General features: G+C 72.3%; 66 protein-coding genes, 1 rRNA gene and 1 other RNA gene. 23 read left to right on the top strand and 45 right to left on the bottom strand.

Translation table 11 applies throughout. From position 1 onward, the window contains the following. Positions 1-31: 31 nt before the first annotated feature. The 6 genes from ACZ55A_RS29895 to ACZ55A_RS29920 form a co-directional block, all read right to left on the bottom strand. Positions 32-2,410, bottom strand: a complete 2,379-nt coding sequence (locus ACZ55A_RS29895; protein ID WP_468846462.1) for a 2Fe-2S iron-sulfur cluster-binding protein — start codon at positions 2,408-2,410, stop codon at positions 32-34. Between the two features lie 100 nt (positions 2,411-2,510). Next, positions 2,511-3,407 carry an FAD binding domain-containing protein gene (locus ACZ55A_RS29900; protein WP_468846464.1) on the bottom strand — a complete coding sequence of 299 codons (897 nt, stop codon included), beginning with the start codon at positions 3,405-3,407 and terminating at the stop codon, positions 2,511-2,513. A 318-nt stretch (positions 3,408-3,725) separates the two neighbouring features. Continuing rightward, positions 3,726-5,378 carry a beta-N-acetylhexosaminidase gene (locus tag ACZ55A_RS29905; RefSeq protein ID WP_468846468.1) on the bottom strand — a complete coding sequence of 551 codons (1,653 nt, stop codon included), beginning with the start codon at positions 5,376-5,378 and terminating at the stop codon, positions 3,726-3,728. A gap of 345 nt (positions 5,379-5,723) precedes the next feature. Next, complete coding sequence (locus ACZ55A_RS29910; protein ID WP_026169910.1) at positions 5,724-6,017, bottom strand: DUF3039 domain-containing protein; 294 nt, start codon at positions 6,015-6,017, stop codon at positions 5,724-5,726. A gap of 139 nt (positions 6,018-6,156) precedes the next feature. Further along, positions 6,157-6,837, bottom strand: coding sequence for a hypothetical protein (locus ACZ55A_RS29915; RefSeq protein ID WP_468846480.1), 681 nt, complete (start codon positions 6,835-6,837; stop codon positions 6,157-6,159). 190 nt (positions 6,838-7,027) lie between these two features. Then, a complete protein-coding gene (locus ACZ55A_RS29920; protein ID WP_468846483.1) occupies positions 7,028-7,699 on the bottom strand; it encodes a YqgE/AlgH family protein in 672 nt (223 codons plus the stop codon). 317 nt (positions 7,700-8,016) lie between these two features. Here ACZ55A_RS29920 and murA point away from each other — a divergent pair, with 317 nt between their 5' ends. Then, on the top strand, positions 8,017-9,363 hold the full coding sequence (gene murA, locus ACZ55A_RS29925; protein WP_468846486.1) for a UDP-N-acetylglucosamine 1-carboxyvinyltransferase: 1,347 nt from the start codon (positions 8,017-8,019) through the stop codon (positions 9,361-9,363). A 283-nt stretch (positions 9,364-9,646) separates the two neighbouring features. Here the strand turns inward: murA and ACZ55A_RS29930 are convergent, their stop codons facing one another. The 6 genes from ACZ55A_RS29930 to ACZ55A_RS29955 all read right to left on the bottom strand — a co-directional run bounded on the left by ACZ55A_RS29930 (position 9,647) and on the right by ACZ55A_RS29955 (position 16,775). After that, positions 9,647-9,928, bottom strand: coding sequence for an HU family DNA-binding protein (locus tag ACZ55A_RS29930; RefSeq protein WP_006605312.1), 282 nt, complete (start codon positions 9,926-9,928; stop codon positions 9,647-9,649). A 307-nt stretch (positions 9,929-10,235) separates the two neighbouring features. Further along, positions 10,236-11,669 (bottom strand): NAD-dependent malic enzyme, encoded by a 1,434-nt coding sequence (locus ACZ55A_RS29935; RefSeq protein ID WP_468846489.1) that lies wholly within the window; start codon positions 11,667-11,669, stop codon positions 10,236-10,238. A gap of 439 nt (positions 11,670-12,108) precedes the next feature. Beyond that, positions 12,109-14,604 carry a HelD family protein gene (locus tag ACZ55A_RS29940; protein ID WP_468846492.1) on the bottom strand — a complete coding sequence of 832 codons (2,496 nt, stop codon included), beginning with the start codon at positions 14,602-14,604 and terminating at the stop codon, positions 12,109-12,111. A 131-nt stretch (positions 14,605-14,735) separates the two neighbouring features. Beyond that, positions 14,736-15,482: an anti-sigma factor family protein gene (locus ACZ55A_RS29945; protein ID WP_468846494.1), complete on the bottom strand. Its 747-nt coding sequence runs from the start codon at positions 15,480-15,482 to the stop codon at positions 14,736-14,738. Next, positions 15,479-16,018 carry a sigma-70 family RNA polymerase sigma factor gene (locus ACZ55A_RS29950; RefSeq protein ID WP_468846497.1) on the bottom strand — a complete coding sequence of 180 codons (540 nt, stop codon included), beginning with the start codon at positions 16,016-16,018 and terminating at the stop codon, positions 15,479-15,481. Before ACZ55A_RS29950 ends, ACZ55A_RS29945 begins: the two co-directional genes overlap by 4 nt. Before the next feature lie 100 nt (positions 16,019-16,118). Continuing rightward, entirely contained in the window at positions 16,119-16,775 is a 657-nt protein-coding gene (locus tag ACZ55A_RS29955) for a CGNR zinc finger domain-containing protein (RefSeq protein WP_468846500.1), read from the bottom strand. Positions 16,776-17,013: 238 nt separating this feature from the next. Here ACZ55A_RS29955 and ACZ55A_RS29960 point away from each other — a divergent pair, with 238 nt between their 5' ends. Beyond that, a complete protein-coding gene (locus tag ACZ55A_RS29960; RefSeq protein ID WP_468846502.1) occupies positions 17,014-17,799 on the top strand; it encodes a class I SAM-dependent methyltransferase in 786 nt (261 codons plus the stop codon). Positions 17,800-17,805: 6 nt separating this feature from the next. On the opposite strand, the gene ACZ55A_RS29965 is transcribed toward ACZ55A_RS29960, so the two are convergent. The 3 genes from ACZ55A_RS29965 to ACZ55A_RS29975 form a co-directional block, all read right to left on the bottom strand. Then, on the bottom strand, positions 17,806-18,999 hold the full coding sequence (locus ACZ55A_RS29965; RefSeq protein WP_468846505.1) for a uroporphyrinogen-III synthase: 1,194 nt from the start codon (positions 18,997-18,999) through the stop codon (positions 17,806-17,808). A gap of 248 nt (positions 19,000-19,247) precedes the next feature. After that, positions 19,248-20,690: a nitrate/nitrite transporter gene (locus tag ACZ55A_RS29970; RefSeq protein WP_468846507.1), complete on the bottom strand. Its 1,443-nt coding sequence runs from the start codon at positions 20,688-20,690 to the stop codon at positions 19,248-19,250. A 241-nt stretch (positions 20,691-20,931) separates the two neighbouring features. After that, positions 20,932-21,945, bottom strand: a complete 1,014-nt coding sequence (locus ACZ55A_RS29975; RefSeq protein ID WP_468846510.1) for a LysR family transcriptional regulator — start codon at positions 21,943-21,945, stop codon at positions 20,932-20,934. Positions 21,946-22,091: 146 nt separating this feature from the next. Here ACZ55A_RS29975 and ACZ55A_RS29980 point away from each other — a divergent pair, with 146 nt between their 5' ends. Continuing rightward, positions 22,092-23,426 (top strand): MFS transporter, encoded by a 1,335-nt coding sequence (locus tag ACZ55A_RS29980; RefSeq protein ID WP_468846513.1) that lies wholly within the window; start codon positions 22,092-22,094, stop codon positions 23,424-23,426. On the opposite strand, the gene ACZ55A_RS29985 is transcribed toward ACZ55A_RS29980, so the two are convergent. The 8 genes from ACZ55A_RS29985 to ftsE all read right to left on the bottom strand — a co-directional run bounded on the left by ACZ55A_RS29985 (position 23,419) and on the right by ftsE (position 29,499). Then, on the bottom strand, positions 23,419-24,105 hold the full coding sequence (locus tag ACZ55A_RS29985) for a hypothetical protein (protein ID WP_468846515.1): 687 nt from the start codon (positions 24,103-24,105) through the stop codon (positions 23,419-23,421). The two genes, ACZ55A_RS29980 and ACZ55A_RS29985, sit on opposite strands and share 8 nt — an antisense overlap. Then, on the bottom strand, positions 24,102-25,058 hold the full coding sequence (locus ACZ55A_RS29990) for a WXG100 family type VII secretion target (RefSeq protein WP_468846518.1): 957 nt from the start codon (positions 25,056-25,058) through the stop codon (positions 24,102-24,104). Before ACZ55A_RS29990 ends, ACZ55A_RS29985 begins: the two co-directional genes overlap by 4 nt. Next, entirely contained in the window at positions 25,058-25,369 is a 312-nt protein-coding gene (locus tag ACZ55A_RS29995; protein ID WP_468846521.1) for a hypothetical protein, read from the bottom strand. The genes ACZ55A_RS29990 and ACZ55A_RS29995 overlap by 1 nt, the downstream gene beginning before the upstream one ends. A 217-nt stretch (positions 25,370-25,586) precedes the next feature. Beyond that, positions 25,587-25,957: a transfer-messenger RNA gene (ssrA, locus tag ACZ55A_RS30000) on the bottom strand. Positions 25,958-26,080: 123 nt separating this feature from the next. Beyond that, entirely contained in the window at positions 26,081-26,581 is a 501-nt protein-coding gene (smpB, locus tag ACZ55A_RS30005; RefSeq protein WP_468846524.1) for an SsrA-binding protein SmpB, read from the bottom strand. A gap of 18 nt (positions 26,582-26,599) precedes the next feature. Beyond that, positions 26,600-27,820 carry a S41 family peptidase gene (locus ACZ55A_RS30010; protein ID WP_468846527.1) on the bottom strand — a complete coding sequence of 407 codons (1,221 nt, stop codon included), beginning with the start codon at positions 27,818-27,820 and terminating at the stop codon, positions 26,600-26,602. Between the two features lie 68 nt (positions 27,821-27,888). Continuing rightward, on the bottom strand, positions 27,889-28,800 hold the full coding sequence (gene ftsX / locus ACZ55A_RS30015; protein WP_468846529.1) for a permease-like cell division protein FtsX: 912 nt from the start codon (positions 28,798-28,800) through the stop codon (positions 27,889-27,891). A 9-nt stretch (positions 28,801-28,809) separates the two neighbouring features. Next, complete coding sequence (gene ftsE / locus ACZ55A_RS30020; protein ID WP_393499307.1) at positions 28,810-29,499, bottom strand: cell division ATP-binding protein FtsE; 690 nt, start codon at positions 29,497-29,499, stop codon at positions 28,810-28,812. Positions 29,500-29,750: 251 nt separating this feature from the next. On the opposite strand from ftsE, the gene ACZ55A_RS30025 reads away from it, so the two are divergent. Beyond that, complete coding sequence (locus tag ACZ55A_RS30025; RefSeq protein WP_468846532.1) at positions 29,751-29,945, top strand: hypothetical protein; 195 nt, start codon at positions 29,751-29,753, stop codon at positions 29,943-29,945. Between the two features lie 148 nt (positions 29,946-30,093). Here ACZ55A_RS30025 and ACZ55A_RS30030 read toward each other — a convergent pair whose 3' ends face one another. The 4 genes from ACZ55A_RS30030 to ACZ55A_RS30045 all read right to left on the bottom strand — a co-directional run bounded on the left by ACZ55A_RS30030 (position 30,094) and on the right by ACZ55A_RS30045 (position 35,621). Continuing rightward, positions 30,094-30,930, bottom strand: coding sequence for a hypothetical protein (locus ACZ55A_RS30030; protein WP_468846534.1), 837 nt, complete (start codon positions 30,928-30,930; stop codon positions 30,094-30,096). Positions 30,931-31,262: 332 nt separating this feature from the next. Then, positions 31,263-32,369, bottom strand: coding sequence for a peptide chain release factor 2 (gene prfB, locus ACZ55A_RS30035; protein ID WP_468846537.1), 1,107 nt, complete (start codon positions 32,367-32,369; stop codon positions 31,263-31,265). An 80-nt stretch (positions 32,370-32,449) separates the two neighbouring features. Next, complete coding sequence (locus ACZ55A_RS30040) at positions 32,450-33,760, bottom strand: serine/threonine-protein kinase (protein WP_468846539.1); 1,311 nt, start codon at positions 33,758-33,760, stop codon at positions 32,450-32,452. A gap of 199 nt (positions 33,761-33,959) precedes the next feature. Continuing rightward, positions 33,960-35,621, bottom strand: a complete 1,662-nt coding sequence (locus tag ACZ55A_RS30045; protein ID WP_468846542.1) for a serine/threonine-protein kinase — start codon at positions 35,619-35,621, stop codon at positions 33,960-33,962. Positions 35,622-36,116: 495 nt separating this feature from the next. Between ACZ55A_RS30045 and ACZ55A_RS30050 the strand changes: the two genes are divergently transcribed. Together ACZ55A_RS30050 and ACZ55A_RS30055 are read left to right on the top strand one after the other, a co-directional pair. Further along, entirely contained in the window at positions 36,117-39,548 is a 3,432-nt protein-coding gene (locus tag ACZ55A_RS30050) for an FtsK/SpoIIIE domain-containing protein (protein ID WP_468846642.1), read from the top strand. 654 nt (positions 39,549-40,202) lie between these two features. After that, on the top strand, positions 40,203-41,159 hold the full coding sequence (locus ACZ55A_RS30055) for a class I SAM-dependent methyltransferase (protein WP_468846544.1): 957 nt from the start codon (positions 40,203-40,205) through the stop codon (positions 41,157-41,159). Between the two features lie 69 nt (positions 41,160-41,228). On the opposite strand, the gene ACZ55A_RS30060 is transcribed toward ACZ55A_RS30055, so the two are convergent. Continuing rightward, positions 41,229-41,924, bottom strand: a complete 696-nt coding sequence (locus tag ACZ55A_RS30060) for a class I SAM-dependent methyltransferase (RefSeq protein ID WP_468846547.1) — start codon at positions 41,922-41,924, stop codon at positions 41,229-41,231. Between the two features lie 256 nt (positions 41,925-42,180). On the opposite strand from ACZ55A_RS30060, the gene ACZ55A_RS30065 reads away from it, so the two are divergent. From ACZ55A_RS30065 to galE, 3 genes are all read left to right on the top strand, one after another. Then, complete coding sequence (locus ACZ55A_RS30065; protein ID WP_468846550.1) at positions 42,181-45,765, top strand: bifunctional glycosyltransferase/CDP-glycerol:glycerophosphate glycerophosphotransferase; 3,585 nt, start codon at positions 42,181-42,183, stop codon at positions 45,763-45,765. A 286-nt stretch (positions 45,766-46,051) separates the two neighbouring features. Continuing rightward, a complete protein-coding gene (locus tag ACZ55A_RS30070) occupies positions 46,052-47,701 on the top strand; it encodes a glycosyltransferase family 2 protein (protein ID WP_468846553.1) in 1,650 nt (549 codons plus the stop codon). A gap of 54 nt (positions 47,702-47,755) precedes the next feature. Beyond that, the gene (galE, locus tag ACZ55A_RS30075; protein WP_468846555.1) at positions 47,756-48,733 is read left to right on the top strand and encodes a UDP-glucose 4-epimerase GalE; all 978 of its coding nucleotides are present in this window, start codon (positions 47,756-47,758) and stop codon (positions 48,731-48,733) included. A gap of 173 nt (positions 48,734-48,906) precedes the next feature. On the opposite strand, the gene ACZ55A_RS30080 is transcribed toward galE, so the two are convergent. From ACZ55A_RS30080 to ACZ55A_RS30090, 3 genes are all read right to left on the bottom strand, one after another. Continuing rightward, positions 48,907-49,566 (bottom strand): class I SAM-dependent DNA methyltransferase, encoded by a 660-nt coding sequence (locus tag ACZ55A_RS30080; protein WP_468846644.1) that lies wholly within the window; start codon positions 49,564-49,566, stop codon positions 48,907-48,909. 61 nt (positions 49,567-49,627) lie between these two features. Then, positions 49,628-49,900: a DUF1876 domain-containing protein gene (locus tag ACZ55A_RS30085; RefSeq protein ID WP_468846558.1), complete on the bottom strand. Its 273-nt coding sequence runs from the start codon at positions 49,898-49,900 to the stop codon at positions 49,628-49,630. Between the two features lie 63 nt (positions 49,901-49,963). Next, positions 49,964-52,087, bottom strand: coding sequence for a glycosyltransferase family 2 protein (locus tag ACZ55A_RS30090; RefSeq protein WP_468846560.1), 2,124 nt, complete (start codon positions 52,085-52,087; stop codon positions 49,964-49,966). A 266-nt stretch (positions 52,088-52,353) separates the two neighbouring features. On the opposite strand from ACZ55A_RS30090, the gene ACZ55A_RS30095 reads away from it, so the two are divergent. Genes ACZ55A_RS30095 through ACZ55A_RS30105 form a run of 3 tightly spaced genes read left to right on the top strand, consistent with a single transcriptional unit; the run spans position 52,354 to position 56,236 of the window. After that, positions 52,354-54,846: a YfhO family protein gene (locus ACZ55A_RS30095; RefSeq protein WP_468846563.1), complete on the top strand. Its 2,493-nt coding sequence runs from the start codon at positions 52,354-52,356 to the stop codon at positions 54,844-54,846. Next, positions 54,846-55,841, top strand: coding sequence for a glycosyltransferase family 2 protein (locus tag ACZ55A_RS30100; protein ID WP_468846565.1), 996 nt, complete (start codon positions 54,846-54,848; stop codon positions 55,839-55,841). The genes ACZ55A_RS30095 and ACZ55A_RS30100 overlap by 1 nt, the downstream gene beginning before the upstream one ends. After that, on the top strand, positions 55,841-56,236 hold the full coding sequence (locus ACZ55A_RS30105; protein ID WP_468846567.1) for a GtrA family protein: 396 nt from the start codon (positions 55,841-55,843) through the stop codon (positions 56,234-56,236). The genes ACZ55A_RS30100 and ACZ55A_RS30105 overlap by 1 nt, the downstream gene beginning before the upstream one ends. Here ACZ55A_RS30105 and ACZ55A_RS30110 read toward each other — a convergent pair. Further along, on the bottom strand, positions 56,191-58,404 hold the full coding sequence (locus ACZ55A_RS30110) for a PIG-L family deacetylase (RefSeq protein ID WP_468846570.1): 2,214 nt from the start codon (positions 58,402-58,404) through the stop codon (positions 56,191-56,193). The genes ACZ55A_RS30105 and ACZ55A_RS30110 overlap by 46 nt on opposite strands. Before the next feature lie 203 nt (positions 58,405-58,607). On the opposite strand from ACZ55A_RS30110, the gene ACZ55A_RS30115 reads away from it, so the two are divergent. Beyond that, positions 58,608-60,968: a bifunctional glycosyltransferase/CDP-glycerol:glycerophosphate glycerophosphotransferase gene (locus tag ACZ55A_RS30115; protein ID WP_468846573.1), complete on the top strand. Its 2,361-nt coding sequence runs from the start codon at positions 58,608-58,610 to the stop codon at positions 60,966-60,968. Between the two features lie 269 nt (positions 60,969-61,237). On the opposite strand, the gene ACZ55A_RS30120 is transcribed toward ACZ55A_RS30115, so the two are convergent. Further along, positions 61,238-61,861, bottom strand: a complete 624-nt coding sequence (locus ACZ55A_RS30120) for a TetR/AcrR family transcriptional regulator (RefSeq protein ID WP_468846575.1) — start codon at positions 61,859-61,861, stop codon at positions 61,238-61,240. A 141-nt stretch (positions 61,862-62,002) separates the two neighbouring features. Here ACZ55A_RS30120 and ACZ55A_RS30125 point away from each other — a divergent pair, with 141 nt between their 5' ends. Together ACZ55A_RS30125 and ACZ55A_RS30130 are read left to right on the top strand one after the other, a co-directional pair. Then, entirely contained in the window at positions 62,003-62,923 is a 921-nt protein-coding gene (locus ACZ55A_RS30125; protein ID WP_468846577.1) for an ABC transporter permease, read from the top strand. Then, entirely contained in the window at positions 62,916-63,731 is an 816-nt protein-coding gene (locus tag ACZ55A_RS30130) for an ABC transporter ATP-binding protein (protein WP_468846579.1), read from the top strand. The genes ACZ55A_RS30125 and ACZ55A_RS30130 overlap by 8 nt, the downstream gene beginning before the upstream one ends. A 73-nt stretch (positions 63,732-63,804) precedes the next feature. Here ACZ55A_RS30130 and ACZ55A_RS30135 read toward each other — a convergent pair whose 3' ends face one another. The 3 genes from ACZ55A_RS30135 to ACZ55A_RS30145 form a co-directional block, all read right to left on the bottom strand. Beyond that, positions 63,805-68,766, bottom strand: coding sequence for an NAD-glutamate dehydrogenase (locus ACZ55A_RS30135; RefSeq protein WP_468846582.1), 4,962 nt, complete (start codon positions 68,764-68,766; stop codon positions 63,805-63,807). 490 nt (positions 68,767-69,256) lie between these two features. Continuing rightward, entirely contained in the window at positions 69,257-69,931 is a 675-nt protein-coding gene (locus tag ACZ55A_RS30140; protein ID WP_468846646.1) for an HAD family hydrolase, read from the bottom strand. A 116-nt stretch (positions 69,932-70,047) separates the two neighbouring features. After that, a complete protein-coding gene (locus ACZ55A_RS30145) occupies positions 70,048-70,554 on the bottom strand; it encodes a DUF6912 family protein (protein ID WP_468846585.1) in 507 nt (168 codons plus the stop codon). Between the two features lie 295 nt (positions 70,555-70,849). Between ACZ55A_RS30145 and ACZ55A_RS30150 the strand changes: the two genes are divergently transcribed. Beyond that, on the top strand, positions 70,850-71,557 hold the full coding sequence (locus ACZ55A_RS30150) for an Rv3235 family protein (protein ID WP_468846588.1): 708 nt from the start codon (positions 70,850-70,852) through the stop codon (positions 71,555-71,557). 97 nt (positions 71,558-71,654) lie between these two features. Here ACZ55A_RS30150 and secA read toward each other — a convergent pair whose 3' ends face one another. Further along, the gene (gene secA, locus ACZ55A_RS30155) at positions 71,655-74,483 is read right to left on the bottom strand and encodes a preprotein translocase subunit SecA (protein WP_468846591.1); all 2,829 of its coding nucleotides are present in this window, start codon (positions 74,481-74,483) and stop codon (positions 71,655-71,657) included. A gap of 265 nt (positions 74,484-74,748) precedes the next feature. On the opposite strand from secA, the gene ACZ55A_RS30160 reads away from it, so the two are divergent. Both ACZ55A_RS30160 and ACZ55A_RS30165 read left to right on the top strand, forming a co-directional pair. Then, the gene (locus ACZ55A_RS30160; RefSeq protein WP_468846594.1) at positions 74,749-75,378 is read left to right on the top strand and encodes a GNAT family N-acetyltransferase; all 630 of its coding nucleotides are present in this window, start codon (positions 74,749-74,751) and stop codon (positions 75,376-75,378) included. A 73-nt stretch (positions 75,379-75,451) separates the two neighbouring features. Further along, on the top strand, positions 75,452-76,657 hold the full coding sequence (locus ACZ55A_RS30165) for a winged helix-turn-helix domain-containing protein (protein ID WP_468846597.1): 1,206 nt from the start codon (positions 75,452-75,454) through the stop codon (positions 76,655-76,657). A 36-nt stretch (positions 76,658-76,693) separates the two neighbouring features. Here the strand turns inward: ACZ55A_RS30165 and ACZ55A_RS30170 are convergent, their stop codons facing one another. The 7 genes from ACZ55A_RS30170 to mtnA all read right to left on the bottom strand — a co-directional run bounded on the left by ACZ55A_RS30170 (position 76,694) and on the right by mtnA (position 85,581). Then, entirely contained in the window at positions 76,694-77,446 is a 753-nt protein-coding gene (locus ACZ55A_RS30170; protein ID WP_468846600.1) for a response regulator, read from the bottom strand. 233 nt (positions 77,447-77,679) lie between these two features. After that, complete coding sequence (hpf, locus tag ACZ55A_RS30175) at positions 77,680-78,366, bottom strand: ribosome hibernation-promoting factor, HPF/YfiA family (protein ID WP_468846602.1); 687 nt, start codon at positions 78,364-78,366, stop codon at positions 77,680-77,682. 294 nt (positions 78,367-78,660) lie between these two features. After that, a complete protein-coding gene (locus tag ACZ55A_RS30180) occupies positions 78,661-79,413 on the bottom strand; it encodes a ComF family protein (RefSeq protein ID WP_468846604.1) in 753 nt (250 codons plus the stop codon). A gap of 329 nt (positions 79,414-79,742) precedes the next feature. Then, entirely contained in the window at positions 79,743-81,644 is a 1,902-nt protein-coding gene (locus ACZ55A_RS30185; protein ID WP_468846606.1) for an LpqB family beta-propeller domain-containing protein, read from the bottom strand. Then, positions 81,616-83,733: an MtrAB system histidine kinase MtrB gene (gene mtrB, locus ACZ55A_RS30190; RefSeq protein ID WP_468846609.1), complete on the bottom strand. Its 2,118-nt coding sequence runs from the start codon at positions 83,731-83,733 to the stop codon at positions 81,616-81,618. The genes ACZ55A_RS30185 and mtrB overlap by 29 nt, the downstream gene beginning before the upstream one ends. Position 83,734: 1 nt before the next feature. Further along, positions 83,735-84,412 carry a two-component system response regulator MtrA gene (gene mtrA, locus ACZ55A_RS30195; RefSeq protein WP_030416996.1) on the bottom strand — a complete coding sequence of 226 codons (678 nt, stop codon included), beginning with the start codon at positions 84,410-84,412 and terminating at the stop codon, positions 83,735-83,737. Further along, on the bottom strand, positions 84,409-85,581 hold the full coding sequence (gene mtnA / locus ACZ55A_RS30200) for an S-methyl-5-thioribose-1-phosphate isomerase (protein WP_468846612.1): 1,173 nt from the start codon (positions 85,579-85,581) through the stop codon (positions 84,409-84,411). Before mtnA ends, mtrA begins: the two co-directional genes overlap by 4 nt. A 152-nt stretch (positions 85,582-85,733) precedes the next feature. On the opposite strand from mtnA, the gene ACZ55A_RS30205 reads away from it, so the two are divergent. Genes ACZ55A_RS30205 through ACZ55A_RS30225 form a run of 5 tightly spaced genes read left to right on the top strand, consistent with a single transcriptional unit; the run spans position 85,734 to position 91,389 of the window. Then, a complete protein-coding gene (locus ACZ55A_RS30205; RefSeq protein WP_468846615.1) occupies positions 85,734-87,200 on the top strand; it encodes a DUF7847 domain-containing protein in 1,467 nt (488 codons plus the stop codon). 22 nt (positions 87,201-87,222) lie between these two features. Continuing rightward, positions 87,223-87,897 (top strand): DUF4129 domain-containing protein, encoded by a 675-nt coding sequence (locus ACZ55A_RS30210; protein ID WP_468846617.1) that lies wholly within the window; start codon positions 87,223-87,225, stop codon positions 87,895-87,897. Further along, positions 87,894-89,123: a DUF4350 domain-containing protein gene (locus ACZ55A_RS30215; protein WP_468846620.1), complete on the top strand. Its 1,230-nt coding sequence runs from the start codon at positions 87,894-87,896 to the stop codon at positions 89,121-89,123. Before ACZ55A_RS30210 ends, ACZ55A_RS30215 begins: the two co-directional genes overlap by 4 nt. Then, positions 89,104-90,069 carry an AAA family ATPase gene (locus ACZ55A_RS30220; RefSeq protein ID WP_468846622.1) on the top strand — a complete coding sequence of 322 codons (966 nt, stop codon included), beginning with the start codon at positions 89,104-89,106 and terminating at the stop codon, positions 90,067-90,069. The genes ACZ55A_RS30215 and ACZ55A_RS30220 overlap by 20 nt, the downstream gene beginning before the upstream one ends. 9 nt (positions 90,070-90,078) lie before the next feature. Next, positions 90,079-91,389, top strand: a complete 1,311-nt coding sequence (locus tag ACZ55A_RS30225; RefSeq protein WP_468846625.1) for a DUF58 domain-containing protein — start codon at positions 90,079-90,081, stop codon at positions 91,387-91,389. A gap of 424 nt (positions 91,390-91,813) precedes the next feature. Here the strand turns inward: ACZ55A_RS30225 and rrf are convergent. After that, positions 91,814-91,906, bottom strand: a 5S ribosomal RNA gene (rrf, locus tag ACZ55A_RS30230); the annotation flags it as partial.

Raw genomic sequence — 91,906 nt, forward strand, 5'->3', positions numbered from 1 at the left:
GCGCACCTCTTGATTTGCTCGCTGCGCTCGCTCATGCGGAGCCTCCCGTGTGCGGATCCTGATCGTGCGGGGCGTGGCCCATGGGGTCAGCAGGGCCTGCCTGGTGGGGAATACGGGCGGTGTCCGCCGGTGCCGCCCCGTCCGGGTCTTCCGGCGCGTCCGGGGCGTAGGCCGCCTCCGCGGCCTCCGCACGGGCCTTGACGACCTCCTCGACGGCCTCCAGCACGCCCCGGTAGCCGGAGCAGCGGCAGAGGTTGCCGCACAGCGCCTTACGGGTCTCCAGCTCGCTGGGGGCGTGGTTGCCCTCCAGGAGGTCGTGCACGGTCATCGCCATGCCCGGTACGCAGAAGCCGCACTGCACCGCACCGGACTCCGCGAGCGCCCGCTGCACATCGGAGGGCACGCCGTCCTGCGCCAGCCCCTCGACCGTACGGACCTCACTGCCCGCCGTGGTGGCCGCGGGCACCAGACAGGACGCGACGAGCCGCCCGTCCACCTGGACGGAACAGGCCCCGCACTCCCCCTGGGAGCAGCCGTCCTTGGCGCCGGCCAGACCGAGGCGCTCGCGCAGGACGTAGAGCAGCGATTCGCCGATCCAGGCATCGGTGACCGGCCGGTCGATGCCGTTGACGCGCAGGACGTAGGAGGCGGCGGGGTGTTCGTCGTGCGCGTCGAGGTCCACGGCGGGGGCGGGCTCTTCCCCGGCTCCCGAGTCCGTCGACGGCTCGGCCGGGGCAGCGGCGCTCCCGGCTCCCTCTGCTCGCCCGACCCCCTCGGCGTCCTCGGTGCCGTGAGTGCCGTCCGTACCGTCAGCGTTTCCGGTGCCGACCGCCTGCCCGTCGAGGCCGGTCGCCGCGCCGGACTCACCGAACTCGCCGGATTCATCGGATACTTCGGATGTACCGGATTCGCCGGACCTGTCGGGCCCAACAACATCGGCGGACTCGGTGGACTCGGCGGACTCGGCGGAGCCGTGGGGCTCGGCAGGGCCCCGGGGCTCAGCCGGGCCGGCGGAATCGGCAGACTCGGCGAAACCCTCGGACCCGGCAGCCTCGCCGAAATCACCGGAATCGGCAGAATCGACAGAATCGCCGGAACCGACAGACTTGGCGAAATCAGCGGAACCAGTGGAATCCGCAGAATGACCCGAATTGTCGAACTCGGCGGAATCCGCCAGCTGTTCGCCCTCGACTCCCGGGCTCGTCCAGCCACCCGCACCCGCCGGGGCGGGCACCTCGGCCGCCCCGTCATGCCGGTCGGCCACCGCAGCGCCGTCGTGCGGCGACGGTGCCGTTCCGGCCGCCGGCGGCCACTGGGCCAGCGCATCGGCCGGCAGCGACCAGTGTCCGGTCGCACCGCCGCCCATGACGTCCGGGCCGCCCGCGCCCGTGCCGTACGGGTCGGCGGCGCCGTGGCCGTCACCGCCCGACAGACCGCCGTCGCGGGCCGGTTGGGCGCCCGGCTCGGCGCCGTGGTGCGGAGCCGCCTCCGTGGCGCCGCCCCGCAGACCGCCCTGCTGGGCGTAGGAGCCATCCGCAGGGCCGCCGAACGGGTTGTGCCCCGCCCCGCCCTGCGCGGGCCCCTGCGCCTCCGTGGAGGGCGCCTGTGCACCGTTCGTGGCGCTCAGCCCGGCGGTGAAGTTCCAGTGGCCGGTCCGGGCGGCCTCGCCGGTGTCCGCCGTGCCCGGCGCTTCGTCGTAGGCGCCGGCGCCCGGGTAACCGCCTCCGTGGTACGCGGCGGCGCCCTCAGGGCCTGCCGCCCCCGGATGCCCCGAATAGCCGGGGTGTCCTGGATGGCCCGGGTGGCCTGAATGGCCGGGGAGGCCCGCATGGCCGCCGGTAAGTCCCGTATGCCCCGTCAGGCGTTCGTCGCCGACCAGGTACTCGCCGGACTCCTCCAGGCCGTCGTCGGCCGCCGCCGGGATCGACCAGGTGCCGGTGCCGCCCGCCTCCGGGCTGCCCGCGACGGGCCAGTCCACCGCGTCGCCGCCCCAGGGGCGGGCCGCTTCGGGCGCGCCGCCCTGGTAGGCCGCGGACGGCTCGTGGTGAGCCGGGGCGCCCGCCTGGGCCGGGTGGCCCGCGGAGGGGTCGGCGTATCCGGCCGAGGGGTCGGCGAACGGCATCGTCCACTGACCGGTGGCCGCCGGGTCGGCGCCCGCGCCGGGGACCGGCGGCGGGGCGGCGTGCGGGGTGAAGGAGGCCGGCGGGGTGTAGCCGTGGCCGGGTGCGGCGAGCGGGTCGGCGCCCGGGGTGTAGCCGGGCGTCCGGCCGCCGTAGACCCCGGTGGTGAAGCCCTCCGGGAGCTGCACGAAGGCCGTCGCCTCCGACTCGTACTCGCCGCCCTGCGGCAGCGGCTGCCAGCCCTGGTCGGGGTACCGGTGCTGCGGATGGCGGTTGTCTGCGTCGCTCATGCCGAGCCCTCACTTCGCTCGGCCTCGCATGCGCGAGGCGCGCACCTCCACATGGTCCTCCCCCGGACTTCGGCCGGGGGGACCCCCACGCTGTGCTCGCTCACGAAAGCGCCCTCCCAAGTGCGCGGCGGGCCAGGGCTGCCACCGTACGGCGCAGGTGCAGTGCGGCCGGCGGCAGGGTTGCCGGTTCCGAGCCGTCCTCCGGCGGCGCCGGGTCCGGGATGCAGGCGGCCGCGACATAGTCACCGAAGGCCGTCAGCGCCTCGGGAACCAGGCCGCGTTCGCCGTCCCAGTCGATCAGCGAGGCCACCCACTGCTCGGCCTCCAGGGGGCGCAGCGGCATGGCGGCGACCGCGCCGACCGCGCAGCGCACCCCGCGTCTGGCGGGGTCCAGTACGAGCGCCACCGAGGCGGTGGCGCGGCCGGGGCCGGTGCGTCCGGTGGCCTTGAGGAAGGCCTGCGGGGCGTGCAGCAGCGGCACCCGTACGTAGCCGACGAGTTCGCCGGGGTGCAGCATCTCGCGGCCCGCCAGGAGGTGGCTGACGGGGATTTCGCGCCGGGCGCCTCCGGGGCCGGCGATGATCACCGTGGCTTCCAGGGCGGCGAGCACCGGCAGGGTGTCGCCCGTAGGGGCGGAGGTCACGATGTTGCCGCCGAGGGTGCCGGCGTTGCGGACCTGCGGCGGACCGGCCGCGCGGGCGGCGGCGGCAAGTCCCGGGATGAGGGCGGCGAAGTCGGGGCGTCCCATACGGGCGAGGGTCAGGCCGGCGCCGAGCAGCGCATGGCCGTCCAGGTATTGCCAGCCGCGGATCTCGCTGATCCGGCCGAGGCCCACCAGGGCCGCGGGTCTGAGGAGTCCGGCGTTGACCGCCGCCATGAGATCCGTGCCGCCCGCGACGGGCACGGCGGCGGGCATGGCGGTGAGCGCCGCCACCGCCTCGTCGAGCGAGGCCGGCAACGTCACCGTGTGCGACGCGTGCGGTGCGTGCGTGGTCAAGCCAGCTGCCCCTTCCCCGGTGTCCCGGCAGTTCCGCTCCGCCGTACGGTACGTGCTCACAGCCCGGACGTGGCAACTCTGGCACATCTTCCCGGACCCTCGGCGCGAGGGGCCACGAAGCGACACTCCGTCCCCGGACAGGGTGTTGGTCCCGTTTCGTCCTCCACTGCGGGTTTGCGCAGTGCGGCGGTGGCCCGTCGGCAGGGCGCCCCCTTGGGTACGGCCACGCCCCGTACAGCAGTACGGCGGAGCGGGGGTCGCCGTACGGCACCACCGTCCCAGGGTCCGGCCGGGCGGGCGCCCTCCTTGGGCGGGGGCTCACACGTTTGGGGGCGCCCCGTCGATCGGGCGTCCGAGCACCCCGGGGCGTTTCTGCCACGGGCGGGGACCGTCGGGCGGGCGGTAGTCGACCCCGAGGGCGTCGAGGCGGGCGTAGTGGACGGCCATCCGCCGGGCGAAGTCCTGGTAGTCGCGGGCGGACGGGGCCGGCAGCCGCGACCAGGCGACCTCGGCGAACGCGGCCAGCCGGGGGAAGACCTGGTAGTCGAGGCGCGCCGGGCTGTCGATGGCCTCGGTCCAGACGTTGGCCTGGGTGCCCAGGATGTGCGCGGCCTGCTCGTCGGTCAGCTCCGGCGGCACCGGCTCGAAGCGGTAGACGTCCTCCAGGGTCCGTACGAAGCCGATGGGCACCGGTTCGTCCGGGGAGGCGTGCTGACGGTGGTCCAGATAGACCTGCTGTTCGGGGCACATGACGACGTCATGGCCGGATTTCGCGGCGGCGATACCGCCCGCGTAGCCGCGCCAGGAGGAGACCGCGGCTCCTTCGGCCAGGCCGCCCTCCAGGATCTCGTCCCAGCCGATCAGACGCCGGCCGCGGTCGGCGAGCCAGCGGTCGAAGTGCCGGATGAACCAGCTCTGCAACTCGTCCTCGCCGGCCAGCGACAGTGCGGCGATCCGGGCCTGCGCGGCGGGGGACGCGCGCCACTGGTCCTTGGGGCACTCATCGCCGCCGATGTGCACGAACGGCGAGGGGAAGAGGTCGAGGACCTCTTCGAGCACCTGCTCGTAGAACCGGAGGGTGGTGTCGGTGGGCGCCAGTACGTTGGGGTTGACGCCCCAGGTGTCCCAGACGTTCAGGGAGGTGGTGTCGATGACGTCGGTGTTGCCGAGTTCGGGGTAGGCGGCGATGGCGGCCTGGGAGTGCCCGGGGATGTCGATCTCGGGGACGACGGTGATGTGCCGCCGGGCGGCGTAGGCGACGATCTCGCGGATGTCGTCGTGGGTGTAGTAGCCGCCGTGCGGGCGCTCGTCCCACAGGGGGGAGGCGCGGTGTCCGAGCTTGGTGCGCGCACGCCAGCCGCCGGTCCCGGTCAGCTTCGGATGGCGCCGGATCTCGATGCGCCAGCCCTGGTCGTCTGTGAGGTGGAGGTGCAGGACGTTGAGCTTGTGGGCGGCGAGCAGGTCGAGGTAGCGCAGCACGCCGTCCTTGGGCAGGAAGTGCCGTGCGACGTCGAGCAGCATGCCGCGCCAGGAGAAGCGGGGGCCGTCCTCGATGGTCTGCTCCGGCAGGAGGACGGGGCGCCCCGGGGCGAGCGGGGCCCGGCGGAAGGCGCGCGGGCCGAGGAGCTGACGCAGGGTCTGCGCTCCCCAGAAGACGCCGGCCGGGCTGCCGCCGGTGATCCGTACGCCCCAACGGCGGTCGGCCTCCAGGCGGTAGTCCTCCGCGGGGAGGGCCGGGTCGAGGGTGAGCGTGAGGGCGTCGGGGGCCTCGGCGGGGCCGGGCGGCAGGGGGAGGCCGAAGGCCGCGCCGAGGGTGGCGCGCAGCCAGTGGGCGGTGTCCTCGGTACCGGGCCCGGCAGACAGCGTGGTGTCCTCGCCGAGGCGGACCGTGCCGCGGCGGGGCCCGTCGATGCTCAGCGGCGCCGGGATCAGGCCGGCTTCCTGTCCCGGGTGGGGGTCCGTGTCCGGCATGCCGTCAGTCCTTCACCGCACCGCCGGGCCCGTTGGCCGGCCGGCGCTGTACGCGTACGGAGAAGACCCGTACGGGGTGGTCGGTCACGGGCGATGCTGCCATGGTTTCCGCCCGGTGAGGTGCGTCCTGCGGGAAGCGGCGCGAAACGGGCGGGAGGAACGGCGGCCGGCACAACTGCCGTGCGGGGAGTGGCGGTTCGCGATACGACGAAGGGCCCCGGTCCGCGAGGGACCCGGGCCCGTGGCCACGGCGGGGCACGGCGACCGCACGACGGCTGACGCGGCTACGTCATGACGTCGTGCGGCTGCTGCTGTTCCGCTGTGGGCGTGCCGGTTCCGCGGCGGTTACTTCTTGCCGCCGTCCTTGCCGCCCTTGTCCTTGTCGCCACCGGCGCCCATGGACTCGAAGATCTCCTTGCACATGGGGCAGACCGGGTACTTCTTCGGGTCGCGGCCCGGGACCCAGACCTTGCCGCACAGCGCCACGACGGGGGTACCGTCGAGCGCGCTCGCCATGATCTTGTCCTTCTGGACGTAGTGGGCGAAGCGCTCGTGGTCGCCGTCGCCGTGCGACACCTGCGGTGTCGGCTCTACGAGGGTCCCCGTACCTGCCCCGCGCTCGGGCTCAAGAGTGCTCATAAATGCCAAGGGTACTCACGCCCGCGGCAACCCGGGAGCGTCGGCCCGCTGCCAGGTGGAGCGCACGCCCCGCCGACGCCACGCCGGCGGCTACCCAGGGCGCAGCGCACAGCGCCGGCCCCGCGCCCCACTCCCCCGGCTAGGAAGCCACCGTCGCTCCGTCCCGTGCGCCGGCCGTCAGGCCCAGCTTCGCGGCGAAGGCCAGGGCGGCGTCCGGGCGGACCTCGTACCAGGAGTCCTTGTCGCAGACCGCGTCCAGCAGCGCGGCTATCTCCTGCGCACCGACCGTGCGGGCCTCGGCCGTGCCGAGGAAGGCGCGCACCGTCTCCGCGGCGTCGAGCTCGGTCTCCGTACGGGCCACGAGGTCCTCGGCGATCCGCTCGACCGCCTCGTCACCGGGAGCGGCCCAGCTCATCGCCATCTCCAGGCCGTCGTCCGGCAGCTTCTCGGGGTACGGGGCTCGGGCCCAGGCGCCGTCCTGCCACCAGTAGACGAACCCGAAGAGATTGCCCTTGGCGTCGTCGCGCAGCTGCTCCCAGGGCAGCCACTCGGGGCCGCCGGCCAGGAAGTCGATCTGCCGGTCGCCGTCGTGGGTGTAACTGCCGTCCGAGTCCTGGCCGCACAGCAGCGCCCGGCCGCCCTCGAACAGCTTCAGCCGCCACCAGTAGCTGCCGCCGCCGTTCCAGCACTCCAGTCCGTGCTTGCCCCAGGAGAATTCGTCCCCGTCGTCCATGGCGGCCGCGACCACCGCGAGCGTCGCGGCGCGGGCCCACACCCGCTCCGGGTGGTCCAGATCCCCGGGCACACTCGGCCTGTGCATGGCACTCTCCCCCGCTGTCCGGCGCGGCCCCGCCGACGCGACCGCGCACCGTCCCCTGTCATCTCGAACCATAGCGACGGGGACTGACATTTCCCCATGACGAAGCCGTCACAATAATCCAGCGCTCAACAAAATCCGGGCGCCTTCGGGGCGGCCTCACCGCGGCCCCAGGACGACCCCCAGGACGGCCTCAGTTCAGCGACGGGTCGTCCGGATACGTCGCCACCATCGCCAGCTCGTTGCGCTGCCGCCGCAGCACCGCGCGCCACAGCTGCTCGGGATCGGGCGAGGAGACGTCGCCGGGCTCGGACTCGACGACGTACCAGGCGCCCTCGACCAGCTCGTCCTCCAGCTGGCCCGGCCCCCAGCCCGCGTAGCCGGCGAAGATCCGCAGACTGCCGAGGACCGCGGAGAGGAGCTCCGGAGGGGCCTCCAGATCGACCAGGCCGATCGCCCCGTAGACCCGGCGCCAGCCCAGCGGCTCGTCACCCGAACGGACATCCGCGCGGTCCGCGGCCGGTATGCCGGCCGTCTCCGCACCGCCGTCCCCGGCCCGGGTACTGCCGTCCACGGACGGAATGCTGTCCTCACCGGAGGGACCGCCGGGCACCACGGCCACCCCGAGCGCCGAGTCCAGCGAGACCGGACCGCCCTGGAAGACCACTCCCGGCTCGCCGGCCAGCGCGGCCCAGGGCGCGAGGATGTCCGCGACGCCGACCGGCGTGGGGCGGTTGAGGACCACGCCGAGGGAGCCCTCCTCGTCATGGTCGAGGAGCAGCACCACCGCGCGGTCGAAGTTCGGATCGGCGAGCGCGGGGGTCGCGACTAGCAGCCGGCCTGTGAGCGAGGACACCTCGGTCATGGCCACATGATCCCGCACTTCTGCCCGGAGCGGGGAGTCAACGCCCGGACCCTTGCGAGAGCAGGGCAGGGCGTACGGCGGCAGCCCCCGGCGCACACATCCGGAGACACCGTCCGGTACGCGACACCGGACCGTGCATTCAAGACATTCAGGGGCGTTTCAGCCATAAGGCGATTACAGATCAAAGGCGGATCGTAGCCGAGTGTGTTGTGACAAAGCCATTACATGCTCAGAGGCTGCACGGGCCTACGGACACCCCCTCGGCCGCCCTTACCATTTCTGCTTGGCCCCTGCCCGTCTCCAGGAACGCGAGATCCATGACCGTCTCTACTGACGACGTACTGCTTGTCCACGGCGGCACCCCGCTGGAGGGCGAGATCCGGGTTCGCGGTGCGAAGAACCTTGTGCCCAAGGCCATGGTCGCCGCCCTGCTCGGCAGCGGCCCCAGCCGCCTGCGCAACGTGCCCGACATCCGCGACGTACGCGTGGTGCGCGGACTGCTGCAACTGCACGGCGTCACGGTCCGGCCCGGCGACGAGCCCGGCGAGCTGGTCCTCGACCCCTCCCACGTGGAGAGCGCCAACGTCGCGGACATCGACGCGCACGCCGGCTCCTCGCGGATCCCGATCCTGTTCTGCGGCCCGCTGCTGCACCGCCTCGGCCACGCCTTCATCCCGGGCCTGGGCGGCTGCGACATCGGCGGCCGGCCGGTGGACTTCCACTTCGACGTGCTGCGCCAGTTCGGCGCGAAGATCGAGAAGCGCGCCGACGGGCAGTACCTGGAGGCCCCGCACCGGCTGCGCGGCACCAAGATCCGGCTGCCGTACCCGTCGGTCGGCTCGACCGAGCAGGTGCTGCTGACGGCCGTACTGGCCGAGGGCGTGACCGAGCTGTCGAACGCCGCCGTGGAGCCGGAGATCGAGGACCTGATCTGCGTCCTGCAGAAGATGGGCGCGATCATCTCCATGGACACCGACCGGACGATCCGGATCACCGGTGTCGACAAACTCGACGGCTACACCCACCGCGCGCTCCCGGACCGCCTGGAGGCGGCCTCCTGGGCGTCCGCGGCGCTGGCCACCGAGGGCAACATCTTCGTCCGCGGGGCTCACCAGCGGTCGATGATGACCTTCCTGAACACGTTCCGGAAGGTCGGCGGCGCCTTCGAGATCGGCGACGAGGGCATCCGCTTCTGGCACCCGGGCGGCTCGCTCAACGCGATCGCGCTGGAGACCGATGTGCACCCCGGTTTCCAGACCGACTGGCAGCAGCCCCTGGTGGTGGCCCTGACCCAGGCCTCCGGGCTGTCCATCGTCCACGAGACGGTCTACGAGTCCCGGCTCGGCTTCACCTCCGCGCTCAACCAGATGGGCGCGCACATCCAGCTCTACCGCGAGTGCCTGGGCGGCTCCGCCTGCCGCTTCGGCCAGCGCAACTTCCTGCACTCCGCGGTCGTCTCGGGACCGACCAAGCTTCAGGGCGCCGACCTGGTCATCCCCGACCTGCGCGGCGGCTTCTCGTACCTGATCGCGGCCCTGGCGGCCCAGGGCACCTCCCGGGTGCACGGGATCGACCTGATCAACCGCGGCTACGAGAACTTCATGGAGAAGCTGGTGGAACTCGGCGCCCGGGTGGAGCTGCCGAACGGGGCACTGAGCAACTGAGGCCCGAGGCGGGCCCGGTTGACGACGTGACGGACCGAGCGCCCCACAGTCCCCCTCCGGGGCGGGCTGTGGGGCGCTCGCCGTTGTGGGGCGGAACGGGCCACGCGTGCCACCGCGCCACCGCCGCCGTGGCGGGCCTGTACGCCGTTCTGACGGCCCGTACGGCCCTGGCGGCCCTTGCCGGGCCCGGAAGGGGCCTGGGGCGTCCCCGGGGCGCCGTGGTACGCGAAAAGGCGGCCACCCCTGGGAGGGGTGACCGCCTTCTCAGGCCGTACGGAGGGTCTTACTTACCCTTGGCGGCTTCCTTGAGCTTGGAGCCCGCGGAGACCTTCACGCTGTAGCCGGCCGGGATCTGGATCGGGTCGCCGGTCTGCGGGTTGCGCGCGGTGCGAGCGGCACGGTGGGTGCGCTCGAAGGTCAGGAAGCCGGGGATGGTGACCTTCTCGTCGCCCTTGGCGACGACCTCGCCGGTCACCTCGGCGAGGGCGGCCAGAACGGCGTCGGCGTCCTTGCGGGTCACCTCGGCGCGATCGGCCAGAGCGGCCACCAGCTCACTGCGGTTCATGTCTGTACTCCCGTGTTCTTCTTGCCAATGAGGCGTGAGATCGAAGCCGATGCTGCCAGGGTCCTCGGACAGTCCCCGGACCCGGGTCTGGTGCCAGACCCTCGCGCCCGATTACGCATCCTGCCCCTACCTGCGGCGGTAAAGCCAATCCGGCACCCAGGAGGGTCACACGAAAAGCGCCACTGCTGTGCGTGTGGTGACGCTCCGTGCCATTCCCGCTCCGGGCCGGCCCCACAGGGCGGCGGTCGCTTACTGTCCGCCACCCTATGGGGGCCTCAATGACGGCGTGTCCCGCGACGCGCCGTACTCAGAGCGCCGTGGCGGTCATCACAGCCGCATCGCTGGCCTTGGCCGCCTCGCGGACGGCACCGGCCACCGCGCCCGCGACCTTCTCGTTGAAGACGCTGGGAATGATGTAGTTCGGGTTGACCTCGTCCTCCAGGACGACGTCGGCGAGGGCGCGGGCCGCAGCCAGCATCATCTCGGTGTTCACCGTACGGGAGTGGGCGTCCAGAAGGCCGCGGAAGACACCGGGGAACACCAGGACGTTGTTGATCTGGTTCGGGAAGTCGGAGCGGCCGGTGGCCACGACGGCGGCGGTCTGCCGGGCGATGGCCGGGTCGACCTCCGGGTCGGGGTTGGCCAGGGCGAACACGATCGCGCCGGCGGCCATCTTCGCGACGTCGTCGCCGTCCAGGACGTTGGGCGCGGAGACGCCGATGAAGACGTCCGCGTCGACCACGGCCTCCTTGAGGGTGCCGGTGACGCCCTCGGGGTTGGTGTTGTCGGCGATCCAGCGCAGCGCCGAGTCCGGGTCCGCGTCGACCAGGTCGCTGCGGCCGGCGTGCACCACACCGTGGATGTCGGCGACGACCGCGTGCCGGACGCCGGCGGCGATCAGAAGCTTGAGGATGGCGGTACCGGCGGCGCCGGCGCCGGACATCACGACCCGGACGTCCTCGATCTTCTTGCCGACGACCCGCAGGGCGTTGGTGAGGGCGGCGAGGACGACGATGGCGGTGCCGTGCTGGTCGTCGTGGAAGACCGGGATGTCCAGGGCCTCGCGCAGCCGGGCCTCGATCTCGAAACAGCGGGGGGCGGAGATGTCCTCGAGGTTGATACCGGCGAAGCCCGGGGCGATGGCCTTGACGATCTCCACGATCGCGTCGCTGTCCTGGGTGTCCAGGCAGATCGGCCAGGCGTCGATACCGGCGAAGCGCTTGAAGAGGGCCGCCTTGCCCTCCATCACGGGCAGCGCGGCCTTGGGGCCGATGTTGCCCAGGCCGAGCACCGCGGAGCCGTCGGTGACGACTGCGACGCTGTTGCGCTTGATGGTGAGGCGGCGGGCGTCCTCGGGGTTGTCGGCGATGGCCTGGCAGACCCGGGCGACGCCGGGCGTGTAGACCATCGAGAGGTCGTCACGGTTGCGGATGGGGTGTTTCGACGACATCTCGATCTTGCCGCCGAGGTGCATCAGGAACGTACGGTCGGAGACCTTGCCGAGCGTGACGCCCTGGATGCCGCGCAGCTGCTGGACGATCTCGTCGGCGTGCGCGGTCGAGGTGGCCGCGATGGTGACGTCGATGCGGAGCTTTTCGTGTCCGGACGCGGTGACGTCGAGGCCGGTCACCGAGCCTCCGTGGGACTCGACGGCCGTCGTGAGCTGGGATACCGCGGTTCCACTCGCGGGCACCTCCAGCCGGACCGTCATCGAGTAGGAGACGCTGGGCGCCGTTGCCATGGCCGACTTCCTCTGCTTTCACCGTGTCGCTAAGTTGTGCCGTCCGATCGTCGCACCTACCCCTGAGTACGCGGTAGCCGCCGTGGATTGCGAACGTTGTGTTCACCAGCGGGCGCCGATTGCGGAAAACGGATTCCACCATACGAGACGTGGTCGGCCAAAGCGAGAGGCCCACGTCATGTGGTGACGTGGGCCTCTCGCATGGTTTACGACACCGACCCGCCATGCTCGCCTCGCGGCAAGTGGTCGCTCGTAGCGACGATGGTTGGGCCCGGGGGCTTGGATCGAGCCGGTGCCGTCACCAAGGCTAACAAACCCTCCCCGGAAGAGAATCCCGTCGCGGGGGCGTATTTCAGGCCCCTCGGACGGACGTCGGCCCGGGAGGTGCGGGCCCCGGCGCGCACGCCCGGCGCCCGCTCCCGGCACGGGGCCCCGGCACTCAGTCCCGCAGCAGGTCCGGCACCCCTTCCGGGTCCGGCTCGTCGCGTCCGGCGGAGAGCACGGTCAGCTGCTGGGTGGCGCGGGTCAGCGCCACGTAGAGCACCCGCAGACCGGCCGGGGACTCGTCGGCGATCTCGGCCGGCGAGACCACCAGCGTGGCGTCGTACTCCAGCCCCTTGGCCTCCAGGGAGCCCAGCGCCACCACCCGGTCCCCCAGAGGGGCCAGCCAACGGCGGGCCTGCTCGCGGCGGTTCATGGCCACCACGACGCCGACCGTGCCGTCCACCTCGCCCAGCAGCCGCTCGGCCTCCGCCACGGTGGCCTTCTCCAGCGCCGCGTCGCCGACCGGGGCCGCGCCGTCCTCGGCGAGGGCGAAGCGCGGCTCCAGGCCCGTCGAGCGGACCGCCTTGGGCGACTGCATCCCGGGCATCGCCAGCGCCAGGACCTTGGCGGCCAGCTCGGCGATCTCCGCGGGGTTGCGGTAGTTCACGGTCAGGGTGAAGCGGCGGCGCGGGCGGGTGCCGAGCGCCTCGTCACGGGCGAGGGCGGCCTCGTCCGGGTCGGACCACGAGGACTGCGCCGGGTCGCCGACGACGGTCCAGGTGGCGTGCCGGCCGCGGCGGCCGACCATCCGCCACTGCATCGGCGTCAGGTCCTGTGCCTCGTCGACGATGACATGGGCGTAGTCGGTGCGCTCCTCCTCCAGCCGTTCGCGCCGGCCGCGGCCGCCGCCGTTGCGGTCCGCGTAGGTCGTCAGCTCCTCCAGGCCGGTCAGGTGGTCGAGCGGGTCGGCCTCGCGGGGGCGGGCCGGGCGCATCGGGGCGCCCAGGACCATGTGCAGCTCGTCCAGCAGCGCGATGTCGTGCACCGACAGCGGCCCGTGCCCGGTGCGGTCCAACCGCTGGAGGGAGCGGGCCAGTTGGCGTACCTCGCGCGGGTTGAGGAGGCGGCGCGCCCAGCGGCCGAGCAGGCGCTCGTCGGCCATGGCGGCCAGCACCCTGCGCGGGGTCAGCTCGGGCCACCAGGCGTCCAGGAACTCCTGGAAGTCGGGCTCGGTGGTGATGTCCTCGTCGAAGCCCTCACGGGCCTCGGCGGCGAGCTCGGGGTCCGTGTAGCGGCGGCCGGCGCCCGACTTGGTCCACAGGGCGTCCAGGATCAGCCGGCGGGCGCGCGGGCGCAGCAGGTTGACGGGGGCGGTGCCGCCGAGCGCGGACTGCCGGATGGCGCGCAGTTCGTCGGCGTCCAGTTCGATCCGGCCGCCGAACGCGACGACCCGCAGGCGGGTGGTCGGGCTCTTGGGGAGCGGGGCTCTGGCGCGTCTGCGGCCGCCGTTGGGGGCCGCGTCCCGGCCGGTGTCGTCGCCGGCCGCCGCGAAGAGGCCGTCCAGGGACAGCTGGGCGTCCTGGCCGGCCGCCGGCGCGGCGTCGTGCGCCGGCTCCGCCCCCGGCGCCGCCAGCTCCAGCGCCCCACGGGCCGCCTTGCGCAGCAGCTTCTGCATGCGCGAGGAGCCCTTGACCCGGGCGACCGCCGGCGGGTCGTAGGCGGTGGCCTCGGCGCCGTCCACCAGCGAGCCGAGCGCCCGGATGGCGACCTGGCCCTCCTCGCCGAGCGAGGGCAGTACGCCCTCGGTGTAGGCGACCAGCAGCGGGGTCGGGGAGACGATCAGGATGCCGCCCGCGTAGCGGCGACGGTCCTGGTAGAGGAGGTAGGCGGCGCGGTGCAGGGCGACCGCGGTCTTGCCGGTGCCGGGGCCGCCCTCGACCTCGGTGACGGAGGCGGCGGGGGCGCGGATCACCATGTCCTGCTCGGCCTGGATGGAGGCGACGATGTCCCGCATCGTGTGGCTGCGGGCCCGGCCGAGCGCCGCCATCAGCGCGCCGTCACCGATCGCCGGCAGCTCCTCGCCGTTCAGCGTCGCGGTGATCTCCGGGCGCATCAGATCGTCCTCGACGCCGAGGACCTTGCGGCCCTTGGACCGGATCACGCGCCGGCGCACGACCCGGCCGGGCGCGACCGGGGTGGCGCGGTAGAAGGGCGCGGCGGCCGGCGCCCGCCAGTCGATGACCAGCGGGGAGTAGTCCGCGTCGAGGACGCCGAGGCGGCCGATGTGCAGCGTCTCGGCGATCGCGGCGCGGTTGTTCTCGATCGCGCCCTCGGCGGGCTCGACGGAGGTGTACGCGCCGTCCGGGCCCTTCTTGCCGTCCTTGCCGAGGAGCAGGTCGATCCGTCCGAAGAGGAAGTCCTCGTACTCGGAATTGAGCCGGTGGAGGTGGACACCGGCCTGGAAGACCTGGGCGTCCCGCTCGGCGAGCGCACCGGGCGTGCCGACCTGGCCGCGCTTGGCGGCGTCGTCCATCAGGAACTCGGCCTCGTGGATCTTCTCCTCGAGGCGCCGGTAGACGCGGTCCAGATGCGTCTGCTCGGTCTCGATCTCGCGGTCGCGAACGGAATCCGAAGCGTGGTCCGGTGCGTGCGTGGCATTGTGCGCGGCCACCCAGGCCCCCTTCTGCTGTGCGTAGGGCAGCCGTCAACCGTACGCGAACCAGGCACCGCGCGCACCTGGTGATAGGGACAAATTCGGGCGGAATCGGTCGGATGTTGATTCAGGCCTGTACTTCGGGCGCCTCAGGCCTTCACGGTGGCCAGTCGCCGGCCCTCCAGTGTGTTGATCTCGAAGTGGTCGATGTCGGCGCGGTCGAGGGCCGCGCCGCCCGCCGCGTACAGGGGCTCGCGGTTCCACTTCGCCGCGCTGCCGGGGATGCCGTAGCCGCCCTTGGGGACCGCCCAGGTGGTGACGGTCTGCCGCCGGCCGTCCTTGCCCACCGCGACCAGGTCGCAGCTGAGCGGCCCCTTGACGTTGGCGAGTTCGAGGACGACCTGGGTGCCCCAGGGGCGGGGCGCCATGGAGACTCCGGCCGAGACCTTGGTGTCCGGGTCGACGGAGCTGACCTTCTCGCCCTCGGCGTACTGGGCGCGGACGGCGCTCGCGAGCGGCTGCACCGGCTCGGGCGACGGGTCCGCTCCCCCCTTGACGGAGACGGCGGCGAGCGGTCCGCCGACGATCAGTACGACGGCGGCGGCGACCAGGAACAGCCTGCGCCTGGCGCGGCCGCGGCGGGTGGCGGCGACCTCGTCGAGCAGCCCGTCCAGCAGGCCGGGCCCGGGAACGGCGCCGATGGTGTCGGGGGTGGGCGCGGATTCCTTGAACTCGGCCAGCACCGGGTGCAGGCCCATCAGCTGCTCCAGCTCGGCCGCGCACCAGTCACAGCCGGCCAGATGCGCCTCGAACCGTTCCGCGCCGGCGGCGTCCAGGACGCCCAGCGCATAGGCGCCGACGTCGGTGTGCCGGTCCGGCTGCGTGGGCGGGTTCACTCCGTCACTCCTCGTTCCTCGAGCGAGAGCTTCAGGGAGCGCAGCGCGTAGAACACCCGGGACCGCACGGTTCCGGCCGGCACGCGCAGCACCTCCGCTGCCTCGTTGACCGTACGCTCCTTGAAGTACGTCTCGACGAGGGCCTCTCGGTGGGCCTGGCTCAGATCGCTCAGCGCCTCGGAGATCGTCATCATGCGCAGCGCCCGGTCGATCACATCGGCGGCGGGCATGGTCTCCAGAGGTGTCGCATCGACCTCTTGGGGTCTGGCCTTGCGGCTGCGGTGCCCGTCGATCACGATCCGCCGGGCGACCGTCACCAGCCAGGGGCGGATCGAGCCGGTGGCGCGCTGCAACTGCTCGGCGTTGCGCCAGGCGCGCACCAGCGTCTCCTGCACCACGTCCTCCGCGCGGTGCCGGTCGCCCGCCACCAGTCGCAGGACGAAGGCGAGGAGCGGGCCCGCGTGCTCGTCATAGAGGGCTCGCATGAGCTCCTCGTCAGGTGTCGTCCTGTCTGCCACGACGGCATCCTTACGCACTCCAACTCCCGGGTCGAGAGCCCGGATCACCCAAGATCGCCGGGGACCTGGCCATGAATCGGACTTGCGGTGAGGAGTACGGACGGGACGGGCGGGCCGTTCAGCGGCCGGCCGGAATATTTTTTGCCCCAGGGACGGGAGTGACCGCCGGGGCGGCGACCCGGCCGTCGCCGCCGCTCTGCCGGCGCCCCCTCGTGCGTCTTCGGTGCCGCGCCACCCGCTCCCGGTTGCCGCACACCTCGCTGGAGCACCAACGGCGGCGCCTGCCACGGGAGTTGTCCAGATAGACCACCGAGCAGTTCTCGCCGGCACACCGCCGCAGCTGCGCCCGTGCCACCGCGTCGGTCAGCATCCCGGTCGCGTCCCGGGCGACCGCGGCCAGCAGGCCCGCGCAGTCGGGCGGAGCGGGGAGCGTACGGGCCAGGGCTCCGTCGGCGCCGCGCACCGCACACAGCGCGGGCGGCTGCCCGGACACGGCGGCGGAGTTGAGCGAGGCGAGATCGGCGTCGGACGCCCCGCCCCGCAGTTCGTCGTCGACCACCCGGCGCAGCAGTGCGCGCAGCGCCCGGAAGCGGGCGACCCAGCGGCCGTCTATGCCGTCCAGCGGGGCGCCGCGCGGCACCAGCCCCGCACCGACCAGCCAGGCCGCCAACTGCTCGGGTCCGGTGAGGCGTTCGGCGGGGGCACCGCCGGTGGTGGCCACCAGATCCAGGCAGATCCGGCCGCAGTCGAACCGCAGGTCGGAAGGCGCTGCCATGTGCCTGTCACTCCTTAGGGCGCGGGTGCTCCCCAGAGTGCCCGGTGCGCGGTCCGGCCGGAACCCTCCGGAAGCGGCCACTCCAGGCCGTCGCGCGGGCGTCACGACACGTGAACACGGCGCGTACACACTGGACGTATACATCTGATGTATAGTCCCCGGCGTGCCGGCCCGGTTGCCCCGCGCACCGGTCCGCCGCCTCGGTACGCCTTGTGCCCCCTCCAGGACGAAGGTCTCCATGTCGCGCACGCCCCTGCACACCAACCGCGCCCGCCTGGCCCACAAGCTCGGCTACGCGCTCCGCAACCCGGCCCGCATCGCCCCGTACCTCAAGCGCACCGCCCGCGACACCTGGCTGCGCCTCAGGCACCCCGGCCATGTCGCGTACTACCGGGCGGTGATGGCCTCCGACGCCGCTCGCGACCCGGAGGCCGCGGTCGGCAGCCGCAGCCATGAGCGGTGGCTGGCGCTGGGCGAGATGCAGTTCGACTACCTGGCCCGGCACGGGCTGAAGCCGGGCCACCGGATGCTGGACATCGGCTGCGGCAATCTGCGGGCCGGCTGGCGCTTCATCGCCCACCTGGACGCCGGCCACTACTACGGCATCGACATCTCGCCGGACATCCTGATCTCCGCCAAGCGGACCCTGACCAGGTACGAACTCCAGGACAAACTGCCGTACCTGACCCTCACCCAGGACCTGACCCTGGACTTCCTGCCGGCCGCCCACTTCGACATCGTCCACGCCCACAGCGTCTTCTCGCACTCGCCGATCGAGGTGATCGACGAATGCCTCGCCCATGTCGGGCGGGTGCTGGCCCCCGGCGGCTTCTTCGACTTCACCTTCGACCGCACCGAGGGCGCCGAACACCACGTGCTGCGCGAGGACTTCTACTACCGGACCGAGACCCTGCTCGGGCTGGCCCGGCGGCACGGACTGGAGGCGCGCTTCATGGAGGACTGGGAGGCCCTCCCGCACGGCCAGTCCAAGATCCGGGTCACCAACCCGGCGCAGGCCTCCTGATGCCCGCTACCGCACCGCACCGCCGTACTTGTCGGTGTCCGCGTGCGCGTCCAGCGACAGCCGGTACCCCCGCTTGACGACGGTCTGGATCAGCTTGGGTGCGCCCAGCGCCACCCGTAGCCGGGCCATCGCGGTCTCCACCGCATGCTCGTCCCGGCCCGCGCCCGGCAGGACGCGCAGCAGCTCGGCCCGGGAGACCACCCAGCCGGGGCGGCGGGCCAGGGCGCCCAGCAGCGCCATCCCGGCCGGCGGCACCGGGCGCAGCTCACCGTCCACCACGACGGCGTGCCCGCGGATCTCCAGCAGCCGCCCGGCCACCGGCAACGGCCGTACCCGGCCCGGGAGTTCACGGCACAGCAGCTGCACCAGCGGCCCGAGCCGGAAGCGTTCCGGCTGGAGCGTGGGGACGTCCTCCGCCTCCAGCGGCATCGCGGTCACCGGCCCCACGCACACCGGCAGCACCCCCGTGCGCAGCGCCGTCAGCAACTGGTCGCGGATACCGCGCTCCTCGGCGCGGCGCAGCAGCGAGGCGGCGGCCGGCGCGCTGGTGAACGTCACCGCGTCCAAGGCGCCCGCGACCGTGGCGTCCAGCAGCCGGTCGACCGGACCGATGTCCTCCGGCGGCATCCAGCGGTAGACGGGAACGCCCACCACCTCCGCACCGCCGTCCCGCAGCGCCTCGACGAACCCCGGCAGCAGCTCCCCGTGCAGCTGCACGGCGACCCGGCGCCCGTCGACGCCCTCCTCCAGGAGCCGGTCCAGCACCTCGGCCATCGACTCGGAGGCCGGTGACCACTTCTCGGTCAACCCCGCCGCCCGGATCGCACCGCGCACCTTCGGGCCGCGGGCCAGCAGCTCCACCCCGGTCAGCCGGTCCAGCAGCGCCTCGCCCAGCCCCCAGCCCTCCGCGGCCTCGATCCAGCCGCGGAAGCCGATGGCGGTGGTGGCCACCACGACGTCGGGGACGTGCTCGATCAGGTCCCGGGTCACCGCCAGCAGCTCGGTGTCGTCCGGCAGCGGAACGATGCGCAACGCCGGCGCATGCAGCACCTGGGCGCCGCGCCGCTCCAGCAGCGCGCCCAGTTCCTCCGCCCGCCGGGCCGCGGTCACCCCGACGGTGAACCCGTCCAGCGGCCGTACCGCCGGTGCCGTTGCGTGCTGCGTCCCCCGCTTGCCGTGCTCCTGCTGCTGATCGTGCATGGTCCCGCTCCGCCCAGAGTGGTTGTGCTGCATCGTGCGCTCCGGCCGCCGCGGCTCGGGCGGCCCGGAGCGCCAAGGTGCTCAGGCTGCCAACGGCACGTGACAAGCCCGGTCCTCCCATATTTCCCCCCGGTTACGGCCGAGCGCGGGGCGGCCCGTACGACCGTCCCGCGTTCGGCCCTGCCTCCGGGCCGGGAAGGGCGGCCCGGAAGCCGTCCGGACCGGGCCGCCACCTGCTTCCTGCGGCCTCACACCTCCGCGTAGACCGGGCGCCGCTCCCCGTCCGCGGCCGGCTGCGCCGCGCCCGTCCGCGCGGTCCGCCGCTCGCGCGCCACCGGGCGCAGGTATACGGCCCAGGTCACCGCGCCGCACACCACGTAGCAGGCCAGGAAGGAGACAAAGGCCGGGGTGCCCGAGCCGGTGGTCATGAACGACTGGCGGAAGGCGAGGTTGATGGCCAGCCCGCCGAGCGCGCCCACCGCGCCGATCAGGCCCATCGCCGCGCCCGACAGCCGCCGCCCGTAGGCCGCGGCCGCCTCACCGGCCAGCCCGCGCCGCACCGCCTGGGCCTGGAAGATCCCGGGGATCATCTTGTACGTGGAGCCGTTGCCGAGCCCGGAGAGCACGAACAGCGCGATGAACCCGACGAGGAAGACCGGCAGCGACTTCTCCGTCGAGGCGTAGATCACCACTCCGGTGGCCAGGCCCATCGCCGCGAAGTTGCCCAGCGTGATCCGGGCGCCGCCGAAGCGGTCCGCCAGCCGCCCGCCGACCGGCCGGATCAGCGACCCCAGCAGCGGTCCGATGAAGGTCAGCGACGCGGCCTGGAGGGGGGTGCGGGCGAACTGGTTCTGGAGCACCAGCCCGAAGGCGAAGCTGTAGCCGATGAACGACCCGAACGTGCCGATGTACAGCAGCGACATCACCCAGGTGTGCGGCTGCCGGGCCGCGTCGCGGGCCGCCCCGGTGTCGTTGGTCACCGGTGCGAGGTTGTCCATGTACCGCGCGGCGAGCACCGCGGCCAGCACGATCAGCGGCACATAGACGGCCAGCACGATCCGCGGCTGGGTGGCCCCCGCCGTCCCGATGACCAGCAGCCCCAGCAGCTGGATCACCGGCACCCCGATGTTGCCGCCGCCGGCGTTCAGCCCCAGCGCGTACCCCTTCTTGCGCAGCGGGAAGAAGGAGTTGATGTTCGTCATCGACGAGGCGAAGTTCCCGCCGCCGACGCCGGCGAGCATCGCGACCACCATGAACGTGGTGTACGAGGTGCCCGGGTGCATCACCACCGCGGCCGCCGCGGTCGGCACCAGCAGCAGCAGCGCGCTGATCACCGTCCAGTTGCGCCCGCCGAACAGCGCCACCGCGAAGGTGTACGGCACCCTCAGCACCGCGCCCACCAGCGTCGGCATCGCCACCAGGAAGAACTTCCCGGCCGGGTCGATCCCGTACTGCGGCCCCATGAACAGCACCATCACCGACCACAGGCTCCAGATGGAGAAGCCGATGTGCTCGGAGAGCACGGAGAACCACAGGTTCCGCCGGGCGACCCGCTCACCGGTCTCCCGCCAGAACTGCTCGTTCTCCGGCTCCCAGTGCTCGATCCACCGCCCGCCGCGCCGCGCACGGCCATCGGTACGGCTTTCGCCAGGACTGTCGCTGGCGGTTCCTGTCGCGGCCTCGGCCGTCATCGCGCCTCCCAGGGATTCAGGTCGTCTCCCTCGAAGCTAGGGACGGCGGGTTTCCGTGCCGTGGCGGTAGGTGACCTTCGCGAAACCTTGCGCTCACGGGGCGCGCGGCCGCTACGTGAGCGCCCTGGTCCCACGCCGGCCACCGCGTACGGGCCGCGCGCGCTCGCCGCCGAGCGCACCACGGCACCGGCCGTCCCCGCCCCGGCTCTGCCGCCGCCCCTGGCCGCCGGCCGGCGGGCGCTCACCCGACCGGCGCCGTCCGGGCCACGGTCCCCGGGCCTGCGCCACCGGACACGCCCATCACCCGGGCGTCCTCCGGAGGCAGCCAGCCGCCGTCCGGGACGGTCAGCCACCCCTCCCGCCCGCCGCGTTCGCGCGCCACCGTCCGCAGCGCCTCCAGGCCGGGGTGCCGCAGCCCCCGCCGCCACACCATCGAGACCGGCGACAGCGGTACCGGATCGGCCACCGGCCGCAGCACCATCCCCGGCACCTCGATGAACTCCACGCTCGCCAGCACCGACCACCCCCGCTTGCGCACCACCCGTACGAACTCCTCCGAGCCCTCGATCTCCGGGAACGGCTCGGCCATCGCGATCCCGGGGCCCGCGAAGAGCCGCGCCGCCAGCTCCGTCCACTCCGCGGTCCGCGGATTCCCGGCGGCCGCGTACAGCGTCTCGCCGGCCAGCTCCGCCAGCCGCACGACGGACCGCGCGGCCAGCGGATGGTCCGCGCGCAGCAGTACCGCCATCGGCTCCAGCCGGACCGGCTGGTGGGCCAGGCCGGCCCGGACGGCCGGCGGCAGCCCCGCGAAGCGTCCGAAGGAGACATCGAGCCGGCCGGCCACCAGCTCGGCCGCCGCGCCCGTCAGCCCGCTGTGGAAGCGCGCCACCAGCTCGCAGCTGTCCGGCACCCGGCCCCTGGCCTCCTCCAGCACCCGGTGGGCGGTGCCGACCGGGGCCCCGACATCGACCAGCAGCGGCCGTTCGGGAGCCGGCCGGAACGCCGCGGCCAGCTCCTCGTGCGCGCTCAGCACCCGCCGGGCGTACGGCAGCAGCCGCGCACCGTCCGCCGTCAGGGCGACCTGGCGGGTGGTCCGTACGAACAGCGCGGCGCCCAACTCCCGCTCCAGGCGCCGTATATCGCGGCTGAGCGCCTGCTGGGCCACGTACAGCCGGGCCGCGGCGCGGGTGAAGTGCAGCTCCTCGGCGACGGCGGTGAAGGCCCGGAGCAGACGCGGATCGATATCGGACGGCATCGGGCCATCCTGGCAGTGCCGGTCCGCGGCGCGCCCGCCCCTTTCCCCGAGAGCCCCGCCCTCGCCGCCGATTGACAACACAGCCGCGTGAATGGGCGCTCATCAGGTGTTGGACCGCGGAGGGGGGCGACCACGACCGTAGAGGCATGATCCTCTTCCTCGCCGCCCGGCCCGTGACGTCCCCCACTCTCGGCTCCGCTCGAGCGGGGGGACCCCCATCCCCCGTACGCCCCGCCCCGCGCCGCCGCCCCCGCTTCCGGCTGCTCGCCCCCTACCGGCGGATCTTCGCCGTCCCGGGTACGCGTGCCTTCACCGCCGCCAACCTGGTGGCGCGGCTGCCCATGGGGATGTTCAGCGTCAGCGCGGTGCTGATGATCGCCGGAACCCGCGGCTCCTACGCGCTGGCCGGGGCGGTCACCGCGACCGGGCTGGCGGCGACGGCGCTGGCCGGGCCGTGGACCGCCCGGCTGGTCGACCGCCACGGCCAGGCCCGTATCGCGGTCCCGGCCACCGTGCTCGCCGTGCTCGGCTCGCTCTCGCTGCTGCTGTGCGTACGCCACGGAGCGCCCGACTGGGCCCTCTTCGCCTCGTACGCCGCGACCGCCACCACGCCCAACACCGGCGGGATGTCCCGCGCCCGCTGGACGCACCTCTTCCGCGACGAGCCGGCCGCCCGGCACACCGCCAACTCCTTCGAACAGGCCGCGGACGAGCTGTGCTTCATGCTCGGGCCGGTGCTCGCGACGCTGCTGTGCACCACTCTCTTCCCTGAGGCGGGCACGGCGGTGGCCGCGGCGCTGCTGCTGACCGGGGTGCTGCTCTTCGCGGCCCAGCGTCGCACCGAGCCCCCGGTGGCGCCGCGCGGCGCCGCCCACGCCCCGGCCTCCCGCAGCCCGCTGCGGCTGCCCGGGATCCCGCCGCTGCTGCTCACCTTCCTCGCCACCGGCGCGATCTTCGGCTCACTGGAGGTGGTGACCCTCGCCTACGCCGATGACCACGGCATCCGCTCCGCCGCGGGCGGCATGCTGGCCCTCCAGGCTGCCGGGTCCGCGGTGGCGGGGCTGCTCTACGGGCTGCTGCGCCCGGCGGCCCGTGCCGCGCACCGCTTCCTGTGCTGCCTCGGCGCGATGGCCGCCCTGATGCTGCTGCCGCTGCTCGCCGCCTCGACCGGAAGCCCGCCGGCGCTGGCCGCCGGGCTCCTGGCGGCCGGTATGGCCACCGCGCCGACCATGGTCACCGGCATGGGACTGGTCCAATCCCGCATCCCCGCGGACCGGTTGAACGAAGGGATGACGCTCGCGGTGACGGCCCTGCTGGGCGGCATCGCGGCCGGTTCGGCGACGGGCGGCTGGGCCGTGGACCACCTGGCGGCCCCGGCCCTCGGGTACACGGTCCCCGCGGCGGCGGCCGCCCTGGCGCTGACCGTCACCCTGCTCACGGCACGCCGGGGCCCGGGCCACGCGCCGGCGCCCGTCAGCTGATCGGGTCCGTGTACCGCAACCGCCGGGGGAAGGTCTCCACGACCGGGCCGTACCCCCCGACCGTGAAGGCGAACGTCACCCAGGAACCGTCCACGAAGCCGAGCTCGTGCGTGCCGTGCCGCACATCGGTACGGTTCCGCACCCAGGCGACCTGCCGCCGCTCCACCCGCCAGGCGTACTCCACCGCATCCGCACCGGCCATGGGCTCCCGCCCGTTGCCGGCCAGCCGCACCCGCACCACATGGAGATGGTGGTCGGTCACCAGCAGCACCGACAGGTACCGGAACGAACAGCGGGGCCGCAGCACGGCCGCCAGCTGCCCGGCCGGACTCTCCCAGCTGCCCGACAACTGAGGCGTGCGGTGGCGGTCGTCCCACCCGTCCACCACGGCATTGACGGGGTTGAGGCGGTCCAGTCGCTCTTCGGCCCGCCCCATGCCGTCGACGAGCCGGTCGCCGGTGGTGCGCTGTGCCGAGAACGCCTGCTGCCGGAACTTCCGGGGCGGTTCGGGGAGCTGTTCGCCCGCCTCGACCGGATGGCCGGCGACGACCCGCTCCCCGGGCGGCAGCACGGGCGCCGCACGCTCCTTGGCCGCACGGGCCAGCGCATGCGGGTCCGGGCCGGAAAGCCAGTTCTTGACCCCGGACCAGAGGGCGTCGCCCACGTCGGTGATCTTCACCCGAAAGCCTCCCGCACCGACCGCTTCGCCTGCGCCGGCGATTGTTCCATCCGTTCGTCGAAACTCTTCGGATCCGGGCGCCGCCCGTATTCGTACGCCTCTTCCGCGAGTGCCGGGGCGCCCTCCTGCGCGGCGCCCGTCACCGCACCAGCCGGATCGACCCCGAGGATTCCCTTGGCCAGCTTCTTGCCCTGTTTCCAGGCGACGTACTGGGCGATATCGGCCGCCTCGGGCATCTCACCGCGCCGCAGACTTCCCGCGATCTTCCACTTGGCGCCCTTCCACTCCTTGATCTTCGCGCGGTCCAGGCCGCGCAGATACCGGCGGAGCCGGGAGAGTTTCGCCAGCGCCCGGGTCTGCTTGGCGATATCGGCGAGCTTGTCGGCAAGCTTGGCGGCGATCCTGGTGGCCTTCGCCGCCCGGTAGGCGATGTTCGCCGCGCCCGCCAGCGGCCCGATCGCCGCCGCGGCGCCGGCCGTCAGCAGCGAGAGGATCGCCGTGGTGGCGGCGGTGACCATCAGCGCCTCGACGATCTCCACGAGCAGTTCGGTCATGGCCTGTTCGGCGATGGCGCAGGCCGCGGCGGCCATCTCCAGGAGTTCGGCGATGGTGTCCATGTCGTCGGCCTCACCGAGCAGGGCCTGCTCGAAGTCCGTCATGGTGTTGCCGAAGCCCTCGGCGGCCTCGCCCTGCCAGGCGTGCTGCACGGCCTTGCGCTCCGCCACCAGGTCCTCGACCACACCGCGCAGATCCCGCGCCCCGCTCCGCCACTCCCCGGCGGTGCTCTCCAACTGCTCACTGTCGCCGGTGACCCAGTCGAACCAGTCGTCGACGCCGAACTGTTCAAGGATGCCCTTGATGATCTCGTCGAGGGTCGAGGCGAGCGGATTGCTCCAGTCCAGGGTGTAGTTGATCCGGTCCAGCGCGCTCGATGCGACCTGCCCCGCCCCCATCAGGCACCGCCCCCGAAGCTGTTCGCGGTCGCCTCTTCGTTGGAGTCGTAATGGTCCGCGGAGCCACGGACCGCCTCGGCGATGGACCGCAGCATCTCTCCGGCGTCGTCGAGGTCCGTGCCCGACCGGTCCTTCTGATCGATGTAGTCGGCCCGCAGACTGTTCGCCTCGGGCAGCTGCCCGAACACTCCGTCCGACAGATCCAGGCCGGCCGTACGCTTGCGGATCTTCTCGATCCGTTCCGCCGCGCTCTCCGCCGCATCGGCATAGCGACGCAGCGCATCGCTCTCGACGTTGGTGCCCTGACCCATTACTCCCCCATTACCGTGGCTTTTCCAGGTCATGACACACCTGGCGCCGGGGATTCGTCAAACACGTCTGAGGCATGCAGCCATCGCCCGGAATGAATCGCATATACCGGAACGAATCCCCCACAGGGCGGGAATCCCGGATCAACAACTCGGGCCCCGAAACGACTCAGGCCCCGTCCGTCCTCTCGAACGGCGGGGCCTGGGCCTCACATGGGAATTGTGGAGATGGCGGGAATCGAACCCGCGTCCAACGGTGCAGAACCAGGGCTTCTCCGTGTGCAGTCCGCTTCGCTTTTCTCGGCCCCGGAGATCACGCGGACAAGTCTCCGACGGGCTCAGTCACTGTTTATTGTCTCCACCGCGCCCCGTGACCGGGCTCAGTGGATAAGACCCCTAGCTGATGCCAGGAACCGGGTCGGGATCATCCCCGGGCTGACACTTCGCAGGTCGCTACTTAGGCAGCGAGGGCGAAGGAATCGCGCTTGGTGTTGGCGATTATTGGTTTCGGCATATGGTTTACGAGATCATTGCCGCTTCCTCGACACGCTTCCCCTGCTTCGACATCCGCTGTCGAAACCGATCATCCCCATGTTGATTTATCAAAGCCACCCGCGAGGGGTGGTGTGACGCACACCCTCCGTGGGGTGCGCAGCCATCGTACGTGAACAACGCGGAACGTTGCCAGCGTATTCCCCGAGCCGCACCCGCAGGTCAGGCCCGCTGCCGCCGGCGGGCCGCCGAGACCGCCCGCTCCGCCTCACGGCGGTCCTGCTGCTCGCGCAGCGTCTGCCGCTTGTCGTACTCCTTCTTGCCCTTCGCCAGCGCGATCTCGACCTTGGCCCGGCCGTCCTTGAAGTAGAGCGCCAGCGGCACGATCGTGTGCCCCGACTCCTGGCTCTTGGCCTCCAGCTTGTCGATCTCGGCACGGTGCATCAGCAGCTTCCGCTTGCGCCGGGCCGCATGGTTCGTCCAGGTGCCCTGGGCGTACTCGGGGATGTGTACGTTGTGCAGCCAGGCCTCGTTGCCGTCGATCTGGATGAACCCGTCCACCAGCGACGCCCGGCCCTGACGCAGCGACTTCACCTCGGTACCGGTCAGCACCAGACCGCACTCGTAGGTGTCCAGGATGTGGTAGTCGTGCCGCGCCTTCTTGTGCTGCGCCACGAGCTTGCGCCCGGGAGTCTTGTCCTTGTCCTTGGTCTGCTTGCTCATAGTGTCGCCATTTTCGCACTAAGCACCGGCGCCGAGGCCACTCAATACTGTGCGGGCCCGTTTCTCGGCGTGGTTCTCGACCACCAGGTCGGGCGTGATGCCGCGCTCGTCGACGGTCCGCCCCGACGGGGTGCGGTAGTGGCCGACGGTCAGCTCGGCGACCGAGCCGTCCGCCAGCCGGCTGGGCATCTGCACCGACCCCTTGCCGAACGTCGGCGAGCCCACCACGATCGCCCGCCCCCGGTCCTGGAGCGCGCCCGCCAGCAGCTCCGCGGCGCTCATCGTGCCGCCGTCGACGAGGACGACGAGTGGCAGGCGGGTGTTGCCGCCGCGCTTCGCGTACAGGGCGCGCTGACGGCCGTCGACGTCGTACGTGGCGACCAGGCCGCCGTTCAGGAAGGCCGAGGCGGTGGCGACCGACTCGGTGACCAGGCCGCCCGTATTGCCCCGCAGGTCGAGCAGCAGGCCGCCGTGCGTGGAGGCATGGCGCACCGCCCGGCGGACCGCGTCGCCGGTGCCCCTGGCGAACGCGGCGATCTTGACCCGGGTCGGGCCGTGCGGCCCGGCCGGCCGGTCGGTGACGACGTTCCGGGTCCGCAGCCGGACCCGGTGCAGGGTCACGCTCCAGTGCCGGCCACCGCGCTGGAGGTCGAGCCGTACGGGGCTGCCGGCGCCGGCGGCCCGCGCCCGGGAGCCGTGCGGAGCGGCGCCGCGCAGCCCGGCGACAACCTCGGTGACCGGCCGGCCCCGGGTGGCCCGGCCGTCGACGGCCCTCAGCCGGTCGCCGACCGCGATACCGGCCCGCGCGGCGGGACTGCCGGACTGGACACGGGACACCTCGGTCCGGCCGTCCGCGCTCTGCCGCACCCACAGCCCGACGCCGACGTACCCGCCGTCCAACTGCTCCTGGAAGTCCTCGAACTCGCCCGGTGTGTAGATCGTCGACCAGCGGTCGCCGCTGCGGCTGACGACCTCGGCGGCGGCCTGGGAACCGGACTTGCCGTCCTCGGCGGCCTCGCGCGCGGCCCGCTCGACGGCCGCGCGGTCGGCGGTCGCGGAGTCGGGGGTGTGCGCCCGGAACGCCGTACGGTCCGGGGAGTTGCGGCCGGCGGCGCCCTCCGCCGCATCGCTCCATGTACCGGTCACCGCGCCGGTGGCGAGCACACCCGCGAGGAACAACGTCAGGGCCGCCCCGCGGCGAAAGCGGCGGGGCCGGTCGTACGAACACGGGCCCGACATGGCGGTGAGTCTAGGCGACAAAGGGGCGCCGTACGGCACGTTGTCCGTACGGCGCCCCTTGTCAAAGCTCACACCTTGAGGTACTTGCGCAGCGCGAAGAACGCGGCGAGCGCGGGCATCAGCAGTCCGATCAGCAGCACCAGCGGGAGGACCGCAACCACCGAGTCCCAGCCGATGAAGTTGATCACCTGGATCTTCTTCGCCAGCCAGTTGTTGACGAGGATGTACTTGCCGCCGACGATCAGCACACAGGCGAACGCGGCGCCCAGCAGGCCCGCGATGGCGGCCTCCAGGATGAACGGCATCTGGATGTAGAAGCTGGACGCTCCCACCAGCCGCATGATCCCGGTCTCCCGCCTTCGGCTGAACGCCGACACCCGCACGGTGTTGACGATCAGCATCAGCGCAACGACGAGCATCAGCCCCATCACGACCAGCGCGGCGATGTTCATACCGTTGAGGAGGTTGAACAGCGGCTCCACGGTGTCCCGTTGGTCCTGCACCTCCTGGACACCGGGCCGCTCGGAGAACGCCGACTTGATGACCGTGAACTTCGTGGGGTCCTTGAGCTTGACGCGGAAGGACTCCGGCAGCTGGTCGGGCGTCACCAGACCGGCCACGGGCGTGTCGCCGAACTGCTCCTTGTAGTGCTTGTAGGCCTGGTCGCTGGACTCGTAGGTCACGTCCTGGACGAGCGGAAGCCGGTTCAGCTCGGCCTTGATGTCGTCCTTCTGCTGCTGGGTGGCCGCGCCCTTGGCGCAGTTGGCGCCGGTCTCGGCGTCGTTCTTGTTGCAGAAGAAGATGGAGACGTTGACCTTGTCGTACCAGTAGCCCTTCATCGTGCTGACCTGGTCGCGCATCAGCAGCGAGGCGCCGAACAGGCCCAGCGAGAGGGCTACGGAGACGATGACCGCGAAGGTCATCGTGAGGTTTCGGCGGAGACCGACGCCGATCTCCGACAGGACGAACTGGGCGCGCATGGCGTCCTTTCAGTGCTGGTAGCCGTACACGCCGCGCGACTGGTCGCGTACGAGCCGGCCCTTCTCGAGTTCCATGACCCGCTTGCGCATCTGGTCGACGATCTGCTGGTCGTGGGTGGCCATGACCACCGTCGTACCGGTCCGGTTGATCCGGTCCAGCAGCTTCATGATGCCGACCGAGGTCTGCGGGTCGAGGTTGCCGGTGGGCTCGTCCGCGATGAGCAGCATGGGGCGGTTGACGAAGGCCCGCGCGATGGCGACGCGCTGCTGCTCACCACCGGAGAGTTCACCCGGCATGCGGTCCTCCTTGCCGCCGAGGCCGACCAGTTCGAGGACCTCGGGGACCGTCTTGCGGATCTGGCCGCGCGGCTTGCCGATGACCTCGAGGGCGAAGGCGACGTTCTGCCCGACGGTCTTGTTGGGCAGCAGCCGGAAGTCCTGGAAGACCGTCCCCACCTGGCGCCGCATCTGCGGGACCTTCCAGTTGGAGAGCTTCCCGAGGTCCTTGCCGAGTACGTGCACATGGCCGTGGCTGGCCCGCTCCTCGCGCAGCAGCAGCCGCAGGAAGGTGGACTTTCCGGAGCCCGAGGAGCCCACCAGGAAGACGAACTCGCCGCGCTCGATCTCGAGCGAGACGTCCCTGAGTGCAGGACGGTTCTGCTTCGGGTAGGTCTTGGAGACGTTGTCGAATCGGATCACTGATGCACCACGGTCGACCTGGATAGCGGCACGGGTTGCCGAGTTGCGGCTCCCGTCGGTGTGCGTGACCATACGCGAACCTCGCGGGGCGGTGCAGTCGCCGTGGGGGGTTGGTGCGTTTATTCACGGCACCTATAGGACAAAAAGCCGCACAATTCCGCGGGGCGCGCCGTTCCGCCGGGGAGCTGGCAGAGTGGGAGGGGGAACCAATGCGCCTTCCCGTGCGTTGGTGCAGTGGAGAAGGAGGTCGCATGACGTACGACCGACTGGTGTGCGCCAACTGCGCGGCCCCTGTGAGCGAGGGCCGCTGCCCCGTGTGCCGGGCGAACAGGGAACGGCTCCAGCAGCAGGCGGGCGGTATCTTCGCCCAGCTCAGCCCCGCAATGCTGGTGGCTTTGATGATCGTGCTGATCGCGCTCGGCGTGCTGCTCCATCAGGCCGCCTGAACGCCGTCCCCCACACCCTGAGGCAGGCCGAGGCGCCCGCACGCCCTTACGGGACGCAACCACATCCGAACCGTCCGTAGCGGACGCGTGAACGCCGAGGGCCCGGGACGCAGGTTGCGTCCCGGGCCCTGGTGGTGCCGCGTCAGCGTCAGGCCGCTGCCGCGCCGCCGCCGTTCTTGTTGATCAGACGGGGCAGCATACGGAAGCCCACACCGCCCGCGATCATCGTGGCCGCGCCGATGAGCAGGAAGGTGGTGCCGGAGGAACCGGTCTCCGCCAGCTCGCCGCCCTTCGCCTGCTGCTTGGCCTGGCCGGGCGTGTCAGCGATCTGCTCCTTGCCCTCGCCGGGCTGCTCGATCGGCTTGGAGCCCTCGTTGTCGGTGCCGGTACCGGTGGAGTCACCGCCGGTGGAGGAGTCGCCACCGGTGGACTGGCCGCCGGTGGACTGGCCACCGCTGTTGTGGCCACCGGTGCTGTCGCCACCGGTGGTCTGGCCGCCGCTGTTGTGGCCACCGGTGCTGTCGCCACCCGTGGTCTGACCGCCGGTGGTGGTGTCACCGCCGGTGGTCTCCCCACCGGTGGTCTCGCCGCCGGTGGTGGTGTCGCCACCCGTGGTGGTGTCACCGCCGGTGGTGGTGTCACCGCCGGTGGTCTCGCCGCCGGTGGTGTCGCCGCCGATCTCGCCACCGGAGGAGTCACCGCCGATCTCACCGCCGGAGGAGTCACCGCCGATCTCGCCACCGGTGGTGTCGCCGCCGACCTGACCGGTGGAGTCGCCGCCGTCGGTGGCGCCGGTGGTCTCGCCACCGGAGTCACTGCCGCCGATGATCCCGCCGATGATGCCGCCGATGATCCCGCCGCTCTCGCCGCCCGACCCGTCGGCCGGAGCCGCGGAGGCCACACCGGCCGCAGTGAGCGACGCACCCGCCGCGATCACTGCACCGGCCGCAACGCGCGCAATGCGCACCCGCGTCTTCTTCGTCATGTACTGCTACCCCCAGTAGCTGAACTCGTCAATGGAGCACCGCTGTACGGGGCGACGGGCCGACAGGGGCACGCGAGCTTCCGCCCCGCACTGCGCAAGGCCGCTCATCTCCCCGTTCATACACGCGCCCCAGACATACGCATGCCGCGCTCAGCCTTCCCAGTCAGGCCAACATCGTCAAGGTCGAATAAAGTCGCGATGCCCGAATTACTGAGAGTTGGGCGGTACATGGACATACGACTGTGACCAAACCGCCACAGCAAAAACAACTGCCTCCCCGAGGGAGACAGTTGTTCCGGTATCAGAAACGGCCGGCGAAAAGGCGCCGCGCGTTACTTCTCCTGCTGCTTGCGCCAGCGGATGCCGGCCTCCAGGAAGCCGTCGATGTCACCGTCCAGCACGGCCTGCGGGTTACCGACCTCGAACTCCGTACGCAGGTCCTTGACCATCTGGTACGGGTGCAGCACGTACGAACGCATCTGGTTGCCCCAGGAGTTGCCGCCGTCGCCCTTGAGCGCGTCCATCTTGGCCTGCTCCTCCTGGCGGCGCCGCTCAAGGAGCTTGGCCTGGAGGACGTTCATCGCGGTCGCCTTGTTCTGGATCTGCGAACGCTCGTTCTGACAGGAGACCACGATGCCGGTGGGGAGGTGCGTCAGCCGGACCGCGGAGTCGGTGGTGTTGACGCCCTGGCCGCCGGGGCCGGACGACCGGTACACATCCACCCGCAGATCCGATTCGTCGATCTCGATGTGGTCGGTCTGCTCCACGACGGGCAGCACCTCGACACCCGCGAACGAGGTCTGGCGGCGGCCCTGGTTGTCGAACGGCGAGATGCGCACCAGGCGGTGCGTGCCCTGCTCGACGGAGAGCGTGCCGTAGGCGTACGGGACGTTGACGGCGAAGGTGGTCGACTTGATGCCGGCCTCTTCCGCGTACGAGGTCTCGTAGAGCTCGGTCTTGTAGCCGTGCCGCTCGGCCCAGCGCAGATACATCCGCTGGAGCTTCTCGGCGAAGTCGGCGGCGTCCACGCCACCGGCCTCGGCGCGGATGTTGACGACCGCCTCACGGGCGTCGTACTCGCCGGACAGGAGGGTACGGACCTCCAGCTCCTCCACGGCCTTGCGGACCTCGGCCAGCTCGGCCTCGGCCTCCTCCCGGGCATCCTCGTCGCCCTCGGCCTCGGCCAGCTCGAAGAGCACTTCGAGGTCGTCGACCCGGCCACGCAGCTCCTCGGCCCGGCGCAGCTGGCCCTGGAGGTAGGACAGCTGGCTGGTGACCTTCTGGGCGCTCTCCGGGTCGTCCCACAGGGACGGCGCCGCCGCTTGCTCCTCAAGCACGGCGATGTCGGCCCTCATCTTGTCGAGGTCCAGGACGGCCTCGATCGACCCCATGGTCGAGGAGAGGGACTTCAGCTCTTCGGATACATCGACGACTGCCACGCACCCAGCCTAACGGCAACCACCGACAGCGTGACCCGGCCCCGGCAGGTCGAACCTGCCGGAACCCGGTCACCGGCCCGTCACGGAGCGTCCGGCCCCGGCTGGTGCACGCCCGGCCGGGCATCCCCGGCATCGTCGTCCCCCGAGGCCAGCCAGCCGCCCAGGCCCGCCGCCACGACCACCACGGCCGCCGCGGCACCGAGCTTGATCCGGCGGCGGCGCACCGCCTCCGCCGACGCACGGTGCCGGGCCGAGCCCGCCCGGCGCTCCCCGGCCGCCCGCGGAGCACGCGCCGTGCCGTGCGCACCGCCCGCCAGCTCGTCCGGGCCGGGCACCCGCATGCTGGTGTGCGTCTCCCGGTTGGAGTCCGGCGCCGAGCCCTGCACCAGCGGGACCGCGCCGCGCGGCGGGGCGGCCTCCCCCGCCGCCGGCGGGTAGAACGCCTCCTCGCGGGCCCCCGGGGCCCCACCGTCCGGCTCGTCGTCCGCCGGCTCGTCGTCCGGCTCATCGATGTCCAGCGGCGGCATACCCGCCAGCGCGGGCAGCAGCTCCCGCAGCCGCGCGGCGAGCTCCGGGGCGCGCAGCCGCGAGGCGGGCGCCTTCGCCAGGCACTGCACCAGCAGCTGCCACAGCTCGTCGGGGATCCCGGGCAGCGGCGCCACACTCTCGGTGACATGACGGCGCAGCACCGCACCGGGGTGGCCGCCCCCGAAGGGCGTGAACCCCGCCAGCAGCTCGTACAGGACGGTCGCCAGCGCATAGACGTCCACCGAGGCGCGCGGCGGCAGCCCCTCGATGATCTCCGGAGCGAGGTAGTCCGGGGTGCCGATGACCTTGGTCGAGCGAAGCGGGACGGTGGTCCCCCCGGCCGGAGGCTGGGGAAGGGCACGGCGCGGGGAGTCGACGAGCCGGGCGATACCGAAGTCGGTCAGCAGGGCGGGGTGCGCGCCACCGGGGCCGAGCGGCCCCTGCATGTCCAGCAGCACATTCTCCGGCTTGACGTCACGGTGCACGATCCGCGCGGCGTGCGCGGCGGCCAGCCCGTCGGCGACATCGGCGGCGATCGCGACCGCGGCCTCGGGTGCCAGCCGGCGCTCCCGCTCCAGACGGGTGCGCAGATCGGTACCCCGTACGAGATCCATGACCAGCGCCAGGTCGTTGCCGTCGACGACCAGGTCGCGGACACCGACGACATGCGGGTCCGCCAGGCCCAGCAGCGCCGCCCGCTCCTGCACGAAGCGGCCGACGAGCTCCTGGTCGGAGGCGAGATCCTCACGCAACAGCTTGATGGCCACGGCCCCTTCGGGGCCCTCGCCCAGCCATACCGTGCCGGCACTGCCGCGCCCCAGGATCTGGTGGGCGGTGTACCGGCTGCCGATCTTCCGTGCCAAGACTGCTCCGACGTGTCGGGCCCCCGAGCGTCCTGCGGGGGCTGAGGTTGGCGTCAAAGCTACGCGGATGCCAGGGGGTTCAGTGCCCCGGACGGCGGCAACCTTCACTTCTGTGGGCGAATTTCCCGTCAGAAGCCAAGCGGAAGTCGACAAATCAACGAAGCCGCCCCGGGACCGCTGAGGTCCGGGGCGGCTCCGGTCAGCCGCTGATCTTGTTCACAAAGCGCTCGACGCTGGTGTACACGTGCCCGATCTGCGCGAAGAAGCCACGCGTGGTACCGATCCACTCCTGGAGCGGAGTGAGCTCCCAGATCAGCCAGGCCGCCACGAAGAGCAGTATCAGCGTGAACAGACAGCCCTTGAGACACCCCAGGCCCGGGATCTTCATCGGGTTGGCACTGCGCGGCCGGGGCTCACGCCGCGGCCGGGGCTCCGGGGCGGGCGGCCGCTGCGGCTCGTAACGCTGCGGCGGCGGCTGCTGCGGGGCGGCGGGACGGCGCTGCGGCGCCTGTGGCTGCTGCGCGTACGGCACCGGCGCAGCCTGCTGACGGTACGGGGGCTGCTGCGGGCGCTGCGGCGGCTGCTGCGGGGCGGCCGGACGGCGCTGCGGACGGCGGCGCAGCGGATCCTCGCTGGGATCCAGGTACTGCACCTGCGTCTGCTCGTTACGGTCACGCGCCGCCCGCATCTGGGACTCCCACGGATGGGGCCCCTCGGGCTCCTGCGGCCCACCGGGCGGTGCGCCCATGGGCATCGGCGGCATGGCACGGGTCGGATCGGCATCCCGCCCACCGGCACCGCCCGGCCCGCCCGTGGACGGCAGCACGCTGGTCGCCGCCGCCGGGTCGTAGCTCCCGGCACCCGACGGGAGAACCTGCGTGGGGTCGGCGTCGCCCCCGGTGGCCGGTCCGCCGTCGGCCCCCGTACCGGGAACCGTCGCCGGCGCCGGATCCGGCGCCAGCAGCGCGGCCACACCGAGCGCCGCCTCCGCCTCGGCAGGACTGGCATGCACCCCGACACCCGCCGCGACGGTACGCAGCGCACGGGCGAGGTTCTCGGCGCTGGGGCGCTCCTCGGGGCGCTTGCGCAGACACCGCTCGATCACCGTCCACAGCGGCTCGGGCAGTGTGCTGGGACGGCGCGCCTCCTCGCTCAGATGCCGGTGCAGCACCTCCAGCGCCGTCGCCCCGGCGAACGGCGGACGCCCCGTGACCAGCTCGTACAGCAGGATTCCGGCACCGTAGATGTCCACCGCGGAGGTCTGCGGACGGCCCTCGGCGGACTCCGGCGCCACATAGGCGGGGGTACCGACGAATTCATGCGTACGGGTCAGCCCCGGCGAATCGGCGAGCCGGGCGATGCCGAAGTCGGTCAGCATCGGATGCATCTCGCCGCTGCCGTCGGAGCCGGCGAGCAGCACGTTGGCGGGCTTGAGGTCGCGGTGCACCACCCCGTCGGCGTGGCTGGCCGCCAGCGCATCGGCGATCTGGGCGGTGAGCAACGCCGCGGCCACCGGGCTGAAGGGACCGTTGTCACGCAGATAACGGTGCAGGTCGGGGCCGTCGACCAGATCCATCACCAGCGCCAGCAGATCACCCTCGACCACCAGGTCACGGGTGCGGACGATGTTGGGGTGGGTGAGCCGCAGCAGGACGGAGCGCTCCCGCAGGAAGCGCATCACCACGTCCGCGTCGTGCGCCAGCTCCTCCTTGAGGACCTTGATCGCGACCGTCTCACCGGGCTCTCCTGCCACGGCGGCCTCGGCGCCCGCCGTCTCCCGCTGGCGGGCACGCCAGACGGTGCCCGTGGCGCCGCGGCCCAGCGGCTCCTCGAGCAGGTACTTGCTGCCTACCGGCCGCACGTCATGCGCTCCCTGGTCGTGTGGTCTCTTGCCTGGCCCGCTGGGTCAGCTCGCGGCCCGTCCGATCCACTGTAGTGCGCTCGCACAAGCTTTTCGGTCCGGCAGCCCGGGCGGGGCTTGTGGGGAAGACGTGCGTTTCGGACAGATGGTTGCCCCTCCCCTCCCGCCCGCCGGCCGCCCCGCCACCTGCGCACACCGGCCGCACCGGCCGCACCGGAACCGCTCCGCGCCGGCCACGCAGGTCCGAAACCGGCCTGCCACCGCGCGCAAGCAGGTACTTTTCCGCCTTTGGAAGACCAATCAAGATCACTGATGGACGGTCGGCGGGCGTGTTGTCAGTGGCAGGTGCAAGGATGCATCCAGCACGATGCGGTGGGGGCGCGCGGTCTCTGTCGCGACGTGCGCAGGGACTTGTACGTGCCGACGTGCTCGGGTGGGTGGGGGAAGCGAGCGGACCCCCTGCCGGATCCCCGGCAGAAGGGACCGTTGACGGCGATGCAGATCCGGCTGACCGTCCTCGGGCCGCGCAGCGGCCACACCACACGGGCCTGCGACGTGCTCGTGACGGCCCCCGCCGGCACCGCCCTGGCCGCGGTGGCCGGCTCGCTCGCGGCCTCCGTGGCCGGCTCGGGCGCCGACATCGGCAGCGCGGGCGGCGGCAGCGGCCCGGTCGTCCTCTACGCCGGCTCCGAACGGCTCGACCCCCAGCGCGCCGCCCTCGGCGAGCCCCCGCTGATCGACGGCGCCGTGCTCTCCCTCCAGAGCCCCGGCCCGGCCCCCGCCCACGGCCTCCCCCACGGCTCCGCCCGACTGCACGTCATCTCCGGCCCCGACGCCGGCGGCGTCCACCTCCTGCACGGCGGCCAGATCCGCATCGGCCGCTCCGCCGACGCAGACGTCCCCCTCGACGACCCCGACGTCTCCCGCCTCCACTGCGCCGTAACGGTCGAACCCGACGGCTCGGTCCACGTCGCGGACCTCCGCTCCACCAACGGCACCGCCATCGACGGCACCGACCTCGGTGAGCAGCCCACCCCCCTCCGGCCCGGCGCCCTGCTGCGCATCGGCGAATCCACCCTCCGCCTCCAGTCCGCCCCCAGCGCCCCCGACCCGGCCCTGCACACCACCCCCGACGGCGAAGGACAACTGCGCATCGCCCCAGGAGCCGACGGCACCGCCGCACCGGCCGGCCCGGCGACCACCCCCGGCCCGCAACCCCCGGCCCGAGGCGCCACGGCCTCCCCCGTACCGCAGCCCCGCACCGCACAGGAAACGGACGGCACGGCGCGACGGGACACCCCCCTGCGCGGCACCCCGGTCCAGGACCCCGGGACCCCACCCGCCGCAGCACCCCGAGGCCACGACTCCGCACCCCCCACCGCCGCCACCGCCCACGGCTACGGACACGGGCACGGCCTCGGCCCCGGCGTCCGCACCCATCCGGCCTACGGCGCCCCCGCCGGCGCGACCGACCCGACACACGGCGGCGGACAGTTCCTGGCACCCACCGACGACGCCCACGGCGCGGAGGCCCCCCGCAAGGGCGGACGACGGGGCGGAATCGGCGCCTGGGCACGGCGGCTCACCGGCGGCCGGGCCGCCGTGCCACGCCCCGACACCCCCCTCACCCCCGGCTACGAACCGGCCCGCACCCCCTACTCCCCGACCCCCGACGGCGCGGAAGCGGCCACCGCCCCCTCCGGCACCGCCGGACCCGAACGCTGGCCGGACGCCGCCACGGTCCTCCTCACCGCCCTCGGCCCGGGCCCCCTCCTCTGGGAGCGCAGCCAGAACCACCCCGACGCCCTGACCGTGCGGCTGGGAACCGCCAGCCGCAGCGGCGGCCGGGACGCCGTACCGGTCACCGTCGAACTGCGCCGCGCGGGCTCCCTGGGCCTGGCAGGACCCCGCGCCCGGCTCACCGCACTGGCCCGCGCCACCCTCGCCCAGCTCGCCGCCCTGCACTCCCCCGGCACCCTCGACATCGTGCTGATCAGCACGGACCGCGCACGCAGCACCGAGGAACGGGTCGCCGACTGGTCCTGGCTCGGCTGGCTGCCGCACGTCCGCCCGGCCCACGGCCAGGACTGCCGGCTGCTGCTCGCCTACGACCAGGAACAGGCCACCGCCCGTACGACCGAACTGGTCCGGCGGCTCGACGACGGCCCCCTCGGCCCCGGCTGGGCCAGCGCCGAACGCGCCGAGGTCTCCCTGGCCGCCGCCCGCCACCAGGGCCCGTACACCCTGCTGATCGTGGACGGCGACCCCGGCTCGTCCGCGCTGCGCGAGACCACCGCCCGGCTCGCCTCGGGCGGCCAGGCCGCCGGCGTCCACCTCCTCTGCCTCGCCGAGACCCCGGCCGCCTCGCCCTCCTTCCCGCTGGCCGCGACGTACGAAGCGGCCCGCGCGGCGTCCCCCGCCTTCGGGGAGTGCGGGGCCGTCGCCGTACTCAGCGGCGATGTCGCCACCGCCCTGCGCGTGGTCCAGCCGGGCTCCGGCCCGAACGGCACGGTCGGCACGGTCGACGCCGTCTCCGGCGCATGGGCCGAGCGGTTCGCCCGGGCACTGGCACCGCTGCGCGAGGCCGACACCACCACCCCGGCCGGCGGCCGCACGGTGCAGCGCGCCGCCGTCCCGCTGCCCGACGCCACCCGGCTGCTCGACGAACTGGGGCTGGCCCGCGCCACCCCCGCGTCCCTGATGGCCCGTTGGGCCGCCGCCCTCGACACCGACCGGCCCAGCACCCCCGCGGTGCTCGGCGCCGGACCGCACGGCCCGCTGCACGCCGACCTCGCCGCCGAAGACACCCATCTGCTCATCGAGGGCGCAGCGGCCACCGGCAAAACAGAACTCCTGCGCTCACTCGCCGCCTCACTCGCCGCAGCGGACCGCCCGGACCTGCTCTCGCTGGTACTCGTCGACGGCGCCGGCAGCGAGCGCGGCGAGGGCCTGCGGGTGTGCACCGACCTGCCGCATGTCACCACCCACCTCGCCGCCTCGGACCCGGTCCGCATGCGGGAGTTCGCCCAGGCACTCTCCTCGGAACTCAAACGCCGGGCCGAAACACTGGCCGGTACACCCTTCGCCGAATGGCGCGCCACCCACCCGCCGGCCCCCCGCGTCATCGCCCCCCGCCGCCCCTCCGAATCCAGTGACGGAGAGCAGGAACCAATTACTCTCCGTAATCGTTGCCGAAACAAGGAGGAGTCAGGCGGCACCCCGGCGGACCCCTCCACCACCGGCACCCTGCGCCTCCGAACCCACCCCGCCCCCACCCCCAGCACCCCCTCCCACAACTCCCACAACCCCGCCACCCCCGCCAACGGAGCCCCCGCCCCCGCCCACAGCCCCTCCCCCACCAACTCCCCCGCCGAGGACGGAGCACACGGACACGGCACGGAGCCGACCGCGCCGATGCCGCGCCTGTTCGTCCTGGTCGACGACTTCGACGCACTGGTGGCCCCGGCACTGGGCAGCCCCGGCCGCCCCGCCGCGGGCTCCGTGGTCCGCGCACTGGAAGCGGTGGCCCGGGACGGGGCGGCGCTCGGGGTCCACCTGATAGCCGCGACCGGCCACCCGGACCGCACCGCCGAGACCGCGACCGGCGAACGGGCCGGGCTGCGCATCGAGTTGGGCGCGAGCTCCGACCCCTCCGAGCCGGTACCGGCCGGCCGCGGCCGGCTGCGCCGCACGGCGGACGGCTCCTCGACACCGTTCCAGGCGGGCCGGGTGACCGGCCGGATACCCCGTACGTCCACGCTGCGCCCGACGGTCGTACCGCTTGAATGGCAGCGGATGGGCGATCCGCCGGCCCGGCGCCCGCTACGCGAGCTGGGCAACGGCCCGACGGACCTGGCCCTGCTGGCCAGCGCCCTGCAACGGGCCGCACAGTCCTCGGGCGCCCCGTCGGCGCCACCCTTGGCCTGAGCGCAGCACCCTTGGCCTGAGCGCGTCGCCCTTGGCCTGAGCGGGCCGCCCTTGGCCCGAGCCGGGGGGCAAGCCGGGTAGCCGGGGGCGGGAGCGAGCGCCGTCGCATGCGGGTGGCATTGCTGTCGATGCGCGTGGCGTTCCGGTCGGTAGTGGTGCAGCTGATCGTTGGTGATGCCGCTGATCGGTAGTGGTGCCGCTGATCATTGGTGATGCTGCTGATCGTTGGTGGTGGGGCTGATCGTTTTCTGCTTCTTTCAGCGGCAGTTCGTCTCGGGGGGATGGCCGGCGCGGTGAAGTGAGGGGGTGCGGGGCCTGCCGCGGTGGGGTGTGCCGTTGTTATCTTCCGTTCATGTCTCTCCCCCTACGATGTGGGTCACTGCCGTGAAACGCATGGTGTGCCGGCGCTTCGTCGTGGAGACTGCCCAGCGGTGCTCGAGCGTCCTCGAGGACCCGTTTCCGTGTCGGGTGTCCGGGCGAGGGTCCCCGGTCCGCGCGGGCCGTGCCCCTGTGCCGCGGCTGTATGCCGGGCGCTTCCATAACTGCACATTTTGCATATTTCCCAGGCATCCCCCACGTGTCCGTGTGCCTGTAACGGCTGTCCTGCACCGCCTTACCGCCCTACGTTCCCGACCGTCTGGAGACGGACCGCACATGACTGCCCCCACCGCAGACCAGAGTGCCGAACAACTCCCGCGCCCTACCCGGCTGTCCGAGGTCAAAGGCTGGTTCTTCACCGCCGACCAGTTGCTCTTCGACTGGTTCCTGACGCATCAGCAGGATCGTTCCGAGCAGGGTGATCTGCTCGAACTGGGCGCGTACATGGGCAAGAGTGCGATCTTTCTCGGTGCCCGGATGCGTGCCGGTGAGCGCTTCACGGTGTGCGACCTCTTCGACTCGCCCGCCGAGGACGCCTCGAACTCCCGGGAGATGAAGAAGTCGTACGCGACCCTGACGCGCCGTGCCTTCGAGGCCAACTACCTCGCTTTCCATGAGGAGTTGCCGACCATCGTGCAGGGTCTGAGTTCGGTGGTCAGCGATCATGTCGAGGCCGGTTCGGTGCGGTTCGCCCATATCGATGCCTCGCATCTGTACGAGCATGTGCACGGCGACATCCTGGCGGTGCGGGAGTTGCTCACGGATGGCGGGGTGGTGGTGCTGGACGACTACCGCGCCGAGCACTGTCCGGGGGTGGCCGCGGCGACATGGCAGGCGGTGGCGAACGAGGGGCTGCGCCCCATCTGCATCACCGGCACCAAGTTCTATGGGACCTGGGGCGATCCGGAGCCGTACCAGAAGGCGCTGCTGGAGTGGATCAAGGCGCGTGGCGATGTCTGGCACGAGGTGCAGTACGTCAATGACGCGCCGCTGGTCCGGCTGAGCGCCAAGGGCGCCAAGGAGCCGGCGCAGCCGGTCTCGCGCCACAAGGCGGTGCCCGCGGCCCGCCCCGCGCGCCCGTCGGCGCAGGCCCCGGGGGCGTCGGCGGCCCGTCCGGCGCCGCGGCCGCCGGTTCCGACCCGCAGCACGGTGCGCAGGGTGGCGCTCGATGTGCTGCCGCCGATCGTCACGCGGGCGATCGTCCGGGCCCGCCAGCGGGCGCGTACGCGCTGAGGCGAGCGGGTGGGCGGGTGCGGGCCGGGGAGGTCAGGAACGTCCCGGCCCGCACCGCTGCCGGGCAGGTCAGCGCGGCACCTGTGCCACCAGTACGAAGACGTTGGAGCGCAGCAGCATCCCGGCCGGCCGTGGCAGTGGGTGGGAGTAGGTGCGCCGTACGGCGAGGCCGGCGGAGGCGGCGAAGGCGCGCAGCAGGGTGAAGTCGGTGAAGCGGACGGGGTCCGGGGCGGCGCGGTGGCCGGCCTCCTGTGGGGTGATCAGTACGACCCCGCCGCCGGGCCGGACGTAGTGGACGTAGGCCCGTAGGAGGTCTTCGACCTGTTCGTCGTCGAGGTGCTGGAGTACGTGCGCGGAGAGCAGGGCGTCGAAGGCGCCGGGGCGGGCGTGCGGGCCGGCGAGGAAGGTGCCGGGGGTGTAGGCGGTCAGTCCGCGGGAGCGGCAGTGCTCGACGGACTGCGGGTCGTGGTCGATGCCGACGCTTCCGGGGGCGCAGCCGGCGAGGACGCCGCCCTCGCCGCAGCCGATCTCCAGCACCCGTCCGGTGCCGATCCGCCGCAGCTGGCGGCGGTAGGGGGTGCGGGCGGGCAGCAGCCGTGCGAGGCCGCCGCGGGCCCGCTCGGCCGGCTCGGCGGGCAGCCGGGCGGTGGAGGCGGCGGGTGCGGTGCCCGTCGGCACGGGGGCCGTGGGGGTGCGGGGGTCGCTGCCCGGCGGCCGGGCGTCGGAGCTGTCGGTGGTGGCGGAGCTGTCGGTACGGCCGGGCATCGGGACGCGGTCACCTTCCCTGGGGACGCGGCGCGCGGGGCGCCAGAACGCTGTGCAACGGGTCTACGGCATCGGATGCGGCCCGGCGGCACGGCGCGCCGACATCGAGACACTGAGCGTCATCACCCGATCACGCGCCGGCGCTGCTCACGAGGTGTCTCACCCTTTCAGCGCAGCTGTGGTGACCGTGCCGCCGATGGGTGAGTTGAAGGGACCGGTCTTGTGCATCGGCAGTCCGGAAAGGCTTGGTCCGCGTATGAAGCCGCGACTCACCGTCGTCGTCCCGGTCCATCGCATCGAGGGGTCCGAGCGGAATGTGGAGGAGTGTCTGGAGTCGGTGGCGGCCCAGACGCTGACCGATCTGGATGTGGTGCTGGTGGAGGCCGGCTCCTCGGAGGGGGCCGGGGGCGCCGGGGAGGGGGGTGCCACGCCGGGCCCGGCGGCCGCGCTGGCCCGTCGGTTCGCCGAGCGGGATCCGCGGTTCCGGATCGTCCGCCATCCGGGGGCCGGTCCGGCGCCGGGCTGTGGTGCGCTGCGCAACACCGGTGCCCGGCACGCCTATCCGCACACCGGCTATCTGGCCTTCCTCGACGCCGGCGATGTGCTGCTGCCGCGCGCGTACGAGGATCTGGTCGGCCTGCTGGACGCGTCGGGTTCGGACCTGGCGACCGGCAATGTCTACCGGCTCGGGGCGGCCGGCCGCACCCAGTCGGCGCACCATCCGGCCGCGCACCGGACCGCGCTGCGCACCCATGTCACCGAAGATCTCTCGCTGCTCTCCGACCATTTCGCGCGCAACAAGGTCTTCCGCCGTACCTTCTGGGACCGGCATGAACTCGCTTTTCCTGAGGGGGAGTTGTGTCATGACGCGGCGGTGACGCTGCCTGCGCACTTCCTGGCCAGGGCGGTCGATGTGCTGCATGAGCATGTCTGTTACTGGCGGCTGCCCGAAGGTCCAGGACGCCCCCGGTGTCCGGATGCGCAGGGCGTACGGGACCGGTTCGCGGCGGTGGCCGGGATCCGGCGGTTCCTGGGTGATCCGGGCCGGGTCCAGCTGAACGCGTATCTGGCGGACTATGACCGTTCGCAGCTCACCGACGGGCTGCTCGATCTGGTGGAGGGGCTGCCGGCGGCCGCGCCGGAGACCAGGACGGCGTTCCTGGACTGTGCCCGTGGCTTCCTGTCGGGTGTGGATCCGCGGCTGTTTCCCTCGCTCCCGGTGGAGCTGCGGATGCGCTGGTATCTGATCCGCACCGGGCGGATGGCCGATCTGCTGACGCTGCTCGGGCACGAGGCGCGTAATCCGGCCGCGTTCGCCGTCGCCGGGCCGCCGTTGCGCAAGCGGGCGGTGCTGCCGCTGTCCCCGCAGCTGGAGCTGCCGCCGGGGGTGACGCGGCTGGACCGGGCCGACTTCCCCGTGCGGGCGAAGGTGGTGGAGGCGGTGTGGCGGGACGGGGTGCTGGTGGTGCGGGGCTATGCGTACCTCCGCAATCTGGGCGCGGCGCACCGGCACAGCTATCTGCGGACGGCGGTGCTGTCGTGCGGGCGGCGGCGGATCCTGTTGCCGCTGCGGCCGCTGATGATGCCGGGGGCGACCGCGGAGTCGGGTCAGGAGCAGCACTGTTACGACTGGTCGGGTTTCGAGCTGCGGGTGGATCCGGCCAGGCTGCGCCGGGGTGGCCGTTGGGAGGAGGGCGACTGGTCGGTGGGGGTTGTGCTGGCTTCGGCGGGCGTGGTGCGGGCCGGTGCGCTGGGTGCGGGCGAGACCGGGTCGGGCGCCGGGCCGTGCGCCCATGAGGTCGCCGGGGAGGGCGCGGAGGACGGGGTGCGGATCACGCCCTGGTACGAGGAGGGGCGGCTGCGGCTGTCGGTGGCCCGCCGTACCCGGCGGCTGACGGGGCACCGTGCGGTGGCGGGCGGTGCGCTGGAGGTGACGGTCGCGGTGCCGGGGCCGGCGCCGACGGCGCTGCGGCTGACGCATCAGGGGACGGGGACGGTGGTGTCGTTCCCGGTGGAGGCCGCGCCGGGGGAGACGGGCGAGGTCACCGTCCGGGTCCGTCCCGACGCGCTGGCCGCGGCCCGTCCCACTCGCGACGGTGCGCCCTCGGCGATCCCCCCGGCGCACACCGAGAGCTGGGTGCCGGTGCTGGTGCTGGCGGACGGCGGCACCGATCCGGTGGCGTGCGATCCGCGGCTCGCGCCGGTCGGGTATCCGCTCGCGCACGGCCGTGAGCTGGTGGTGGCGGCGACGCCGGGCGGCGAGCTGGTGCTGCACGACCGGGTGCCGCAGCCGTATCTGGACCGGGTGCTGTGGCGCGGTGACGGCACGCTGCTGCTGGCCGGCACACTGCCGGATGCCGCGCCGCACGCCACCGAGCTGGTGCTGAAGCATGCCGCGCACGCCGTCGAGCTGGCGTTCCCCACCACTCACGACGGGGGCCGGTTCCACGGCTCGCTGTCGCTGGGTGCGCTGGAGTCGCTGGCGGGGCCGGTGCCGCTGCGTGAGGGCCGCTGGACGCTGCATCTGCGGGAACGGGGGGCGCCTGGCTCGCCGTTGGACGCCCCGGTGCGTATCGCGCCGTCGCTGTTGGACGGGCTGCCGGCGTCGCGTACGGTCCGCGGCAAGCCGTTGGTCCTCGACCGGCAGCGGCACGACGAGGCGCTGGTGACCGCGGGGCCCGCGGTGCCGCCGACCGATCGTGGGCCCTACCGCCGCCGGGTGCTGCGGGAGCAGCACTATGCGCTGCACCGTTCCCGTCCGCTGCGCGACACCGTGCTCTACAGCAGTTTCGGCGGCCGGGCGTACGGGGACTCGCCGCGCGCGGTGCATGAGGAGCTGGTGCGGCGGGGGGTGGAGGTGGAGCATCTGTGGGCGGTGCGTGATGCGCAGACCGCGGTGCCGGAGACCGCGCGGGCGGTGGTGGTGGGCAGCGCCGAGTGGCACGGGGCGCTGGCGCACAGCCGCTGGGTGGTCACCAACACCCATCTGCCGCGGTGGTTCACCCGGCGCGGTGGGCAGCGCATCATCCAGACCTGGCACGGCACCCCGCTGAAGCGGATCGGCGCCGATCTGGCCGGCACGCTGTGTGCGGGGCTGGCGCATCTGGCGCCGCGGCCGCGGGTCGGCCGGCAGTGGAGTGTGCTGCTGTCGCCCAATGCGCACAGCACTCCGGTGCTGCGTTCGGCGCTGGGCTACTCGGGGCGGCTGCTGGAGACCGGGCTGCCGCGTACCGATGCGCTGTTCGCCGCCGACCGTGAGGTGCGGGCGGCGGCGGTGCGGGAGCGGCTGGGTATCGAGCCCGGCAGGAAGGTGGTGTTGTACGCGCCGACGCTGCGCGACGATCTGGCCTACGACGCGCGCCATCACCGGCTGCATCTGCCGCTGGATCTGGAGCTGGCGCACCGGGAGTTGTCCGGTGACCATGTGCTGCTGGTGCGCGGTCATCCGCTGGTCGCCGACCGGCTGCCGGCCCATCATGCCCCGTTCGCCGTGGACGTTTCCGGGCATCCCGATGCCACCGAGCTGCTGCTGGCCGCGGACGTCCTGGTCACCGACTACTCGTCGCTGGCCGTCGACTTCGCCAACACGGGCCGTCCGATGCTGTTCCTGACGCCCGATCTGCCGCATTACCGGGACACGCTGCGTGGCTTCACCCTGGACTTCGAGGCCCGGGTGCCGGGTCCGCTGCTCTCCTCGACGGGTGAACTGGTCGATGCGCTGGGCGACTTGGATGCGGTGGCGGCGGCGTCGGCGGATGCCTACGCGGATTTCCGGGAGACGTTCTGCCACCGCGATGACGGCGGGGCGGCGGGGCGGGTCGCGGATCTGATGGAGCGGTGATGCGGAGGGGGCGGTGACCGGTGACCGGGCCGGTCCGCCGCAACGTGATGGTGCGCGGATCGGCATCGCACGCCGCTCGCGTCGTTACAGCATGTACGGGCGCTCTTACGGGTCCGTATCCACCCGGCCCCGGCTTCCGCCGGGTAACAAGACGGCAAGAAGGCGGAAATCGGGGGGCAGTGGGTGCAACCGCACGGCGGGATTCGCCCTCTGAACCATCGGAAATGGGTTCGGATCCCGCTCGCGCCAAGTGATGCTGTCGACACGAAATGTAGATTTAGTGACTGTGAATGAAGCCCTTGAGCCACTGCCAGGGCCCACCATCACGCCATCCGCGCAGGTCAGCATCGTCGTCATCGCCTTCAACGATGCCGGCCACGTCTGCGATGCGGTGCGCTCCGCCCTTGCGCAGGAGATGCCGGGCGGGACGGTCACCGAGGTGATCGCGGTGAACGACGCCTCCACCGACGGCACCGGCGCCGCGCTGGACGATCTCGCCCGCACCGAACCCCGGCTGCGGGTCGTCCACCGCAGCGAGAACAGCGGCGGTTGCGGCACTCCGCGCAACGACGGGCTGCGCGCCGCGACCGGCCGCTTCGTCATGTTCCTCGACAGCGATGACGTTCTGCCGCCGGGTGCGGCGGGGGCGCTGCTGTCCGCCGCGCTGGAGCACGACGCGCCGGTCGCGGCCGGCGCCTGTGTGCGCAGGGAGCTGCCCGCGCGGCGCGACATCCCCTGGCTGCCGGCCCTCTACCGCGAACCGGCGGTGCACGAGTCGGCCGAGGCCAGCCCGCAGCTGGTCCGCGACACCCTCTGCGTCAACAAGCTCTACGAGCGGGCGTTCCTGGACGGGCACGGCATCGCTTTTCCCGAGGGCCGTTTCACCTACGAGGACTTCGTCTTCACCGCCCGGGTGCTGGCCGCCGCGCCCCGGATCGCGACGATCCCCGACAGCGTCTACATCTGGCATGTGCGCCGTTCGGCGGCGAAGCAGTCGATCTCGCTGGACCGTAAGGACGTCGCCAACTGGCGGGCGCGGATCGAGGCGCACCGCACCAGCGTGCGGATCTTCCAGGACGCCGGGCAGAAGGCGCTGGCGGAGGCGGCGGCCACCAAGTTCCTCGATCACGATCTGCGGATGTACGTCCGGGAGCTGCACACCCGCGGCGGCGACTACCGGGCCGAGTGGTGGCGGCTGACCCGCGACTATCTGGCGGGTTTCGACGAGGCTGCGCTGCGGGCGGCGCGGGCCCCGGCGCGCTGGCTGGCCCGGGTCGTGCTGGCCTCCGCCACGCCCCGCGATCTGGACCGGCTCACCCAGCTGGCGGCCCGGCCCGGCCGGCTGCTGCCGCCGTACGCGGAGGCCGGCGGCCAGGCCGTGTGGTCCGCCGACCTGCCCGGGATCGAGCTGGAGGATCTCGACAGCAAGCCGGTGCACCGGCTGCCGGTGACCATCGACGCGGAGCCCGCGGTCGCCGGCCGCAGCGTGCTGCGGCTGCGCGTGCACGACCTGTACGGGCGGCTGGCCGCGGCGGCACCGGAGAGCATCGACATCGAGCTGCGCCGCCGCCGCGACGACCGCCGCGGCCCGGTCCACACCGCGGCACTGACCCCCGCACGGGCCGCCGGCGGCGGGGAGGCCTGCTGGACCGCCGAGGTCGTCCTGGACATAGCGGCCCTGGCCGAACGCGGCAACGGCTCCGCGGAGCCCGAGCCCTGGGATCTGATGGCGCAGGTCAGCTGTGCAGACGGCGCCGGTTTCCGGGCCGCGCTGCGGGCCACGGGGCCGGGTCTGCGGCGTCGTGTGCTGCCCAGCCGGCGGCACGGGGTGCTGCTGGTGCAGCCGTACGCCACGACCGGCGGGGCGCTGTCCCTGCGCGTCGCCTCCGGGCTGCGCAGCGTCTGGCGGATCGCCGCCCGGCGGCTGCGCCGCTGAGCCGGCGAGGCTCGACCCGTCCGACTGTCCGACCCCCAGCCTAGGATTGACACCATGTCTTACTTGATCACGGGTGGTGCCGGTTACATCGGCTCCCATGTCGTACGGGCCCTGCGAGGGGCCGGCGAGCAGGTCGTCGTGCTGGACGATCTGACGACGGGCGTGGCCGCCCGGATCCCGGAGGGTGTCCCGCTGGTCACCGGCTCGATCCTCAACCGGAAGCTGCTCGACGAGACCCTCGCCGAGCACGGCGTCACCGACGTCGTGCACCTGGCCGCGAAGAAGCAGGTCGGCGAGTCCGTGGAGATGCCGCTGCTCTACTACCGCGAGAACGTGCACGGTCTCCAGACGCTGCTGGAGGCGATGGCGGCGGGCGGTGTCGGCCGGCTGGTGTTCTCCTCGTCGGCGGCGGTCTACGGCATGCCGGACGTCGAGCTGGTCACCGAGGACACGCCGTGCGCGCCGATCAACCCGTACGGCGAGACCAAGCTCGTCGGCGAGTGGATGGCCCGTGCGACGGGCAAGGCACACGGCATCAGCACCGCGTGTCTGCGCTACTTCAACGTCGCCGGCGCGGCCACCCCCGAGCTGGCCGACACCGGCGTCTTCAACATCGTCCCGATGGTCTTCGAGAAGCTCACCGAGGGCGCCGCGCCGCGCATCTTCGGCGACGACTACGACACCCCCGACGGCACCTGCATCCGCGACTACATCCATGTCGCCGACCTCGCCGACGCCCATGTGGCGGCCGCCCGCAAGCTCGCCGAGCCGGGCCCGGTGCGCGATCTGACCCTGAACATCGGCCGCGGCGAGGGCGTCTCCGTCCGCGAAATGATCAACCTGATCACGGAGATCACCGGCCATCAGGGCGTCACCCCGGAGGTCACCCCGCGCCGCCCCGGCGACCCGGCCCGGGTGGTGGCGGCCGCCGACCGGATCGCGGCCGAGCTGGGCTGGAAGGCGCGGCACGACGTCCGCGACATGATCACCTCGGCCTGGGCGGGCTGGCGCCACCACCACCCGCAGGCCTAGGGGGTGTCCGCAAAGTCCCGTCGTCCGCCCGTAGGGCGGGGCCCGCGGCGTCTGGTGCGGTGCATCGCAAGGCGGAGGGTCGTCCTCGTAGTGGGTCTACGTGGACGATCCCGACAACGCAGCGAGGCGCCGTGCCAGGCGTCGCGGGCCAGACGGGACTTTGCGGACACGCCCTAGGGCTTATCCGGCTTACGGGCCATCAGGACGGCCTGTGGTGCCGTCTCCCCCAGCGTCTCGTCCTGTTCGCGCAGCAGCCGGGCGCGGACGTCGAGGCCGGCCTCGCCCAGCAGCCGGGCGATCTGGTCCGGCTGCCGGCGGCGGAAGTCGAGCGACACCGGGTGGCCGAACGGCTGGACGAGGTGCAGCGGCTCGTCGCCGGTCTGGAAGGCGAGCAGCAGCTGCCCGCCGGGGGCCAGCACCCGGTGGAGTTCGGCGAACACTTCGGGGAGCCGTGCGCGGGGGGTGTGGATGATCGAGTACCAGGCCACCACCCCGCCCAGGGCGCCGTCCGGCAGGTCCAGGGCCGTCATGGACCCCTCCTCGAACCGCACGGCCGGGTGCGTCGTGCGGGCCAGCGCGACCATCCGCGGTGACAGGTCGATGCCGAAGACGGACAGGCCCAGGGTGTGCAGATGCGCGGTGACGCGCCCGGGGCCGCACCCCAGGTCGGCCACCGTTCCGCCGCCGCCGGCCTGTACGGACTCGGCGAACGCCGCGAGCACCGCCCGGTCCAGCGGTCTGGCCGCCAGCACGTCGCCGAAGTGCGCGTCGTAGTCGCTCGCCACGGCGTCGTAGAACGCGCGGGTCTCGGTCAGGAACTCCGGTTCACCGATCATGGCCGGGCACCCTACTCCGCGGGCTGCGGTGCCCGCGGCGGGGTGCCCGGTGCGCTGCTCAGGCCAGCGGGTGCGACGTCCGGCCGGACGCCTCGTCGATCTCGTCGTGTGCCTTGGTCAGCAGCTTCATCGCCAGTTCGTTGAGCGCTCTGGCTCCCGCGATCTCCTCGCCGACCCTTGGCTGATTCGCATCGGCGGGGTGGCGGCTTGCGTACCCGTGGGCCCGCACCTCGCTCCCGTCGGAGAGCCGCACCAGCGCGGCGGCACGAGTGCGGTGCGTGTCCTCCTCGAACTCCAGCTCCACATGCCATCCGACAGCGGTCTGCAACATCCCGATCACCTCCAACCGCTGCTACCAGAGTGCTCCCGCGGGCGGAGGGGCGCACGGTGTGCCTCAGGTCCGGTCCGTCCGGGGCGGCGGCCGGAGCGGGCGGGGGACGGTGAGGGTGAGCGGGGCGCGGCCGTCGGTGGTGCGGACGGGGAGTTCCTGGCGGAGCGGGCCGGTGGTCAGGCGCAGGGCCACCTGCCAGGTGCCCAGGGGGCCGGGGCGCAGCTCCGCCCGGACGGTGAGGTGGCCGGCGGCGGACCGTTCGGCGGTGGTGCGCAGGGCGAGGGTGCGCGGGGCGGGCGGGCCGCCGGGGTCGTCGCCCGGGTGCCGGCGGGTTTCGTGGAGGAGCAGGCGGAGCTCGGCGTCGGTGGGGCAGCCGGGGAGGGTGAGGCGGGCGGTGACGGTGGTCCGGCCGGTGCGGGTGACGGTGGCGGTGCCGCGGAGATCGGTGCCGAGCGGGTGGCGGGCGCCGTCGCGGTCCAGGCCGAGGTGGAGATGGCCGTGCGGCGCGGAGCGGAAGAGGGCGGCGACGGCCGGGCCGCCCGGGCCCCGGCCGACGATCCGGGGCCGGAAGCCGGTGGCGGCGGCCGTGTCCCCCGGGTGCGCGGAGTTCTCCGGGTGCGCGGGGTTCTCCGGGTCCTCCTGCTCCTCCGGGTCCACCTGCTCCTCGGCGGACGGGGCGTACGGGTCGTGGTCGTACGGGGCGTCCTGGGGTACCAGCCAGGCCTCGCGGCGGACGGCGGGCCCGGCCGGGCCGCCGGCGGCCGCGCTGCCGTCTGCGGTGACGGCGATCTTCAGGCCCCAGATGCCGTCGGGCAGCGGCCGTCCGTCCGCCGCGGTCGCCGGATCGAGAGCGGCGCGCCACTGTTCGCCGTCGTACCGTGCGCCGATGCGGTGTACGGCGCCGGCGCCGTACAGCAGGACCTCGGCGGTGTCGCCGCCGAGCCAGGGAAGGGCGGCGGTGCCCCGCAGGTGCAGGACGTCGCCCGCCCAGTGGCATCCGGTCAGCCGCTGGCGCAGTACGACGCGGTCGGTCAGCTCGTAGCAGGCGTCGGGGACGGTGCGCCGCGGGTCGTGGAAGCCGGGGTAGCCGGCGTAGATCCGTCCGTCGGCGGCCACGTACGGCGGGGGCCGGGTCCCGGTGTCGGCGCGGACGACGGCGGTCAGCTCCTCGTCCAGGCCGGCCCGCACGTAGTGGGCGCGCAGCCGGAGTCCGGGCGGCAGGGCGGTGTGCACCCGGTCGGTGAGGTAGCGGTCGACGAGCGGGCGGGCGGCGGCGGCCATGGCGCGGCGGCCGGCCGGGGAGCGGGCGAGGTAGGGGGCGGCGAACGGCATGAGGATCTCGCCGTGGAAGTGACGGACCATCAGGGTGTCGCGGTCCGGGCCCGGGGGGACCTCGGACTCGACGAGGGCGAGCACGGTGCCGATGTAGTGGAGGTAGGCGCACCAGTCCAGGTCCTGGCGGCTGGCGTTGCTGTCGTCGGGGCGGCCGTGCAGGTAGTAGCAGTCGTAGTCGGCGAGGACCGAGACGGTCCGGGCGCGGAGCAGGGCGGTGATGCCGAAGGGCAGGTCCTCGGCGAGCAGCCGGCCCTCGACGAAGCGCAGCCGGTGCTGTGCGAGGAAGGCGCGGCGGAAGAGTTTGTAGGCGGCCAGGGTCCAGTAGACGGGGGAGTCGAAGGGGGTGGCGCGGGCGCGGGTGGTGCGCAGGTCGACGGGGGCGCCGCGGCCGTCGGCGCCGACGATCCGGCCGTAGACGATGTCCGAGTGGTGGGTCTGGGCCATCCGGATGAGGCGGTCCAGGGCCTCGGTGCCCAGGCGGTCGTCGGAGTCGAGGAAGAAGACATAGTCGCCGGTGGCCAGGTCCAGTCCGGCGTTGCGGGGGCGGCCGGCGCCGCCCGAGGCCTCCTGGTGGAGCACCGTCAGATTGGGGTGGTGGCGGGCCTGTTCGGTGAGCCATGCGGCGCTGCCGTCGGTGGAGCCGTCGTCGACCGCGATCACCTCGATGCGGCACTGGTCGAGGGTCTGGGCGAAGACCGAGCCGAGGCTGCGGGCCAGGTAGGGGCGGGTGTTGTGGACCGGGACGATCACGGAGACGGCCGGGGCGGCGGGGCTGTCCGGACCGTTCGGGCCGTGCGGACCGTGCGGACTGTGCGGACCGTCCGGGGCAGGGGCCGTGGATTCGTCGGTCATCGGCACCCTGCCCTCCGCTCGTTCGGTGCGGCAATTCCTCGAAAGCCCCGCGTCCCAGCAGACCAAAGGGGACTATTAAGACATATAACGTGGGGTGAACGTTCGCCGAGTGTGGAGGAGTGCCGGTGGCTCCGACGCCCGCTACCCCACAAGAGGCGGTCCGGCCCCAGGAAGTTGTCCGGCCCCTGCCCGGCGCCCCGCGCCCGGCGGCCGGGCGCGGGGTGCTCCGCCGGCCGGCCGCGCCCTTGCTCGCGGCGGCGTTGTCCATGGGAGCGTACTGTCTGGCGCTGGGCCGCTACGGCAGTTACCCGTTCGGGCCGCGCTCCCGCGCCGTCAACGATCTGGGCAACCAGTTCGTCCCGTTCCACGCCCGGCTGTGGGACCTCCTGCACGGACACGCGAACGGGGACTGGTTCTTCAACTGGAGCAGCGGCTACGGGGTCCCGTTCCTCGCGGACTTCTTCACCTACCTGATGAACCCGTTCTCCTGGCTGGTCGCGCTGTTCCCGCGCGAACGGGCCGACCTGCCGGTCTTCCTGGTCACACTGCTGAGCATCGGTCTGGCCGCCGCCCTGATGACCGTGTTCCTGGGCCGGCTGCACCCGGGGCCGGGCTGGCTGCGGGCGCTGCTGTCGGTGGGGTACGGGCTGTGCGCCTGGGTGCTGAACGACGGTTTCGCCGACCCGATGTGGATGTGGGGGCTGGTCGCGCTGCCGCTGGTGGGGATCGCGGCGGAGTGGTGTGTGCGCCGGACCCGCTGGGTGGCCGGCACGCTGCTTCTCGCCCTCGCCTGGGCGGGCAACTTCTACACGGCGGCGATGGCGACCCTGGCGATGGCCCTGGTGCTCGGTGTGCGGCTGCTGACCGCCGGCCGGATGACGCCGGGTGACCGGCTGCGGGCGGCGGGCCGGGCGGTGGCCATGGCGGCCACCGGGATCCTGCTCGCCGCGCCCGTACTGACCGTCAGCCTGCACGCCAGCCGGGCGGCGCAGCCGGCGCCCCCGATCACCTACGGCGAGCGGCCGCCGCTGCTCTACCAGGTGGCGCAGCTGCTGCCCGGCGGCCACGGCGGGCTGCCGGCGCCCAATGTCTCCGTCGGGATCCCGGGGCTGCTGCTGGTCGCCGCCTTCCCGTTCGTGCGTGCGGTGCCGCTGCGGGTGCGGGCCGGCTGGTGCGTCCTGGCGGCGGGGGTGGCCGCCTCGTTCGTCTGGGAGCCGGCGATCCTGCTGTGGCACGGCTTCGCGCTGCCCAACGGGAGCCCATACCGGGCCGCCTTCGTGCTCAGCGGGATCCTGGTGATGATCTCCTGGCTCGCGCTGGCGCACCGTCCGCGGCCCGGCGAACTGGCCGCGGGCGCCGCGCTGGTCGCGCTGCTGGCCTGGCTCTGCCGCGATCAGGACGGGGTGGACACCGCGACCTGGGTCCTGGTGGCCGGCGGTGGCGCGGTGACGCTGGCGGGGCTGGCCGCGCTCTTCGTGGTGCGCGCCGGCCGGCTGCGGACCGCGGTCACCGCCGCGCTGACCGGCACGGTGCTGCTCGGCTCGGCGTACACGGCGTACTCGGTGACCGCGGTGCGCGACAGGATCGTCTGGTTCAAGCCCAAGATCACGATGACCCGGGCGTCGCTGGCGGCCCGGGACCGGCTGGCCGCCCGCACCGACTGGCCGCACTCGCGCACCGACCCCGGCCCGCACGAGTTCGCCAACAACGATCCCCTGCTGCTGGGCGGTGAGGGCGGCGCCTACTACAGCAGCTATGTGCCCGCGGCCACCGCCCGCACCCTGCGGGGCCTGGGCGCCGGCTGGTACATGAAAGGCCGTCATACGCTCAGCTTCGAGGACCCGGTGGGCCAGGCGCTCATGGGTGTCGGCAGCTATCTGGCGCCGGTGGGGCACCACCGCTCCCGGTTCGTCCCGCACCGCGCCCGGCCGGCCCCGCTGCTGACCGTACGCCGCGGACCGGCCGCGACCGGCGGGCTGCCGCGCCCGGCCGGCGGCGCCGAGCCGCCCACCGTCTTCGCCCGCCAGGAGCGGGTGCTGGGCGCCGCCGTCTACGAGGTGCCGGAGCTGACGCCCACCGCGGGCGCGGTCCCGGCGCCCGTCCGCGGCGGCTGGCTGCTGCCGGCGCCGGCACGGCCGGTGGCCGGACCGGACGGCGCCGGGACCACCTTCACCGCGCGGTGCGCCCCGGACAGCACCGTCGTGTGGTCCGCGCCCTGGTTCTCCGGGCAGGTCAGCGGGCTGGGCAGGCGCACCGAGGGCGTCGGACGGTACGACACCACCGCCAATCCGGTGCGCAGGCTGGGCCGGGTGCCCGCCGACGGCACGGTCGCGGTGCGCTTCACCGGAGTGGGCCGCCAGCTGGTGCCCGAGCACGCCGTCGGCTGTGTGGCGCGGCGCAGGCTCGCCGCGGCGGTGCGGGCGCTGCGCGGGCCGCGCTCCCTGACCGCCGGCGGGCACCGGCTGACCGCGCGGCTGCCCGCGGGCAGCACGGGCCATGCGGTGCTGGCCGTTCCGGCCGTCGAGGGGTGGGGCTGTGCGGTGGACGGCGGGCCGTACGCGGCGCCGTCCACGTTCGGCGGGCTGCTGGCCGTGCCGCTGGGCTCCGGAGCCGGCCGGCTGACGTGCAGTTACGTCCCGCCGGGGCTGACGGTGGGGCTGGCGGCGAGCGGCGGTGCCGGGCTGGTGCTCACCGTGGTCGCGCTCCGGGGGCGCCTGCGGGGCCGGCCACGGCTCCGCCCCACCAAGGAGGCCGGTTGATGAAGCTCTCCGTCGTCGTGCCCTGCTACAACGAAGAGGCCGTGCTGAGCCGCTTCGACGCCTCGGTCCGTGCGGTACTGGAACGCCTCGGGGTCCCCTACGAGCTGTGTTACGTCGACGACGGCAGCGGCGACGGGACCCTGGCCCGGCTGCGCGGTCTGGCCGCGCAGCACCGCACCACCACCCGCTACCTCTCCTTCAGCCGTAACTTCGGCAAGGAGCCCGCCATACTGGCCGGCCTGCGGGCGGCCACCGGCGACGCGGTGATCCTCATGGACGCCGACCTCCAGCATCCGCCCGAGCTGATCGGGAAGATGCTCGACCTCCACCAGCTCGGCCACGACCAGGTGGTCGCCAAGCGCAGCCGGGACGGCGACCGGCGGCTGCGCAGCGCGCTCAGCCGGCTCTACTACCGTGCCGTCAACAGCTGGGTCGAGGTCGAACTCACCGACGGCGTGGGCGACTTCCGGCTGCTGTCGCGCAAGGCCGTGGACGCGCTGCTGTCGCTGCCGGAGTACAACCGCTTCTCCAAGGGGCTGTTCTCCTGGATCGGCTTCGACACCGTCACCTTCGACTACCGCAACGCCGCCCGGGAGGCCGGCGAGACCAAGTGGCGGTTCGGCTCGCTGGTCAACTACGGCATCGACGGGATGCTCTCGTTCAACTGCCGCCCGCTGCGGCTGGCCATCCACGCCGGACTGGGGCTGGCCTCGCTCGCCGCGCTCTACACCCTGTGGATCGTCGGCGCGGCCGTCGTGGGCGGGGTCACCGCCCCCGGCTATGTGACGCTGGTGGCGATCATCGTGGGCCTGGGCGGGCTGCACATGGTGATGCTCGGGCTGATCGGCGAGTACATCGGGCGGATCTACTACGAGACCAAGCGGCGGCCGCACTTCCTGGTCAAGGAGAGCGGCGGCGAGGCCGGCGTGCCCGCCCCGGCGGACGGCGCCCGTGCCGCCGGCGCCGCCGCGGCCGCCGGCTCGCGGACCCGCTGATGCCCGGCCGCCGGGAGCCGGCCGGCTGGGGCCGGCCGGTGCGCTTCGCCGCCGTCGGCGGGGTCAACACCCTGACGTTCTACGCCTGTTATCTGCCGCTGCACCGCCTGCTGCCGTACTTCGCCGCCTACACCGCCGCCTTCGTGCTGAGCATGGGCTGCTCGTTCCTGCTGAACACCTACGTCACCTACCGCACCCGGCCGACCTGGAAGAAGCTGCTGCTCTTCCCGCTGACGCAGGTGACCAACTACGGGGTGCAGAGCGCGGGGCTGGTGGCGCTGGTGAGCTGGCTGGGGGTGAACAGTGCGCTGGCGCCGCTGGCCGCTGCGGCCCTCGCCGTCCCGTTCACCTATGTCGTCTCCCGGCGGATCCTGCGCCCGGCGCCCTCCGTCTGAGCCCGCCACCCCCGGAACAGCGCGCTCTGCCCGACCGAGGTCTGACGGGTCGTGTACAGCCGGCCGTCGGTGCCCAGCACGGCCACCACGGCGCGCCCGACCGCGTCCTGGGCGACGGCGGCGGCCGCCGAGTGCGGCACCCGGCCGCGCTGCCAGGGCCTGGGGGTGTCCTGGGCCATCGCCGTCCGTACGTCGCCGGCGTCGTCGCGGGCCGCCAGCACCATCCGGTCACCGCTGCCGACCGGCGCCGCCGCCACCCGGCCGTGGCCGCCGACGGCCGGGCACTGCGCGGTGACCCGCCAGCCGCCGACCAGCCGCTGCCGTTCGGCGATCACCACCTGCGCGGTGCCGGCGCGGCGGTAGACGGCCCGCACCACGCCGCCGGCCAGCGGCACCAGGCTGACCGGGCCGGCCGGCTGCGGCAGTCCGGTGGCGGCGGCCGGCCGGGGCGGCTGCCCCGGCTCCTTGGACACCCAGTGATGCACGGCGCGGGCGCTCGGCGCGACCAGGTGGATCAGCCCGTCGGAGTCCACCCCGGCGTCCAGCCCGTCGACGATCTGCGGTGACGCGACCAGCCCCCCGACCGGGCCCTCCAGCCGCTCCCACGGGGACCAGTGCGCGCCGGAGGGGCCGCTGCGGTGGGAGATGGTGCCGTCCCAGGTCCGCACGAAGACGTGCACCGCGCCGTCCGGGGTGGCCACCGCCGCCGGGAAGCCGGTCTCCAGCGAGCGGACCGGGTCGGCGTCCGGGGACCCCAGCGACTCCCAGCGGCCGAAGACCGGCCCGCCGTCCGGGGCGGTGCCGCGCTGCGCCACGGTCATCAGCTCACGGCGGTGCGCGGCGTTCCGTCCGGGCAGCACGGTGCGGGTGGCGAACAGCTGGAGCATGCCGTCGCGGCGGCGCACCACATGGATCTGACCCTGTAGCAGCTCCCCGCCGACCCGCACCGGCGCGCCGAAGCCGCCGCTGCCCGGCCGGGTCTCCGTCCAGCGGTACGCGGCGCCGCCCAGCACCGCGAAGGCGGTGAGCCGGCCGTCGGCGGCGGGGCGTATCCAGGCGTTGGAGCCGGGGGCGCGCAGCCGGGTGGAGCGGGTCCAGTTGCGGGGCCCGCCGTTGAGGGCCGACCCGCCGACCTTGCGGTCGCCGCAGCCGGCCGGGTCGCCGCAGCGGCGGTGGTCGGCCCAGCCGTACACCGACAGCAGCCGGGCCTTGCGGCGGGCGGTCCTCAGGTCGAGGTCGTTGGGCAGCGTGGCGGCCTCGTAGCCGAGGTAGTGCTCCACGACGGGCGGGCGGCCCCCGGCGCGCCCCTGGTAGGCGGCGAGCGCGGCCTGGGCGAAGTAGGCGGAGGCGGTGTGGTCCTGATGGTCGTAGTAGCGCAGGCCGGCCAGCCGCCGGTCGCGGTCCGGCGTGGCCGGCGGGCGTCTGCGGGAGTGCCCGGCGTTGGGGTCCAGGGTCCGGACGACCGTGGGCCGGACCCGGTCGAGCACCGTCACCAGGGTCTGGATGACGTGGTCGCGGGTGTAGTGGAACCGGCTCCGTACGGGGGTGCCGGACGGTAGCAGGGTGGGCAGGGTGTCGACCGCGCCCAGCCACAGGCCGCGCAGGCTTCTGGCGCGGGCCCGCCAGACGGCCCGGGCCTCCACGAGCTCCAGGAAGACCAACTGGTGGTGCGGGGCGGCGCGGAGGGTGTGCAGCTCCGCCTGGAAGCCGGGGAGCAGGGACACCGCGGAGACGTCCCAGGGCGCGGCCGGGTCGCCGGTGGCCATCGCGGCGTGTGCGGCGCGCAGCCCGTTGGTCCGGGCCCGGGCGAAGGCGGGGCGGTTGCCGGGGGCGCCGCGGGGGCCGGCGGCGCTTCCGCGGGCGTTGCGCCCGTCGGCCTCACCACCCGTCAGACAGACCGTGACCGAGCGCGCCCCGCCGCGGATGGACTGCTCCAGGTCGGGGTTCATGAAGAACAGTCCGTCGTCGGGGTGCGCGATGACCTGGAGGAAGGACTGGTCGGCGGGGTCCACCAAGGACCGTCCGCCGCCCGCCGGTTCGGCCGTACGGGGGAGGTCCGGGGCCCACCACGCCCACACGCCCGCGCCCGCCGTCGCGGCGAGTACGCCGCCGCCGGTGGCCTGAAGCAGTCGGCGGCGGGAGAGGAGGTGCGGGTGCGGGGGTGACACCCCCTCAGTATTCGGCCGGCCCCGGAATCCCGCCCGTCCGGATGGTCCGCAGTTGCCCCTATACGTGATGAGCGCCACAGAACTTTCAGGTTACGAACAACAACCTTTTCGGGTGAACAGGAGTCAGAAGGCTGACAATGCAAAGACCCCTTTAGGGCTTTTTTGCGTTCTGCGCTCAGATCGTCACGAGGAGTAAGTACCGCATGTCCGAGACAGCCCTCGACGCCGTACCCCGCTTCAGCATCATCGTCCCTGTGTTCAGAGTGCAGGGCTTCCTGCGCGAGTGCATGGACTCGGTGCTGGCGCAGGACTTCACGGACTTCGAGCTCATCGCCGTCGACGACTGCTCACCCGACCGCAGCGGCGCCATCCTCGACGAGTACGCCGCCCGCGACGACCGCGTCCAGGTGCTGCACCTCCCGGAGAACGTGGGCCTGGGCCTGGCCCGCAACGCCGGCCTGGAGAAGGTCCGCGGCGACTACGTCCTCTTCCTGGACAGCGACGACACCCTGGTCCCCGGTGCGCTCTCCGCCCTCGCCGAGCGGCTGACCGCCACCGAGAACCCCGAGATCCTGATCTTCGACTACGCCCGGACGTACTGGGACGGCTCCGCCCGGCGCAATGCGCTCGCCGAGCTGCTCGACGAGGCCGGCGCCCCCTCCTTCACGCTCGCCGAGCGCCCCGAGATCCTCGATCTGCTCCAGATCGTCTGGAACAAGGCCTACCGCCGCGACTTCATCGAGGAGCACGGCTTCGCCTTCCCGGTGGGCTACTACGAGGACGCCCCCTGGACGTTCTGCACGCTGATCACCGCCCGGACGATCGCCGTCCTGGACCGGGTCTGCCTGCACTACCGCCAGCGCCGGCAGGGCGGCAACATCCTGCGCACCACCAGCCGTAAGCACTTCGACGTCTTCGACCAGTACGAGCGGGTCTTCGACTACCTCGACGCGCACCCCGAACTGTCGCGCTGGCGCCCGCACATGTTCCGCAAGATGATCGACCACTACCTGACGGTCCTGGACAAGCCCGGCCGGCTCCCGCACAACGCCCAGGCCGAGTTCTTCCACCGCGCCGCCCGCGACTACCGCAAGCGCGTCCCGGCCGGCTTCGTCCGCCCCACCGGCATGGCCGGCGGCAAGTACGCACTGCTCGCCAAGGACGCCTACCCGGCGCTGGCCGGCCTCAAGGTCGCCGGCAAGGTCCAGCGCACGGTGCGCAAGCACGCCACCAAGCGGGTCAAGCAGGCCAAGAAGAAGGCCATGGACCTGCGTTACCAGGCGCTGCTGCGGCAGCCGCTGGACGAGAACCTCGCGGTCTACTCCGCGTACTGGAACCGGCTGCCGGCCTGCAACCCCCTCGCCATCTACGAGAAGGCCAAGGAGCTGGCCCCGGACGTCCACGGTGTGTGGGTCGTCAAGCAGCACCTCGCCGACTCCGGCCAGATCCCGGCCGGCATCGACCACGTCGTGCTGAACTCGCCGCGCTACTGGGAGGTGATGGCCCGCGCCAAGTACCTCGTCAACAACGTCAACTTCGCCGACGGCGTGGTCAAGCGCGAGGGCCAGATCCACCTCCAGACCCACCACGGCACCCCGCTGAAGTCGATGGGCACCGACCAGAAGCGCTACCCGGCCGCCGCCAAGGGCATGAGCTTCCGCAAGCTGCTGGCCCGCGCCGACCGCTGGGACTACTCGCTCTCCTCCAACCAGCACACCACCGAGCAGTGGGAGCGCGTCTACCCCTGCAACTTCGAGTCGGTGGACGCCGGTTACCCCCGTAACGACATCTACTACCGCGCCACCGCCCAGGACGTCCTGGACATCCGCGAGCGCCTGGGCATCGCCCCCGGCAGGACGGCCGTCCTCTACGCGCCCACCATGCGCGACTACCAGGTCGGCTACGTCCCGCGGCTCGACCTGGAGAAGATCTCCCGCGAACTGGGCTCGGACGACCAGGACTTCGTCCTGCTGGTGCGCACCCACTACTTCTACGACCAGAACCCGGGCCTCCAGGAGCTCCAGGAGCGTGGCGCGCTGATCGACGTCTCCGGCCACCCGGTCGTCGAGGAGCTGTGCCTGGCCGCCGACGCCCTGGTCACCGACTACTCGTCGATCATGTTCGACTACGCCAACCTCGACCGGCCGATCATCAACTACACCGACGACTGGGACACCTACGTCCGCTCCCGCGGGGTCACCTTCAACCTGCTGTCGGGCAAGCCGGGCGACACCCCCGGCGTGATCGCCACCACCGAGGACGAGCTGATCGATGCGTTCCGCAGCGGCCGCTGGGACGACGAGCGGGCCACCGGGCTGCGGGCCGCGTTCCGCGCGCGGTTCTGCCAGTGGGACGACGGGAACGCCGCCGAGCGCGTGGTGCGCCGGGTCTTCCTCGGCCAGGACGCGCACCCCGAGCCGCTGCCGCAGGACGAGCGCACCGTGGCGCCCTCCCCGCGCGCGGCGGCGGCCGCGGCCGGACTGCTCAAGCTGCCGACGCCGCGCCCGGCGGCGGACGACGGCGTACCGTCCTCGGGCACCTCGGACGTGGAAATGGCGGGCTGACCCCCGCTCCCTGCACACACGCCCGTACACGCCCGTACACACGCCCGCACCCCCGGCCGGATGCCGCCCGGGGGTGCGGGTGTGTCGGTGCGTAATCCTCTTGCCGCTCCCGCTGCGGGCCCCAGGAATACCTCCCCGCCCCGCCTCGTTGTGGCCCCGCAGGGGGCCCTCGCGTCCCCTACGGGATGCGTTCGCCCCCGCCCTAGGTGACCCTCGCCCCGCCCCAGGCGACTCTCGCTCCGCCCCTGGCTGGCTCACTCCTGGCCGGCTCACTCCGCCCCGAGCGCCGCCGTCACCGAGCCCGCCAGCGCATCGAGGTAGCCCGCGGGCAGCTCGTCGCGGACGACCAGCAGCCGCCAGTACAGCGGCCCGGTCAGCAGGTCCAGGGCGAGCCGGCCGTCCGCACCGGCCGGGATCTCACCGCGTTCGACGGCGCGCGCCAGCATCGCCGCGGCGACGCCCTCCTGGCTGTCGTGCAGCGCGGACTTCAGCGCCTGCGCCAGCTCGGGGCTGCGGGCCGCCTCCGCCAGCAGGTCGGGGATGATCTGCGAGGCCATCGGGTGCCGCAGCGCACGGGCCGCGACCTCCAGCAGCATCCGGACGTCGCCGCGCAGTGAGCCGGTGTCCGGGGTCGGCATGCCCGCGGCGGCCACCGCGGAGACCACATCGAGCACCAGGTGCAGCTTGGAGCGCCATCGCCGGTAGACGGCGGTCTTGCCGACGCCCGCCCGCCGCGCGATGCCCTCGATCGACATCCGGGCGAAGCCCACGGCGGCCAGCTCCTCGAAGACCGCGGCGCGGATCGCCTCGGTCTTGTCCTCGCGTAGTACGGCGGCGCCCGCCGGGGTCCGGCGCGCCGCCGCGGATTCGCTCCCGCTGCCGTTCTTTGCCATGGCTTGAGCCTAGCGTCACGACGCTACGGTTGCGTTTCGACGTGAGCTCCCTTTAGTGTCGAGCGCGTTGCGACGATACGGACCCGTTCCGTCGTCGGCCCCCGTTTCTGCGGCCCCCGTACGCAAACGAAAGCGGCCTCCATGCCCCAGACCCTCACTCCCCCGGCTCCGGTACCCGCCGGCGCAGCCCCCGACCCCGAGCTGCGTGCGCTGGCCGAACGCCATGGCCTCACGGTGAGCGGCGCCCGCCCCCCGCTGCCCGAGTACGTCCGGCAGCTGTGGCACCGGCGGCACTTCATCGCCTCGTTCGCCACCGCCAAGCTGACGGCGCAGTACAGCACCGCCAAGCTCGGCCAGCTCTGGCAGGTGGTGACCCCGCTGCTGAACGCGGCCGTCTACTACTTGATCTTCGGTGTGCTGATCGGCACCAAAAAGGGCGTCCCCGACTTCGTGCCGTTCCTGGTGACCGGCGTGTTCGTCTTCACCTTCCTCCAGAACTCGGTGATGGCCGGCACCCGGGCGATCTCCGGCAACCTCGGTCTGGTGCGGGCGCTGCACTTCCCGCGGGCCTGTCTGCCGATCTCGTTCTGCCTGATGCAGTTGCAGCAACTGCTGTTCTCCATGGGCGTGCTGGCGGTCATCCTGCTGTGCTTCGGACAGCCGCCGACCTGGTCCTGGCTGCTGGTCGTGCCGGCGCTGGCGCTCCAGTTCGTCTTCAACACCGGACTGGCGATGATGATGGCGCGCCTGGGCTCCAAGACTCCGGACCTGGCGCAGCTGATGCCGTTCCTCATGCGGACGTGGATGTATGCGTCCGGCGTGATGTTCAGCATCGACGTGATCCTCAAGGACAAGCACGTCCCCGCGGTCGTGGAGTTCCTGCTCAACGCCAATCCGGCAGCGATCTATATCGACCTGATGCGCTTCGCCCTGATCGAAAGCTTCACGGCGCGCCAACTGCCGCACCATGTATGGGCGTTCGCCGGCGGCTGGGCGCTGCTGATGGGCGTCGTCGGCTTTGTGTACTTCTGGAAGGCTGAGGAGCGGTACGGACGTGGCTGAGGTCGTGGCTGAGCAGAAGAACGGCGGCCGCCCGTCGGCAGCCGCCCAGGAGCGGATCCCCACCGTCATCGCGGACGATCTGCACATCGTCTACCGCGTGTACGGCACCGGTGCGGGAAAGGGCAGCGCCACCGCGGCGCTGAACCGCATCATCCGCCGCAAGCCCTCCAGCGGTGTGCGCGAGGTGCACGCGGTCAAGGGTGTCTCCTTCACCGCCTACCGCGGTGAGTCGATCGGTCTGATCGGCTCCAACGGCTCGGGCAAGTCGACCCTGCTCAAGGCGGTCGCCGGGCTGCTGCCCGCCGAGCGCGGCAAGGTCTACACCCACGGCCAGCCCTCCCTGCTGGGCGTCAACGCGGCCCTGATGAACGACCTGACCGGTGAGAAGAACGTCATTCTCGGCGGTCTGGCCATGGGCATGTCCCGTGAGCAGGTCCGTGAGCGCTACGACGGCATCGTCGACTTCTCCGGCATCAACGAGAAGGGCGACTTCATCTCGCTGCCGATGCGCACCTACTCCTCCGGGATGGCCGCCCGGCTGCGGTTCTCCATCGCCGCGGCCAAGGACCACGACGTGCTGATGATCGACGAGGCACTGGCCACCGGCGACCGCAGCTTCCAGAAGCGCTCCGAGGCCCGCATCCGCGAACTGCGCAAGGAAGCCGGCACGGTCTTCCTGGTCAGCCACAACAACAAGTCCATCCGCGACACCTGCGACCGGGTGCTGTGGCTGGAACGCGGCGAACTGCTGATGGACGGCCCCACCGACGAGGTCATCAAGGCCTACGAGAGGGAGACGGGCAAGTAGCCCGCCCGGTGCGGAAAAGGGGGACGGCCCCGGGAGCCTGGAGCTCCCGGGGCCGTCCGCCGTACGCAGCCGGTCAGCTGTGCGTCCGCAGCAGGGTGCGCATCGTCCGCATGGCGACGGACAGGTTCGCCAGGTCGAAGCCCTCCGAACTGTAGATCTCCTCCAGGGTCGACCGCGCCCGGCTCAGGATCGCGGCGTTCGACTCTTCCCAGGCCTTGAACCGCTGCTCCGGCGTCGCGGAGCCGTTGCCCACCGACAGCACGTCCGCGGTCAGCGCCGCATGCGCCGCGAACAGGTCCTCGCGGATCGAGGCGCGGGCCATCGACTGCCAGCGGTCGTTGCGCGGCAGCTCCAGGATGCGGTCGAGGAGCTGGTTGATCCGCAGCCGGTCACCCAGGTCGTAGTAGACCTCGGCGACGGCCAGCGGCTCCTTGCCCATCCGGTCCGCGACGGCGACGATGTCCAGCGCCGGGAAGACCGACGAGAAGCCGGACACCTGGACCGCCAGCGTCTCGGGCACGCCCGCGCCGGTCAGCTCCTCCAGGATCGTCTGGAACCACTCCAGGTCGCTGCCCTGAAGCAGCTTCGGCAGCTCCGCCCAGACCTGGGTGACCCGGTCCGTGAAGAAATCGATGGTCTCCGACAGCTCCAGCGGCTGCGGGCGGTTGTTGAGCAGCCAGCGGGTGCCGCGCTCGACCAGCCGGCGCGAGTGCAGCCGGATCCGGGTCTGCACCTCGGCCGCGACGACATTGTCGAGCGCCTCGACGTCGTCCCAGACCTGGTTGAGCCCGAAGATCGCGCGGGCCGCGGTGTGCGCCCGGACGACCTCTTCGAGGGAGGCGCCGGTCTCCTCCCGCATACGGTGCAGGAAGCTCGTACCGCCGGTGTTGACGGTGTCGTTGACCAGCACCGTCGTGACGATCTCGCGGCGCAGCGCATGCCCGTCGACCTGCTCGGGGAAGCGGTCGTAGAGCGCCGACGGGAAGTAGGCGTGCAGCAGCCGTTCGAGGTAGCGGTCGTCCGGCAGCGGGGTCTGGATCAGCGCATCCGCGACCGTGATCTTGGTGTAGGCCAGCAGCACCGCGGTCTCCGGCTGGGTCAGACCACGGCCGGAGGCCAGCCGCTCCTTGATCTGCCGGTCGGAGGGCAGGAACTCCAGCGCCCGGTCGAGGGCGCCGTCGCGCACCAGACGGCGCATGAAGCGCTGCTGGGCGTGGAGCATGCTGGGGGACTGGGCGATGGCCAGCGCCAGCGCGGTGTTCTGCGCGTAGTTGTTGCGCAGCACCAGCGCGCCGACCTCGTCGGTCATCTCGGCCAGCAGCTTGTTGCGCTGCTTGACCGTCATGTCGCCGTCGGCCACCACGGCGTTGAGCAGGATCTTGATGTTGACCTCGTGGTCGGAGGTGTCCACACCGGCGCTGTTGTCGATCGCATCGGTGTTGATCTTCCCGCCGGCCATGGCGAACTCGATCCGGCCCAGCTGGGTCAGGCCCAGGTTGCCGCCCTCGCCGACGACCTTGACCCGCAGGTCCTCGCCGTTGACCCGGATGGCGTCGTTGGCCTTGTCGCCGACATCGGCGTTGGACTCCGAGGAGGCCTTCACGTACGTGCCGATGCCGCCGTTCCACAGCAGGTCGACCGGCGCCGTGAGGATGGCCCGCATCAGATCGGCCGGGGTCATCTTCTTCACCCCGGCCTCGATGCCGAGGGCGGCCCGCACCTGCGCGTTGACCGGGATGGACTTGGCCGAGCGCGGGTGGATGCCGCCGCCCTGCGACAGCAGCTCGGTGTTGTAGTCCGCCCAGGACGAGCGGGGCAGCTCGAAGAGCCGGCGGCGCTCGGCGTACGAGGTCGCCGCGTCCGGGTTCGGGTCGATGAAGATGTGCCGGTGGTCGAAGGCGGCGACCAGCCGGATGTGCTCGCTGAGCAGCATGCCGTTGCCGAAGACGTCACCGGACATGTCGCCGACGCCGACCACGGTGAAGTCCTGGGTCTGGGAGTCGTGGCCCAGCTCGCGGAAGTGCCGCTTGACCGACTCCCAGGCGCCACGGGCGGTGATGCCCATGCCCTTGTGGTCGTAGCCGGCGCTGCCGCCGGAGGCGAAGGCGTCCCCGAGCCAGAAGCCGTACGACTCGGCGACCTCGTTGGCGATGTCGGAGAACGTCGCGGTGCCCTTGTCGGCGGCGACGACCAGGTACGTGTCGTCCTCGTCGTGGCGCACGACGTTCTGCGGGTGCTCGACCTCGCCGCCCACGAGGTTGTCGGTGATGTCGAGCAGACCGGAGATGAAGGTCTTGTAGCAGGCGATGCCCTCGGCCAGCCACGCGTCCCGGTCCTGCGACGGGTCCGGCAGCTGCTTGCCGACGAAGCCGCCCTTGGCGCCGACCGGCACGATGACGGTGTTCTTGACCATCTGCGCCTTGACCAGGCCGAGGATCTCCGTACGGAAGTCCTCCCGGCGGTCCGACCAGCGCAGACCACCGCGCGCGACCTTGCCGAAGCGCAGATGGACGCCCTCGACCCGGGGCGAGTACACCCAGATCTCGTACGCCGGGCGGGGCGCCGGCAGGTCGGGCATGGCCTGCGGGTCCAGCTTCATCGACAGGTAGTCGTGCGGCCGGCCCTGGCTGTCCTTCTGGTAGTGGTTGGTGCGCAGCGTCGCCTTGATCACCGTGAGGAAGGACCGCAGGATCCGGTCCTCGTCCAGGGAGGCGACCTGGTCCAGCGCGCCGTCCAGCTCCTCCAGCAGGCCGTCGGTCAGCTCGGTGCCCGCCCGCTGGCGCTCCGGGGACATCCGCGCCTCGAAGAGCGAGACCAGCAGCCGGGTGGTGTGGACGTTGTTGGCGAGGGTGTCCTCCATGTACGTCTGGCTGAAGGTCGAACCGGCCTGCCGCAGGTACTTGGCGTACGCCCGCAGCACCATCGCCTGGCGCCAGTTGAGGCCGGCTCGCAGCACCAGCTGGTTGAAGTTGTCGCTCTCGGCCGCGCCGGTCCACACCGCGGTGAAGGCGTCCTGGAAGCGCTCGCGGGCGTCGTCGCCCTTGACGTGCTCCGGCATCCGCAGCCCGAAGTCGTAGATCCAGGCGACGGTGGAGTCGGTGCAGCGCAGCTCGTGCGGGCGCTCGTCGATGACCTCGACGCCCAGCCGGTTCAGGCCGGGCAGGACGCGGGACAGCGAGACCGGCTCGCCCCGGCGGTAGATCTTGAAGCGGCGCTCTCCGGGGCCGGCGCCGACCGGCTCGTAGAGGCTGACCGAGAAGTTCTTGCCGGGCTCGTCGGTGAGCTTCTCCAGGTGCTGGAGGTCGGCGACCGCGCTGCGCGGGCTGTTGTCGGCCTTGTAGCCCTCGGGGAAGGCGTGGCTGTAGCGGCGCAGCAGCTCGGCCGCGCGCTCCTCGCCGACCTCGGCGATCAGCGCCTCGGAGAAGCCGTCGGCCCAGGAGCGGGCGGCCTCCACCAGCCGGGCCTCGATGCGGTCCGCGTCGGCGTCGGTGAGGTCGGGGAGGGAGGAGCCGGGCGCGACGCGGATGACGAAGTGCAGCCGGGAGAGGACCGATTCGGTGTTCCAGGCCGTGAAGTCGACGCTGGTGCCGCCCAGTTCCTCCTTGAGGATGTCGATCAGGCGCAGCCGGACGCCGGTGGTGTAGCGGTCGCGCGGGAGGTAGACCAGCGCGGAGTAGTAGCGGCCGTACTCGTCCTGGCGGAGGTAGAGCCGCAGCCGGCGGCGCTCTTGGAGGTAGAGCACGCTGGTGGCGATGGAGCGCAGTTCGTCGACGGGCGTCTGGAAGAGCTCGTCGCGCGGGTAGGTCTCCAGGATCTGGAGCAGGTCGCGGCCGTCGTGGCTGTCCGGGCTGAAGCCGGCGCCCTCCAGGACCTCGGCGACCTTACGGCGGATGACCGGGACCCGGCGGACGGACTCGGTGTACGCGGCCGAGGAGAACAGGCCCAGGAAGCGGCGCTCCCCGATGACATTGCCCTGCTCGTCGAACTTCTTCACCCCGACGTAGTCGAGGTAGGAGGGGCGGTGCACGGTGGCGCGGCTGTTGGCCTTGGTCAGGATGAGCAGCTTGTGCTCACGGGCCTTGGCGCGGGCGTCGGCGGGCAGCCGGTTGAAGGACGGCGAGACGGGGTGGCCGGAGTCGCTCTCGCGGTGCGGCGGGTCGGCGCGCAGGATGCCCAGGCCCGTGCCGGGCAGGGCGGTCAGCACGTCCTCCTGGGTGCCGCCCTCACCGGGCGCGGAGTCGAGGCGGTACTCGCGGTAGCCGAGGAAGGTGAAGTGGTCGTCGGACAGCCACCGCAGCAGCTCCTGGGCCTCCTCGATCTCCATCTCCCGCAGGTCGTCGGCGACCGGCTCGGCGGGCAGTTCCTCGGCGAGGCGCAGCGCGGTGCCGCGCATCTTCTCCCAGTCCTCGACGGCCTCGCGGACGTCGGACAGCACCCGCCGCAGATCCGCGGTGATCTGCTGAAGGTCCTCGCGGTCGGTCTCACGGTCCATCTCGACATGGATCCAGGACTCGGTCACCGCGTCGAGGGGCAGCTCGGCGGCCTTGCCCTTGCCGGTGTTGCCGTGCGCGTCGCACTTGGAGTCGAGGACCTCGATGAGCTTGCCGGTGACATCGCGGCGGACGATCACCTGCGGGTGGATCACGAGGTGGATGCCGCGGCCCTGCCGCGAGAGCTCATTGGTGACCGAGTCGACCAGGAACGGCATGTCGTCGGTGACGACCTCGACGACGGAGTGGCTGCACGTCCAGCCGTTCTCCTCGACGGTCGGCGTGTGCACCCGGACGTTCGCGGTGCCCTGCGGGCGCAGCTCCCCGAGGCGGTAGTGCGAGAGCGCGGCGCCGAAGACGTCGACCGGGTCACGGTCGATCAGGTCCTCGGGGGCGGTGTGCAGGTAGTAGCGCTGGAGGTATCCGGCAAGGGTGTCCGGGTCGAGGCCGCGTACCGGGTGCTTGCCCCCGGCCGGGCTGCTTTCAACGACCCGGGCGGCCCTGGCGAGCAGCTCGGTCTTGGCTTCGTCCAGCTTGGTCTGCATGTCCTCTGGCTCCTGTCGCGCGCCGTTGCGTGACGTTGTGGAAGAACTCTGTGGAAGCCGCACAACGCCACGGCGACGCGAGGTGTCCTGTCGCTGTCGACGCTATGCCGCGATGGGAGAAGGCCGCTTCGTTATCGACAATCTTTGACAATGTCGACATGGAGGGTGGGCCGCAAAGACCAGCGGCCGCCCGGTCACGGTGGTGCCCCGGGCGCACGGCAGGGGCCTCGATGCCCCCGCGGGTTATCGCGCTGATCACGGTGCAAGGCTATCGCTCCTTCCACGGGTGCCGTCATCGGCCGTGTGCGTACAAAACCCCGGGTCGAACTTGGACCGTCTGGACAACGCTGCTCCGTGGCGGAGTATGCGTCCCCACCGGAGGGCGTACGCCTCGGCAACGCCGGGAGAACGGCCGGACACGGGCCCGCACGGCGAGCTGGCCGCCCGCGCTCCGTGGGCGGCGCGCGGGCCGGGGTGGCCGGAGAGCCGCCTACCCGGCGGCCATGGCTCCCGCCAGCTCCACCGCCTCCGCGAGGGTGTCCACCACCGGCACGCCGGGCAGGCCCGCGGCCTCCAGGCTCGCGCGGCTGTGCGACCCGCCCGTGTAGAGCACCGCGCACGCCCCGGCGTCCCGCGCGGCCACCGCATCGTCCGCCGCGTCACCGATCACGACCGTACGCCCCGGATCCACCTGCTCCAGCGCCGCCAGATGACGGACCATCTGCGCGCTCTTCGTGCCCCCGGACGGCCCGGTACGGCCCTCCACCAGCACGAACCGCGACTCGATGCCGAAGCCGCGGACGAGCGGTATCAGCTCCTCGTGCCCGAACATGCTGAGGATCGACTGGCTCCCGCCGGCCGTCTGCCAGGCCTCCAGCAGCAGATCCACGCCCTCGGCGAGGCCGCAGCCCAGCCGGTGTTCGCTGTAGTGCCGGTGGAACGCCTCGTCCATCACCAGCCACTCCTCCTCGGTCGGCAGCCGGCCCATCAGCCGCTCGTAGAACCGCGGAATCGGGACGCAGTACAGCTCCCGGTAGATCTCCAGCGTGATCGGTTCCAGTCCGATCTCCTCGAAGGCGGAGTTGGTGGCTCCGATGACGGCGTCGATGTCGTGGAACAGCGTGCCGTTCCAGTCCCAGACGATGTGTGTGGCCTGCTTCCCCATCCGCTTCCCCAGGTCGTTCCCCATGCGCTGGTGCGCGCTCTCCCCACCGGAAAACGTACCCGCAGCCACTGACAACGCGGCCGGACCGGCGGTTCCCGCTCTCCTCCGACCCCTTCTCAACGGATCAATTCGGGGATCTCCTGCACGCCGAACCACAGCAGATCGTGGTCCTCGGCACCGTCCACGGTGAACTGCGCGTCGTCATCGCCCTGGTCCGCCGCGCCGAGCGCCGCCGCGGCGGCCGCGATGTCCGCCTCCGCTTCCCCGGAGTCCACATGCACCGCCGCGGCCTTCGACAACGGCACCGGCCCGGCGACCCGCACCTCGCCCAGCGACGACTGGTCGAGCCCGCGGTCCGGGTCCGCCACCGCCGCGCCCTCCGGCACGTCCACGGCCACCACCACCCGGCGCCGCGCGATCTGCGGGTGCCCGGCGAGCAGCCGCAGCGATGCCTGGGCCGCGCGGTTGAGCGCCGCGTACTCCAGCTCCTCGAGGTCGTCCGAGACGTACCACTCCCGCAGCGCGGGCGTGACCGCGTACGCCACCAGGGGGCCGGGTCCCAGGTCACCGTTCTTGTGCGCCTCCGCGAGACCGGAGAGGGTCAGGGGGACATAGACGCGCATGGCAGCCGCTTCCGCTCAATTCACTCGACTCTGACGATTGCCCAGCCAGCATACGGGCGTGCGTCCCCCATCGTGCCGCCCCCAAGCCCGCCGCACCGCCCGCCCAGGGCCCCTGCCGCAGCCCGCTCCTGAGGCTCCATCCCGGCCCCGCGCCACGGACGGGTGAACTCCGCGGAGCCCCGGTCCCGGCCGCTCTGCGCCTTGCCGCCGCCCCCGGTGCGCCGATACGAAGTTCCCCACCAAAAAGCTACCGCCCAGTAATCCACGGGCCCGCACCACGGGGGCGATCACCACCATGACCGGCGACCACACCAGCACGACGCGCACCACGGCACACACGACGACGGGCCCGGCCACGGCCACCGCGGCGGGCGCGCACACGGCCACGGCCACCGGCCCCGTGCGCCCCGCCGCACAGCCCGCCGCACCCTCCACCACACCGCCCACCACCGGGCAGACAGCCGCGGCTCCGACCGTGCCCCGGCCCCGGCGGGCGCCCGCCGGCCGCCGCCCCCAGGGCCCCGCCGGCAACGGCCCCGGCGCGGCGGGCCGAGGCCCCTCCCGGAGCGGCCCGCGCCCCGGCCGCACGGCGGGCCCCACCCGCGGCCCGCTGCCGACCGCCGGCGCACAGCGCCGGGCACAGGAGAGCCGGCCGCACCTCTGGTTCGCCCATCAGCTGGTGCTCACCCTCAGCGGGCAGCGGCCCGTCCACGCGCTGCTCGGGCACGCACTGCCCGCCGCTTACGACCGGCTGGCGGAGCTGGCCCCACAGGCCCCGCTGCGGCCCTTCCTCGCACCGGGGCGGCGCGGCCCGCTCCCGACCGTGCGCGAATGCGGGCTGTGCCGCCCGCGCCGCGGGGTCATCGAGGCGTTCGCCCGGATCGTGGCCGGGGAGCGGCTGCGCGCCCTCGCCTTCCGGCTGGAGCTGGGCGCCGACTCCCGCTGGCGCTGCGCCGCGCTCGACATCGGCCCGGCCCCGGCCGCCTGGAGCCCGGCCTCATGACCCCGGACACAGCGGCGCCCCGGCCGTACTCCGGCCGGGGCGCCCTCCGTTACGCGGCCCCGGCATCCCGTACCGGGGCCGCGTCACCGCTCACTGCTCACTTCTTGCGGCGACGACCCGCGCTCTTCTGGGCCTTGCGGCGCTCCGCGCGGGTCAGCCCGTCCGCCTCGGAGCGGGCCGGCGTACCGGCCTCCTCGTCGCTGATGAAGTCGCCCTCGATGACGCTGCCGTCGCCGTCCACCTTGGGTGCGGTGAAGTGCAGACGGTCGGGCCGCTGCGGCGCCTCCAGGCCCTTGGCGTGGATCTCGGGACGGCCGGCCGGCACCACCTCCGGCACACCCTTCTCCAGCGAGGGCGCCTCCGCGGCCTCCTGCACCGGGACCTCCTCGACCTGCTGCTCGACCTGGACCTCCAGGTTGAACAGGTAGCCGACGGACTCCTCCTTGATGCCCTCCATCATCGCGGTGAACATGTCGAAGCCCTCGCGCTGGTACTCGACCAGCGGGTCCTTCTGGGCCATCGCCCGCAGGCCGATGCCCTCCTGGAGGTAGTCCATCTCGTAGAGGTGCTCACGCCACTTGCGGTCCAAGACGGACAGCACGACCCGGCGCTCCAGCTCGCGCATGATGTCCGAGCCGAGCTGCTCCTCACGGGCGGCGTACTGCTCGTGGATGTCGTCCTTGACGGCCTCGGCGATGAACTCGGCGGTGATGCCCGCGCGGTCGCCGGCCTCGTCCTCCAGCTCCGCGACGGTCACCTTGACCGGGTAGAGCTGCTTGAACGCGCCCCACAGCCGGTCCAGGTCCCACTCCTCGGCGAAGCCCTCGACGGTCTCGGCCTGGATGTAGGCGTCGATGGTGTCGTCCATGAAGTGCTTGATCTGCTCCTGAAGGTCCTCGCCCTTCAGGACGCGCCGGCGCTCGCCGTAGATGACCTCACGCTGGCGGTTGAGCACCTCGTCGTACTTCAGGACGTTCTTCCGCGTCTCGAAGTTCTGCTGCTCGACCTGCGACTGGGCGGAGGCGATCGCCCGGGTCACCATCTTGTTCTCGATCGGGACGTCGTCGGGCACATTGGCCATCGCCATGACCCGCTCGACCATCTGGGCCTTGAACAGCCGCATCAGGTCGTCACCCAGGGAGAGGTAGAACCGCGACTCGCCGGGGTCACCCTGACGGCCGGAGCGGCCGCGCAGCTGGTTGTCGATCCGGCGCGACTCATGGCGCTCGGTGCCGAGCACATACAGCCCGCCGAGCTCCTTGACCTCCTCGAACTCCGCCTTGACCGCGGCCTCGGCACGCTCCAGGGCGGCGGGCAGCGCGGCCGCCCACTCCTCGACGTGCTCGACCGGGTCCAGGCCCATCTGGCGCAGCTCCGCCTCGGCGAGGTCGTCGGGGTTGCCGCCGAGCTTGATGTCGGTACCGCGGCCGGCCATGTTGGTGGCGACCGTGACGGAGCCCTTGCGGCCGGCCTGGGCGACGATCGACGCCTCCCGGTCGTGCTGCTTGGCGTTGAGGACCTCGTGCGGCACACCGCGCTTGTTGAGCTGCTGGGAGAGGTACTCGGACTTCTCCACGGACGTCGTGCCGACCAGGATCGGCTGGCCCTTGCCGTGCTTCTCGACGATGTCCTCGACCACCGCGTCGAACTTCGCGGTCTCGGTGCGGTAGATCAGGTCGGCCTGGTCCTTGCGGACCATCGGGCGGTTCGTCGGGATCGGGACGACGCCGAGCTTGTAGATCTGGTGGAACTCGGCGGCCTCGGTCATGGCCGTACCAGTCATGCCGGAGAGCTTGTCGTAGAGGCGGAAGAAGTTCTGGAGGGTGATCGTGGCGAGGGTCTGGTTCTCGTCCTTGATCTCCACCCCCTCCTTCGCCTCGATGGCCTGGTGCATGCCCTCGTTGTAGCGGCGGCCGGCGAGGATACGGCCGGTGTGCTCGTCGACGATCATGACTTCGCCGTCGATGACGACGTAGTCCTTGTCGTTCTTGAACAGCTCCTTGGCCTTGATCGCGTTGTTGAGGTAACCGACGAGCGGCGTGTTGACCGACTCGTACAGATTGTCGATGCCCAGCCAGTCCTCGACCTTGCTGACACCGGACTCATGGATGCCGACCGTGCGCTTCTTCTCGTCGACGTCGTAGTCGCCGGTCTCCTCGATGCCACGCTGCGGATTGGCCGCCTCGCCCCGCTTCAGGCGCTGCACCAACTTGGCGAAGTCGCCGTACCACTTGGTCGCCGAGTCCGCCGGGCCGGAGATGATCAGCGGCGTACGGGCCTCGTCCACGAGGATCGAGTCGACCTCGTCGACGACCGCGAAGTTGTGGCCCCGCTGGACGAGTTCGTCCTGCGACCAGGCCATGTTGTCACGCAGATAGTCGAAGCCGAACTCGTTGTTCGTGCCGTACGTGATGTCGCAGTTGTACTGCTCGCGGCGCTGGGCGGGCGTCATGTCGGCGAGGATGCAACCGACGGTCAGGCCCAGGAACTTGTGGACCCGGCCCATCATCTCGGAGTCGCGCTCGGCCAGGTAGTCATTGACCGTGATCAGGTGGACGCCCTTGCCGGACAGCGCGTTCAGATACGTCGGGAGGGTACCGACCAGGGTCTTGCCCTCACCGGTCTTCATCTCGGCGACGTACCCCAGATGGAGGGCCGCGCCGCCCATCAGCTGAACGTCGTAGTGACGCTGGCCGAGCACCCGCTTGGCGGCCTCACGGACCGTCGCGAACGCCTCGGGCAGCAGGTCGTCAAGGCTCTCGCCGTCCGCGTACCGCTCCTTGTACTCGTCCGTGAGCGCCCGCAGCTCAGCGTCGGACAGGGCCGCGAAATCCTCTTCGATGGAGTTCACCTGGCCCGCGATGCGGTGCAGCTTGCGCAGGATCTTTCCTTCGCCTGCACGCATGATCTTCGTCAAGACGGACACTTGGGCTGGTCTCCTTGCCGGTCGGGCCTGCACGGTCGAGTGCGCGGGCGCGGCATTTTTCCAAGGGGGCAGGCCCCGCCGCAACGGCCATCGTAAGGGAGGACGCCGCCGGGCCGGGAGGTCCGCCGCCGCGAACCCCGCCATCCCCTCTCCACGTGAACGCACGAGGCCGCGAGAAGGTGCCGGGACGGCGCCGGGAATCCCGCCGGATACCCTCCACGGAAAACCCTTCGCCACGCTTTCCGCAAACTTGCAGACTCGGCCCATGAAGCCCGTCACCCTCACCACCGAGCGTCTGGTGCTGCGCCCCTTCGAGCCCGCCGACGCGCCCGCCGTCCACGCCGCCTGCCAGGACCCCGAGATCCCGCGCTGGACGAGCGTCCCCTCGCCGTACAGCCGCCAGGACGCCGAGCGGTTCGTCGGCACGATCGTCCCCGAGGGCTGGCGCGACGACACGGGCTACAACTTCGCCGTCGTCTCCCGGGCGGACGGCTCCCTGATAGGCGCGATGGGCCTGGTCCGCCTCGACCGGCTGCGCACCCCCGAACGGCAGGCCGAACTGGGCTACTGGACGGCGAAGGAGCAGCGCGGCCGGGGGTACACCGTCGAGGCGGGCCGCGCGGTGCTGCGCTGGGCGTTCCGCGACCTGGGCGTGGAGCGCATGGAGTGGCTGGCCGAGGCCGGCAACGAGGGCTCCTGGGCCGTCGCCCGCGCACTCGGCTTCCAGAGGGAGGGCACCCTGCGCGCCCGGCTGCTCCACAACGGCACCCGCCGGGACACCTGGATCGGCTCGCTGCTCCCCTACGACCTGGCCGAGGACCCGCAGCCCGGTGCGCCCGGCCCCACGGGGCTGCCGCTGCCGGACGCCACGCCGTATCTGCCGTACACCGGCTGAGCCGCCGCGCACCGTGCGCCCCGGGCCGGCCGGGGCCGGGGCGTTGTCAGTGGCCGCCCCTACGCTTTCCCGCATGACCGCCGTGACGCAGCCACCGTCCTTGCCGAAGCCCGTGACCAGCCTGTCCCGCGACGAGGCCCGCCGCCTGGCGCTGCGGGCCCAGGGCCTGCTGGGCGCCCCCGACCGGCGGGCCGGGGTGCGCGGGGTCCTGCGGCATCTGGGCGCGGTACAGCTGGACACGATCTCGGTGCTGGCCCGCTCCCATGAACTGGTCCCCTACGCCCGCCTCGGCGCCATCGGCCGCCCGGCCGTCGAGGCCGCCTACTGGACCGAGGCGCACAGCTTTGAATACTGGTCGCACGCCGCCTGCATCCTGCCCATCGAGGAGTGGCCGCACTTCGCCTTCCGCCGCCGCGCCCGGCGCGCCAAGGGCCACCGCTGGCACGTCATGCAGGACTCCGAACGCTCCTGCGCCGCCGTCCTGGACCGGCTGAAGGCCGACGGCCCGCTGACCACCACCGAGCTGGGCGGCGGACGCAAGGGCGGTGAGTGGTGGGACTGGTCCGAGACCAAGATCGCGGTGGAGTGGCTGCTGGACACCGGCGACGTCGTCGTCACACAGCGCCGCGCCTGGAAACGGGTGTACGACCTCGCCGAACGCGCCGTGCCGAGCGCGCTGCTGCACGACGACCTGGACGACGCCGAGTGCCTGCGCCGTCTGGTCGCCCAGGCCGGGGCCGCCCTGGGAGTGGCCACCCGCGCAGATCTGGCGGACTACCACCGTCTCAAGGGCGAGCAGGTCGATGCCGTCGTCGCCGACTCCGGGCTGGTCCCGGTCGAGGTCGAGGGCTGGGGAAAGCCCGCCTGGGCCGACCCCGCCGCGCTCGCCACCGCGCCCCGCGGCCGGCACCGTACGACCCTGCTCTCGCCCTTCGACTCCCTGATCTGGGACCGCCCCCGCACGGAACGGATCTTCGGCTTCACCCACCGCCTGGAGGCCTATGTCCCCCGCCCCCGGCGGATCCACGGCTACTTCGCGATGCCGCTGCTGGCCGGCGGCCGGCTGAGGGGCCGGTGCGACCCGGCCCGCGAGGGCACCACCCTCGTCGCCCGCCAGGTCTCGATGCAGGACACCGCGGCCGTCGCCCCGATGGCCCAGGCGCTCCTGGAGGCCGCGGCCTGGGTGGGCTGCGACGCCGTCCGCGTGGAGCGCTGCGACGATCCGGCCCTGGCCGCCGCCCTGCGCACCGAGCTCACCCGGCAGCCCGCACCGGCCTGACGGCGCGAAGCGGCCGGACGCACGCCGTCCGGCCGCTCAGCGGATCTCGAGGATCTTCTCCCGCATCGCATAGACAACGGCCTCCATCCGGGAGTGCAGTTGCAGCTTCTCCAGGATGTTGCGGACGTGGTTCTTCACCGTGTTCTCGGAGATGAAGAGTTCCTTGGCGATATCGCGGTTGTTCATGCCGGTGGCGACCAGCTTGAGGACCTCCAGCTCACGGTCGGTGAGCCGGGGCGCCGGCACCAGCCTGCGCTCGTCCGTGCGCTGGATCATCGACTTGAACTCCGTCAGGAGCTTCGACGCCATCGACGGGCTGATCTGCGACTGGCCGTCCGCGACGGCACGGATCGCGGTCGCCACTTCGTCGGTGGAGATCTCCTTGAGGAGGTAACCGGTGGCCCCGGCCTTGATCGCGTCGTAGAGATCGGCCTCTTCGTCGCTGATCGTCAGCATGATGATCTTCGCGCTGGGAGCCACCTCCTTGATGGAGGTGCACGCCTCGATACCACCGCGCTTGGGCATCCGTACGTCCATCAGCACGATGTCGGGCAGCAGATCCGCGGCCTTGTCGACCGCCTCCGCGCCGTCCCCCGCCTCGCCGACGACCTGGATGTCCTCTTCCTGGGCCAGGACGATCTCCAGGCCTCTCCGGAAAAGCGCGTGGTCATCCACGACAAGGACCCGGATCGGCTCCTTGCGCGGCATGCTCACGGCGCGGTCATCGCCCCCGCCGCCACTGTCGCCGTCGTCCGCGTCACCGCGCACGGGCCCGAAAGTGTCCCCCATTGAACCTCCCCGTCAACTACTCCGCCGAAAGGCCAGAGCTTGGAAATAAGGCTGGTTGACAACAGCCCCCTGCGGCCAGCCCGATCAATGCCATACGACCGTCTCCCCGGCGCGTCACCGTTTCGTGTCCCCGTACTCCCTGGCTGGCACAAACACTATACGGCTTCAACTCCTGCTTTCTCCGGGCACGATGGTGCCCCCGGCGTACGCCGGGGGCACCGAGCGGTTGGGGTTCAGCCACCCAGCGCGCCGCCTGCGCCGCCGGGCTCCTCCTCCCCGAACGAATCGGGGTTCAAGTGGATGACGCCGTAGTCGTATGCGTGCCGCCGGTAGACGACACTTGGCAGCTTGGTGTCGGCGTCGACGAAGAGATAGAAGTCGTGTCCGACCAACTCCATCTCGTTGAGCGCCTGGTCGAGCGACATCGGCGCGGCCGAGTGGGTCTTCTCCCGGACGACGAGGGGCCCTTCACCCTGGACGTCGATCGACCCCATCCTCGTGGTCGGCACCTTCTGTTCGGCTTCGGTGGCGAGTTCGCCGTTGGTGTTCAGGCTCGCGGCGTCGGGCACGCTGACAGCGACTTCGCTCGCCGGGATGCGGCCGTTGCCGCGACGCGAGAACCGCTTGTCGTGCTGCTTCCGCAGCCGCGCCTCCAGCTTGGCGGTTGCCAGGTCCAGAGCGGCATACGGGTCGGCTGCGGCCGCCTCGGCCCGGACCACCGGGCCACGGGAGCGGAGCGTGATCTCCACCCGGTCGGAACGGTCGGCCTGCCGCGGGTTGGGCTCCTTGGACACCTCGACGTCCAGGCTGATCACCTTGGCGTCGAGCTTCTGGACTTTGTCCAGCTTCAGCTTCTCGGCCACGTGCTTGCGGAACCGCTCGGGCACCTCGGTCTTGCGGCCCTTGACGACGATGTCCACGCAGAACTCCGTTCCCGGATCGCTCCGCCCGATGAGCGGGGCAATTCCTTCTTGCACCAGGCTTCGGGGATTGCCGAAGCCTCGGACTTGGCGACTTTCACCTCCTCCTCCCCCAACGACGAGATCTCCACTCCCCCGTTTTCAGGGTCGCCGAAAACGCCCCTGAACGCATTTATCGCGACATCCCGAGGCAAAACGTCCGCCAAGTCCTCACAACCGAACATAGCTCTCCTGGACGGATGTCGGCACCCCCTTGGAGCCGTCGGCTCCGTTCGGGTGATTTTTCCTCCTCGGCTACGCGTCCGGCAGGTACCGCCTTCCCCGGCCGGCCGGGCGATTCACATCGGATCTGAAGGCATTTTCGGGCGCTGCCACCACGGCCGCACCGAGCACCCGCCCGCCGGCCGCCGTCACCGCCCGCGCCGCCTCGGCGAGCGTCGCCCCCGTCGTCACCAGATCGTCCACCAGCACCACTGGCGGCCCCGTCAGCATCCTCCCGGCCCCACCCCGTACGTCCAGTGCGCCGGCCACATTCGCCAGCCTCTGCCGAGCGCTCAGGCCCGCCTGGTCGGCCACGGCGCGGCGCTGCCGCAGTGCGGTGAGGACCCGGGCCCCCACCCCCTCCCCCACCCCTGTCCTGCGCAGTTCGGCGGCCGCGGCCAGCGCGATCCTGCGCACCGGGTCATGGCCCCGCCCTGCCACCGATCTCCGGGCCGACGGCACCGGCACGAGCAGCAGCGGCCCGCCGCCGGGCCGCAGGCCCCGTACCGCCCCGGCCAGCACCGCACCGAGCGGCCCGGCCAGCCGCAGCGCACCCCGCTCCTTGTGCGCCAGCAGCACCGCCCGCACCTCGTCGGCGTACGGCGCACCCGCCCACACCCGGGGCAGCCCCGGCGGCCCCGGCCGTGGCCGCACCCGCCGCGCCCCACGCCCGTCCCGCGCCAGCGCCCGGCGACAGCCCGCACACAGCTCCGTACGCGGCCGGCCACACCCCGCACACGCGACCGGCAGCACCAGACCGGCCAGTTCGCGCCACACCCCCTGCATGACTCCACTGTGCCGCCGGGCACGGGCGGCCACCACCCCTGTGGATAACTCCGCGGATCACGCGGATCATGGTGCGGCGCGGCGGATCGTCACGCCGTCGCCAAGGGGCTGGGGACGCCGTCGACGCCGTGTAGCCCGTCGACGGTCGCTTGGGACCTTTGGACATCGGGCACGTCCCGGCCCACCCCCGCAGCCCCGGGAAGCCCCGAGAAGCCCCCGAACGCGCACCGCCCGCCGCATCCGGCACGGACGGGCACCTCACACGGTCACAGACCGCCACCTCGCCCGGGAACGGGCCCGCACCTCACCCGAGGACGGGCCCGGCACCCTCACCCCGGATAAACCGGCGCCGTCCCGTCCTTCGCCACCGTCTTCCAGTTCGCGTCCAGAGGCAGCCGCACAATGCCCTCGGTGGCATCGGCGATCAGCGGCCTGGTGTCGTCCTCCGAGGCCGCGACCGCCTTGACGCCGTTGACGCCGGGCAGGGTCTGCACATTGGACGCCGAGCCGTCGGTCTCCATGAACTGCATCTGCTGCACCCCGCCGGACTCCCGCCCGACGACCACCAGCCGGCTGCCGCCCGCCCAGGACGCGGCCACGACATCCTCCAACTGCGGTGCGATCGGCCGCAGTTCCTGCACCGACAGCTCCGGGTGCGCCGAGCTGCCGTCCCGCTCGACCCGGCCGAGCTGGAGCGTCGTACGCCCCTTGTCCTCCACCAGGACCGCGATCCGGATACCGTCCGCGGCCACCTTGATCGCCTTGATCCGCCGCCCGCCGAGACCCGGCACCGCGACCTCCTCGGGGTCGCCCTTGCCCTCGCGCATCCGCAGCAGCCGCGAACCCTGCGCGGAGCGGTCCGCGATCCACAGATCGCCCAGGCCGTCCCAGCTCGGCGCGGTCAGCCCCTCATCGGGGTTCTTCGCCGAGCCGCCGCTGGTCAGCAGCGGACCGCCACGCTCGGTACCGTCCTCCAATGCGGCCACATACAGCGACCGGCCGTCACTGGACACCCCGGCCGCGGCGGTCTCCGCACGGGAGATCGCGACCGAGCGCAGCGGGGTCCTGCCGGTGCCGAACGGGCCGCCCACCGGCGTCGGTTCGGTCGCCGAGTCCGACAGGGAGACGACCTTGTGGTCGGCGGCTATGAAGTACTCGCCGGCGGAGCGGCCGCCCCGCGGCAAGGGGGCGAAGTCCCGTTCGGCCTGCTCCTGGGAGAGCGTGCACAGCGAGTTGCCGCCGCTGTCCTGGAGCTCCACGTCGCTGATCTTCGAAGCGCGGGTCTTGTCCTGGACGGTGAAGAAGAGCTGAGCCGCCATCCGCTTGCACTGGGCGGTGTCGGTGTTGACCGCCTCCTTGCTGAGCTTGACCCGCAGCGCGTTGGAGTCGTCCAGCGCCAGATCATGCGCGGCGAGCCGGGTGCCGCGCGGGAACTCCGACGTCGTCACCTGGTTCAGCCAGTCGGTGGGCCCGGACAGCAGCGCCTCCACGCTGGCCGTGATCGGTTTTATCCGCTGCCGCAGATAGACCGGATCGGCCACCAGCACGTTCCGGCTCGCCTTCGGGTCCTCCGACTCCGAGTTGTAGGACGCGAAGTAGTACTTGTTGACGGAGCGGTAGATGCGCTGGAAGTCGGACAGTCCCAGCACCAGTCCGTTGGGCAGCCGGTCGATGCGCCACTGGCCGCCCTCCTTGATGAGGTGGATCGACTGGCGGTACGGCTTCTCCTCGGGGGTGTACGCGTGGTGGTCGTCCACCGACGCCACCTGGCTGCCGGAGAGCGTGACCGTATAGCCGTGCGCGTCCTCGCGGTTGGGCTGCATCTTCGGCTCGGGCTTGGGGCGTTCCTGGAGCACCTTGGTCACCTGGAACGGCCGCCAGGTCCGCTTCGCCGATTTGGCCAGGTACTGGGTGGCCGTGCGGAAGTCCGCCTCGTCGCTGGTCGTCGCGTCGAGGAAGCTGCGCACGATGTTGGTCGGCTGGGCGCCGTCCTGCGGGGGCACGCCGTAGACCCGTACCTGTGATTCGCCTTCGGAGCGCGGCGACGGGTCGACGGACGTGACCTCCCCGCTGTCCGGCATCGATGCGCATCCGGCCAGCAGCGCCGCCGCGCAGCCGAGGAGCAGCATCTTCCGGGCCGGTCCGGTTCCCTTACGGGCGCCCGTGCGGGACCTCGGCCCCGCCCCGCGCCCGTTTGCGCGCTCAGTGTCCACGCAGCTCGCCTTCCGCATCCACGCCCCGGCCGGCCTCGTCCCCGGCCCCGTCCGCACGAGCCGCCCCACCGGCGCGTGCGCTCTCCTCGCGCTCCGCCGCTTCGCTCCGTACGCCGTCGCCCTGCGGCACCACACGGGAGCCGTTGCCGGGCAGCGCCGCGGGATCGGCGGCCGGCCGGGCCGCCCCGCGCGGCTCCGTGGCGAGCGATTCTGCACCACCGGCCTGTGAGGCACGCGCCTGCACCGGGATCGTCGACGCCTTGCGGCCGGCCCCGGCGCGCGGCTGTCCGCTCTCGTCGAGCCCGCGGTTGCGCCGTGAGTCCTCCGGCTCCAGGGGTATCGGGGACCCGCGCAGCGGCTCGCCGGCCGTACGCGGCAGGGTCAGCCGGAACTGCGAGCCGCCGCCGGGCTCGCCCCAGGCCTGGAGCCAGCCGCCGTGCAGCCGGGCGTCCTCGACGGCGATGGACAGGCCCAGGCCGGTGCCTCCGGTCGTACGGGCCCGGGCCGGGTCGGCGCGCCAGAAGCGGTTGAAGACCCGGGTGGCCTCGCCGGGCTTGAGTCCGACGCCGTAGTCCCGCACGGCCACGGCCACCGCGCCGCCGCTGCGGCTGCCCGCGGACGCCAGCCGCACCACCACATCGCGGCCCTCGCCGTGCTCGACGGCGTTGACGACGAGGTTGCGCAGCACCCGCTCCACGCGACGGGGGTCGGCCTCGGCTATGACGGGCTGCTCGGCGCCGCGCACCAGGATGCGGCTGCCCTTGCGCTCGGCGAGCGGTTCGGCGCCCTCGATGACGCGGTGCACCACGTCCCGCAGGTCTATCGGCTCGGCCTCCAGCGCGGCCGCGCCCGCGTCGAAGCGGCTGATTTCCAGCAGCTCGGCGAGGAGCGATTCGAAGCGGTCGAGCTGGCCGCGCAGCAGCTCGGCGGAGCGCGCCGTGGCGGGGTCGAACTCGTCCCGCGCGTCATGGATGACATCGGCCGCCATCCGTACGGTCGTCAGCGGCGTACGCAGCTCGTGCGAGACATCGGAGACGAACCGGCGCTGCATCCGGGACAGCTCCTCCAGCTGCTGGATCTTGACCTGGAGGTTCTGCGCCATCTTGTTGAAGGACTCGCCGAGCCGGGCGATGTCGTCCTCGCCGGTGACCTTCATCCGCTCCTGGAGGAGGCCGGCGGCCAGCCGCTCGGAGATCCCGGCGGCCATCCGTACGGGCGTGACGACCTGCCGCACCACCAGCCAGGCGATCGCGCCGAGCAGGATCACGACGAACACCCCGGCCGTCGCGAGCGTCCCCGTCACAAGCTTGAGGGACTCATCTTCCTGGGTGAACGGGAACAGGTAGTAGAGCTGGTACTGGTTGCTGTTGACGTCGTTGAGCCGCTTGCCGATGATCAGCGCCGACACACCGTCGTCCGACCCGATGCGCTTGATCTGGGTGTACTGGCGGAACGTGCCGGACTTGGACTCCAGCTTCCGTCGCAGGTCGGCGGGCACGCTCCGCTCGGGATCGACATCGCCGGAGGCGCGCGGTCCGCGGGTTCCGGGGCTGGAGTCGCCGAACGGCTCGTCTGAGTCGGAGCTGAGCGCCACGACGGAGAAGACGCCCTGGCCACCACTGGCGAGCTGTTCGACCAGGCCGGTCAGCCAGGTCGCGGAGTCCTGGGTGCCGCGGTTCCCGGTGCGGGCGGTGTCATCGGTACGGGTGTCGTCGGCGCCGTCGGCCATCTTCTGGGCAACGCTGAAGCCGCCCACGGCCTGGCTCTGGGCGGCCTGCGCCTTGGCCGTGAGCAGGCCGTTACGGACCTGTCCGACGACCACGACACCGAGCAGCAGCACCACGGCGAGCGACATCAGCAGCGTGGTCGCCACCACGCGCAGCTGGATGTTGCGGCGCCACAGGCGCAGGGCGGGCAGCAGGGGCCGGCGCACCCAGCGACTGAAGAGCCGCAGCAGGGGGTGGACCGGGCCGCTCACCGCGCCATCGGGAAGCAACTGCCCACCGCGCAGCAACCAGGCCCACAACTTTCCCGAAAAGGACATATCACCCGTCGGTCCGACGGTGCGCCCCCGCTTTCCCTCCGGGGCCGAACCGTCCCGGACCATCTCAGCTGGGCCCGGCCTTGTAGCCGACACCGCGTACGGTCACCACGATCTCCGGACGCTCCGGATCCCGCTCGACCTTGGAGCGCAGCCGCTGGACATGGACATTGACCAGGCGGGTATCGGCGGCGTGCCGATAGCCCCAGACCTGCTCGAGCAGCACCTCACGCGTGAAGACCTGCCACGGCTTGCGCGCCAGCGCCACCAGCAGATCGAACTCCAGCGGGGTCAGCGCGATCGACTGTCCGTCGCGCTTGACGGAGTGGCCCGCCACATCGATGACCAGGTCACCGATCGCCAGCTGCTCGGGCGCCGGCTCCTCCGAACGCCGCAGCCGCGCCCGGATCCGGGCCACCAGCTCCTTGGGCTTGAACGGCTTGACGATGTAGTCGTCCGCACCCGACTCGAGCCCGACCACCACATCCACCGTGTCGCTCTTGGCGGTCAGCATCACGATCGGCACACCGGACTCCGCCCGGATCAGCCGGCACACCTCGATGCCGTCCCGACCGGGCAGCATCAGATCGAGCAGGACAAGATCGGGCTTGGTTTCACGGAAGGCGGCAAGGGCTTTGTCACCGTCCGACACGAACGACGGTTCAAAGCCTTCGCCACGCAGCACGATGCCGAGCATCTCTGCCAGTGCGGTGTCGTCGTCGACGACCAGGACGCGTCCCTTCATTCGGCCATCATCCCATTACCTGATCGTGACTTACTCCAACGTGACGTGGAACACATGCCGGCAAGCGTTTCGCGGGTCACCGGGGAGACCACACCCGCCTCCGTCACGATCGCCGTCACCAGCTCCGGCGGGGTGACGTCGAAGGCCGGGTTATAGGCCTGTGCGCCCAACGGAGCCACCGGTATGCCGACGGCCGCCGGCCCTCCGGCCCCCTCCGCGGACGGCAACGAGAATTCCGTCACTTCCTGCCCCGGACGCTGCTCCACCTCGATGTCCGCCCCCTGCGCGGTCTCCAGATCCACCGTGCTGGTCGGCGCCACCACCACGAACGGCACACGGTGGTATCGCGCCAGCACCGCCAGTGGATAGCTGCCCACCTTGTTGGCGACCGACCCGTCCGCCGCGATCCGGTCCGCACCGATCAGCACGGCATCCACCTCTCCCCCGGCGAACAGCGACCCCGCCGCACCGTCCGACAGCACGGTGTACGCCATGCCCGCCCGCGCCGCCTCGTAAGCGGTCAGCCGCGCCCCCTGCAACAGGGGCCGCGTCTCATCCACCCACAGCCGGCGCAGCTCACCGGCCCGATGCGCCGCCAGCGCCACCGCCAGGGCGGTGCCCTCGCCCCCGGACACCAGCGCCCCCGTATTGCAGTGCGTGAGAATCCGATGGCCACCGCCCGGCAGCAGCTCACCCAGCAACGCCAGACCGTGCTCCGCCATCCGCGCGCTCGCGGCGATGTCCTCCGCATGCACGGCCCTCGCCTCGGCCAGCGCCGCCGCAGCAGCCGCCTGGACATCGGCCCCGTCGGCCACCGCCGCGCGATACGCGCCGGCCGCCCGGCGCACGCCGTACCCCAGATTGACCGCGGTCGGCCGGGCCTGCGCCAGCACCTCCGCCGCCTCATCCACATCGAAGCCCCGCACCGCAGCCAGCGCGACACCGTACGCACCCGCGATACCCAGCAGCGGCGCCCCGCGTACCGCCAGCGACCGGATCGCCTGCACCAGCGCCGGCACGTCCGTACAGACCAGCTCGACCTCCTCGGCCGGCAGCCGGGTCTGGTCGAGGAGAACCAGTACGGGTCCCTCAGGCAGCTCCTCCCAGCGCAACGACGGGATTGCGAGCGCCCCGGCGCCCGCCTCGGATACCTCGTAGTGATCGCCCATTCATTCAGTCTGCCGCCCACAGCCCTTCGAGCAGAAGGTCCCCTCACCTTCAGGGCACGGGTGGACAACGCCGGACGCCATGACACGATGACTGGCACCGCGGACCCCGGATCCCCGCCGCCCCGGCGGACGGGCAGCAAGAAGGAGCGACGATGAACAACTCTCCGGGCTGGGCCTCGCCCGGATCCACGCCCTCCGACGAGCCGGCCCGCGGCACACAGGAGCAGCCCACCGAGCCCTCCACCCCCGAGGCCGGCACCACCGAGCAGCCGTCCCCGCCGAACTGGTCCAAGGAACAGCCGCCCGCCGGCCACTGGTCGGCCCCCGCCGGCATCCCCAGCCAGAGCGGCCCCCATGGGCGCGGCGGCCAGAACCCCGGCGACCGCACCCGCGCCGCCTCGTCCGCCCCGGCCGGGCCCGGCTGGGGCCACCGGCCGGGCCCCGGCGGCCAGCAGCCCCCGTGGGGCGGCAGCTGGGCCGCGGTACCGCAGGCCGCCAAGCCCGGCGTCATCCCGCTGCGCCCGCTCGCCATCGGCGAGATCCTCGACGGCGCGGTCGCCACCATGCGCGCCCACTGGCGCACCGTCCTCGGCATCTCGTTGGTCGTCGCGGCCGTCTCGCAGACCGCGGTCACCGTCGTCACCGGACTGTGGTTCCAGAGCGCCGGCCGCACACCCTCCGTGTCCAGCGGCAACGTCCCCCCGCTCCGCGAAACCATGCGCCAGGTCAGCTCTTCGCTGGCCGGCAGCGCCCTCACCTCGGTGATCGGGCTGCTCGCCACGATCATCGCCACCGGGCTGCTCACCATGGTCGTCAGCCGCGCGGTCCTGGGCCGCTCGGTGACGCCCGGGGAGGCCTGGCGCGACGCCCGCGGCCAGCTCCCCCGCCTGCTCGGTCTGCTCGTTCTGCTGCCGGCGCTCATCACCGCGATATTCGCGGTCGGGGTGGCTCCCGGCCTCCTCCTCGTCGCTACGGGCTCGCTCGACACGGGCCTGATGCTCGCCCTGTTCGGCGGACTGCTCGCCGCCGTGGCAAGCCTCTGGCTGTGGGTCCGCTTCAGCCTGGCCTCTCCCGCGCTGATGCTGGAGAAGCAGGGCGTCATCGCCTCGATGCGCCGCTCCGCCAAGCTCGTACGGGGCTCCTGGTGGCGGGTGCTGGGCGCCCAGCTGCTCGCCTACGTACTGATCGGCATCGTCGAGTTCATCGTCCAGATCCCAGCCACCCTCATCGCCTTCCTCATCGATGGCGAGAGCCTCATGGACTGGGCCAGCGGCGCCAGCGACAGCACCGACTGGTCGTTCCTGACCGTGCTGGGCATCGGCGCAGTCATCAGCTCCACCATCACCTTCCCGATCAGCGCCGGCGTCACCGCGCTCCTCTACATGGACCAGCGCATCCGCCGCGAGGCCCTCGACCTCGAACTGGCCCGCGCCGCCGGCCTCCCCGGCTACGGCACCGAAGCCCCGGCCCACGCCGCGCCGGCCCACTCCGCGCCGGCCGAAGAGGCGCCTGCCGAATCTGAGCGGACGGAAGACGCACCGCCCGCTGACCCGCCCGCCGGGACGACACCCGCCGACGACTCCGGATCGCGCCCCAGCGACGCCGCACCGGGAAGCTGATGCGGTGACCACAGGGGGGAACATGGCAACGCTCGGACCACTCCTCGCGCGTTCCGACGACGACATACCGGTGCGGACTCCTCGCCTGCCCGCCCACGAGGCGGCGGAGCGCGAGCTGTCCGACCCCCGGTACCACCAGCACGACCCCAACCCGGTCCAGCGCGCCCTCGACTGGCTCTGGGACCGCCTCGACGCGCTGTTCCACGCGGCCGCCGGCACCACACCGGGCGGCTGGATCGGACTCCTCGCCATCGTGGCGTTCGTCCTGCTGCTGCTCGTCGCCCTCCGGCTCCGGCTCGGCGCCGTACGCCGCACCCCGACCACCCGCGGCGCGCTCTTCGCCGACGCCCCGCGCACCGCCGCGGAACACCGCGCGGCAGCCGACCGGCACGCCGCCGCGGGCCGGTGGAGCCAGGCCATCCAGGACCGGATGCGGGCCCTCGTCCTCGCCCTCGAGGAACGCGCCCTGCTCACCCCCGGCCCGGGCCGCACCGCCGACGAAGCGGCCACCGAAGCCGGCCGGGCCCTGCCGCCATACGCCGACCAACTGCGCACCGCCGCCCGTACCTTCGACGACGTCACATACGGCGGCCGCCCCGGCACGGAACCGGCGTACACCCTCCTGGCCGGCCTCGACGCCGATCTCCAGCGCGCCAAGCCCACCCTGGCCACCTCCCCGACCAGGAGCCGCGGATGACCACGGCCACCTCGAACGCCGCCGCACTCTCCCCGGCCACGCGACACCTGTGGGCCCGGTCCCGCGGCCCTCTGCTCGCGCTCCTCCTGCTCGTCGTCAGCGGAGTCGTCCTCGCGGCCCTGCAATCCGGTGAGCAGCGCGGCCGGCTCGACCCCCGCTCGGCGGACCGGTCCGGAAGCCGCGCGCTCGCCCAACTCCTCGCCGACCACGGCGTCACCACACAGGTCGTGACCAGCTCCGAGGAGGCCGCCGCCGCGGCCGGCCCCGACACCACCCTGCTCATCACCGATCCCAACGTCCTGACCAAGGACCAGCTGACGGGTCTGCACACCGCGACCGCACACACCCCCGGACGCACCGTTCTGCTCGCCCCCGGCTCGCCGGCCCTCGGCACCTTCGCCCCGAACGTCCACCTGGAGCCCCCGGTCGGCAACTCCGCCCTGCGGCCCGCCTGTTCCCTGCCCGACGCCCGCCGCGCCGGCAACGCCCTCCTCGGCGGCCTGCGTTACGCAACGCCCGCCGACGGCGCCGACCGCTGCTACCCCAGCGGCGGCAGGCCGACCCTGCTGCGGCTGCCGGCCCTGGCCACCGGCCGCGACACCGTACTCCTCGGCTCCCCCGATCTCCTCTACAACCAGCACCTCGCCGAGCACGGCAACGCCTCGCTGGCCCTTCAACTCCTCGGCTCCCGTGAACATCTGGTCTGGTACCTCCCTTCCGTGAGCGACCCGTCCTCCGCCCAGGACGACCAGCGCGGCCTCCTCGACCTCGTTCCTTCCGGCTGGCTCTGGGCCCTGCTCCAACTCGCCTTCGCCACGGTCCTCGCAGCGCTCTGGCGCGCCCGCCGACTCGGCCCCCTGGTACCCGAAAGGCTCCCCGTCACCGTTCCCGCCGCCGAGACCACCGAGGGCCACGCACGTCTCTACGAACAGGCCCACGCCCGCGACCGGGCCGCAGCCGTACTGCGCGCCGCCACCCGCACCCGCCTCGCCCCACTCATCGGCGTGTCCCCCACGCACGCCCACACCCCCGACACTCTTCTCCCCGCCATCCAGGCCCACTTGACCGCCGCCCCTGACGCCGGATCAGGCCTCCAAGCCCTGCTCTTCGGCCCGGCTCCCGCGGACGACCGGGCCCTGGTCCAGCTGGCCGACCACCTCGACGCACTCGAATCCTCGATCGTTTCCCAAGAGAGGCACGCCCCCCGTGAGCACCCCGACCGCTGACAGCGCCCGAGCCTCCCTCGAGGACCTGCGCACCGAGATAGCCAAGGCCGTCGTAGGCCAGGACCCCGCCGTCACCGGCCTGGTCGTCGCCCTCCTCTGCCGCGGTCATGTGCTCCTCGAAGGCGCCCCCGGCGTGGCGAAGACTCTGCTCGTACGCGCCCTGTCGGCGGCCCTCGAACTCGACACCAAGCGCGTCCAGTTCACCCCCGACCTGATGCCGAGCGATGTCACCGGCTCATTGGTCTACGACGCCCGCAGCGCGGAGTTCTCCTTCCAGCCCGGGCCCGTCTTCACCAACCTGCTGCTCGCCGACGAAATCAACCGCACGCCTCCCAAGACGCAGGCGTCTCTGCTCGAAGCGATGGAAGAGCGTCAGGTGACCGTCGACGGCACCGCCCGTCCCCTCCCCGAACCGTTCCTGGTGGCCGCCACCCAGAACCCCGTGGAGTACGAAGGCACCTATCCACTGCCCGAGGCCCAACTCGACCGCTTCCTGCTGAAGCTGACAGTGCCTCTCCCAGCCCGCCACGACGAGATAGACATCCTCACCCGCCATGCGGCCGGCTTCAGCCCCCGCGACCTGAATGCCGCCGGACTGCGCCCCGTCGCCTCCACCGCCGACCTCGACGCAGCCCGCGACGCAGTCGCCAAGACCTCGGTATCCCCCGAAGTCACCGGCTATATCGTCGATATCTGCCGTGCCACCCGTGAATCCCCCTCGCTCTCTCTCGGCGTCTCCCCCCGAGGCGCCACCGCACTGCTCTCGACCTCACGCGCCTGGGCCTGGCTCACCGGCCGCGACTATGTAACCCCCGACGACGTCAAGGCCCTTGCTCTTCCCACGCTCCGCCACCGCATCCAGCTCCGCCCCGAAGCGGAGATGGAAGGAGTCACCGCGGACTCCGTGATCAATGCCGTGCTCGCTCATCTCCCCGTCCCCCGCTGAGACGACACCGTGGCCCTCACCGGACGCACCGCCCTCATCTCCGCACTCGGAGCTCTCTTCGTCGGCTTCGTGCTGCCCAGCTGGCTCGGCATCCTCACCGTCCAACTTGCCTTGCTGATAGCAATCTTGTGCGATCTCGCGCTCGCCGCGCCAGTGCGAACGCTTCATTTCACCCGAACCGGTGACACATCTGTTCGACTAACGGGTGAAGCCCACACGCACCTCACCCTCACCAACCCGAGCCGCCGCACCCTGCGCGCCCAGATCCGCGACGCCTGGCCCCCGAGCTCCTTCCGGCCCGGCACCGACATCCCCGCCTCACGCCACACCGTCCGCATCCCCGCCGCCGAACGCCGCCGCCTCACCACCACGCTCCACCCCACCCGCCGCGGCGACCACCACGCCGTCCGCGTCACGGTCCGCTCCTACGGCCCCCTCGGCCTGGCAGCCCGTCAGGGAAACCACCACGTCCCGTGGACGCTCCGCGTGCTCCCGCCCTTCACCAGCCGCAAGCACCTCCCCGCCAAGCTCGCCCGGCTCCGCGAACTCGACGGCCGCACCAGCATCCTGACGCGCGGTGAGGGCACCGAATTCGACAGCCTCCGCGACTACACCCCCGGCGACGACACCCGCTCCATCGACTGGCGCGCCACGGCCCGCCGGCAGGACCTCGCCGTCCGCACCTGGCGCCCCGAACGCGACCGCCGCATCCTGCTCGTCCTGGAAACCGGCCGCACCTCCGCCGGCCGCGTAGGCGACATCCCCCGTCTCGACGCCTCCATGGACGCCGCGCTGCTGCTCGGCGCCCTCGCCGCCCGCGCCGGCGACCGTGTCGACCTGCTCGCCTACGACCGCCGGGTACGCGCCTCCGTACAAGGCCGCGCCGCCCGTGACGTCCTCCCGGACCTGACCGACGCGCTCGCACCACTCGAACCCGAACTTGTCGAGGCAGACGCCCGCGGCCTGGCCGCCACGATCCACCGCCGCACCTCGCGCCGGTCCTTGATCGTGCTCTTCACCGGACTGGACGCGGCCCCCGTCGAGGAGGTCCTCCTGCCCGTCCTCCCCAGCCTCACCCAGCGCAACGAACTCATCGTCGCCGCCGTCGCCGACCCTCGCATCGAGGAAATGGCCGCAGGCCGCCACACCCCCCAGGCCGTCTACGCCGCGGCAGCCGCGGAGCAGACCCGCGCCGCCCGCCGCCGCACCGCGGACCGCCTCCGCCACCACGGCATCACCGTCATCGACTCCACCCCAGCCCGCCTGGCCCCCGACCTGGCCGACGCCTACCTCACCCTGAAGTCCTCCGGCCGTCTGTAATACGGCCGGAGGAATACCGAGAGGCGCCCCGCCCCCGTCGCTCGTGTGAAGGCATGGCGACAACGACACTGCACTGGCCCACAAGGACACGGCCACAGGCACAGACACAGCTCAAGCCAAAGAGCATCGACTCATCCAACAGCCCCACCCACCCCCGCCACACACAACCAGCTGACGAGTGCACCCCATCCACGCGCTCTTCAACGTGGGCAGAACAGCTGCACGAGGTAGTGGGGTCACTCTTCCTCCCCCCAAGACCAGCAAATGACAAGACTCCCTCCCCGTATCGGGGCGCTAGCGCTACCCATCACCCGGAACGCAAAAGAGCCCCACACCGAATGGCGTGGGGCTCTTCCCGAAAATCAGAACAAAAAAGCTCCGGTCCCTGAACCACAAGGGGTTCAAAGACCGGAGCTGAAGAATTGTTCGGCGGCGTCCTACTCTCCCACAGGGTCCCCCCTGCAGTACCATCGGCGCTGAAAGGCTTAGCTTCCGGGTTCGGAATGTAACCGGGCGT

The organism is Streptomyces sp. NPDC034111, from assembly GCF_055575375.1.

What these genes read in the sequence shown, in the direction of transcription:
- ACZ55A_RS30050 (WP_468846642.1), top strand. Translation starts at nt 36,117, where the DNA reads ATGCAGATCCGGCTGACCGTCCTCGGGCCGCGCAGCGGCCACACCACA.
- mtnA (WP_468846612.1), bottom strand. Translation starts at nt 85,581, where the DNA reads ATGGGCGATCACTACGAGGTATCCGAGGCGGGCGCCGGGGCGCTCGCA.
- ACZ55A_RS30150 (WP_468846588.1), top strand. Translation starts at nt 70,850, where the DNA reads ATGACCGGCGACCACACCAGCACGACGCGCACCACGGCACACACGACG.
- mtrB (WP_468846609.1), bottom strand. Translation starts at nt 83,733, where the DNA reads ATGGTCCGGGACGGTTCGGCCCCGGAGGGAAAGCGGGGGCGCACCGTC.
- ACZ55A_RS30160 (WP_468846594.1), top strand. Translation starts at nt 74,749, where the DNA reads ATGAAGCCCGTCACCCTCACCACCGAGCGTCTGGTGCTGCGCCCCTTC.
- ACZ55A_RS29930 (WP_006605312.1), bottom strand. Translation starts at nt 9,928, where the DNA reads ATGAACCGCAGTGAGCTGGTGGCCGCTCTGGCCGATCGCGCCGAGGTG.
- ACZ55A_RS29895 (WP_468846462.1), bottom strand. Translation starts at nt 2,410, where the DNA reads ATGAGCGACGCAGACAACCGCCATCCGCAGCACCGGTACCCCGACCAG.
- ACZ55A_RS30085 (WP_468846558.1), bottom strand. Translation starts at nt 49,900, where the DNA reads ATGTTGCAGACCGCTGTCGGATGGCATGTGGAGCTGGAGTTCGAGGAG.
- ACZ55A_RS29920 (WP_468846483.1), bottom strand. Translation starts at nt 7,699, where the DNA reads ATGACCGAGGTGTCCTCGCTCACAGGCCGGCTGCTAGTCGCGACCCCC.
- ACZ55A_RS29990 (WP_468846518.1), bottom strand. Translation starts at nt 25,058, where the DNA reads ATGGGGGCGGGGCAGGTCGCATCGAGCGCGCTGGACCGGATCAACTAC.
- ACZ55A_RS29910 (WP_026169910.1), bottom strand. Translation starts at nt 6,017, where the DNA reads ATGAGCACTCTTGAGCCCGAGCGCGGGGCAGGTACGGGGACCCTCGTA.
- ACZ55A_RS30090 (WP_468846560.1), bottom strand. Translation starts at nt 52,087, where the DNA reads ATGACCGACGAATCCACGGCCCCTGCCCCGGACGGTCCGCACAGTCCG.
- ACZ55A_RS30010 (WP_468846527.1), bottom strand. Translation starts at nt 27,820, where the DNA reads ATGTCGGGCCCGTGTTCGTACGACCGGCCCCGCCGCTTTCGCCGCGGG.
- ACZ55A_RS30145 (WP_468846585.1), bottom strand. Translation starts at nt 70,554, where the DNA reads ATGCGCGTCTATGTCCCCCTGACCCTCTCCGGTCTCGCGGAGGCGCAC.
- ACZ55A_RS30165 (WP_468846597.1), top strand. Translation starts at nt 75,452, where the DNA reads ATGACCGCCGTGACGCAGCCACCGTCCTTGCCGAAGCCCGTGACCAGC.
- ACZ55A_RS30170 (WP_468846600.1), bottom strand. Translation starts at nt 77,446, where the DNA reads ATGGGGGACACTTTCGGGCCCGTGCGCGGTGACGCGGACGACGGCGAC.
- ACZ55A_RS29955 (WP_468846500.1), bottom strand. Translation starts at nt 16,775, where the DNA reads ATGGCAGCGCCTTCCGACCTGCGGTTCGACTGCGGCCGGATCTGCCTG.
- galE (WP_468846555.1), top strand. Translation starts at nt 47,756, where the DNA reads ATGTCTTACTTGATCACGGGTGGTGCCGGTTACATCGGCTCCCATGTC.
- ACZ55A_RS30105 (WP_468846567.1), top strand. Translation starts at nt 55,841, where the DNA reads ATGCCCGGCCGCCGGGAGCCGGCCGGCTGGGGCCGGCCGGTGCGCTTC.
- ACZ55A_RS30065 (WP_468846550.1), top strand. Translation starts at nt 42,181, where the DNA reads ATGAAGCCGCGACTCACCGTCGTCGTCCCGGTCCATCGCATCGAGGGG.
- ACZ55A_RS30060 (WP_468846547.1), bottom strand. Translation starts at nt 41,924, where the DNA reads ATGCCCGGCCGTACCGACAGCTCCGCCACCACCGACAGCTCCGACGCC.
- ACZ55A_RS29905 (WP_468846468.1), bottom strand. Translation starts at nt 5,378, where the DNA reads ATGCCGGACACGGACCCCCACCCGGGACAGGAAGCCGGCCTGATCCCG.
- ACZ55A_RS30185 (WP_468846606.1), bottom strand. Translation starts at nt 81,644, where the DNA reads ATGCGGAAGGCGAGCTGCGTGGACACTGAGCGCGCAAACGGGCGCGGG.
- ACZ55A_RS30120 (WP_468846575.1), bottom strand. Translation starts at nt 61,861, where the DNA reads ATGGCAAAGAACGGCAGCGGGAGCGAATCCGCGGCGGCGCGCCGGACC.
- ACZ55A_RS30115 (WP_468846573.1), top strand. Translation starts at nt 58,608, where the DNA reads ATGTCCGAGACAGCCCTCGACGCCGTACCCCGCTTCAGCATCATCGTC.
- smpB (WP_468846524.1), bottom strand. Translation starts at nt 26,581, where the DNA reads ATGAGCAAGCAGACCAAGGACAAGGACAAGACTCCCGGGCGCAAGCTC.
- ACZ55A_RS30135 (WP_468846582.1), bottom strand. Translation starts at nt 68,766, where the DNA reads ATGCAGACCAAGCTGGACGAAGCCAAGACCGAGCTGCTCGCCAGGGCC.
- ACZ55A_RS29995 (WP_468846521.1), bottom strand. Translation starts at nt 25,369, where the DNA reads ATGGGTCAGGGCACCAACGTCGAGAGCGATGCGCTGCGTCGCTATGCC.
- ACZ55A_RS30205 (WP_468846615.1), top strand. Translation starts at nt 85,734, where the DNA reads ATGAACAACTCTCCGGGCTGGGCCTCGCCCGGATCCACGCCCTCCGAC.
- ACZ55A_RS29960 (WP_468846502.1), top strand. Translation starts at nt 17,014, where the DNA reads ATGTCGCGCACGCCCCTGCACACCAACCGCGCCCGCCTGGCCCACAAG.
- ACZ55A_RS29915 (WP_468846480.1), bottom strand. Translation starts at nt 6,837, where the DNA reads ATGCACAGGCCGAGTGTGCCCGGGGATCTGGACCACCCGGAGCGGGTG.
- ACZ55A_RS29935 (WP_468846489.1), bottom strand. Translation starts at nt 11,669, where the DNA reads ATGGCAACGGCGCCCAGCGTCTCCTACTCGATGACGGTCCGGCTGGAG.
- ACZ55A_RS29970 (WP_468846507.1), bottom strand. Translation starts at nt 20,690, where the DNA reads ATGACGGCCGAGGCCGCGACAGGAACCGCCAGCGACAGTCCTGGCGAA.
- ACZ55A_RS29965 (WP_468846505.1), bottom strand. Translation starts at nt 18,999, where the DNA reads ATGCACGATCAGCAGCAGGAGCACGGCAAGCGGGGGACGCAGCACGCA.
- ACZ55A_RS29980 (WP_468846513.1), top strand. Translation starts at nt 22,092, where the DNA reads ATGATCCTCTTCCTCGCCGCCCGGCCCGTGACGTCCCCCACTCTCGGC.
- ACZ55A_RS30055 (WP_468846544.1), top strand. Translation starts at nt 40,203, where the DNA reads ATGACTGCCCCCACCGCAGACCAGAGTGCCGAACAACTCCCGCGCCCT.
- ACZ55A_RS30140 (WP_468846646.1), bottom strand. Translation starts at nt 69,931, where the DNA reads ATGGGGAAGCAGGCCACACACATCGTCTGGGACTGGAACGGCACGCTG.
- ACZ55A_RS30095 (WP_468846563.1), top strand. Translation starts at nt 52,354, where the DNA reads ATGGGAGCGTACTGTCTGGCGCTGGGCCGCTACGGCAGTTACCCGTTC.
- ACZ55A_RS30210 (WP_468846617.1), top strand. Translation starts at nt 87,223, where the DNA reads ATGGCAACGCTCGGACCACTCCTCGCGCGTTCCGACGACGACATACCG.
- ACZ55A_RS30100 (WP_468846565.1), top strand. Translation starts at nt 54,846, where the DNA reads ATGAAGCTCTCCGTCGTCGTGCCCTGCTACAACGAAGAGGCCGTGCTG.
- ftsX (WP_468846529.1), bottom strand. Translation starts at nt 28,800, where the DNA reads ATGCGCGCCCAGTTCGTCCTGTCGGAGATCGGCGTCGGTCTCCGCCGA.
- mtrA (WP_030416996.1), bottom strand. Translation starts at nt 84,412, where the DNA reads ATGAAGGGACGCGTCCTGGTCGTCGACGACGACACCGCACTGGCAGAG.
- ACZ55A_RS30180 (WP_468846604.1), bottom strand. Translation starts at nt 79,413, where the DNA reads ATGCAGGGGGTGTGGCGCGAACTGGCCGGTCTGGTGCTGCCGGTCGCG.
- ACZ55A_RS30215 (WP_468846620.1), top strand. Translation starts at nt 87,894, where the DNA reads ATGACCACGGCCACCTCGAACGCCGCCGCACTCTCCCCGGCCACGCGA.
- murA (WP_468846486.1), top strand. Translation starts at nt 8,017, where the DNA reads ATGACCGTCTCTACTGACGACGTACTGCTTGTCCACGGCGGCACCCCG.
- ACZ55A_RS30030 (WP_468846534.1), bottom strand. Translation starts at nt 30,930, where the DNA reads ATGACGAAGAAGACGCGGGTGCGCATTGCGCGCGTTGCGGCCGGTGCA.
- ACZ55A_RS29975 (WP_468846510.1), bottom strand. Translation starts at nt 21,945, where the DNA reads ATGCCGTCCGATATCGATCCGCGTCTGCTCCGGGCCTTCACCGCCGTC.
- ACZ55A_RS30025 (WP_468846532.1), top strand. Translation starts at nt 29,751, where the DNA reads ATGACGTACGACCGACTGGTGTGCGCCAACTGCGCGGCCCCTGTGAGC.
- ACZ55A_RS30125 (WP_468846577.1), top strand. Translation starts at nt 62,003, where the DNA reads ATGCCCCAGACCCTCACTCCCCCGGCTCCGGTACCCGCCGGCGCAGCC.